Source organism: Micromonospora sp. WMMD737 (genome assembly GCF_049179055.1).
GTDB lineage: Bacteria > Actinomycetota > Actinomycetes > Mycobacteriales > Micromonosporaceae > Micromonospora > Micromonospora reichwaldensis.
In genome coordinates this window covers 1,682,501-1,797,843 of sequence record NZ_JBMHMH010000001.1, presented here as the reverse complement: position 1 = coordinate 1,797,843, position 115,343 = coordinate 1,682,501, and the positions used below count along the sequence as shown (strand labels likewise).

Sequence of the window (115,343 nt, the reverse complement as noted above, 5' to 3'; positions counted from 1 at the left end):
CGCCCGGGCGAGGTCGTCGGCGATCTCCGAGTTGCACAGGCCCAGCCGGCGCAGCTGCGGGAACCGTTCCCCGGCCAGCAGCGGGGCGAGGTCGGCGACCTGCGCGTCGCCGCCGTAGTCGGAGGTACCGAGCCACAGCTCCAGGTCGGTCAGCGCGGGCAGGTCGGAGTCGAGCACCGCGCCGACGAACGCCCGGGACAGCCCGCCGCTCTCCACCGCCAGCTCCCGCAGCCGCGCGTGCCGTACGGGAGAGAACGCGAAGTTCTCGCCGCCGCGCACCCGCAGCACCTCCAGCGCCGGGTACGCCGTCAGCAGCGCGCTGACGTCGCCCACCCTCATCCAGGAGACCTCGCACTCCTCGGAGGTGATGTCACCGAGGAAGAGCGCGCGCAGGGCGGGCAGGCGCGACGCCGCCGCGCAGAGTTGCGCGATCGGGGCGGGATGGAACGCCGCGTAGCCCCAGGAGCCGACGACCAGGGACTCCACGGACGGGCCGGCCTGCGCGACGAACCGGTCGAACGCGTCGCGGAACTCCGCCGAGAGCGAGTTCTCCGTGGTCTCGTCGTCGAAGTGCCAGTGGGCGATCCGCCACGAGACCGGGCCGTCCACCGTGGGCAGCGGCCCGTCGGCGGGGACGTCCACCACCGGACGGCCGGCGAAGTGGCGCGCGTGGGAACCGAAGGCCATCGTCGCTCACTCCCCGACCGCGGTGTAGCGGTAGACGGTGCCGTCGTAGTCCTCGGCGACCTGGGGGTCGGACAGGTCGACCCGTACCCCCGGCAGCGCGGCGACCACCGCGGCGGCCGCCTCCTCGGAGAGGTAGTGGTGGTGCAGGTCGAGGTGCGTCAGGTGGGTCAGCGGCTGCCCGGCCAGCAGCGCCTTCGCGCCCTCGTCGGTCAGGGTGCCCATCGACAGGTCGAGCGCCTCGATCCGGGGCACGACCGGCGCGGTGGCGACCGCCGCCGCGACGGCGTCGGCGATCTCGGCGTTGCACACCGCGAGGTGACGCAGGGCCGGCAGGCCGGCGCCGGCGAAGACCCCCGCCAGGTCCTCGGCGCTCGCGTCGCCGCCGTAGTCCTTCCTGCCGAGCCAGAGGTCCAGCCGGTGCAGGGCCGGCAGCTCGCACGCGCCGACGGCCCGGACCACCTCGGCCGGCAGCCCGCCGGACTCGAAGTGCAGCTCGCGCAGCCCGGTGTGCCGGACCGGCTCCAGCCGCAGGCCCTGCGCCCCGCGCACCCGGAGCACCTCCAGCGACGGGTACGCCGCGAGCAGCGGCGTGATGTCGCCGTGCATGAGCCAGGAGATCTCGCACTGTTCGTAGGTGAGGTCGGCGAGGAAGAGCGCCCGCAGGCCGGTCCACTCCCCGGCGGCCTCGACCAGCGCCTGGACCGGCAGGGGCCGCTCGTACGCCTCGCCCCACTCGCCGATCACCAGTGCGCGCACCGCGTCGGCCGGCACCTGCTCGCGCAGCGCCCGGACGAGACCGAGGAACTCCTCGGGATCCGCGTCGAAGTCCTCGACCTCCAGCCGCCAGGCGACCGCCGCCGGGTCGTCGGGGAGTGTCGTCCCCGGGGTGAAGGGCACTACCGGTAATCCGACGAACGACGACACGTGCGAGCTGATCACGCCTACCTCCGGTCCGACTGGTGCAGCGGCGGCGCGACGGTAACAGGTCCGCCCGACAGGATGATCAGTGCGCCGGCGGCCGGCGGGGGCCAGGGGCCGGGCGGCGGTCGCCGGGGGCCGCCGGGGCTCCGGCGGACCGCCGGTCGGTCACAGCCCGAAGAAGTCGAGGTAGGCGTCGATCTGGTGGGCGAGCATCGGCTCTCCCGGGTGCGCCCGCAGGCCCCGGGCCCGCGCCTGGGCCAGCAGGAGCGTCTCGGCCGGCGTCATGATGATGTCGGCGACCACCGCGTGCGCCGGCAGGTCCGCCACCGCGAACGGCGGCGGATCGTCGGGGCGCAGCCCCAGGGGCGTGGCGTTGACCGCCAGGTCGGCGTCGGCCAGTCGCGGTCGCGCGGTCGCGTCGACCCGGCCGGGGTACGCGGCGGACAGCCGCCGCCGCAGCGTCTCCAGCCGGCCCGGGTCGGTGTCGCTGAGTCGCAGTTCCGCCACGCCGGCGTCGAGCAGCGCCACCGCGATCGCGCTGCCCGCCCCGCCCGCGCCCACCACGCAGGCCCGGCGACCCCGGGGGTGGTGTCCGGCCCCGGCCAGCCCGCGGACGAACCCGTCGCCGTCGAAGGTGTCCGCGGTCCACGTCCCGTCGGGCTCGCGCCGCAGGGCGTTGGCGCTGCGGGCCAGGCGGGCGCGGTCGCTGGCCCGGTCGGCGAGTTCCAGCACGGCCGCCTTGTGCGGCACGGTGACCAGCATCCCGTCCAGGTTCGCCACCCGTTGCAGCCCCCGCACCACCTGGGTGAGGTCGGCCGGCGCCGCGTGGACCGGGACGAGCACCGCGTCGGTGCCGCGCCGGGCCAGCACCGGGTTGAGCAGCCCGGGGGCGCGCACCTGGGCGATCGGGTCGCCGAGCAGCGCGTACACCCTCGTGGCGCCGCCAATCTCGGGCATGGGCGTCTCCGCGGGCAGGGGTCGTCCGGCGCGGCCGGACCGGGGCGGTGCCGACCCTACGCGACGGCGGCACCCGCCCCGGCGCGGGCACGGCGGCGGACGCCCCGCGCGCACCCGCCGGGATCGGTCGGTTGGGCGCGGCAGCGGGTGTACGGGTCGACCGCCTCCGGGTCGATCGGCTAGACGTTGGGTTCGCGCCAGTTGCGGATCTGGCTCTCCAGCGGGATTTTTTTGTGCTCCAACGGGTCGAACACGGCGTCTCCTTCTTCGGCCGCGGAATCGAGTGCCCTGCCCCGACAGTCCGGGCGAAAACGGCGGGCCTGGGTGTTCCTCGGCGGCGGACTGGTGATTTCACCGATGCGGCGCTGGCGGCGCCGTCGAAGACTGATGCATGTCGATATGCCCCGTCCCGTAGGGAGTGCCCGACGTGTCATCACCAACCACCACCGCCCGTCCCCGTCCCGCCGCCCGCCTCGCCGGCCTGGCCGTGGCCGCCGTCCTGGCCGCGGCGGGCGCGCTGGCCGCCCCGCCGGCCGCCCAGGCCGCCGCCAACCCGTACGAGCGCGGTCCCGCCCCGAGCGTCGCGCTGCTGGAGGCCAGCCGAGGCCCCTTCGCCACCGCGTCGCAGAGCGTGTCCTCGCTCAGCGTCACCGGCTTCGGCGGCGGCGTCATCTACTACCCGACCAGCACCGCCGAGGGCACCTTCGGCGCCGTCGCCATCTCGCCCGGCTACACCGCCGCCTGGTCCAGCATCGACTGGCTCGGGCCGCGGATCGCCTCGCACGGCTTCGTGGTGATCGGCATCGAGACCAACACGCGCCTCGACCAGCCGGACAGCCGGGGGCGGCAACTGCTCGCGGCGCTCGACTACCTGACGCAGCGCAGCTCCGTACGCGGCCGGATCGACGCCAGCCGACTCGCCGTCTCCGGCCACTCGATGGGTGGCGGCGGCAGCCTGGAGGCCGCGGTCTCCCGGCCGTCGTTGCAGGCGGCGGTGCCGCTCGCGCCGTGGAACCTGGACAAGTCCTGGTCCGACGTCCGGGTGCCGACGCTGATCATCGGCGGGGAGAGCGACAGCGTCGCGCCGGTCTCGTCGCACTCGGAGCCGTTCTACAACAGCATCCCCGCCTCGTCCGAAAAGGCGTACCTGGAGCTCAACGGGGCCAGCCACTTCTTCCCGCAGACCGTCAACACGCCCACCGCCCGGCAGGCGGTCGCCTGGTTGAAGCGGTTCGTCGACGACGACACCCGCTACGAGCAGTTCCTCTGCCCCGGCCCGAGTGGCTCCGCCATCCAGGAGTACCGCAACACCTGCCCGAGCGCCTGACGCTCCCCGGGGCGGCCGTCACCCCCGGCCGCCCCGCGGCGCATCGCTGCCCGGTCGGTGCAGAAACCGTCGGCCGCCGCCCGGGTCCGGGCGGCGGCCGACGAGCGCGCCCGCGAGCTTCCCAGGTATTGACGGCCCCCGTCAGAAACGTACACTCCCAGTGTAAATACTGGCGGCTGCCGGGGGGACGGGTGATGGAGCAAGGGCTCGCACTGCACCACATCGGGGTCCGCTTCGGCGGCCTCACCGCCCTCGACGACGTCTCGCTGCGGGTGCCGCCCGGCCGGGTGGTCGGCGTGATCGGTCCCAACGGGGCCGGCAAGACCACGCTGTTCAACGTCGTCTGCGGCTTCGTCCCGCCGGACGAGGGCGCGCTGACCCTCGACGGCCGGCCGCTGCGCCCGCGCCCGCACCGGCTCACCCGGCTCGGCATCGCCCGCACGTTGCAGGGCACCGGGCTCTTCGCCGGGCTCAGCGTGGTGGAGAACGTGATGGCCGGGGCCACCCACACGGCCCGCGCCGGCTTCCTCGCCGCCCTGCTCGGCCTGCCCCGCAGCGACCGCGACGAGCGCCGGCTGCGCCGGCACGCCCTCGACGTCCTCGACACCCTGGGCATCGCCGGGCACGCCGACGCCGCGCCGGGCACGCTGCCCTTCGCCGTACGCCAGCGGGTCGCCCTGGCCCGCGCGCTGGCCGCGCGTCCCCGGCTGCTCCTGCTCGACGAACCCGCCGGGGGCCTGGGCGCCGACGACATCGCCGAGCTGGCGGAGCTGATCCGGGGGCTGCCCCGACGCGACACCGACCCCTGCGCGGTGCTGCTGGTGGAGCACCACATGGACCTGGTGATGTCCGTCTGCGACGAGATCGTGGTGCTCGACTTCGGGCGGGTGATCGCCGCCGGCACCCCCGACGAGGTGCGCGACGACCAGGCCGTCGCCGACGCCTACCTCGGCGCGGCGGTCGACGAGGCCGCCGCATGACGGGCGAGGCCCTGCTCGAGGTGCGCGGCCTGGTGGCCGGCTACGGCGGCGCGCCGGTGCTGCACGGGATCGACCTGACCGTGGCGCGGGGCGCCATCGCGGCGGTGGTCGGCGCCAACGGGGCCGGCAAGACCACCCTGCTGCGCGCCCTCTCCGGGATGCTCCGCCCAGCGGCTGGCCGGGTCGTGCTGGCCGGGGAGGACCTGCGCGGCGTCGCGGTCGAGCAGCTCGTGCGTCGCGGCATGGCCCACGTGCCGGAGGGGCGCGGGGTGGTCGGCGAGCTGACGGTCGACGAGAACCTGCGCCTCGGCGGGCTGTGGCGGCGCGACCGGGCCGACGCCGCCCGCGCCCTCGACGAGGTCTACCAGCTCTTCGCGCCGCTGGCCCGGCGGCGGCGACACCCCGGGCACCAGCTCTCCGGCGGCGAGCGGCAGATGCTCGCCCTCGGCCGGGCCCTCGTCGGCCGGCCCCGCCTGCTGCTGCTCGACGAGCCGTCGCTCGGCCTGGCGCCGCGGGTGGTCGCCCAGACCATGGCCCTGCTGCGCCGGCTGCGCGACGACACCGGGCTGACCGTGCTGCTGGTCGAGCAGAACGTGCGCAGCGCCCTCTGGATCGCCGACCAGGGCGTGGTGATGTCCCTGGGCCGGATCGTCACCACCGCCCCGGCCGCCCGGCTGCGCGACGACGCCGACCTGCGGCACGCCTACCTCGGCTTCTGACCCCCTCGTCCCCGCAAGGGAGGACCGTTGGACCGCTTCGTCTTTCTCACCCTCGACGGACTGTCCAGGGGCGCGGTCCTCGCCGCGTTCGCCCTGGCCCTGGTGCTCATCTGGCGGGCGGCCCGGATCGTCAACTTCGCCCAGGGCGCGATGGCCGTCGCCACCGCGTACGTCGCCTACAGCGTCTCCGCCGCGACCGGCTCGTACTGGCTGGGCTTCCTGGCCGCGCTCGGCGCCGGGCTGCTCCTCGGCGCGGCGGTCGACCTGGTCGTCATGCGCTTCGTCGACCACACCTCGCCGCTCAACCCGGTGATCGTCGCGCTCGGGCTGGTGCTGCTGATCCAGGCCGTCCTCGGCATGGCGTACGGCAGCGAGTTCCTGCCCGCCGGGACGCCCTTCTCCCGCAACCCGCTGACCGTGGGCGGCGTCGCCGTCCTGTCGCCGTACGACCTGTTCGTCTTCGCGGCGGTGGCCGTGGTGGTCGTGGGGCTCGCCTGGACCTTCACCCGCACGGCGGTGGGCCTGCGGATGCGCGCGGCGGCCTTCGCCCCCGAGGTGTCCCGGCTGCTCGGGGTGAACGTGGGCGGCATGCTCACCCTCGGCTGGGCGCTGGCCTCCGGGGTCGGCGCGCTGGCCGGCATGCTGGTCATCCCCACCGAGCTGGGCCTGCACCCGCACGCGATGGACCTGGTCTTCGTCTCGGCGTTCACCGCCGCCGTGGTGGGCGGCCTGGACAGTCCACCGGGGGCGGTGGTCGGCGGCCTCGCGGTCGGGCTGCTGCTCTCCTACGTCAGCGGCTACGCCGGCAGCGACGTCACCCCCCTCGCGGTGCTGGTGCTGCTGCTGACCGTGCTGCTGGTCCGTCCCGCCGGGCTGTTCGCCCCGGTCGCGGCGAGGCGGGTGTGAGCGCCACCCGGGCGGTGACCCCGCCGGACACGCAGGCGGGGGTCGGCCGCACCGGCCCCGCCGATCCCCGCCGCGGCTCGACCCTGCTGCGCCACCTCGGCCTCGCGGCCGTCGCCGCGCTGCTGCTGGTGGCCGCCAGCTACGGACTGGAGCCGTTCCGCAACTTCCAGCTCGCCACCGTGGCCGCCTACCTGTGCGCCACCGCCGGGCTGACCGTCCTCACCGGGCTCAACGGTCAGCTCTCGCTGGGGCACGGCGCGCTGATGGCGACCGGCGCGTACACCGTGGCGCTGTGCCAGAACGCGTTCGCCGACGCCGGGATGACCGGTGGCTGGCTGCTCCCGGTCTCGCTGGGCGCGGCCGTCCTGGCCGCCCTCGCGGTGGGCGCCGTGGTCGGGGTGGCCGCCGCCCGGCTGCGCGGGCCCTACCTGGCCGGCGTCACCCTGGCCGTGGCGGTCGTGGTGCCGGCGCTGACCGTCACCTTCGACGGCGTGTTCAACGGCGAGCAGGGGCTGGCGGTGCCGGTCGAGCCCCCGCCGGCGGCCCTCGGCGTCCACTTCCCCTACGAGCGCTGGCAGCTCTGGTTGACCGCGGCGGCCACCCTGCTGGCCCTGCTGCTGCTGGCCAACCTGGTCCGCAGCCGGTACGGCCGCACCTTCCGGGCGGTCCGCGACGACGAGGTCGCCGCCCGCCTCGCCGGCATCCACGTCGCCCGCACCCAGGTCCTCGCCTTCGTGGTCAGCGCGGCCGGCGCCGGGCTCGGCGGCGCCCTGCTCGCGGTCCTCGCGCAGAGCGTCTCGCCCGGGGCCTTCTCGCTGACGCTGTCGCTGTTCCTGCTGATGGCGGTCGTCATCGGCGGGCTGGGCAGCCTCGCCGGCGCGGCCTGGGGCGCCGTCCTGCTGGTGGCCCTGCCCGACCTGACGCACGCCGTCACCGAGCAACTCACCCTGTCGCCGGCGGTCGCGCAGCGGGTCGAGGGCAACCTCCCGCTGGCGATCTTCGGGCTCACCCTGGTCGTCGTCATGATCGCCGCTCCCGGCGGCGTCCAGGGCCTGCTGTCCCGGCTGGCCCGCGCCACCTCCGCGCGCCGGCCGGGTCGACGACGGCCCTGAGCCGTCCCGGCCGGCCGGCACCCGCATCCGTGCCACACCGCCCGCACCTCACCACCACACCGGATCACCATCGCACCCCACCACCACCGCACCCCACCACCACCGCACCCCACCACCAAACCGGACCGAGGAAAGGTCGGTGTCTGACATGACACGAACGGCACGGCGCGGCCTCGCGCTCGCCACCGCCATCGCCCTGCTCGTCACCTCCGTCGCCTGTAGCGAGGACGACGGCGGCGGCCGGGGGGCGGTCCCCGGCGTCACCGACACCGAGATCGTGGTCGGCACGCACATGCCGCTCACCGGTCCGGCCTCCGCCGGCTACTCCAAGATCGCGCCCGCCACGAAGGCGTACTTCGACCACGTCAACGCCAACGGTGGCGTGCACGGCCGGAAGATCACCTACAAGATCATGGACGACGGCTACAACCCGGCGAACACCCAGCAGGTGGTCCGCCAGCTCGTCCTGCAGGACAAGGTCTTCGCCATCCTCAACGGGCTCGGCACGCCGACCCACACCGGCGTGCTCGACTTCCTCAAGAGCAACCGGGTGCCCGACCTCTTCGTCGCCTCCGGCAGCCGCAGCTGGGACCAGCCCGACCGGTATCCGGGCACGTTCGGCTTCAACCCCGACTACACCGTGGAGGGCAAGATCCTGGCCCACCACGTGAAGACCAGCCTGCCGGGGCGCAAGGTCTGCTTCCTCGGCCAGGACGACGACTTCGGCCGGGACAGCCTGGTCGGCGTGGAGAAGGTGCTCGGCGCCGGCGCGGTGGCGGCGAAGCAGACGTACGTCACCAGCAACACCAACGTGGCACCCCAGATCGGCGCGTTCAAGGCCGCCGGCTGCCAGGTGGTCGTCCTCGCCACCGTGCCCGGCTTCACCGCCCTGGCCGTCGGCACCGCCGCCCGGCTGAACTTCACGCCGCAGTGGCTGGTCTCCAACGTCGGCGGCGACCACCCGACGCTGGCCAAGCAGCTCGGCGCCAACGCCGGGCTGCTGGAGGGCATGGTCGGCGCCAACTACCTGCCGATGCAGAACGACGCCGCCAACCCGTGGATCCAGCTCTTCACCAGGGTCAACAAGGAGTACAACGGGGACGCGCCGTTCGACGGCAACACCGTCTACGGCATGGCGGTCGGCTACCTCTTCGTGCAGGTGCTCCTCGCCGCCGGCAAGGACCTCACCCGCGAGGCGGTGACCGAGGCCGTCGCCAAGGGTGGCTACCAGGGGCCGGGCCTGGCCCCGCTGCGCTACTCCGACACCGACCACTCCGGCTACGGCGGGCAGCGGCTGACCCGGGTCAGCGGGGGGACGCAGTCCTACTTCGGGCCGACGTACGAGACGGACGAGGGCGACGGGCCGGTACGCGAGCACACCGCCCCGCCGGTGGCGCCGCCGGCCAACGGGGTGCCGACGGCCTCCTGACCGGTCGCACCGGCACCGGCCGGGCGTGGCGCGTCGGTCTCCCGGCCCGCCTCGCCCGGTCGGCGGTCAGCTCAGCCGCTCGACGACCATCGCCATGCCCTGACCGCCGCCGACGCACATGGTCGCCAGCCCGATCTCCTGGTCGTGCCAGCGCAGCGAGTTGATCAGCGTGGTGGTGATCCGGGCGCCGGTCATGCCGAACGGGTGGCCCACCGCGATCGCGCCCCCGTTGACGTTGAGCCGGTCCCAGTCGACCCCCAGCTCCCGGGCGCTGGGCAGCACCTGGGCGGCGAACGCCTCGTTGATCTCGACGAGGTCGACGTCGTCGACTGCCATGCCGGCGCGCCGCAACGCCTGCCGCGACGCCGCCACCGGCCCGAGCCCCATGATCTCGGGGGAGAGGGCGCTCAGGCCGGTGGAGACGATCCGGGCCAGCGGGGTGATGCCCAGCTCGCGCGCCCGTACGTCCGACATCACGACGAGCGCGGCGGCGCCGTCGTTGAGCGGGCAGCAGTTGCCGGCGGTCACCGTGCCGTCGGGCCGGAACACCGGTGGCAGCGCCGCCACCGCCTCCAGGGTCACCCCGGCGCGCGGCCCGTCGTCGGCGGCCACCACCGCCCCGCCGGGGACGGTGACCGGGGTGATCTCGCGGGCCCAGAAGCCGTCGGCGATCGCCTTCTCGGCCAGCAGTTGCGACCGTACGGCGAACTCGTCCTGGCTCAGCCGGGACACCCCGCGCAGGTGCGCCACGTTCTCGGCGGTCTGTCCCATCGCGACGTAGACGTCCGGCAGCTCGCCGTCCTCGCGCGGGTCGTGCCAGCCCGACAGGTCTCCGGCCGCCCTGGTCGCGGTGCGCTCCAGGGCGCCGGCGTAGGCGGGATTGGTAGTGCCGGGGTGCCCGTCGGCGCGGCCCCGGTCGTAGCGGGAGACGCACTCCACCCCGACCGAGAGGAAGGCGTGGCCCTCGCCCGCGCGGATGGCGTGCAGGGCCATCCGGGTGGTCTGCAACGACGACGAGCAGTACCGGTTGACGGTCGTGCCGGGCAGGTGGTCCAGCCCGAGCAGGGTGCCGACCACCCGGGCGAGGTTGTGGCCCTGCTCGCCCGCCGGCTGCCCGCAGCCGAGCATCAGGTCGTCGATCTCGCGCGGGTCGAGCGCCGGCACCTGATCGAGGGCGGCGCGCACGATGGTGGCGGCCAGGTCGTCGGCGCGCAGGTCGCGCAGGGAGCCCTTGTGCGCGCGCCCGATCGGTGACCTGGCGGCGGCGACGATGACGGCTTCGGGCATGGGAGAGTCCTCTCCGGAGGGCGAACTTTCTGCATCGACAGTGCTGTTATGCCGGGATGCTGTCAATGGAATGTGACCTGTCCATCGACGTTCCTTCGTTGACTGGTGTCGATCGCCCTCCTACTATCTGCATCGTGAATGCAGATTCGGGGCGACTCGCGGGCCGGGTCGCCCTCGTCACGGGCGCCAGTCGCGGCATCGGCCTGGCCGTCGCCCGCCGGCTGGTGTCCGAGGGCGCCCGCGTCGGACTGACCGCGCGGCACCCGGAGGCCCTGGCCGAGGCGGTCGCGGCCCTGGGCGGGCCCGCCCACGCGGTGGCCGTCGCCGGCCGGGCCGACGACGCGGGGCACCGGCGGGCGGCGGTCGACGCCGTGACCGGGGCGTTCGGGCCGGTCGACGTGCTGGTCAACAACGTCGGCATCAACCCGGCGTACGGACCGCTGGTCGATCTGGACCTGGCGGCGGCCCGCAAGATCCTCGACGTCAACCTGGTCGGCACGCTCGGTTGGGTGCAGCAGGTCGCCGCGGGGATGGGCGAGCGCGGCGGCTGCGTCATCAACGTCTCCTCCATCGCCGGGCGTACCCCGTCGCCCGGCATCGCCTTCTACGGGGTGAGCAAGGCCGCCGTCGACCACCTCACCGCGTGCCTGGCCGTCGAACTCGCCCCGAAGGTCCGGGTCAACGCTGTCGCGCCCGCCGTGGTGAAGACCCGCTTCGCGGCGGCGCTGCACGAGGGCCGGGAGGGGGAGGTCGTCCGGGCGTACCCGCTAGGGCGCCTCGGGCTGCCGCGGGACGTGGCCGGCGCGGTCGCCTTCCTCGCCTCCGACGACGCGGCCTGGATCACCGGGCAGACCCTCGTCCTCGACGGCGGGGTCAGCCTCGCCGGCCGGCCCGCCGGATGACCGCGCCGGGCCCGGGCCGGGGCCGGGCGGTCGCCGTGCCGCCCGCGGCTAGACTCGGCGCGGCGGTACGGGGGACGTGACGGCGATGAGGAGGCGGGCGCGGATGGGCGGTGCCGAGGCGCCGGTCCGGGTCGACGGCCGGACCGCCCGGGCCGAACGCACCCGGGCGGCGATCGTCGAGGCGCACCTGGCGCTCATCTCCGAGGGCGACCTGCGGCCGACCGGCGAGCGCATCGCCGAGCGGGCCGGAATCTCGCTGCGGACGCTCTGGACCAACTTCAAGGACATGGAGACGCTGTTCGAGGCCAGCGGCGCGGAGCTGCTCCGGCAGCAGGACGCCGCCCATCGGCCGATCTCGCCGGCGCTGCCGCTGGCCCGGCGGGTCGACGCGTACTGCCGGCAGCGGGCCCGGCTGCTCCAGCTCATCGCCCCGTCGGCGCGCGCCGCCCAGATGCGCGAGCCGGTCTCCGGTCAGCTGCGCCGCAACCGCCTCAAGCACATCGCCCGCGTCCGCGACGAGGTCGAGCACCTCTTCGCCGCCGAGCTCGAACAGGCCGGACCTGACCGCGACCAGCTGGTGCACGCCCTGGTGGCCGCGAGCATGTGGCCGGCCTGGTCGATGCTGCGCGACGGGCTGGGGCTTGGCGTGGACCAGGCCCGCGCGGTGATGACCCGGACGGTCGCCGCCCTGCTGGCCGACGTCGGCCCGCGCTGACGCGCGACGCGGGAAGGCGGTGCCGACGGTCTTTCCATCGGGCTACCGATAGGTGACACTCGATTGCATGGTTACTGCATCGTCAGTGCAATTAACCGTGTTGCGTGGCCGGGCCGACGAGTGCGCCGCGATCCGGCGCCTGCTGGGTGACCTGCCCGCCGTCGGGGGAGCGCTGCTGGTCCAGGGCGAGCCCGGTTCCGGCCGCAGCGCGCTCGTCGACTACGCCCACCGGCACGCCGAGGGCTGCACCGTGCTGGCCGGCACCGGGCTGCCCGAGGAGGCTGGCCTGCCGTACGCGGGACTGCAACGGCTGCTGGACCCGGTGCTCGACCGGGCCGGAGCGCTCCCCGGACCACAGCGGCGGATGCTGCTGCGGGCGCTGACCGGCGCGGGCTGCCCCGCCCACGGGCGCCTGGCGCTGTCCCTGGCCGTGCTCGGCCTGCTCGCCGCCGCCGCGCGGGACCGCCCGCTGCTGTGCACGATGGACGACGTGGACCGGGGCGATCAGCCCACCGCCGACGCGCTGGCGTTCGTCGCCCGCCGCCTGCGCCGGTCGTCGGTGGCCGTCCTGCTCACCACGGCCGCGGACGTCCCCCTCGGCGGGATAGCCCGGCACCGGCTCCGCCCGCTCGACGACCGGGACAGCGCCGCGCTGCTCGCCGACCGGCTGGCCGGCCGGCCACCCGCGCCGCCCGTGGCCGCCGCGCTCGCCGCCGCGGCCGGGGGCAACCCGCAGGCCCTCGTCGACCTGGCCGAGGTGCTCACCCCGAGCCAGTGCCGCGGGGATGAGCCGGTGCCCGAGACGCCCCCGCCCGACGGCGGGTTGGGCCGCGCCTACCGGGCCCGGCTGGACCGGTTGCCGGCCCTCACCCGCCGGGTCCTGCTGCTCGCCGCGCTCGACGAGGACGGGGAGCCGGCCACCCTGGTCCGGGCCGCCCGGGTCGCCGGCGCGGCGGTCGAGGCGCTCGCGCCGGCCGAACTCGCCGGCCTGGTCCGCGTCGAGCCGCGACGGGTCACGTTCCCCCAGCCCCTCGTCCGGACCGTGGTCCGGGCCGCCGCGCCGCTGGCGGAACGGCGCGCGGCGCACCTGCTGCTCGCCGGCGTGCTCGACGGGGCCGGGCACCGGCTGCGCAGGGCGGGGCACCTCGCCGCCGCCGCCCAGGGCCCCGACCCGGCCCTGGCCGCCGAGCTGGAGCAGGCCGTGACCGAGTGCGAGGGCGCGGCAACGGCGGCCTCGGCCGCGCTGCAACGGGCCGCCGAACTCACCGACGACCCGGCGCGCGCCGCCGCCCGGCTGGTGGCCGCCGCCCGGTACGCCTGGTCCGCCGGCCGGGCGCACCGGGCCCGACTGCTGCTGGGCGAGCTGCCCCCGGGGGCGGAAGCCGCGGTGGCGGGCCGGGCCGACCTGCTGCGCGGGGAGCTGGAATTGCGTACCGGCCGGCCCCGGTCCGCGTTCACCACGCTGCTGTCCGCCGCCGGCACCCTGTCCGCCGCCGATCGCGCGGCCACCGGCATGGGTGCCGCCGCCGATCGCGCGGCCACCAGCAGGGGTGGCGCCGACGATCGCGCGCTGGCCCTCGGCGCGCTGGTGCGGGCGGGCGAGGCCGCCTGCTTCACCGGCGACCAGTACCGCTACGCCGACGTGGCCCGGCGGGCGGAGCTGTTGCGCCGCCCCGACGACCCGCCCGCCACCGAGCTGCTGAGCGCCTACGTCGCCGGGACTGCGGCGACCCTGCGCGGCCACCACGAGCAGGCCGGGCCCGCCCTGCGCCGGGCCGTCGTCCTCGGCGGGCAGCTGACCGGGCCGGCGTCGACCCCCGCGGCGCTGACCTGCGCGGCGGCGGCCGGGCTGCTGGTGGCCGTGGACGGCGCGGCGCACCGGCTCGCCGAGCGCGCCGTCGAGCTGGCCCGCGAGCGCGGCGAACTGTCCGCCCTGCCGCGCGCCCTGGAGCTGCGGGCCGCCGCCGAGTACTGGCTGGGCCGGCACGACGCCGCGACGGACACCTCCCGGGAGGGGCTGCGGATCGCCCGGGACGTCGGCCAGGAGAACTGGGCCGGCGTACACCTGGGCATGCTGGCGGTGCTGGCCGCCGTCCGGGCCGACCGCGACACCGCCCTGCGCCGGATCCGGGAGATCGGCGAGGACCCGGGCGCGCACAGCCGGCCCCGCGCCCTCGCGCAGTGGGCCCTGGCGGTGCTCGACCTGGTCGACAACCGGCCGGCCGCCGCCGCCGCGCGACTGGCCGCGCTGGCCTGCCCGGGCACGGGCCGGGGGCAGGTGCTGGTCCTGGTGATGGCCACCCCGTACCTGGTGGAGGCGGCCGCCGCCGTCGCGGACCGGCCGGCGGCCAACGCCGCCCTCGCCGTCTTCGACCGGTGGGCCAGCAGTACGGCGAGCCCGTCGCGCCGGGCCCTCTCCGCGCGCTGCCACGGGCTGCTCGCGCCCCGGGGCAGCGCCGAGGCGGAGCGGGAGCTTCGCACCGCCCTGCGGCTGCACCCGACGGACGCTGGCGCGTTCGAGCGGGCCCGCACCGAGCTTCTCCTGGGCCGGGAACTGCGCCGCAGCCGCCGACCGCGCGCGGCGCGCGAACACCTGCATGCCGCCCGGGAGGCGTTCACCCTGCTCGGGGCGGCCACCTGGGCGGAACAGGCCACCACGGAGCTGCGGGCGGCCGGGGAGTCGGTCGGCCCGCCGGAGGAGTCGGCGGCGCGACTGCTGACCGGCCAGCAGCTCCGGATCGCGCGGCTGGTCGCCGAGGGGGCCACCAATCGGGAGATCGCGGCCCGGATGTTCCTCTCCACCCGTACGGTCGACCATCACCTCCGCAACATCTTCCACCGCCTGAACATCCGCTCCCGCACCCAACTGGCCCGCGCCCTCTCCTAGCCCCGCCCGCCCCCTCCCTCCCCCCGGCCTTCACCGGCGTCGATCATGCAGTTGTGGTGCCCCGCGAAAGCCGCCAATCGGCATCTACCGCCCACCACAAGTCCATGATCGACGCGACGCGACGCGACGCGGCGCGGCGGGGCGGGGCGGGGCGGGGCGGGGTGGGGTGGGGTGGGTCAGGGGGTGGGGAGGACTACGGTGCGGGCGCCCTCGCCGCGGGACATGCGGGCGAATGCCTCGGGGGCGCCGTCGAGGGTGGTCCGGTCGGTGATCAGATAGCCGAGGTCGAGGCTGCCGTCGAGCACGGCCCGGGCGAGCTCGGGCACGTCCCGGTCCGGGTCGGAGGAGCCGTAGACCGAGGAGCGCAGCGTCCGGGCCGAGTGGAAGATGTCCAGCGCGCCCAGCCCGACGATGTCGTCCTTGGCGCCCATGCCGACGACTGTCACCTGACCGCCCCGGCGGGTGGCGCGCCAGGCGGTGCGGATCGTGGCCGACCGCCCGACGCACTCCAGCGCGTGGTCGACGCCCCGACCTGCCGTCCGCTCCCGGACCGCCCGGCTGAGCGTCTCGTCGGCGAGCAGGAAGTCGGTGGCGCCGGCCGCGACGGCCAGCTCCGCCTTGGCGGGGGACACGTCGACGGCGAGCACCTGGTCGGCACCGGCGGCCCGCGCGGCGGCGACCACCGACAGCCCCACCCCGCCGAGGCCGATCACGGCCACCGACTCGCCGGGGGCCACCTTCGCCGTGCGGCGGACTGCGCCGACGCCGGTGAGTACGGCGCAGCCCAGCAGCGCCGCCGCCTCGAAGGGCAGCTCCGCGGGCACTCCGATGACCGCCTCCTGCGGCACCACCACCTCCTCGGCGAGGGCGCCGAGGCCGAGCGTGACGTGCAGCGCTTCGCCGGCCGGCGTGCGTCCCCGGGGGGCCGAGGGCGACCCGGTGCGCTCGCACAGCCACGGCTCGTCCCGCCCGCAGTACCAGCAGCTGCGGCACGGCGGGGCCCAGTTCAGCACCACGTGCGCCCCGGGCGCGACCCGCGTGACGGCGTCGCCGACCGCGAGCACCACCCCGGCCGCCTCGTGCCCCAGCACCAGCGGGTACGGCGGCGCCAGCGTCCCGTCGACCATGGACAGGTCGGAGTGGCAGACCCCGGCGGCCCGGACGCTCACGCGTACCTCGTCCGGGCCGGGGGCGGGCAGTTCGATCTCCTCCACCCGCAGTGGGGCGTCGACGGCCCGTACGACCAGCGCCCTCATCGCTGGATGGCCTTGACCTGGAGGAATTCCTCGAGCCCGAGCCGGCCCAGCTCCCGGCCGAGGCCGGACTGCTTGTAGCCGCCGAACGGGGCGAGCGGGTTGAACGGGGCGCCGTTGACGTCGACGGCGCCCGTACGCAGCCGCCGGGCCACCCGCAGCGCCCGCTCCTCGTCGCCCGACCAGACCGCGCCGGCCAGCCCGTAGCGGGAGTTGTTGGCGATGCGCACGGCCTCGTCCTCGTCGTCGAACGGCATGACCGCGAGCACCGGGCCGAAGACCTCCTCCTGGGCCAGGGCGCTGTCGGGGTCGACGTCGGCGATCACCGTCGGGGCGACGAAGTAGCCCCGCTCGGGCAGCGGGGCGTCCGGCCCGCCGGCGACGAGCCGGCCCCCGTCGGCCAGCCCTCGGGCGACGTGCTCGCGGACCCGTTCCCGCTGCGCGGCGGAGACCAGCGGGCCGAGCCGGGTGGCCGGGTCGAACGGGTCGCCGAGCCGGTAGCCCGCCGCGGCCTTGGCGGCCAGGTCGAGGGCCTCGTCGTAGCGGTCGCGGTGCACGAGCAGGCGGGTCCAGGCGGCGCAGGTCTGGCCGGAGTTGAGGAAGGCGTTGCCGACCCCCACCTTGACGGCCGTGGCCAGGTCGGCGTCGTCGAGGACGACGTTGGCCGACTTGCCGCCGAGTTCCAGGGCGACCCGGGCGATCCGGTCGGCGGCGAGGTGGGAGATCCGCCGGCCGGTGGCCGTCGAGCCGGTGAAGGAGACCATGTCGACGTCCGGGTGCGCGGCGATGGCCTCGCCGACGACCGGGCCGGTGCCGGTGACCAGGTTGACCACGCCCGGCGGGAGGCCGGCCTCGTGGATGGCGTCGAAGAGCAGGTACGCCGTCAGCGGGGTCAGCTCGCTCGGCTTGAGCACCACGGTGCAGCCGGCGGCCAGGGCGGGGGCCAGCTTCGCGACGACCTGGTGCAGCGGGTAGTTCCACGGGGTGATCGCCCCGACCACGCCGACCGGTTCCCGGACCACCAGCGAGTTGCCGATCGTCTCGTCGGCCGGGGGGCGGGCGGCCAGCTCGACGTAGCTGTGCAGGACCGTCAGCGGCAGGCCGGTCTGGACCCGGGTGGCCACCTTCAGCGGGGTGCCGAGTTCCAGGGCGACGGTGCGGGCGATCTCGTCGGCCCGGGCGGAGAGCGCGGCGTGCAGCCGGTCCAGGTGGGCGGCCCGCTCGGCGGGCGCGGCGTCGGCCCAGCCGGGGAAGGCGGCCCAGGCCGCCGCGACGGCGCGGTCGACGTCGGCGGGCGTGCCGGCCGGGACGGCGGCGACGACCTCCTCGGTCGCCGGGTTGCGCACCGCGACGGTCTCCCCGGCGCCGGCGGCGACCCACTCTCCGTCCAGGTAGAAGTCGGTCCGTGCGAGATCCATCGTGCCCCTCACGTACGTCGGCCGAAACTAGCAGCGCAAGTTTTGACTCTAGTACGCGTCGTCGGCCGGCGGGAGGGGCGGCAGCGGCCCGATGTGCTCCTCGTAGGTGCGCGACAGCCCGTGGATCAGCGCGTCGAGGCCCAGCGCGAAGGCGCCCTCGTCCACCCGCTGCTGGTGCTCGGCCAGCCGGTGGGCCTGGGTCAGGTGCGGGTACTGCTCCGCGTACAGCCCGGGGTCCTCGACGAAGCCCCGCGCGAACGAGCCCAGCGCCGAGCCGGCCACGAAGTAGCGCATGAGCGCGCCGACGTGGGTCGCCCGGGCCGGCGGCCACCCGGCGGCGACCAGTCCGCCGTAGACGGCGTCGGCCATGGCCAGCGCCGCCGGCCGGCGCCCCGGCCCCCGGGCCAGGTACGGCACGATGTTCGGGTGCGCGGCCAGCGCCGCCCGGTAGGAGTGCCCCCAGCGGCGCAGCGCCTCGCGCCAGTCGACGCTGCCGAAGAAGGACACGTCCACCTGGCCGGTGACGCTGTCGGCCACCGCGTCGAGGATCTCGTCCTTGGTGGCGAAGTGGTTGTAGAGCGACGGTCCGCGTACCCCGAGTTCGGCGGCGAGCCGGCGGGTGGAGAAGCCCTCCAGCCCTTCGGCGTCGATCAGCGCGGCGGCGGTCTCGACGATCCGCTGCCGGCTGAGCAGCGCCTGCCGCGGCCGGGGCATCCGGTCCTCCTTCGCTCGGGTCCTGCGCCGCAAACTCTGCCACAACCGGGTCTGGACGGAATTAAACTTGCACCGCTAGTTTAAGCCTCATGGATCTGGAACTCTCCGCCGAGCAGGCGGCGGTCCGCCGGCTCGCCGCGGACTTCGTCGACCGTGAGGTGGTGCCGCACGCGGCCACCTGGGACCGCCGCGAGTCCGTGGATCCGGACATCGTCGGCAAGCTCGGCCAGCTCGGTTTCCTCGGGCTGACCATCGGCGAGGACGACGGCGGTTCGGGCGGCGACCACCTCTCCTACTGCCTCGTGCTGGAGGAACTCGGCCGGGGCGACTCCGCCGTGCGCGGCATCGTCTCGGTCTCCCTCGGCCTGGTCGCCAAGTCGATCGCCGCGCACGGCTCGGCCGGGCAGCGGGAGCAGTGGTTGCCCCGGCTCTGCTCCGGCGCGGCGCTCGGCTGCTTCGCGCTGACCGAGCCGGACAGCGGCTCCGACGCCGCCGCGCTGACCACCCGAGCGGTCCGCGACGGCGCCGACTGGCTGATCACCGGCGCGAAGATGTTCATCACCAACGGCACCACGGCCGACGTCGCGCTGGTCTTCGCCCGCACCGGCGGCCCCGGACACCGGGGCATCAGCGCGTTCCTGGTGCCCACCGACGCGCCGGGCCTGACCCGCCGCGAGATCCACGGCAAGCTGGGGCTGCGCGGGCAGGCCACCGGGGAGCTGCGCTTCGACGGCGTACGGGTGCCGGCATCCGCACTCCTCGGCGAGGAGGGCGCCGGCTTCCGGCTCGCCCTCGCCACCCTGGCCAAGGGCCGGATGTCCGTGGCCGCCGGCTGCGTCGGCATCGCCCAGGGCTGCCTGGACGCGGCCGTCGGCTACGCCGGGCAGCGCACCCAGTTCGGCAAGCCCATCGCCGGCCACCAGCTCGTGCAGCAACTGCTCGCCGCCATCGCCGTCGACACCGACGCCGCGCGGCTGCTGGTGTGGCGGGTGGCCGACCTGATCGACCGGGGCGAGCCGTTCGCCACCGAGGCGTCGATGGCCAAGCTCTTCGCCAGCGAGGCCGCCGTGCGCGCGGCCAACAACGCGGTGCAGGTCTTCGGCGGCTACGGCTACATCGACGAGTACCCCGTCGGCAAGTACCTGCGCGACGCCCGCGTCGCCACCCTCTACGAGGGCACCAGCCAGATCCAGCAGCTGCTCATCGGACGGGCGCTCACGGGCGTCAACGCCTTCTAGAGCCAGGAGGAACCGTGACCAGATTCGCCGACCGGGTCGCCGTCGTCACCGGCGCCGCGCAGGGCATCGGCGCGGCCACCGCGCACCGGCTCGCCGCCGAGGGCGCGGCGGTCGCGGTGGTGGACCTCGACGCCGCGCGCGCCGGGGCCGTCGCCGACGAGATCGCCGCCGCCGGTGGCCGGGCCGTCGGCATCGGCTGCGACGTGACCGACGCCGAGGCGGTCACCGCCATGACCGACCAGGTGGTCCAGGCGTACGGCGGGCTGCACGTGCTCGTCAACAACGCCGGGATCACCCGCGACAACCTGCTGTTCAGGATGGCGCTGCCCGAGTGGGAGGCGGTGCTGACCACCAACCTGACGAGCATGTTCCTCTGCTGCCAGGCGGCGCAGCAGCACATGGTGGCGGCCCGCTACGGCCGGATCGTCAACCTCAGCAGCCGCTCCGCGCTGGGCAACCGGGGCCAGGTCAACTACGCGGCGGCCAAGGCCGGCGTGCAGGGCCTCACCGCCACGCTGGCCGTCGAGCTGGGCCCGTTCAACGTCACCGTGAACGCGGTCGCGCCCGGCTACGTGGCCACCGCGATGACCGCGGCCACCGCCGAGCGGGTGGGCAGCAGCCCCGAGGAGCACCAGCGGGCGGTCGCCGAGCACACCCCGCTGCGCCGCGTCGCCCAGCCCGCCGAGATCGCCTCGGTGATCGCCTTCCTGGCCAGCGACGACGCCTCGTACGTCAGCGGCCAGACCCTGTACGTCAACGGCGGCGCGCGCTGAGCCGCGCGTAGCTCCGCACCGACCCCGGAGGGGACATGGACTTCGCGCTCTCGGACACCGAACGGGCCATCCGCGACACGGCCCGCGACTTCATCGCCAGGGAGGTCATGCCGCTGGAGCCGGAGCTGCTGCGGCGCGAACGCGCCCACCGGCCCGGGCTGGAGCCGGACGAGCTGCGCGAGTTGCAGCTCAAGGCGCGGGCGTTCGGCTTCTGGGGGCTGGCCACCCCCGAGGAGTACGGCGGCATGGACCTGCCAGCCGTCACCCAGTCGCTGATCTGGACCGAGCTCGGCCGCTCGTACGTGCCGTTCCGCTTCGGCGGCGAGGCCGACAACATCCTGTTCCGGGCCAACGACGAGCAGAAGCGGGAGTTCCTGCTCCCGACGATCGAGGGGGAGCGGCGCAGCTGCTTCGCGATCACCGAGCCGGGCGCCGGGTCCGACGCCGCCAACATCCGGCTCAGCGCCCGCCGCGACGGCGGCGACTGGGTGCTCAACGGCGAGAAGACCTTCATCACCGGCGGCAACGAGGCCGACTTCGCCATCGTCATCGCGGTGACCGACCGGGAGAAGGGCGCCCGCAACGGCGGCGCCACGGCCTTCCTGGTGGACCGGGCGATGGGCTGGCGCTCGGAGTTCATCCAGACCATGGGCGAGGGCGGCCCGGCCGCGCTGGTCTTCGACGACGTACGGGTGCCGGAGCGCAACATCCTCGGCGAGCCCGGCCAGGGCTTCGCGCTCGCGATGGAGTGGATCGGCAAGGGCCGCTACACCATCCCCTCGCACGCCGTGGGCATCGCCGAGCGGGCGCTGCGGATGGCGATCGACCACGCCACCACCCGGCAGACGTTCGGCCGGCCCATCGGCGACAACCAGGCGATCCAGTGGATGATCGCCGACTCCGAGACCGAGCTGGAGGCGGCCCGCTGGCTCATCCTGCGGGCTGCCTGGACGGTGGACCAGGGTATGGATCCCCGGCACGCCTCGTCGATGGCGAAGCTCTACGGCGCCGGCATGGTCAACCGGGTGGTCGACCGGGTGCTGCAGATCCACGGCGGCATGGGCTACACCCGGGAGCTGCCCGTCGAGCGGTGGTACCGGCAGGTCCGGCTCTACCGGATCTTCGAGGGCACCGACGAGATGCAGCGGCTCATCATCGCCCGGGACCTGCTGCGCGGCTACACCCGACTGGGAGGGCACCTGGCATGAGGACCTTCGACTCCGTCGACGAGCTGGCCGCCGCGGTCGGGGAGACCCTCGGCCCGGGGCCGTGGCAGCGCATCGAGCAGGGGCGCGTCGACCTGTTCGCCGACGCCACCGACGACCACCAGTGGATCCACCTCGACCCGGAGCGGGCCGCCGCCGGCCCGTACGGGGGCACGATCGCGCACGGCTTCCTCACCCTGTCGCTGCTGCCGGCGCTGGTGGGGCGGCTCTACCGGGTGCGGGGCGTGCGGATGGGCGTCAACTACGGGCTGAACCGGGTGCGGTTCCCCGCCCCGCTGCGGGTCGGCACGGCGGTCCGGGCCGTCGCCACCATCGCCGAGGTGTCGCCGGTGGCCGACGGCGTGCAGCTGGTCACCGCCGCGACCGTGGAGTGCGACGCCGGCGGCAAGCCGGTCTGCGTCGCCGAGACGGTGAGCCGGCTCCACGTGGGGCCGGCGGCCTCCTGAGCCACGGCGGCATCAGCTGCGCGTGGCGGGGACCACATGGTTAGCGCCTCGTTCGGGGGTTTGTGTCACTTTTATCCATCGGCCGTTCGGTTGATATGGCGACGGCCGTTGGTCTAGGGTGGTGGCACTGCGGTCGCCGGTACCCGGCGTCGCCGCATCGTAGGACAGGAAGGGCAGCATGATCACCACGACGACCGCGCCGACCACCACCACCGACGCCGCCACCACGGCCCCCGGTGACGAGACCCGCGCGAGTGAGCTGACCGCCGCCCTCGCCGCCCTGCCGGAGGGGCACCCCGACCGGCCGGCGCTGCGGGCGCGGGTGATCGAGGCGTGGCTGCCGCTGGCCCACCACCTCGCCTTCCGCTACAGCGGGCGCGGCGAGCCCAACGGGGACCTGGCCCAGACCGCCGCCCTCGGGCTGATCAAGGCCGTGGACCGGTTCGACGCCTCCCGGGGCGTGGACTTCGCCGGCTTCGCCATCCCGACGATCCTCGGTGAGATCAAGCGTCACTTCCGCGACCGCACCTGGAACATCCGCGTGCCGCGCCGCCTGCAGGAGCTGCGGCTGCGCATCTCCGAGGCCAACGGCACCCTCACCCAGACGCTCAACCGCGCGCCGACGGTCGCCGACATCGCCACCCACCTCGGCGTCACCGAGGAAGAGGTCCTGGAAGGCCTCGAAGGCGCCCGCGCCTACAACGCGGTCTCCCTGTCCACCCCCATCGGCGACGGCGACAGCGCCACCGAGCTGGGCGACACCCTCGGCGCCGAGGACAACGAGTTCGAGCTGGCCGAGCTGCGGGTCGCCCTCGGCCCGGCGCTCGCCACCCTCGACGAGCGGGAGCAGAAGATCCTCACCCTCCGCTTCTACGGCAACCTCACCCAGAGCGAGATCGCCACGCAGGTCGGCGTCTCCCAGATGCACGTCTCCCGCCTGCTCGCCCGCGCGCTCGGCAAGCTGCGCGGCCAGCTCGAGGGCAGCCGCTGACGACACCCCCGCGGCGGGCGGCCACGTAGCCGTCCGGCGCCCGCCTCGACGTACCGTCCTCGTCCGCCCCGCCGTGCCCGGCGGGGCGGACGAGTGCGTTTCCGGCACGGGCGGCCGGCCCGCCTCGTGGCCCTGTCTTCCAGGATGCCGTGTGGGCGCCGCACCCACCGCATCCGTGCGGTGTCGGCGTCACGCCCTGTGGCCGCCACGGGTGGCGATGCCACCATCAGACCATGGTGGATGTCGATGCATTTCGGCGTGGGGCGCAGGCCCGGGCAGCGGTGATGACGGCGCGGTTGAGCCGGTTGGTGACCTGCGAGTCGCCGCCGGGGCGGGGCCGGGAACTGGCCGCCTGCGCCGACCTGCTCGAGGCGTGGGGCGACGCCGCGCTGGGCCGGCGGGGGCGTCGTGTCGTCCTCGACGGACTGCCGCACCTGCTCTGGGCGGCTCCCGACCAACGCGTGCTGCTGCTGGGGCACTACGACACGGTCTGGCCCGCGGGCACCATCCGGGACTGGCCGTTCACGATCACCGGAAGCACCGCCACGGGGCCCGGCGTCTGCGACATGAAGGCCGGGATCGTGCAGATGCTCACCGCGCTGGAACTGCTGCCGGACACCTCGCGGGTGGGGCTGCTGCTCACCTGCGACGAGGAGAGCGGGTCGGCCACCTCCCGGCCGCTGATCGAGGAGCAGGCCCGCCGCTCCGGCGCGGTGCTGGTCGGCGAGCCGAGCACCGAGGGCGGCGACCTCAAGGTCGCGCGCAAGGGCGGCTCCGTCTACCGGATCACGGTGCGGGGTCGGGCGGCGCACGCCGGCGTCGAACCGCACCGGGGCGTCAACGCCGGGGTCGAACTCGCGCACCACGTCCTCGCCGTGCAGGCCTTCGCCGCCGGGGAGACGAGCGTGACCCCGACGGCCCTGACCGCCGGCACGATGACGAACGTGGTGCCGGAGTCCGCGGTCCTCTGCGTCGACGTACGCGCCTGGACCCGCGAGGAGCTGCACCGGGTGGACCGGCTGGTCCGCGAGCTGACCCCCCGACTGCCCGACGCGCGGCTGGCCGTCAGCGGCGGGATCAACCGGTACCCGCTGCCGGCCTCCGTGTCGACGCCGCTGCTGCGGGTCGCGCAGTCGGTGGCGGTGGACCTCGGGCTGCCGGCCGTCCGCGGCGTCGCCGCCCCGGGCGCCTCCGACGCCAACTTCACCGGTGCCCTCGGCGTACCGACCCTGGACGGTCTGGGTGGGGTCGGGGGCCTGCCGCACGCGCGTGGCGAGTACGTCGACGTCGCGCGGATGCCGGAGCGCACCGCGCTGCTGGCCGCCCTGACGGCCCGACTCCTCGCCACGCCCGGCCCGGCCGAAGCCGCCGAGGAGCACCGGCCGCTCGGCGCGGTGCCCGCCGGGCAGGCCTCGTCGACGGACGGGTGAGCCGCCCACCCGCCCGCGCGGCGTCGCGCCCACCCGCCCGCGCGGCGGACGGCGGTCGAAGTTCCGCACGGTTGCGAAAACGCGCCCGGCGCCGTTGGGCGATGCTGGATCCGTCGATCACGCGGGAGGCTTTCATGGCTGGAATGACCGGTGACCCCGGACCCGACTCGCTGCTGGCGGCGGCCGGGGACATGGTGCACAACGCGCGTACCTTCGCCGACCGGATGGCCGCCAGGCGCTCCATCCGGCACTTCTCGCCGCAGCCGGTGCCGATGGAGGTGATCGAGGAGGCGATCCGCGCGGCGGCGACCGCGCCGAGCGGCGCGAACCTGCAACCGTGGCGGTTCGTCGTGGTCACCGACGCGGCCCGCAAGCGGCGGCTGCGGGAGGCGGCCGAGGCCGAGGAGCGCGAGTTCTACGCCCGGCGCGCGTCGGCGCAGTGGCTGGAGGCGATCGCCCCGATCGGTACGGACTGGCACAAGCCCTTCCTGGAGGTGGCGCCGGTCGTGATCGTGGTGTTCGAGGTGCACCAGGGCCCCCGGTCCCCGAAGCCCTACTACGTCAAGGAATCCGTCGGCATCGCGGTCGGCGTGCTGATCACGGCGCTGCACCACGCCGGCCTGGCCACCCTGACGCACACGCCGAGCCCGATGCGCTTCCTCAACGAGGTGTGCGAACGGCCGCCGGAGGAGCGCCCGTACCTGGTCATGCCGGTCGGCTATCCGGCGCCGGACGCGACGGTGCCGGACCTGGTCCGCAAGCCGCTGCCGGAGGTCCTGATCCGGCGGTGACGGCACTTCTCCGCGCCGACGCGGGCCGGCCGAATATCACCGTCTTCGTAAACAATCAATGATCTGCATGTCATGAAGTGCCGCACGTTGGAAGATGCCGTGCAGCGCCGTGGCAACCAAGATTCTTTTCGCAACTCCTGTGACGGACCGATCGGTGATTCGCCGGCCGGCGGTGCGTCCGGGTCTTGGCGGGCTTCGGGGGCCCCGCCCCCGCCCCACCCTGGCCCGGGCTGACGCTCCCGCCGCCGGTCGTGCCCGGCTCGACCAGAAAGGGTGTACATGTCCGTGGATTCGATGGAGGTCGCTGGCCTCCGGGACGCGTGGGTCAGGCTCGGCGACACGGAGCTGACCTCGCGCCTGCTCGTCGGTATCGAGCAGTACACGTCGCCGTCGGTGATCCGCCAGGTGCTCGAGGCGACCGGTTCGCAGGTCTTCATCACCACCGTGGACCCCGACAACAACCGTTCGAGTCTCCTGCTGTCCGACCTGGCCGACGAGATCCCCATCGAGCAGTACCTGTGGATCGGCACGACCTCGTTCGCCCGGTCGGCCGACAGCGCGTGGAAGACCGTCAACATCCTGCACGACGCCTACGGCATCACCGTGTTCAAGCTGGACGTCCGCGGCCGGACCAACGAGCCGGACAACCGGGCCACCGTCGAGGTCGCCGCCCAGCTGCGCGAGCAGGGCTGGGAGGTCATGCCGTTCATCCTGCCCGACCTCGCGACCGCCAAGGAGCTGGCGGCGCTCGGCTGCTCGGCGCTGCGCGTGATGAGCGCCCCCGTGGCCTCCGGCCACGGCATCCCCAACCCCGGCCCGATCCGCCAGATCATCGACACGGTCGACATTCCGGTGGTCGTCGAGGGCGGCCTGGGCAGCGCCCGGCACGCCACCCTGGCGATGGAGCTCGGGGCGGCGGCGGTACTGGTCAACACCGCCCTGGTGAAGGCCCGGGAGCCGATGCTGATGGCGCAGGCGATGAAGCACGCCGTGGACGCCGGTCGGCTGTCGTACCTGGCCGGCGCCATGCCCGGCGACGAGATCCCCTACTGACCGAGGAGCCGACCATGGCCGTCGAGGTGTGCATCCCGACCGTGTTCCGCAACTACACAAGTGGCAGCAAGTACGTGACCGCGGACGGCTCGACCGTCGCCGAGGTGCTGGCCGACCTCGAGGCCCGGCATCCGGGGCTGGGCAGCCGCGTGATGGGGGAGGACGGGCAGCTGCGCCGCTTCGTCAACCTCTACATCAACGACGTCGACGTGCGCACCAGCGGGATGCTCGACTCCCGCCTGCGCGACGGCGACTCGCTGACCATCCTGCCCGCCGTGGCGGGGGGCTGATGGCGTCCGGACCGGTCCCCGTCTTCGCCGGTGTGCTGTTCGACCTGGACGGCGTCCTGATCGACTCGACCGAGGCCATCCTGTCGCTCTGGCGGGGCCTGGCCGCCGAGCACGATCGGGCGCTGTCCGCGTCGGCGATCCGCGACGACGTGCTCGGCTGTTCCCCGGAACACTCGGTCTCTGCGCTCTTCGGCGACCTCGGCCCCGACACGCGGGAGGAGATCCTGCGCCGGGTGCGGGTCGCCGAGACCGACCTCGCGTTCGTCGAGGTGCCGGGCGCCCGGGAGATCCTGGCGACGCTCGGCGGCGCCGGTGTCCGGCTGGCGCTGGTCACCGGCGCCTCCGCGCGCCGGGCCCGGCGGGTGGTGGCGCACCTGGGCGTCGCCGCGGCCTTCGACGCCATGGTCACCTGGGGTGAGACGGCGCGCGGCAAGCCGGCGCCGGACTGCTACCTGCTCGCGGCGCGCCGGCTCGGGCTGGCCCCGGCGGGCTGCCTGGTCGTCGAGGACGCCCCCAGCGGCGTCCGCGCCGCCTCGTCCGCCGGGGCGGTGACCGTCGGCGTCGGCGACGCGCCGGCCCTGCGGGCCGCCGGGGCGACCTGGACCGCGCCGGACCTCGCCGCGCTGAGCGTCGCCCGGACCGCCGGCGCGGTCGAGCTGCGCCTGGCCGGTGCCCCGATCGCGGGCCTGTCCACGGTCGCGGGGCCGGCCACGCTGTCGGGGACGCGGGCGTGAGCGCCGGCCGCCCGCTGCGGGTCTTCTTCGCCACCTCCGAGGTGGCTCCCCTGGTCAAGGTGGGCGGCCTCGGGGACGTCGCCCGGGCCCTGCCCCGGGCGCTGGCCGGCCGGGGGCACGACGTACGGCTGTTCCTGCCCGGCTACGCGGGGCTGCCGGACGGCCGCCGGGTCGGCACGGTGGCCGTCGCGGCGGGCTCGGCGCGCGCCGAGTTCACCGTCGACGACCTGGGCGACCACGACGGCGTCCGGTACCTCACCCTGCGGACGCCGCAGCATCCCGACTGGCAGCGGCCCGAGGGGTACGTGGAGAAGCACCTGTCGTCCTTCGTGCTGTTCTCCCGGGCGGTCGCCGAGCTGGCGGCCCGGTCGGCGAGCCCGCCCGACGCGGTGCACTGCAACGACTGGCACGTCGGGCACGTCCCGGCACACCTGCGTGCCCTCGACGCGTCGCCGCGGACCGTGATGACCATCCACAACCTCGCCTACCAGGGGCTGTTCCCGCACGACAAGGCCGACGAGCTGGACCTGACCCGCTACGGCACCGGCAACCTGCTGGCCCAGGGCATCCGGTACGCCGACGCGGTCACCACCGTCAGCGCCCGCTACCGGGACGAGACCCTCGCCCCCGCGCACGGCGTCGGGCTGCAAGGGCTGCTGCGGGCCCGGGGCGCGGACTACCACGGGATCCGCAACGGGGTCGACTACGACGACTTCGACCCCGCCACGGACCCGCACCTGCCGGCCCGCTTCGACGTGCACGACCTCGCGGGCAAGGCGGCGGCGAAGCGCGCGCTCCAGCAGCGCAGCGGCCTGGCGACGGATCCGGCGGTGCCGCTGTTCGCCTTCGTCGGCCGGTTGGTCGACCAGAAGGGCGTCGACCTGCTGCTGGAGGGCATCGACGAGATCGCCGCCCTCGGCCTGCAACTCGTCGTCGTCGGCGTCGGGGCCGAGTACGAGCGGTCGTTCCGCCGCGCCGCCCGCTACTACCCACACGTCGCCTACCACCCGGACAGCGGTGAGGCGATCGCCCGGCTGGCGTACGCCGGCTCGGACGCCTTCCTGGCGCCCTCCCGGTTCGAGCCGTGCGGGCTGGCGCCGCTGATCGCGCTGCGTTACGGGTCGGTGCCCGTGGTGCGGCGCGTCGGCGGCATGGCGGAGACGGTCGCCGCGACGGGGCTCGGCTTCTCGTTCGACGGCTACCGCGCGCCGGACCTGGTCGACCTGATCGCGCAGGTGGTCGCGCGCTGGGTAGACCGGCAGGCGTGGGCGCGGTTGCGGGAGCGCGGCATGCGGGCCCGGTTCTCGTGGGACGAGGCCGCCGAGCGGTACGAGCAGTTGTACGTGCGCGCGCCGGCGCACGGGACAGGACGGGAGGACGACTCGGGTGCCGGTCAACCGACGTAGCGGGATCCTGCTGCATCCCAGCTCACTACCGGGCCGGTTCGGGGTGGGTGAGTTCGGGCCGGCCGCGATCGAGTGGCTGGACTTCCTCGCGGCCGCCGAGCAGAGCGTGTGGCAGATGCTGCCGCTCAACCCCGTCGGCGCGGACGGCTGCCCGTACCAGGCCAGCTCCACGCTGGCCGGCAGCCCGCTCTACGTGAGCGTCGAGCGGCTGCGCGACGAGGGCCTGCTCACCGCCGCCGACCTGGCGGACGTGCCGGCGCTGCCGCCGGACACCGTGGACTACCCGGCGGCGGGCGCCGTCAAGGCCGACCTGCTGGCCCGGGCGTACGCCGCCTTCACGCCGACCGCCGACAGCGAGGCGTTCGCCCGGGAACAGGCGTGGTGGCTGGACGACTACGCCCGCTACATGACCCTGCGGGAGCGGCACGGCGGGTCGTGGACGAGCTGGCCGGCGCCGCTGGCCCGGCGGGACCCGGACGCGCTGGCCCGGCTCGACGACACCGAGCGGGACCGCCTCGACTACTACCGTTTCGAGCAGTACCTGTTCGCCGCGCACTTCACCGCCGTCCGCGACCACGCCCGCCGGCTCGGCATCGAGCTGATCGGCGACGTGGCCATGTTCGCCGGCACGGACAGCTGCGAGACGTGGGCGGCGCCGGAGCTGTTCCAGCTGGACGCGGCGGGCCACCCGACCGCCGTGGCCGGGTTCCCGCCCGACGAGTTCAGCGCCGACGGCCAGGTCTGGGGCAACGCGCTCTACCGCTGGGAGCTGATGGCGCAGGACCAGTACGCCTGGTGGGTCGACCGGATCCGCCGGATGACCCAGCTGTACGACATGATCCGGCTCGACCACTTCCGGGGCTTCCTGCGCTACTGGGCGGTGCCGGTGGGCCGCCCGGCGAGTGCGGGGCGCTGGCGCGACGGGCCGGGCCCGTCGCTGTTCCAGGCCGTCCGCAAGGAACTCGGCGAGGTGGTGATGCTGGCCGAGGACCTGGGGCCCGCCTCGGCCGAGGTGCAGCAGCTGCGCATCGACGCCGGCATCCCCGGCATGCGGCTGCTCCAGTTCGCCTTCGCCGGCGACGAGAACCAGCATCTGCCGCACCACTACCCGACCGACTGCGTGGCCTACACGGGCACGCACGACAACGACACCACACTGGGCTGGTGGGAGGAGTCGAGCGCCGACCAGCGGCTGCGGGTGGAGCGCTATCTCGGGGGCGTGCCGGACGGCATCTGCTGGTCGATGGCGCGGGCGGTCTTCGCGTCGGTGGCCGAGCTCGCGGTCCTGCCGTTGCAGGACGTGCTGGAGCTGGGCCCGGCGGCCCGGATGAACGTCCCGGGGCAGGCCGAGGGGAGTTGGCGGTGGCGGTTCCGGGCGGAGGCGTTGACCCCGGGCCTGGAGTTCCGGCTGCGCCGCCTGACCGAGACGTACGGCCGGGACCGGCGGGCGTCCACCCGACGGGCCAGGGGGTTCACCGGCTGATGGCGGCACCGACCTCCACGTACCGGCTCCAGTTCGGCCCCCACCTCGGTCTCTCCGACGCCGTCGCGCTGACCGACTACCTGGTCGACCTCGGTGTCGGCGCGCTCTACGCCTCCCCGCTGCTCGCCGCGGCGCCGGGCTCGACGCACGGCTACGACCTGGTCGACCCCACGCGCGCCGACCCGGGCCGGGGCGGCGAGCGGGCGCGGCTCGCGCTCGCCCGCCGGCTCGCCGAGGCCGGGCTCGGCTTCGTGGTCGACGTGGTCTGCAACCACATGGGCGTCGCCGACGCGGCGGCCAACCCGTGGTGGTCCGACGTGCTGCGGCACGGGCCGGAGTCCCGCTACGCCCGGTTCTTCGACGTCGACTGGTCGGCGGGGCCGCTGTTGCTGCCGGTGCTGGGCGACGACGGCGACGGCGGCGCGGCGGCCGAGGGGGAGCTGAAGCTCGCCGACGACTCGCTGGTCTACCACGAGCACCGCTTTCCGCTGGCGCCCGGCACCGGGCACGGCACGGTGGCGCAGGTGCACGGCCGGCAGCACTACCGGCTGGTGTCCTGGCGCCGGGGGGCGGCCGACCTGACGTACCGCCGGTTCTTCAACATCGACACGCTGGCCTGCCTGCGCACGGAGGACCCGGAGGTGTTCGGGGCGCTGCACGCCGAGACGCTGCGCTGGGTGCGGGAGGGGCAGGTCACCGGGCTGCGCGTCGACCATCCGGACGGCCTGGCGGATCCCTCGGGATACCTGCGGCGGCTGCGGGCCGCGGCGCCCGGAGCGTGGATCGTGGTGGAGAAGGTGCTGGGCGCCGGCGAGGAGCTGCCGGCGGGCTGGCCGGTGGACGGCACCACGGGCTACGACGCGCTGGCCGAGATCTCGGGCGTCTTCGTGGCCCCGGCGGGCCGGCAGCGGCTGACCGAGGCGGCCGGCCTGACCGGCACCGCGCTGGCCGACGTCGTGCGCGAGGCGCGCGAGCAGGTCGTCGCGACGATGCTGGTCGCCGAGGCGCGACGGGTGGAGGCGCTCGTCGCGGCGCTGCTGCCCCGCTGCCCGGCGGCCGAGCGCGCGGAGGCCGTCCGGGCCCTGCTGGTGGAGTTTCCCGTCTACCGGTCCTATCTCCCGCAGCATCGCTGGGCGCTGGACGAGGCGGTCGAGCGGGCCGCGCGGCGTCGGCCGGCGCTGCGGGGGATCCTCACCGCCGTCCGGGACGAGATGGTCGCCCGGCCGACCGGGCCGCTCGCGGTACGGGTGCAGCAGGCGACCGGCCCGGTGATGGCCAAGGGCGTCGAGGACACCGCGATCTACCGGCACAACAGCCTGGTCGCGGTCAACGAGGTGGGCGTCGACCCGGGCCGGTTCGGGGTGTCGCCGGGTGAGCTGCACGCGGCGAACGCGGCCCGGGAGGCCGGCTGGCCCGCCACCATGACCACGTTGTCCACCCACGACACCAAGCGCTCGGAGGACGTACGGGCCCGCCTGGCGGTGCTCAGCGAGCTGCCGGAGGCGTACGCCGAGCGCTTCCGCCGCTGGTCGGCCCGGCAGCCGCTGGGCGACCCCCTGCTCGAACCGCTGGCCTGGCAGACCCTGCTCGGCGCCTGGCCGATCGGCCCCGAGCGGCTCTCCGCCTACCTGCTCAAGGTCGCCCGCGAGACGCGGGTGCGCACGAACTGGCACGATCCCGACCTCGACTACGAGGACGGCGTCACGAGCTGGCCCACCCGGGTGCTCGCCGACGCGGCCCTCACGGCGGAGGTCCATGCCTTCGTCGACCGGATCGCCCCGCCCGGCTGGTCGAACTCGCTGGGCCAGAAGCTGCTGCAGCTCGCCGGTCCCGGGGTGCCCGACGTCTACCAGGGCACGGAGCTGTGGGACTACTCGCTTGTCGATCCGGACAACCGCCGTCCGGTCGACTTCGCGGCCCGCCGGCGGCTGCTGGCGGAGATCGACGCGGGGCGGAGGCCGCAGGTCGACGACACGGGGGCGGCCAAGCTGCTGGTCACCTCCCGGGTGCTGCGGCTGCGCCGGGACAGTCCGGGGCTGTTCCGCGGTTACCGCCCGGTCCGTGCGGAGGGTGGCGCGGCGGAGCACCTCATCGGCTTCTCGCGCGGCGGTGACGACGGCGTCGTGGCGCTGGCCACCCGGCTGCCGGTGGGGCTCACCGAAAGGGGCGGCTGGGCCGACACCGTGGTGCCCCTGCCCGGTGACGCCGATGGCTGGATGGACGCGCTCACCGGCGCGCCGGTCCGTTCGTCGGCGCCCCGCGTCGAGGACCTGTTCGGCCGCCTGCCGGTGGCACTGCTCGTCAAGAAAAGAGGATCATGAGCGTCGACGTGGAAACCGCCGGCCGGCGTCGGTCGATGGCGGCCCTGCTCGGTGGGGTGGCCGCCACCAACACCTCCATGGTGGGGGCCAGCACGGCGTCCACGCTGATCGGCGCGGAGGAACTGACCGAGCTCTGGAGCGGCGTGCCGAACGCGGCCGGTGTGCTGGGCACCGCCGCCGGCACGCTCTGGCTGGCCGCGCTGATGGCGCGTCGGGGCACCCGTTCCGCGCTGTCGCTGGGCTACCTGGTCGCGATCGTGGGCGCGGCGGTGGCCGGCGCCGCCGTGGCCTCCGGGCAGGTGCTGCTGCTGATCTTCGGCATGGTGCTGCTCGGGGTGGGCAACGGCGGGGCGCAGCTGTCGCGGTACTGCGCGGCGGACCTGTACCCGCCCCGCCGGCAGGGACTGGCCGTCGGGGTCATCGTCTGGGCGGGCACCGTCGGGGCGGTCTTCGGGCCCAACCTGATGGATCCGAGCGCCGACGTCGCCGACCGGCTGGGTCTGCCGGACCTGGCCGGGCCGTTCCTCGTGGCCCTGCTGGCGGCCGGCATCTGCGTGCTCGCCTCCGCCGCCATGCCCCGGTCGCGGACGGCGGCCCGGCAGGGCGCCAACGATCCGACCCCGGCGCAGGTGTGGCGGCACCCGGTGGTGTCCGTCGCGTTGGTGTCCATGATCGCCGGGCAGCTGGCCATGGTCGCCCTGATGACCATGACGCCGCTGCACATGAGCAGCAACCACCACGGCCTCACGGCGGTGGGCGTGGTGCTCAGCGGCCACATGATCGGCATGTTCGCGCTGGCGCCGCTCTCCGGCTACCTCTCGGACCGTTTCGGCGGTCGGGCCGCGATCCTGATGGGCATCGGCCTGCTGGTCACCTCCGTCGTGGTGGCGTCGTGGCCGGCCGCCCACGGCAGCGGCCTCACCCGCCTGGTGGTCTCGCTCTTCCTGCTCGGCTGGGGCTGGAACCTCACCTTCGTCGGCGGTAGCGCCCTGCTCACCCAGGCGCTGACCCCGGCCGCGCGGCGAGCGGTGCAGGGTCGGGTGGACGCCCTCGTGTGGGCCGCCTCGGCCGTGGCCAGCGTGGTGGCCGGGGTGGTGTTGGCGACCACCAACTACGTGGTGCTGTCGGTCGCCGCCGGGGTCGTCTCGCTGATCCCGGTGCCGATGCTGCGCCGCCGGCCGCCGGCCGAAGCGTCGGCCACCGCCCCCGAGCACGCCGACGCGGTGCGCTGACCTGGCGCGAGGCGGCACGTGCGAAGGTGCGGCCGTCGGGCCCGGCGGACGATGCTGGGTGCGGCGCGGGCCGGCGTACCGCCCGGTACCGGCCGCGCCCCTGGGGCCGCCGGTGCCCGCTGGGTCACGCCGGCGCCGGCCGACCCGCCACCTCCCGCTGGACGCTAGGAGAACCTGATGACAGTCGCGTTGGAACGTGCCGGCGTCACGACGTTCCGGGGTCGCCCGGTCACGCTGCTCGGGCCGGAGGTGCGCGTGGGCGATCCCGCGCCGGCCTTCACCGCGCTGGCCAACGACTTCTCGCCGGTCGACCTGGCCTCGTCGGCCGGTACGGTGCGGATCCTGTCCGTGGTGCCGTCGCTCGACACCGGCGTCTGCGACCAGCAGACGCGGCGGTTCAACGAGGAGGCCGCCGCCCTGCCGGGGGTGAGCGTGCTGACCATCTCCGTGGACCTGCCCTTCGCGCAGGCCAGGTGGTGCGGCAACGCCGGCATCGAGGGGGTCCGGACGGCCTCGGACCACCGCGACCTGTCCTTCGGGCTCGCCTACGGCGTGGTGATCGCGGAGTTCCGGCTGCTCGCCCGGGCGGTCTTCGTGGTCGACGCCGAGGACCGCGTCGTGCACGTCGAGTACGTGCGCGAGGTCGGCGAGCACCCGCGCTACGAGGAGGCGGTCGCCGCGGCGAGGACGGCGTCGTCCCGCTGACCCGCCCCGGGTCGCCACCCGCCAGTACGCGAACGCGGTGACCACGACGTCGATGCGTCGTGGTCACCGCGTGACGCTGTCCGCTACCAGGCCTGCGTGTCGGGTGCCGCCGGTGGCGTGCGGTCCGTGGAGTACAGGCCTGTCGAGTGCCGCCGGTGGCGTCCGGTTCGTGGAGTACGGCCTGTCGAGTGCCGCCGGTGGGGCGCGACCCGTGGAGCTACGGCCCGTCGTGCGCGGCACGACGGGCCGTCAGCTCGTGTGGGGGAGCGACCCCCGCGGGTGCGGACCCGCCTCAGCCGCGGTCGCGCGCCGGGGGACGGGCCACCGGGCCGGACGGCGTGGCGACGGAGCCGGCCGGTTGCCCGCCCGCCCGCAGCACGCGCAGCATCACCGAGGGACGCATGATCGCCTGCGGCGGGTCGATCAGCCCGGCCACCCGCAGGAAGGCGTCCGTGACCCGGCTGTCCCGGGTGGCGGCGGCGTGCACCCGGGCGATGTAGGCGTTGGCCATCCGCACCTTGAACGGGCGCGGACCCTCCACCCGCGGGTGGGCCAGGTCGCCGCCGGCGGCGACCTCCCACGGCGCGTCGAGCTGCCGGGAGATGTCGGCGAAGAAGGCCCGCGGCCGGGGCGTTCCACCACGGGCGAGGTGCCGGCGCAGGATCAGCGCCTCCAGGGCGGCGACGGTCATGCCCTGGCCGTACACCGGGTTGAACGTGCAGACCGCGTCGCCGACCACGAGCAGCCCCTCCGGCAGCCGGGACACCCGCTCGTAGCGGCGCCGGACGCTGGCCGGGAACCGGAACGAGGCCGGCTCGTCGAGGAACTCGGCGTCCCGGACGGCGTCGATGATGTCGGGCACGGGCAGCGAGGCCGCGTACGCCAGGAAGCCCTCGCGGTCGGTCGGCGGCTCGTCGCCGAGGATGCCGGTGAGCGAGAGCAGCCCGGTGTCGCCGCCCAGCGTGGCGAGGAACGCGCCGCGCGGGTGGGCGGGGGTGGCCACCGGGTTGATCGAGACGTCGCCGTGGAACGGGTCGTGGGAGAAGCGGAACCGCGCGCTGGTGTAGGTGAGCCCGATCTTGATCCGCTCCTCCGGCACCGGGCCGTGGCCGAGCTCGGTCAGCCAGGCGGGGGTCCGGGAGCCGCGGCCGGTGGCGTCCACGACCAGGTCGGCGTCGATCACCTCGGCGACGTCGGCGCCGCGGTGGTGGATCCGCACGCCGGTGATCCGGTTGCCGTCGGCGGTGGCGACCGGGGCGACGACGTCGGCGTCCTCGACGAGCCGCACCCCCGACAGGGCCAGCACCCGGCGCCGCACCAGCGCCTCGATGCCCGGCCGGTAGCCCCCGACCACCAGCAGGCCGGTCTCCGCCGGCTTCAGCCGGTGGCCGTTGAAGTACCAGCGGATCCGGGTGCCGAGGTCGCCCGAGCGCAGGCCGGCCGCGGTCGCCTCGTCGGTGAAGCCGGGCAGCAGCTCCTCGATGGCCTGCTGACCCCGGGCGAGCAGGCCGTGCAGGTGCCGCCCCTGCGGTGCACCGCGGCGCACCTCGGTCGCGTCGGCGAGCCGGTCCCGGTCCACCAGGACCACCTCCCGGTACGCCTCGGCGAGCACCTTGGCGGCGAACAGCCCGGCCATGCTCGCGCCGAGGACGACGGCCCGGCCTCTCGCGGTGTCGCTCATCGTGTGGTTCCTCTCGGTTCGCCGCCGGACGGACCTCCCGCCCGGTACAGGGGTTGCCGGTCTGCGGTCGCTCTCACTCGGCCGCTACTGCGGGGGCGGCCGGCTCGGTGCTGTGCGGCTCCCACTGCGCCGCCTCGCGGCCGGCCGGGAGCTGCTCGCGTACCGTGCTCGGCGCCTGGGCCCCCGGGTCCACGGGCGCCCGGCCCAACCACGGCCGCAGCCCCATCACCGGGCGCTCCAACAGGTAGAAGCTCAGCGTCGCCGTCACCACGCTGGCACCGGCCACCGCCGCGGTGACGAGCCAGAAGTTCCCGGTGCCCAGCGGCGTGCCGGTCGTTCCGAAGTAGATCCACAGGTAGAAGACGTGCCAGAGGAAGACCCCGTAGGAGATCCGGCCGAGGAAGCGCAGCACGGGGTTGGACAGGGCCGCCCGCATGTAGCCGGGACGGCCCGCCGGCAGGGTCAGCGGCGCCACCAGCAGCAGGGAGATGGCCAGGTAGAGGATGTGGTCGACCATCGCCGATCCCAGCGGCGGGTAGTTCATCTCGTTCGGGCCGCCCAGGGGGGAGCAGGCCGCCGCGTACGCCAGCGCCGCGCCGATCCACGCGGCGCCCGGGTGCCGGATGAGGAACCGGTACGCGGCCGGCGTCCGCTCGGGCGCCACCTCGGCGACGGCGGAGAGGATCGCCAGGATCATGCCGACCGCCAGGTAGCCCATGTACTCGGTCGGCCAGAGGTGCTGAATCGGGAAGGCGCCCATCGAGGGCAGGTGGTGGTACGCGGCGAAGCCGGCGCCGGTCAGCACCAGGGCGCCCAGCGGCAGCAGCAGCCGCCTCGCGCGGGCCCCCGGGTCGGCGGCGCGTGCCGCCCAGCGGCGCAACGCCCAGGCCAGCAGCGGCAGGGTGACGTAGAACGCGACCTCGGTCGCGAGGCTCCACGTCTGCTCCATGCCCGTGGGCATCGCGTCCGGCTGGTAGACGTGCAGCACGAGCAGCGAGCGCAGCACGTGCCACAGCCCGGTGACGGCGTCGGCGTTGAGCACGAGCAGCGCCGTCACGGTCAGCACCCAGTACGCCGGCAGGATCCGCAGGGCCCGCCGCCAGAAGTACGGCTTCAGCGCCATCGGCGGCCGGTCGGTGAGGGTGGCCAGCGCGAAGGGCCGGTACAGCACCAGTCCGGAGAGGACGAAGAAGATCGGCACGCTGACGTCCATGGTGTTGAAGATCGGTCCGGCGATCGGGTTGCCGGCCGCGCCGTACATGTCGGAGGCGATCATGCCCGTGGTCAGCGCGATGTGGGTCAGCATGACCATCACGGCCGCCACCCCGCGCATGCCCTCCAGTTCCGGAAAGAAGATCCTCGGTCGGACACTCCCGCCGGTGGCGGTTGTGGCCCCCGGCGCATCCCCTCGCACTGATGTCATCGTCCGCTCCTCACGCACCCGAACTGTCCGAAAAGGATCTGTTGAGCCTTGCCTCGGCAGAACCGGGCGCCCCGGCGCGTCCGTCCGCTCCACTGTCGGATCGTCCTGCTCGGCCGGACCCGGTGCACCTTCCACCGTGCGCAACCCCGCGCCCGGCGACGGGATGAGCGCACGACGGGAGATGCGGGGCCCGGAGGGGCCGGACGACGATCCCTGATGACCAGACACCGATGACCGCCGCACGTGCGGCGGACCGAAGCGGCGGAGGGGACACAGGGTGGGCGAGAAACGTGCGGCAACCGGTAGCGGAGGGCGCGGCCGAAGGGCCGTCGCGGTCGGGGGCGTGGCGGCCCTGGCGGCAGTACTGGTGATCACCGGGCAGCAGACCCCTGCGGTCGCGGGCGGAGACGCGGACCCCGCGCCGGCGCCCGCCAGCCAGTCCGACCATCGGGTCACCCTGATCACCGGTGACCGGGTCACCGTCTCCCCGGACGGCGCACGGGTCACCGTGACCGCCGCCCCGGGCCGTGCCGGCACCCGTTTCACCAGCCACCGTGCCGGCGGGCACCGCACGGTCCTCCCGGAGGACGCCCGCCCGCTGGTCGCCGCCGGGCTGCTGGACCGGCGCCTGTTCGACGTCACGGCGCTGGTCCGGGCCGGCTACGACGACGCCCGCAGCCCCGGGCTGCCGCTGATCGTGTCGCGACGCGGCGCCGATCCCGCGGCCGGTCTGACCGGGCCGGGGCTGCGCACGACCGGCCGGTTCGCCGTAGCCGGGATGAGCGCGGTGACCGTGGCCAAGACGGACGCCGCCTCAGCCTGGTCGGCGATTCACGAGCAGCGGGCAGGCATCGAGAGGATCTGGCTGGACAGGCCGTTGACCCCGGCGCCCGTGCCGGCGTCGCCCACCGACCTGCCCCCGGCTCTGCCGGCGGGTGGCGCCGCGCCGACCGTGGCCGTGCTGAGCACCGGCGTCGACGTCGGGCGGGCCAGGCCGGCCGCCAGGGTGGCGCACCGGCAGGTCTTCGCCGGCGCGAGCACCGGTGACCGGCACGGACACGGCACCCGCACCGCCGCCGCCGTGCCCGGCGCGACGCTGCTCGACGGCAAGGTCTGCGACGACGACGGCCGGTGCCCGGAGTCGGCGATCCTGGCCGGCCTGGAGTGGGCCGCCGGCCGGGCCGACGTCGTCGACCTCGGCGTCGGTGGCGCGGAGCAGCTCGGCACCGGCCCGCTCGGCCGGGCGATCGAACGGATCGGCGACCGCACCGGGGCCCTCGTGCTGGCCCCCGCTGCGGTCGGGACTGCCGGAGCGACCGCCACCCGCGACAGGGCCGACGGGCGTGCGACCGGGCTGCCGGCCGGCACGGTGACGGGCGCGGCACTGCTCGCCCAGCGTCACCCGGACTGGTCCGTGGACCGGCTCCGCGCCGCCCTCGCCGCCTCCGCGGTGGACGGTGCGCTCGACGCGGCGGCGCTGGCCCGGCGGAACGTGCTCCCGGCCACGGCCTCGCTCGCCTTCGGGGTGCAGCAGTGGCCGCACGCCGACGACCGCCCGCAACAGCGGACGCTCACCTGGCACAACCACGGCGACCGGCCCGTCGAGCTGCGGCTCGACGTCGCGCTGACCGGCCCCGACGGCACGCCCGCCCCCGCCGGGGCGCTGCGGCTCGACGCGACCACGGTGACCGTGCCGGCGGGCGGGTCGGCCGGCGTCACCGTCACCGCCGACACCCGCCACGACGGGCCCGACGGCCGCTACACGGGCACCGTCACCGCCACCCCGGCGGGCGCGCCCGACCTGGCCGTGCGCTCGCGCGTCGAGGTGGAGAAGGAGGTCGAGAGCCACACGCTCACCGTCCGGCACCTCGGGCCGGACGGGCGGTCCACCGGCCGGGCCGAGACGATGGTGCTGGACCTCACCGGCGAGCTGAGGGCGTTGCTGTACGGCGAGGACGGCACCGCCACCGCCCGGCTGCCGAAGGGCAGCTACGTCCTCGTCGGCGACGTGGTCGACTTCGGCGACACCGACTCGACCTGGCACCGCCTGGTCCAGCCGGAGCTGGCCCTCGACGCCGACGCCACGGTGACCATGGACGCCCGACGGACCGCCCCGGTACGCACCACCGTGCCCCGCCCGGACGCGCGGACCGCCATCGTCGACCTCGGCTTCAACCGGCGCGCCGAGGACAGCACCGGGTTCGGCATCGCCCTGGCCCTCGACGGCTTCGAGGGTCTGCGCTCCGGGCAGCTCGGCCCCGACCTGCCCGCCGAGAAGATGACCGGTTATCTCCACTCCACCTGGGCGGTGCCCGGCCCGGCTGGCGACTTCCGCGACACCCCCTACACCTACGGGCTGCTCGACACCCGCCCGGGCGGCTTCTTCACCGGCTTCGACCGGAAGGTGGCCGATCGGGACCTGGCGACGGTGGACAGCCGGCTGGTCGCCCAGGTGACCGGGCGCGCGGCGACCAAGGCCATGTTCCCCAACGCGCCCGGCGTCCTCGGCACGCTGACTCCGCTGCTGCCGTTCAGACTGCCGGCGCGCACGACGCACCTGCTGGAGGGCGGTGCCACCCTGTGGAGCGCCGCCTTCGGCGAGAACGTCCCGGGCGGGGACGGGCTACCGGTCGAGATCACGGCTTTCGGCCAGGCGAACCAGTCGTACCAGGCCGGGCAGCGGTACACCGACCGGTGGAACGCGTCGGTGCTCGGGCCGATGTTCGACTTCGCCGGTCACGCCGGCCGGCGCGGCGACACCGTCTGGTTCGGCGTCCCCATGTACTCCGACCAGGACGGGCACCGAGCCGGCTCCCTCACCGACGCGGCGACGACCCGGATGTACCGCGACGGCCGGCTGGTGGCCGCCTCCGGCGCCGGGAACCTGGAGGGCGAGGTGCCGCCGGGGCCCGCGACGTTCCGCGTGGAGAAGCGGACCAGCCGACCGTCGTACTCCCCCCTGTCGACGCGGGTGGACGCGACGTGGACGTTCCGGTCGGACACCGCCAGCGCGGCCGACCAGATCTTCCCGATCTGGGTCGTCCGGTACGCGCCGACGGTCGACGACCACAACGTCGCCCGCTGGGCGCCGGTGACCCTGCTGCCGGTGTCGGTGATGTCCCAGCCGGAGGCCCGCGTGGGTCGAATCCGGCAGCTGGCCGTGCGGGTCTCCGTCGACGGGGGCCGCACCTGGCGCAAGGCCCCGGTGGTGCCGGCGGGCGACGGCGGCTACCGCGCGGTGGTGCACGCGCCGAAGGGAACCCGGACGGTGTCGCTGCGCGCCACCCTGGTCGACTCGCACGGCAACCGGCTGGACCAGACCATCGTCAACGCGTACCGGTTCGCGAAGTGATCCGGTACGACACGGGCAGGCCGGCCGCCGCTCTCGCGCCCCGGTGCGGGAGCCGGCCGGCCGGCCGGACAGGAGGAAACATGGCAACGGTATCGAGATGGCTGTCGCTGACGCTGACGCTGGCCGTCGTCCTCGCCGTCGGCGCGGTCGGCTCGGGCCCGGCCGCCGCCGCGACGACGGCCGGGGAGCCGCCGCGGAGCTGCATAAGCGCGCCGAGCACCCCGGAGAAGAGCCCCACCGGCGTGATGGTCCGTAGCGTCGCGACCAACAGCTGCCTCGTCCTCGCGGTCATCTGGCTGATGCGCTACGAAACCACCGACACCGGCTGGCGGACGGTGCTGGATCGCTACATGGACCCCGGGTCGACGACCCGGCTCGACTTCCCGTGCCGGGCCAGCGGCACCCGGATCTACCGGTCCGTCGTCTGGGACCCGAACATGATGGCCTACCTGACCTCTCCCGAGGTCCGCATCACCTGCTGACCCGCCCACGCGGCCCGCACGTCCGGACGCCCGCGGCGTACCGGTGACACGAGGAGGAGGAACGACATGTCCGCAGGCAATGCCGCTGTCGTGAGCGACGAGACGGCCGTACGGGACGTCGCGCGGCGCATCGTGACGGCCTGGGCGGCCAACGACGCCGACGCGTTCGCGGCGATCTTCGTCGAGGACGGCACGCTCATCGGTGACGCCTACATGAAGGGCCGGGAGGAGATCCGCTCCTACATGGCCGCCGGGTTCGCCGGGCCGTACGGGGGGACCCACGTCCTCGTGGAGCCGCTCGACGTCCGCTTCCTGACCGACGACATCGCGCTGCTGGTGACCCAGGGCAGCGTGCTCCTGGAGGGGGAGACCGAGTTCGTCGCCGAGCGCGCCTTCCTCGCCACCTCCACGGTGGTCCGGGTGGACGGGGGGTGGAGCATCGCCGCCTACCAGAACTCCAAGGGCACGGCCAACCGCTGACGACGCGTACGCGGCGGCGGGTCGCCCGGCGTCCGACCGCACCCCGCACCGCCCCGGGCGGTGCGGGGTGCGTCGGTGCGTCCAGGCGACCCGCCGCCCGGGCCGAGCCCTGCCCGCTCAGGCGGGGCGGGGGAGGCCGGCCACCAGCGAGCGGTAGGCCTCGGCGGGGGTCAGCGCGGTGCCCCGGTCGAACTCCTCCGTGAACGCGGTCGGGCCGAGCGCGTCGCGCGCGGCCTGAGTGATCCGGTCGACGTCGCCCCGTTCCCCGGCCGGCAGCGGCGCGCCCACCGAGGCCCGCGCCATGGCCGCCGCGCCGAGCAGCCGGGCGGCGTCGCCGTGCCGGCCGTCGAGCGTCGCCGTGCCGGCGAGCCCTTCCAGCGCGAGCGCCTGCGCCCGGGGATCGCCGATGGCGGTGGCGACCTCGAACGCCTCGGCGTGCAAATCGTGCGCGTCGCGGGCGGCGCCGCGCTGCTCCGCGACGAAGCCCAGCTCGGCCAGGAGCAGCGCCCGCACCACGTCGGCGTCCAGGCCCGGCTGGCGGGTCCATGCCAGGACGCCGCGCAGCAGCTCCTCGGCGGCGTCCAGCCGGCCCTCGCGGCGGGCCCCGAGCCCGAGGCCGATCTGCGCGTACAGCTCCCCGGGCTTGAAGTTCTGTTCGGCGGCCAGCCGCAGCGCCCGCTCGTGGAACTCCCGGGCCCGGTCGTAGTCGCCGCTGAGCAGCGCGATGCGGCCCAGGCCCGAGAGCCGGTCGGAGGCCTCCAGCCACAGCCCGAGTTCCTCGGCCATCCGCAGGCCCTCCCGGTGCAGCCTGGCCGCCTCCGGGTAGTCGCCGGTCGCCTCCGCCCGCGTGGTCAGCGCGAAGGACGCCTGGAGCTGGCCCCACCGGTCGCCCAGCTCGCGGAAGAGCGCCACGCTGCGCGCGCTGTCCCGGCTGGCCGCCTCCAGGTCGCCCCGGGACTGCGCGTGCCCGGCCCGCAGGCTCAGCGCCGTCGCCACCCCCCACCGGTCGCCGAGCGTCTCGAACTGCGCCAGCGCGTCGTCGACCAGCTCCTGGCTGATCGTGACGTCCCCCGTGTTGAGCAGCGCGAGGCCGAGGAAGCAGGTGGCCCGGGCCCGCCCCGCGGGGTCCTCGTCCGGCGGCCAGCTGGCCAACGCCGGGGCCACCAGCGGGGCGTGGTCGCCACCGGCCTCCAGCAGGGCGAGCCCGGCCCGCCAGCAGGTGGCCGCCGCCCGTACGGAGGCCGGCACCGAACCGGGCACGGCGAGCGCCGCCTCGATCGACCGGCGCGCCTCGCGCAGCCGGCCGCGCAGGTACCGGTACCAGGCCAGCGCGGTCGCCAGCTCCAGCGCGCCGGCCGCGTCCTCGTCGGCCAGCGCGCCGTCCAGCGCGCGGCGCAGGTTGGCCGTCTCCTGGTCCAGCCGCGCCAGCCAGCGCCGCTGCGCCGACCCACGCAGCTCCTCGTCGGCCCGCCGCGCCAGCTCGACGTAGTGGCGCCGGTGGCGTCGGCGCACCACCGCCACCTCGTCTGCCTCGCGCAGCCGCGCCAGGCAGTACTCGGCGACCGACTCGAGCAGCCGGTAGCGCGGCTCACCGGCGCCCTCGGTCATCACCACCAGCGAGCGGTCCACCAACCGGACGAGCAGCCCGAGCACCTCGTCGGCGGGCAGGTCCGGGTCGGCGCAGACCGCCTCCGCGGCCTCCAGGGTGCAGCCGTCGGCGTGCGCGGCGAGGCGCCGCAGCACCACCCGCTCCGGGTCGGAGAGCAGCTCCCAGCTCCAGTCGATCATCGCGCGCAGGGTCTGCTGGCGCGGCGGGGCGCCCCGGTGGCCGCCGGAGAGCAGCCGGAACCGGTCGTCCAGCCGGGTGACCAGCCCGTGCACGCCCAGCGCGCGCACCCGGGTGGCGGCCAGCTCCAGCGCGAGCGGCACCGCGTCGAGGCGGCGGCACAGCTCGGCGACGTCGCGGGCGTTGGTCGCGTCCAGGGCGAATCCGGGGGCGGCGGCGGTGGCCCGGGCGACGAAGAGCTGCACCGCGCTGGAACGGGCGAGCACCTCGGGCTCGGTGACCTCCGGGTCGGGCAGCTCCAACGGGGGGACCGGCCAGACCCGCTCACCCGCCACGCCGAGCGGATCCTGGCTGGTGGCCAGCAGGCGTACGCCCGGGGCGTGCGGCAGCATCCGCTGGGCCAGCTCGGCGACCGGCTCCACGACGTGCTCGCAGTTGTCCAGGACCAGCAGCAGGGACCGGCCGCGCAGCACGTCGACGAGGCGGTCGGCGGGAGTGGCCGGGGCACCCGTCGGCCCACGGTCGGCCCCGGTGGCCTCGCGGATGCCGAGCACCGCCAGCAGCGACCCGGCCAGCGCGGCGGGGTCGTCCGGGCGCAGCGAGGCCAGCTCGACCAGCCACACCCCGTCCGGGTACGCCTCGACGAGCTGGTGGGCCGCCTCGACCGCCAGCCGGGTCTTGCCCACTCCGCCCGGCCCGACGAGGGTGAGCAGCCGTTCGACGCGCAGCAGTTCGTGGACGTGCCGCACGGCCTCCGCGCGCCCGACCAGCGGGGTCAGCGGGGCGGGCATGTTGGTCCTCGGCATCACCCGTCCCGCACCCGCCGGGCGCGGCGCGGCCAGCGGATCGTCCGCGCCGCTCGGCTCGGCGCCGTGCGGATCCCTCGCGCCGTTCCCGCCGCTCGGGCCGCTCGGGCCGCTCGGGCCGCTCCGGTCGCTCGGGTCGCTCCGGTTGCTTGCGCCGCTCGGGCTGCTCCGGTCGCTCGGGCCGCTCCGGTTGCTTGCGCCGCTCGGGTCGCTCCGGTCGCCCGAGCCGAGCTGGTCGGCGAGCAGCGCCGGGTCGTGCGCCAGGATCGCCCGGTGCAGCGCCACCAGCTCCGGGCCCGGGTCCAGGCCCAGCTCCTCGGCGAGCTGCCGGCGGAAGCGGGCGTAGCTCTCCAGCGCCTCGCCCTGTCGCCCGGCCCGGTAGAGGGCCCGCAGTTGGAGGGCGCGGGCCCGTTCCCGGAACGGGTGCCGCGCCACCAGGTCGGCGAGCTCCCCGACCAGCAGCTGGTGCTCGCCCAGGACCAGCCGGGCCTCGGCCCGCTCCTCGACGGCCACCAGGCGCTGCTCCTCCAGCCGGGCGGCCAGCGGGCGGGTGAACGGCTCGTCGGCGAAGTCGGCCAGCACCGGGCCACGCCACAGGGCCAGGGCCTCGTCCAGCAGCGCGACCCGGGCGGGTGGGGCGGCCGTGCCGGTGGCCCGCTCGACCAGCGCGCCGAACCGGTCGGCGTCGGTCTGCCCGGGTGCGGTGCGCAGCAGATATCCGGGCGGGCGGGACACCACCGCGTCCCTGCCGCCGGCTTCCGCCTCGTTCAACGCCCGCCGCAGCTGCCAGACCTTGGTCTGCAGCGCACCGCTGGGATTGGCCGGCCGGCGCTCGCCCCACAGGTCCTCGACCAGCCGGTCGACGGGCACGGGGCGGCCCTGGTGCGCCAGCAGGTCGGCGAGCAGGACACGAACCTTGAGATCGGGCACGGTGACCGGTGCGCCGTCCGTCGTCCAGACCGCCAACGGACCGAGGAGCCCGAAACGCATGGCGTCACCGTAGCGCAGCGCACCGACGACGGGCGGTCACGGCGCGGCGCGGCGGCGCGGCGACCGGGAGTGCACCGGGAGAAGACCGGGAGAAGACCGGGAGCCGTGGGCGGCAGAGTGGGACCGGCGACGGATCCGGCCCGGCGAGGCGAGGGAGACACACCGGGTGTCGCGGCGCGACGGCGTACGCGCCCCGGCCGGCCGGTCCCGGTCGACGCCGTGAGGCGGCCGGAAGGGCTGGCGACGCGGGCGCGGGAGCGTGCCCAGGGCGCCGGTCGGCGTCCGTGCCGTACGACGGCCCGCGCCACCTCGGTACGCCGGAGAGCCCGCGCCGTCGCCGCCGCTCCCGGACAGGGGGCGTCCGTGACCACGAATGGAGAGACAGCATGAACCTGCCGACGATCGTGTCGCAGTCGGAATGGGAGACCGCCCGCGAGCGGCTGCTCGCCAAGGAGAAGGAGGCGACCCGGGCCCGGGACGCGCTGGCCGCGGAGCGCCGCAGGCAGCCCATGACACGGATCCACAAGGAATACGTCTTCGAGGGCCCGGGCGGCAAGGCCAACCTGGCCGACATCTTCGACGGCCGGCGTCAGCTGATCGTCTACCACTTCATGCTCAGGCCGGGCGAGTCGCACTACTGCGAGGGGTGCTCGATGTTCGTCGACAACCTCGGCCACCCCGCCCACCTGAACGCCCGGGACACCACCCTGGCGCTCATTTCCCGGGCGCCGCTGGCGGAGATCACCCCGCTCAAGGAGCGGATGGGCTGGACGCTGCCCTGGTACTCGTCCCACGGCACCGACTTCAACACCGACCTCGGCCTCACCACGAAGGCGGGGGAGGCGTTCGGGCTGAGCGTCTTCCTGCGCGACGGCGACGAGGTGTACCGCACCTACTTCACCTCGGAGCGGGGCGTCGAGGCGCTCGGCAGCAACTGGTCGCTGCTCGACCTCACCCCGCTCGGCCGCCAGGAGACCTGGGAGGACACCCCGGACGGACGCCCGCAGGAGGAGCCGTACGGCTGGTGGCGGCTGCACGACGAGTACGACAACTAGGCGCCGCACCGACACGGAGGAAGGACCACGATGGATGTGAACGCGAGCGAGGCGGAACCGAGAGCGGGCCGGCGCGAGTGGATCGGCCTGGCCGTGCTCACGCTGCCCACCCTGCTGCTGTCGCTGGATCTCAACGTGCTCTACCTGGCGCTACCGCAGCTCAGCGCCGACCTGGCGCCGGACGCCGCCCAGCTGCTCTGGATCATGGACATCTACGGCTTCATGATCGCCGGATTCCTGGTGACCATGGGGACCCTCGGTGACCGGATCGGCCGCCGCCGGCTGCTCATGATCGGCGCGGCGGCCTTCGGCGTGGCGTCGGTGATCGCCGCCTACTCGAGCAGCGCCGAGATGTTGATCGCCACCCGGGCGCTGCTGGGCGTGGCCGGGGCGACCCTGATGCCCTCCACGCTGTCGCTGATCAGCAACATGTTCCGCAACCCGCAGCAGCGCACCATGGCCATCGGCCTCTGGATGAGCTGCTTCATGATCGGCGCGATCATCGGACCGCTGGTCGGCGGCGTGCTGCTCGAGTCGTTCTGGTGGGGCGGGGTCTTCCTGCTGGGCGTACCGGTGATGGTCGTCCTGCTGGTGGCCGCGCCGCTGCTGCTGCCCGAGTACCGCAACCCGGAGGCCGGGCGGCTCGACCTGTTCAGCGTGGTGCTGTCGCTGGCCACCATCCTGCCCTTCGTCTACGGCCTCAAGGAGCTGGCGAAGGACGGCTTCGGCGTCCGGCCGGTCCTGGCGATGGTCGCCGGTGTGGTGATCGGCGTGATCTTCGTGGCGCGGCAGCGCCGCCTCACCAGCCCGCTGCTCGAGGTGCGGCTGTTCGCCAACCGGACCTTCAGCGCGGCCCTGGGCATCATGCTGCTCGGTGGGTCGACCATCGGTGGCATCGCGCTGCTCTTCGCCCAGTACGCCCAGCTGGTCGAGGGTCTCTCCCCGCTGCGGGCCGGGCTCTGGATGCTGCCGTACGCGGTGTCCATGCTGGTCGGTTCGATGCTCGCGCCGATGATCGCGCAGAAGTTCGCACCGGGCTACGTGGTCGCCGGCGGCATGGCGATCGCCGCGGTCGGCTTCGCGCTGCTGAGCCAGGTGGGCACCGCCGGTGGGCTCGGCCTCGCGGTGACCGGTCTGGTGATCGTCTATCTCGGCTTCGGTCCCGGTGCCGTGCTGGGCACGGACCTGATCATCGGGGCGGCGCCGCCCGAACGGGCCGGCTCGGCGTCGTCGATGTCGGAGACGAGCACCGAGCTGGGGGTGGCGCTCGGCGTCGCCGTCCTGGGCAGCGTCGGCACCGCCGTCTACCGCAGCGAGATCGCCCCGGCCCTCCCCGCCGACCTGCCCGCGCAGGTCAGGGAGGCGGCCGGCGATTCGCTGGCCGGCGCGAGCGCGGTGACCGGGCAGCTCTCGGAGCAGACCGGCAGCGCCCTGCTGGAGGCCGCCAGGGCGGCGTTCACCAGCGGGTTCAACATGGCCGGGTTGGTCAGCGCGGTGATCGCGGTGATCCTGGCCGTGGCCTCGGCGCTGCTGCTGCGCCGAGTGCGCCCGGCGGCCGAGGAACCGGTCGTCGATGCCCCGGCGGTCCCGGCCGGTGGCACCGACGAGACGCCCGCGTCGGCCCGGCGCTGACGGGTCGGTCGCGGCGCGACCGTGCGGCCGGGGTGGAGCGCTCCACCCCGGCCGCACGCCGTTCGCGTACGTCCGGGCGGCACCCGGAGCTGTCGCGGGTCGCCCGGCGGGACCCGCGTCCCCCGTCGGCGGCGCCGGCGGACCGGGTGCACGCACGACGGCGCCGCCCGACCCCGGTGGGTCGGGCGGCGCCTCGGTGTCGGTACGTCAGTTCGCGCCGGTGTCGGGCAGGGCCAACCACCACGGGTTCTCCCGGGCCCAGTGCACCGTCCGCTCCAGGCCGGTACGCAACGGCACCTCGCACTTCCAGCCCAGCACCGTGCGCGCCTTCGTGGTGTCCGGGATCCGCCGGGCCAGGTCCTCGTAGGCGCTGCCCAGCGCCCGGCTGGTGTCCACGTCGGTCACCGCGGCGGTGCCGGTGAGCGTGCCGATCAGCTCCGCCACCTCGCCGATGGTGTTTTCCACCATGCTGCCGATGTTGAACGACTCACCGAGCGCCGCCGGGCTGGTGGCGGCGGCGAGCGTACCGGCGACGGCGTCGTCGACGAAGGTGAAGCAGCGGGTCTGCCGCCCCTGGTCGTAGACCACCACCGGGCGCCCGTTCAACGCCCGGTGCACCGAGCGGCTGACCAGGTACGCCGGGCGCTGCCGGGGGCCGTAGACGTTGAAGTAGCGGACGATGGTGGCCGCCAGCCCGTGCTGCCGGGCGAAGGCGTACGTCAGGTGCTCGGTGAGGGCCTTGCTCGACGAGTACGTCCAGCGGTCGGCGGACGTCGCGCCGAGCACCCGGTCGTCCTCCTCCGCCCACGGCACCGCCGGGTTCTTGCCGAAGACCTCGCTGGTGCTGGCCAGCACGACGCGGGCGCCGGCCCGGCAGGCCAGGTCCAGCACGTTGCGGGTACCGGTGAAGTTGATGTCGACGACGTCCAGCGGGCGGGACAGGTACTGGTCGACGCCCACCACGGCGGCCAGGTGGTAGACGACGTCGACGCCGGAGGTGATGGCCTCGGCCAACCCCTCCGGGTCGCGCACGTCGCCCTCCACCAGCCGGGCGTGCGCCGCGGCCGGCGAACGTCCCACCGGCGGCGCCGGGCCGTCGAAGACGGTGACGTCGTCACCGCGCTCCAGCAGCCGGTCCACCAGGTGACCGCCGATGAAGCCGTGCCCGCCGGTCACCACCACCCGCGCGCTCACCGGCCGATCCCCCGGTAGTGGTACCCGGCGGCCCGCAGCCCGGCGATCCTGTCCTTCGGGAAGTACGCGCGCCCGTCGAGCACCAGGCACGGCCGGGCCACCGGCAGCGCGGCGTAGTCGATCTGGGTGAACCGCCGGTGGTGGGCCAGGACGGCCAGGCAGTCCGCGCCCCGCACCGCCTCGTCGAGGTCGGCGACCGGCCGCAGGCCGAAGAGCTTCTCCGCCTCGTCCGGGTCGACCAGCGGATCGTGCAGGCGGACCTCGCAGCCGGCCTCGCGCAGGGCCGCGACGGCCGGCAGCGTCGGGGTGGCCCGCAGGTCGCCGGTGTCGTTCTTGAACGCCAGCCCCAGCACGGTCACCGTCGCCGTCTCCGCCGGCCTGCCGAGAGCGGCCAGCTCGTCCAGGACCAGGCGCGCCGTGTAGCCCGGCATCCCCGCGTTCACCTGCCGGCCGGCCGGCGCGGTGAGGATCTCCAGTCCCCGCTCCCGCGCCGAGTGCCAGACCATCCAGGGGTCCTTGGTCAGGCAGGAGCCGCCCACCCCGACGCTGGGCAGCAGGATGTTGATGTTGCTCTTGCCCTTCGGGATGCTGTTGGCGGCGGCGATCACGTCCAGCACGTCGACGTCGAACAGCGCGCTGAACTTGGCCAGCTCGTTGGCGAGCGCGATGTTGAGGTCGATCCACCAGTTGTCGGCGAGCTTGACGATCTCCGCCGCCTCCAGCGAGTCCACCGGGATCACGTCCACCCCCAGCGCCCGCTGCCAGAAGTCGCCGGCCGCCCGGGTGCTGTCGGCGTCCAGGCCGCCGGCGACGATGGGGAAGGTCCGCAGCTCCCGTAGCGCGGTGCCCTCGGCGAGCCGCTCCGGGGTGAAGGCGATCCCGAAGTCCTTCCCGCCGCTGAGCCCGCCGCGCTCCAGCAGCGGCAGGACGAAGTCCCGGGTGGTGCCCGGCGGCACCGTGCTCTTGATCACGACCAGTTGACCGGGTCGCAGGTGGCGGGCCAGCTCGACGCAGGCGCCGCGGAGCTGCTCGTCGGCGAGCGAGCCGTCGCGGCGCACCGGCGTGCCGACGGTGACGAGGACGACGTCGGTCTCCGCCAGCGCCGCGTAGTCGGTGGTCACCCGCAACCGGCCGCCCTCGATGCCGGCGCGGACCAGCTCCGGCAGGCCTGGCTCCTCGAACCGGCAGTGCCCGGCGCGCAGCTCGTCGACCAGGTGCGGGTCGACGTCCACGCCCACCACGTCCAGGCCCCGTTCGGCCAGGACCGCGGCGATGCAGGACCCGACGTAGCCGAGCCCGACGACCGCCACCCGAGGATCTCGTCGGTCGGACAGAACGCCCATCTGTGCTCCAATCAGGGAAGCTGACGGGTCCCAGGCCGGGATCCCGCCGGTCAGCCGTAGGTCTTGACGAACTCCCGGATGGACGAGACGACGTAGTCGATCATCTCGTCGGTGAGCCCGGGGAAGACCCCGACGTGGAAGGTCTGGCTGGTCACGATGTCGCTGTTGGTCAGCTCGCCGACCACCCGGTACTCCTGGTCGGCGTACGCGGGGTGGCGGGTCAGGTTGCCCGCGAACAGCCGCCGCGTGCCGATCTTGCGGTCCTCCAGGAAGCCCACCAGCTCGGGCACGTCGAACGGCGCCCCCGGCTCCACGGTGATCACGAAGCCGTACCAGCTCGGGTCGCTGCGCGGCGTGGCGTGCGGCAGCAGCAGGTGCGGCACCCCGTCCAGGCCCTCGCGCAGCTGCCGCCAGTTGTGCCGCCGGGCGGCGCAGAACTCGTCGACCCGGGCCAGCTGGGCCAGCCCCAGGGCGGCCTGCAGGTCGGTGGTCTTCAGGTTGTACCCGACGTGCGAGTAGATGTACTTGTGGTCGTAGCCCTCCGGGAGGGTGCCCAGCTGGTGCTCGAACCGCTTCATGCAGGTGTTGCTCTTGCCCGGGTCGCACCAGCAGTCCCGGCCCCAGTCGCGCAGCGACTCCACGATCCGGGCCAGGGCCAGGTTGTTGGTGACCACGCAGCCCCCCTCGCCCATCGTCATGTGGTGGGCCGGGTAGAAGCTCGCCGAGGCCAGGTCGCCGAAGCTGCCGGTGGGCCGGCCGTCGTAGAAGGAACCGACCGCGTCGCAGTTGTCCTCGATGAGGAACAGGTCGTGCTCCTTGGCGAGCTGCGCCATCTCGGCCACCGCGAACGGGTTGCCCACCGCGTGGGCCAGGATGATGGCCCGGGTCTTCGGGCCGATCGCGGCGGCCACCCGCTCGACGGTGGCGTTGTAGGTGCCCAGCTCGATGTCGACGAAGACCGGCACCAGCCCGTTCTGCAGGATCGGGTTGACCGTGGTGGGGAACCCGGCCGCCACCGTGATCACCTCGTCACCCCGGCGCAGCCGCCGGTCGCCGAGCTGGGCGGAGGTGAGCGCCGAGACCGCCAGCAGGTTGGCCGAGGAGCCGGAGTTGCACAGGTGCGCCTTGCGCACCCGCAGCTTGCGGGCGAAGGCCGACTCGAACCGGCGGGCGTTCTGCCCGGACGCGATGCGCAGGTCCAGCGCGGCCTCGACCAGCGCCACCCGCTCCTCGGCGCCCAGCACCGCGCCCGAGGGCCAGATCTCGGTCTCGCCCGGGACGAACGGCCGCTCCTGTTGGACCTCCTGGTGGTACTTGCGGACGCTGTCCAGCAGCAGTGCCTTGGGGTCGCTCATCCCATCTTCCTCTCGGATCGTGCCCGGCAGTGGGCGTATGTCGGCGGCCGTACGGGCGTCATGCGGCGAACTCGATCCGGCTGTGGTCGCCGATGACCAGCCGGGTCCCGGCCGCCGGGCTGAGGCTGACCGTGGCGGAGCGGCCGATCAGGCAGCCGCGCAGCCCACGGACAGCGGTGATCGAGGCGTCCGCCAGCACGATCGAGTCGGCCACCTCGGCGTCGACGAGCCGGCAGCCGGGCCCGATCGCGGTGTGCGGGCCGATCCGGCAGCCCTCGACCACGGCGCCCGCGCCGATGACCACCGGCCCCTCGACGCGGCTGGCGACGATGCGGGCGCCCGGCTCCACGACCACGGCGCCGGTCAGCTCGCTGGCCGGATCGACGCTGCCGGCGACCGCACGCGGCTGGCCGTCGAGCAGGTGCCGGTTGCAGGCCAGCAGGTCCGCCACCTGGCCGGTGTCGCGCCAGTACCCGTCGTACTCGCTGGCGCGCACCTCGGCGCCGCTGGTGACCAGCCACTGCACCGCGTCGGTGATCTCCAGCTCGCCGCGCGCGCTGGGCGTGATGGCGTCGACGCCGGCGTGGATGGCCGGGGTGAAGAAGTAGACGCCGACCAGGGCGAGGTCCCCGCGCGGCTGCCGGGGCTTCTCCACCAGGCGGCGTACCGTGCCGTCGGAGTCGAGCTCGACGATGCCGAAGGCCCGCGGATCGTCCACCTTGTGCACGAGCACCTGGGCCGCCGGTCGGTGGCGGCGGAACTGGTCGGCGTACCGGGCCACGCCGTCGGGCAGCATGACGTCGCCGAGGTACATGACGAAGTCGTCGTCGCCGAGGAACGGCCGGGCCAGCCGGACGCAGTCGGCCAGCCCGCGGGGCCGGTCCTGACGCAGGTAGGTCAGCCGCACCCCGAGGCGGGAGCCGTCGGAGAGGACCTCGCGGATCTGGTCGGCCCAGGCGCCCACGATCACGCCGATCTCGGTCACGCCGGCGTCGCGGACGTTCTCCAGCACGTGCTCCAGGACCGGCTTGTTGGCCACCGGTACGAGCTGCTTGGGCATCGAGTGGCTCAGCGGGCGCAGCCGGGTGCCGGCGCCCCCGGAGAGCACCAGGGCCTTCACGGCGTCCTCCGCATGCCGGGACGGCGCCGGGAGCTGACCGGCCGGGACGTGTGGTCGGTCACCGGTCGGCCCCCCGCCGCTGCTCGACGGACTTGCGCAGGGTGTCGGCGACCGTCCGGACGTCGGCGTCGTCGAGTCCCTGGTGCAGGGGGAGCAGAAGGGTGGTCCCGGCCGCCTCGTCGGCGCCGGGCAGGTGCCGGCCGCTGCCGTACGCCGGCACCTTGTGCAGCGGCGCGTAGCGGAACGTCGTGTAGATCCCGGCGTCGAGCAGGTCGGCGGCCACCTGGTCGCGGATCTCCGGGTCCAGCTGCACCCAGTAGAAGTAGTGCGAGCTGCGCTGCCCGGCGGGCAACGGCGGGGGGAGCCGGACGCCCTCGACGTCGGCGAGCAGGCGGTCGTACTCCGCGGCTATCTCGCGCCGGCGCGCGACGAAGCCGGGCAGGCGGCGGAGCTGGACCAGGCCGATCGCCGCGGTGAGGTCGTTGCCGACCACCCGGCGGCCGAACTCGCGCACGTCCAGCTCCCACCAGCGGTGCGGCACCCCCTTGCCGGCGGCGGAGAAGCCGCTGGCGTGCTCCAGGCCGTGGTACGCCAGGCGGTGGGCCCGCCGGGCCAGTTCCGCGTCGCGTACGTGCAGCATCCCGCCGTCGCCGGTGACCAGGATCTTCATCGCGTCGAAGCTCCACATGGCGATGTCGCCGAAGCTGCCGCAGGGGCGCCCGTCGACGGTCGACGCGACGGCGCACGCCGCGTCCTCCACCAGGGCGACGCCGCGCCGGCGGCACAGCTCGGCGATCTCGGCGACCTCGCCGGGAACGCCGCCGTAGTGCAGCAGGATGACCGCCTTCGTGGTGGGGGTCAGGGCCCGTTCCACGTCGGCGACGGAGGGGTTGAGCGTGCGCGGGTCGACGTCGCAGAAGACCGGCCGGGCGCCGGCCGAGGCGATGGCGTTGGCGGCGCCGACGAAGCTGATCGAGGGCAGCACCACCTCGTCACCGGGCCCGAGCGCCAGCAGCTCCACGGCGAGGAAGAGCCCGGCCGTGGCCGAGTTGATGAAGATGGTCCGCTCGGGCACCAGCCCGGCGTGCGCCGCGAACTCCTGCTCGAACTCCCTGGTACGCGGCCCGTGCCCCAGCCAGCTGCTGTCGAAGACGGCGCGCACGGCGTCGAGCTCCTCGGCGCCGAGGGTCGGCTGGAAGACGTTGATCATCGCTTCTCCTGTCGTCGAGGACGCCCGTGCACCGGCGGCGACGCGGGGGCGGCGGCGGGCAGCCGGCAGCGGGGCGGCGCGGGGCGCCACCCGGTGGGCCGCGGGCGGTGCGGGAGCGGACGGTGCCGGCGGGCGCGCGCGGGGGCCCGCCCGCCGGCGGTGACGGCGGTGCCGGGTCAGGCCCGGTACCGCCGGGTGAGCTTCTCCAGCACCGGGACGGTCTCGGTCGGGCTGGGCGTGGCGAGCAGGTCGTCGTAGAGGGAGTCGGCCCCCTGCCGGAACGCCGGCTCGTCCAGCACGCGGACGAGCTGCTTGCGCATCGCGTCCACGGAGAGGTTCTTGATGTCCAGGACCAGTCCCGCGCCGCGCCCGGCGACGCAGCGGGCGGTCACCGACGACTCGATGTGCTTCGTGGCCATCGACCACTCCAGGCCGTCTGCCTCGATCGTGATCATGCCGTTGTCGTCGTCGGAATCGGTGATCAGCTGCGGCACCCGCAGCGCCACCGCGCTGGCGAAGGTGCCCATGCCGCCGTGGTGCACCATCGCCGAACAGGACGGCAGCAGCTGGGTCAGGGGCAGGTAGTCCACCGCGCGGACGTTCTTCGGCAGGGTCGGCATGCCGGCCAGCTGGTCGGCGTTGAGCGTCGCCACCACCTCGACGTCCAGGTCGGAGACCATCTCCAGCAGGCCGGGCACGTGGTCCCAGCCGCCCTTGAAGTACATCCGCTGGGACAGCCCGAGGGAGAGCGCGACGCGGGGCCGCTCCGGCCGGTGGTGCAGCCACCGGGGGAGCACCGTCTGCCCCGAGTAGGGCACCCAGCGCGTCGGCACGGTCCGGACGCTGGTGGGCAGGCGTACGCCCGGGGGAGTGGGGTCGACGGTCCACTGGCCCAGCAGCAGCTCGTCGTCGATCTCCAGCCCGTACCGCGCGGCGGCCGGCCGCATGGTCTCGACCAGCGGGTTCTCCTCCGGGCCCGGGCCCGGTCGGGCGGCGGCCTCGGCGAAGCGGTCCATGGTCGAGGCGAAGTAGTCCAGCCCCCAGAGCAGCCGCGCCTGCGCCGCACCGGCGACGCGCGCCGCCACCGCGCCGGCCGGGAAGCACGGGTCCCAGAGCACCAGGTCGGGCTGCCATTCGCGGGCGAAGGCGACCAGGTCGTCGAGGACCGGGTGCGGGTCGCGGGCGGTGGATCCGACCGGGTGGAAGTCCCACATGGACGGCAGCATGAACTGGTAGAAGACGTCCCAGACCTCCTTGTCCGCCGGGGTCAGCTCCAGCGCCTCGGTGATCCGGTCGAGCCGCTGCTTGACGCTGCGCGGCTGCGGCCGACCGGGACCCATCGGCATGATCTCCGGGTCGCCGACCGCGACCGGGGTCAGCCCGACCGCCAGCGTGCTCTCCGCCAGGACGGGATGGGACGCGACGCGGACCTCGTGGCCGGCGCTCTGCAACGCCCACGCGAGCGGAACCAGCGGGTACAGGTGGGCCGGGTTGGGCCACAGGGCGAACACGACGCGCATGTCTCTCCTCGGTTGTGCGGTCCTGGTGGGTGCGGTGCGGCGGTCGGCGGAACGGGTCAGAGCTTGCGGGCCACCCCGGCGTACATCCGGTCGGTGGAGGTGGCGTCGGGGTCGTCCTGCCGCCAGCGGCCGGTCGGCACGAGCCCGGGCGCGACGAGCTCGAAGCCCGCGAAGAGGTCGGCGATCTGCGCGGCGGTCCGGTAGACCATCGGCGCGGTGGCGTTGCGGTAGCTGTCCTCCATCATCCGGCGCTCCTCGTCCGGCCCGCCCTCCACGCAGAGGTGGGACAGGGCCAGGTACGAGCCGGGCGCCATCCGGTCGCGGAAGGCCCGGATGATGCCCTTCGGGTCCTCGCTGTCCCGGATGAAGTGGAAGACCGCGATGAACAGCACCCCGACGGGCTGGGAGAAGTCGATGAGGGACTTGGTGTCCGGGTGGTCGAGGATCGAGCCGGGGTCGCGCAGGTCGGCGGTGAAGATCCCGGTGTTGGCCCGCTCGTCCTCGGTGAGCAGGCGCTTGCCGTGCTCGGCGACCGCCGGGTCGTTGTCCACGTAGATCACCCGGGGCTGGGCGACGGCCCGCCGCGCCACGTGGTGGGTGTTCTCCTGGCTCGGCAGGCCCGCCCCGACGTCGATGAACTGCCGGATCCCGCACTCCTCGGCGAGGTGCCGGACGGCGCGGCCCAGGAACCGGCGGTTCTCCCACACCACGTCGCGGGTGAGCGTCTGTCCGACCCGCCCGATCACGGCCTCCGCCGCGGCCCGGTCCACCGGGTAGTTGTTCGTGCCGTGGAGGAAGTAGTCGTACATCCGCGCCGGCGACGGCCGCTCCACGGACTGGGCAGGTTCTGTCGACATCGGTCTCTCTCCTCGTACGTCGTTGGTGGGGAGTGCGGGTGGGGGCCGGCCCCGTCGGGGCCGGCCCCCGGGGTCAGCCGGTGACGGGGCTGCTCTGGTGCGAGAGCAGCAGCGGGCGGCCGTCGTCCTGGCGGACGATGATCCAGGTGGCCCGGATGTGCCGCTCGGGGGCGACCTCGCTCTCGCCGGCGAGGATGATGCCGCCGCCGGTGACCACCATGGCGACGTCGGGGTGCAGGAAGTTCACCGACACCGGGTAGCCCTTGACGTAGGCGCCCCGGTACGGGCCCGCGAACCCCTTGGTCATGAAGGACCGGATCTCGTCGCGGCTGGTCAGCTGCTCGTCGCCCATGAGCAGGCTGCCGTTCTCCGCGAAGAGGTCGGCGAAGAAGTCCGGGTCGTTGGCCTTCCACGCGGCCTGGATCAGCTGCGGTACGGCCAGGACGGCCTTCTCGTCGTCGCTGACGAATTCCCGGTAGTAGGAGTGGTCCTCCGCGACGCGGGCGGCCTCGAGGATCTCCGTCGCGTCGCCCCACCGCGACGCTGCCTTGGTGGTCATGGGTGCTCCTTGCCGATCGTCACGGGGGGATGGACGGTCACCAGCGCAGCGTCGCGCCGGCGCCGCGCGGGCTGTTCTGGTAGCCGGCGAGCTTCCACTCGCCGTCGCGCTTGACGACGACCCACGTGGAGCGGACGGCGAGCTCCGGGGCGATCTCGGTCTCGCCCGGGGCGAGGATGCCGCCGTGGGTGCGCAGCAGGGCGACCTCGTCGTTGACGAACCGCACGTCGACGGGGTTGCCGGTGACGCCGGTGCCCTTGAACGGGCCGGCGTACGCGGCGGCCATGAACGAGTAGATCTCGTCGCGGCCCTTCTTGTAGACGTCGCCGGGGAGGATGAGGATGCCGTCCTCGGTGAAGCTGTCGGCGACGCCGGCGGCGTCGTTGCGGCTCCAGGCGGCGACCAGCCGCAGCGGAACGCCGAGGGCCTCCTTCTCCTTCTCACTGGTGAAGGGGCCGTAGTAGGCGTCGAGGTCGGGTCGGTTGGCCTGGGTGGTCGTGGTCATGGGGGTGCTCCTTCGTCGGTTCGGGCGGCGGGATGCGCCGACGCCGGGTACCGGTCGTGATCGCTACCCCGAATCGTTGCCGGGGCCCGTCACCGACTGCATCTCTCTGATTGCGCTGCCGGGCAGGCCGGGGCGGGCCGTCGCGCCGGCCGGGGTACGCCGCCGCGCCGGGCGGTCGGGCGGGAGCGGGAGCGGGCGGCGGCGAATCCCGCGACACCGCACTTGCGGAGATGCGTCGACCTCCGGCGGAAGCAGACGATGCCAGGGCCACCCCAGGCGGGGCGCGCCCCGAGCGACCGCGCCGCCCGCCGCCGGTGACGGCTGGCCGGACCGGACGCGACCGGGGCGGATGCCCCCGCCGGCCCGGTCCCGCGCCGTGCGCCCGGCGGTCACGCGGCGGTGGTGTAACCGCCGAACCGACGATTATCGAGGAGGTCAGGGTGGACGTCACCCAGACGGTGCCCGGCACGGAACTGGTGCGTCGCGCGACGGAGCTGGTGCCCCTGTTGCAGAAGCACGCGAGCTGGTCCGAGGAGAACCGCCGCATGCACGACGAGGTGGTCGAGGCGATGGCCGACGCCGGCCTGTTCCGGATGCGGATCCCCAAGCGGTACGGGGGGTACGAGTCGGACACCCGGACGCTGACCGACGTGACGGCCCAGCTGGCCCGGGGTGACGGCTCCGTCGCCTGGACCGCCTCGGTGTGGTGCATCCCGGGCTGGATGGTCGGGATGTTCCCCGACGAGGTGCAGGACGAGGTCTTCGGCACACCCGACGTGCGGGTCTGCGGCACGCTGAGCCCGACCGGCAACGCGCAGCCCCGGCCGGGGGGTGTGCTGCTCAACGGCCAGTGGGGCTTCATCAGCGGTGCCCTGCACAGCCAGTGGCAGGAGATCATCGCGATGGGGGCGGCGCCGGACGGCACCCCGATGCCCCTCATGATGCTGGTGCCCATGTCGGACCTGGAGGTCGTCGACGACTGGCACACCGCGGGGATGCGGGGCTCGGGCAGCGTCACCACCGTCGCCCGGGACGTATTCGTGCCGCAGGAGCGGGTGCTGCCGCTGCCGGCCGTGCTCCAGGGCCAGTACGCCTCGAAGCTCAACGCCGAGTCGCCGATGTACCGGGCGCCCCTGCTCGGCGTCGCCGCCGCGTCCTCGGTCGGCACCGTGATCGGGCTGGCCCGGGCCGCCCGGGAGGTGTTCTTCGAGCGGCTGCCCGGCCGGAAGATCACCTACACCGACTACGGCAGCCAGGCCGAGGCGCCGGTGACCCACCTCCAGGTGGCCGAGGCGACGCTGAAGGCCGACCAGGCCGAGTTCCACGGCTACCGGGTCGCGGACCTGACCGACAGCAAGGGCCGCTCGGGCGAGCCGTGGACGCTCGAGGAGCGGGTCCGCTCCCGCGCCGACGTGGGCGCGGTCTGCCAGCTCGGCCGCGAGGCGGTGGAGGTGCTGGCCCTGGCCAGCGGCGGTTCCTCGGTCTACAGCTCGGTGCCGATCCAGCGGATCGCCCGGGACGTGCACACGGTCAACCTGCACGCCCTGATGACCCCGCAGACCAACTTCGAGCTCTACGGCCGGGTGCTCTGCGGCCTGGAGCCGAACAGCTTCTACATCTGACACCGGCCCGGGCGGCGGCACCCGGCGACCGCCGGGTGCCGCCCCGGATCCGTACCAGCTGCGCTGATGTCACGCCTGCGGGCGGGCACGCGACGAGGAGGGGTGGATGTACGACTATGTAATCGTCGGGGCGGGATCGGCGGGCTGCGTGCTGGCCGCGCGACTGAGCGAGGATCCCGACGTCCGGGTCTGCCTCGTCGAGGCCGGCCCGGCGGACACGGCGCAGAACGTGCACGTTCCGGTGGCGTTCGGCCAGCTGTTCCGCACCCAGCTCGACTGGGACTACGACACGCACGACGAGCCGCACCTGGACCGCCGCCGGATCTACCTGCCCCGCGGCCGGGTGCTGGGCGGCACCAGCTCGATCAACACGATGATCTACGTCCGGGGCCACCGGTCGGACTTCGACGGGTGGAACCAGCCCGGCTGGAGCTTCGACGAGCTGCTGCCGTACTTCCGGCGCTCGGAGGACAACGAGCGGGGCGAGTCGGCCTACCACGGCGTCGGCGGCCCGCTGCGGGTCTCCGACGGGCGGGCCCGCAACCCGATGGCCGCCGCGTTCGTCGAGGCGGGACGGCAGGCCGGCTACGGCGCCAACGACGACTTCAACGGCGCCGAGCAGGACGGCTTCGGGCTGTTCCAGCTCACCCAGCGCGACGGCCGGCGGGCCAGCACCGCCACCGCCTTCCTGCACCCCGTGGCCGACCGGCCCAACCTGACCGTCGAGGTGAACCTCCAGGTGCACCGGGTGCTCATCGAGAACGGCCGGGCGGTGGGCGTCGTGGGCCAGCGGCTCGGCGAGGACATCGAGATCCGGGCCGAGCGGGAGGTGGTGCTCTCCGGCGGGGCGTACAACAGCCCGCAGCTGCTCATGCTCTCCGGCATCGGGCCGGCGCCGCTGCTCGGCGCGCTCGGGGTGCCGGTCGTGCTGGACCAGCCGCAGGTCGGGCAGAACCTCCAGGACCACCTCCTGGTGCCGCTGATCTATGCCCACTCGCACCCGATCAGCCTGCTCGCCGCCGGCACGCCGGAGAACCTGGAGCTGTTCATGTCCGAGGGGCGCGGGCCGATGACCGCGAACGGCCCCGAGGCCGGCGGGTTCGTCCGGACCAGCGACGCCCTGGCCGCGCCCGACGTGGAGTTCCTGGCCGCGCCGGTGATGTTCGCCGACAACGGCCTCGGGACGCCCACCGACCACGCGCTGTCCTACGGGCCGTCCATGTTGGCGCCCCGCAGCCGGGGTTCGGTGCAGCTCGCCCTGGCCGACCCCACGGCCAAGCCGAAGATCGTGCACAACTACCTCGCCGAGGAGTCCGACCTGGACGACGCGGTGGCGGCCCTGCGGATCGGGCTGGACATCGCCCGGCAGCCGGCCCTCACGCCGTACGTGGAGCGGCCGTACCGGCCGCCGGCGTCGGAGTCCGACGCCGACCTGCGCGACTACGTCCGCCAGTACGCGCACTCCATCTACCACCCGGCCGGCACCTGCGCGATGGGCGCCGTGGTCGACGCGGAGCTGCGCGTCCTCGGCGTCGACGGGCTGCGGGTCGCGGACGCGTCCGTGATGCCCCGCCTGGTCAGCGGCAACCCGAACGCCGCGACCATCGCCATCGGCGAGAAGGCCGCGGACCTGATCAAGGGGGTGGCCGCGGCCACCGAGCCCGCGCTGGCCGCCGGCGCGGCGGGCCCGGCGCGGTAGCGCGTCGGGCGGGGCCGCGGCCGGCGACGCGACCGGCCGTGGCCCGAGGCGGCGACCACCAGCGGTACGCGCCGACGCGACCGGAGCGCCGGCGACCACTCACATCCGACACCCGGCAGAGGAGCACACCATGACCAACAAGGCAGCGTCGCTCGTCGAGCAGTCCAAGCAGTGGGCGAAGCACTACGGGGCGTACAGCAACGGGGAGGAGGGCCACGCCTTCACCGCGCCGCTGCGCGTACGGGCCAACTGGGACGCCAACGACGCCGACGCCATCGCCGAGATGTTCACCGACAACGGCAGCATGCTGATGGGCGACGACCAGCTGCAGAGCCGGGACGAGATCCGCGCCTGGCTGACCGACGCGTTCGCCGGCCCGTACAAGGGGGCCCGGATGACCTTCGAGCCCGTCGAGATCAGCATGCTGCACCGGGACTCCGCCCTGATCGTCGCCGAGGGCGGCATCCTGCTGGCCGGCGAGACCGAGGTCGCCCCCGAGCGCAGCAGCCGCATCGTCTTCGTCACCGTCCGCGTCGACGACGACTGGCGGGTCCTGTCCTACCAGTCGAGCCCGGTCAAGGGCTGACCCGCCCCACCCCGTCGACCCGGGCCCGGGCGCGGAAGGCGACGACCGGCTCCGGCCGGCCGCGTCCCGCTACCGGGCCCGGGTCGCGTCGTACCCCCGCGTCCGCCGCCGGCCCGCCGGCGGCGGTTCGTCGTACGTCCGGCGGCCCGGCCGCCCTCCGTCGCCTGCCGGGACGAGGCCCGCCGGGCCCGGTGGTCGGCGTGCTCGCGGCGTTCCGGCCTCGGCGCTGGCCCCGGCCCTGGTCCGCCGTCGCGCCGGGCCCTGGTGCGGACCCCGGTCGGCCGCAGGCGGTACGCGAAGGGTGGGGGCCGGGCACACGGAAGCGACCACGGCGCTCGGCCGTGGTCGCGGGGTGTCCCGTGCGCCCCGGCGGCCCGGCCGGGGCGCACGGGACGTCAGGAGGTGGCGAACTGTCCCGGCCGCCGCCCCGGGCCGGCCGGGCCCCGGTACGCCTGGGCGATGTCCAGCCAGTGGTGGGCCTCGGCGCCGATGGCCTTGAGCGACAGGTCGTCGCGGTGCCGGCGCCGGGTCACCAGGAGGCAGAAGTCCTCGGCGGTGCCGTGGACGATCTGCTCGGCGTCCGGCGGCCCGAAGTGCCAGACCGCGCCCGACGGGGCGGTGATGACGAAACGGAACGTGCTGCTCGGCACCTCCAGCCCCCGTGCCAGGTAGCCGAAGTCCCAGGTGCGGACCGCGAACTCGACGAGCGGCCGGAGCCGGTCGGTGCGGCGGCGGCGTACGCCGAGGGCGTCGGCGATGTCCTGGCCGTGCCCGAACAGCTCCATCATCCCCGCCGCGGCGAGCACCGGCGCCGGGAGCGGCCGGACGAGCCAGGGCACCGGCTGTCCCACCGGGACGGCGGCGAGGGCCTTCTCGGCGAGGGTCCGCTCCTCGCGCCACCGGGCCAGCAGCGCCGGCGGCGCCTCGGCCAGGTACGGAGCCATCGCCGCGTTCACGTTCGCGTCGAAGTCGCCGCTCATGCGCGACATGAGGGCCTGGAAGCCGTCCGGGTCGGCGGCGGCCAGGCCGGCCATCCGGAAGGTGGCGGTCAGGTGGGCGATCTGGTGCGCGATCGTCCAGCCCTCGGCGGGGGTGGCGGTCCGCCACCCGGCGTCGTCCAGCTCGGCGACCATGCGGTCGACGTCGTCGCCCTCGGCCTCCAGGGCGGCGAACACGTCCTGTTCTGCCACGCGCTCTTCCTCTCGCTGCGGTGCCGCCCCACCCGGACGGACGATGCGGACCCCGGGCGTCGTCGCGGGGGGTGACCTCGACCGGTGCGGTGGCGCACGTCGCCGGCGCCGTACGGCCGGCGGTTGACAGGGGAGCCGGCCGATCGGGTCGGTGCCGGCGCATCAATCATCGGCGGGTGGCGTGGCGGGAGTCTTCTCCCACTGTGCGGAGCGCGACCGGCGGCCACGTCCCGGTCCGACCGTCTCCGTGGCCCCGTGGCCCGGGCCGCCGTCGGGCGGCGGGGTGCCGTCGACCGGCGGACCCGTCTCGTCGCCGGCCGGGCGCCCGCGCAGCCGGAGCGCGAACAGAGCGCCGAGCAGCAGGACGCCCACCACCACCCCCAGGGCCGGCCGGACGGCGGGCAGGAACGCGTCGGCGAACGCGCCGGCGGCCACGTCGCGGTACCGGTCGGCGAGCTCCGGTGGGGTACCGGGCGGCACGACGAAACCGCCGGCCTGGCCGGCACCCAGCTTGACGCCCTCCCCGGCGGCCGCGCCGAAGCCGTGCAGGAAGTCCGCCCGGGCCTCGGGCGGCAGCTGCGCGGCCCCCGCGCGGGCGGCCTCGGGCAGGGTGTCGGCGAGCCGGTGTTGCAGGACGGCGCCGACGACGGCCGCGCCGAGCGCGCCGCCGACCTGCCGTGCGGTGTTGAGCACACCCGCGGCGGCGCCGGCCAGTTGGGCGGGGACGTGGCGCATCGCCTCGGTGGTGGTCGGCGCGATGGACGCCCCCATGCCGATACCGACGGCGACCAGCGGCAGGACGAAGGTGCCGGCCGTGGAGTGCGGCGTGACCAGTAGCGCCATGCCCAGCACGCCGAGCGCGTACACGGTGAGCCCGCCCGCGAGCAGGCGCCGGCCGCCGAGCCGGTCGGTGAGCCGCCCGGCGACCGGCGCGACGGCGCTGAGCACCACCGTCCAGGGCAGCGCGGCGAGGCCCGACTCCAGCGGGCTCATGCCGAGCAGCGCCTGCGTCTCGATCACGAAGACCAGCAGGAAGCCGTACAGCCCGAAGGAGCTGACGAGCGTGATCAGGGTCGCCGGGCCGAAGTTGCCGAGGCGGAACAGCCCGGGCGGGACTAGCGGCTCCCGCTGCCGGTGCTGGCGCAGCGTGAAGCCCAACCCGCACAGCGCCGCGGCGGCCAGGATCGCCGGGATGCTGACGGGCCCGCGTACCGTGCCCCAGTCGTGCCGTTCGCCCTCGATGAGGGCGTACATGAGGCCCACCAGCGCGGCGGTGGCCAGGAGCACGCCGACCACGTCGAGGTGGCGCGGCCGGCGGGTGCGCAGGTCGGGGACGAGCCACCAGGCGAGGGCGACGCCGGCCACGCTGAGCGGCACGTTCAGGTAGAAGATCCACTCCCAGCCGAGCCGGGTGATCACGAGACCGCCGAGGGTGGGGCCGCTGACGGCGGCCACGCCCGCGACGGCGGTGAAGATCCCGAAGGCGGCGCCCCGCCGCGCGGCCGGGAAGATGCCGGAGATGAGGACCAGCGCCTGCGGCAGCAGCGCCGCGGCGCCCACGCCCTGCACCACCCGCGCGGCGATGAGCTGTCCCGGGGACTGCGCCGCCCCGCAGAGCACCGAGGCCACCGCGAACACCGCCATGCCGGCCATGAAGACGGTACGCGGGCCGAACAGGTCGCCGAGGCGCCCGGCGACGATCAGCAGCGACGCCAGCGCCAGCAGGTAACCGTTCAGCACCCAGAGCATGCTGTCGATCCCGGTGTCCAGGGACCGCATCATGTCCGGCACGGCGGTGTTGACGATGCTCGTGTCGAGCAGGATGAGGAAGTTGCCGAGGCACAGCACCAGCAGGGCCGCCCACGGGTTGACCGGTCGCGGCGGGGTCGTCACCGCCTCGGCGCCCCGCTGCGGGTCACGGTTGCTCCGCACGCGACGCCCCCTGCTCGGCGTCGGCGTCGGTCACGCCGAGCGGGGCGGACCGCAGACCGTCCTCGTACAGGGTCGCGCCGATCCGACGGGCCGTGGCGAGGCTCGCCCAGGCCGTGACCGTGACCAGCGCGGCGTCGTCGGTGCCGCCGTCGCGGCAGGCGGCGACGTCGGCGTCGGTCACCCGGTACGGCGCGAGCGCGGTCAGCAGCGCCAGCCGGGCGACGGGTCGCTCGGCCGGCGCCAGTTCGGCGACGGCGGCGTCGAACCACCGGCCGCCGCCCGGCTCCGGGGGCGGCGGGCCGGCCAGGCAGGTCAGGATCCGCTGCCGGACGTGCTCCGGCAGGGCGGCCTGCCCGGCGTGCTGGACCGCCTGGCCGGCCCGGGCGAAGGCGGCGACCACGTGCGGCTGGCCGACGGCCCAGGCCAGGTCGGCCCCCGGCGGCGCGGGCGGCAGCAGCTCCAGGGAACGGCCGGGCGGCCGTCCGGCGCGCGCCAGCGCCCCCATGATGCGGGCGGCGGTCCGCCGGACCCCTGCGCGGATCCCGGCCGGCGCCGGCGGCAACGGGGAGTCCTGGAGGAAGACGCTCACCATCCGGTTCAGGTAGTGGAAGGCCACCGCCACGCCGATCAGTTCCGGCCCGTGCGCGGCGGGGAACGGCGGGGGACGGCGGCGCGCCGCGCTGGCGTCCCCGCTGTGCCGGGCCCACTCGGCCAGGGCCCGCAGCCGGGGGTCGCCGATCCCGCCGACCCCGGCGCCCGGCCACCCGCCCGGGTCGCCCAGCAGCCCGGCGGCCGTGGCGCCGTGCACCTCCACGCAGTACGGGCACCGGTTGCTCTCGGAGACGGCGGCGGCGACGACCTCCTTCGCCTCGCGGCCCACCAGCCCTTCGGCGAGCAGCGTCTCGCGCAGCATCAGCCAGCAGGCCCGCAGCACGTCGGGGGCGGGGGAGTGCAGCAGCACCGGGGGCGCGAGGACGCCGAAGTCGTCGGCCATCTGCCGGTAGACCCGCGCGACGGGCCCGTTGGCGGCCTCCGGGGCGACCGGCGTCACGTGCCGGACGTGGGTCAGCATGGTGCGGCTCGTCACCCGAGCCAGTCGCCTGCCCATCGGTTTCCTTCCTGGTCGGGCGGGCCGGGGCCGGGGGCGGGGCGCGCCCCCGGCCCGTCGTGGTCCTAGCTGGGCACGACCTGGGGCACCGCGGTGACCGTGCCGTCGGGCAGCGAGCCGTGGTAGGTGACGTCGATGCCCCGCTGCTGTGCCGCGCGGACGATGCCGGGCACGGCGCGTTCGGCCAGTGCGGCGATGGTGAGGGCCGGGTTGACGGTGAGCGCGCCCGGCACCGCCGAGCCGTCGGTGACGAAGATGCCGGGGTGCTGCCGCAGCTCGTGCCGGTCGTCGAGGGCCGACGTCGCCGGGTCGTCGCCGATCCGGCAGGACGACAGCGGGTGCACCGTGTACGCGCCGACCACGTCGTTGGTCCACGGCATCACCCGGGCCAGCCCGTCGCGCTCCAGGATGTCCCGGGCGTCCGCGTCGGCGGCGGCCCAGCCCCGCAGCGTGTTGGCGGTGGGCCGGTAGCGCAACGGGCCCCGGCCGAGCATCTGCTGGGAGATGCGGTCGGCGTTGCCGGTCGCCGGCGGCGGCCCGAAGACGCCCTCGTTGTCGTCCTCCGACATCGTGAAGAGCGTCAGCCACGACTGCCAGCGGCGCAGCATCTCCTTCTTCTCCAGGCCGAACCAGCTCGGGCCCTGCGCGTCGGGCACCTGGGCGAGGATCGTGCCCAGGCCCAGCGGGAAGAAGAGCTGCTCCAGCGAGTACCGCTCGTACTCGGGCAGGTCGGGGTCGAGCCGGTCCCAGGTCGCCACCGTCGGCCCGCGGCCGATCTGGTTGGCGTCGTAGCCCTTGCCGTTGGGGCGGCTGAGGCCGAGCACCTCCCGGACCCGGTCGTCGTCGAAGACGGCCGTGTTGAGCCGCTCGCCGTTGCCGGAGAAGTACCGGCCGACGGCGGGGGGCATGGTGCCCAGGGTGGGCTCCGAGCGTTGCAGGATCACCGGGGTGGCCCCGGCCCCGGCCGCCACGATGACGATCTTGGCATCGATCGTCCCGCTGTCGTGCAGGATCCGGTAGTCCTCCGCGTCGACGATGCGGTAGTGCACCCGGTACCCGCCGTCCTCGGTGCGGGAGAGGTGCTGCACCTCGTGCAACGGCCGGATCTCGGCGCCGTGCGCCAGGGCGGCCGGCAGGTAGTTGAGCAGCAGGGAGCGCTTCGCGTCGAAGCGGCACCCGGCCATCATCCAGTTGCAGTTGGTGCACTTGTCGACGTCCACGGCCGACGGCACGGGGTTGGCGGTGCGCCCGGCGTGCGCGCAGGCCGCCGCGAAGAGGCCGCCTGCGTACGGCACCTTGTCCCAGCTCTGCATCGTCACCGGCAGCGACTCGCAGACCCGGTCGTACCAGGGGTCGAGCGTGGCGCGGGTGATGGCCGCCGGCCACATCCGGCGGCCGATGCTGCCCTGCCGCTCGAAGACGAACTGCGGCGCGCGCGGCATGGTGGCGAAGTAGACGACGCTGCCGCCGCCGACGCAGTTGCCGCCGAGCACGCTCATCCCGTCGCCGACGGTGAAGTCGAAGATCCGGGTGTACGACGAGCCGAGCTTGAAGTCGTGGTCGAACTCCTCGCTGGACAGCCACGGTCCGCGCTCCAGGACCACCACCCGCGCCCCGCCCGCGGCCAGGTGGTACGCCGGGATCGCGCCGCCGAAGCCGCTGCCGATCACCACGACGTCGGTGCTTGCGCTACTGGTCATGCCGGGCTCCCTGTGGGGGTGGTGTGTGGGTGCAGTCGCGACAGCGGGCGTCCGTACGAGTACTCGGGGAACCGCCACAGCCCGTCGTCGTCGGGCTTGGTGATGCCGATCGCCAGCAGCCCCGGGTGCCCGGCGGCGAGCGCGTCGAGCGTGTTCATGTGTGCGGCGCTGTCGTAGGCCATGTTGCTGAACAGGGCCAGCCCCACCCACATCTCCTTCTCCGGGTTGTCCGGGGCGAGCAGGTGGCTCAGCAGCGCGGTGCGGTGGTCGAATGCGAGCGCGACGAAGGGCGGCACCGCCGGGTCGAGGGTCAGGCCGTTCGCCTCGGCGTACCCGGTCGCGTGCGCGTTGAGGGCCTCACTGAGCGTCCCCAGCATCAGCGACAACCCGCCGGCCGGGTCCTCCATCAGGGCCAGCGCCCCGCACTCGACGGCGCCGCCGTCGGTCGAGACGCCGGCGATCGCCCGGTCGTCGGCGGACCGCTTCGCCCCGGGGACGATGGTGTCGGCGAACGCTTCCAGCGTCAGCACGCGTGCCTGCTGCTCCTCGGGTGTTTCCGGTTGCACGGCGGCTACCTCCTTCTGGGGCGGGCGCGTCGGTTACCGGTCCCGCCGGGACTTTTTCGGGCAGGCTTGACCACCGCCCGCTAGGGCGGCGGAAGCAAGTGATGAATTGGTGGTCGCCCGGAATGCTTTCCGTGCGACGTGGACGGTGCGTGAAGTTCTGCATCATCGTGGCTACCCACGCAGGTGGGACGCATCTTCTGTTTTGCTGAGGCCGACGTCCCGACGGCCGGGACGATTGGCGCGGAAACTGCGGACGGCGGCGGGCGCGCAATTTCCACGCCACGTTCCACAAGGGCGGAGGTGGGCGCTCCGCGCGGCGGGCACGGCAGGCCGTCCCGCGCGGCGGCCCGCGCGGGGCGCAGTCCGGCCGGGCCAGGGCGGGGGTCAGGCCGGTTCGGTGGCGCGGCGCGGCGCGGCGGTCGCCGGGAGCGCGGCGCGCCCGGCCTGCCGGCGGCTCAGCCGCCCGGTCCGGTGCAGCCAGCGCACGGTGTCGGCCAGGGTCTCGTCCAGCGACCGGCTCGCCGGCCCGAGCAGCTCCTCGGTGGGGGTGCCGTCCATCGGGCGGGCCGTGGCACACAGGTAGATGGCGCCGTGCTCGGCGGGCAGGTGCACGGGCGAGAGCCGCTGCGCCGCGCTGACCAGGTGGCCCATCGGCAGCAGGGCCGGGGCCGGCAGCCGGAGGGTGGGCAGGGCCCGCCCGGTGACCCGGCGCAGCGCGTCGACGAACTCCCGGGTCGTGACGTACCGGCCGAGGGCCGGGAAGCGTCGGGGGCCGCGCCCCGGTTCGAGGACCGCCGCGTGCAGCCGCGCCACGTCCCGCACGTCGCCGACGGGGAAGCCGCCGGTCGGCCACATGGGCATCAGCCCGCGCAGCACGTTGCGTACCCGGGTCGTCTGGTCGCCCAGGTGCGGGTCGTCGGGCCCGAGCGAGGCCAGCGGATAGGTGATGACCACCGGCGCCCCGTCGTCCTGGTGCCGGCGCGCCACGTGCTCGGCGGCGGCCTTGCTGCTCAGGTACGCCTCCCGGGGCGCGCCCACCGGGGAGTCGACGGTCAGCGGCGACCCCGTGGCCGGCAGCAGCGCGCCGAAGGTGGAGACGTGCACGATCGGGTCGAGGCCCGCCGCCCGCGCCGCCCCGAGCACCACCTCGGTGCCGCGGAGGTTGACCGCCCGCATCCGCGCCCGGTCCCGCGAGTCGAAGCTGTACACGCCGGCGGCGTGCAGCGCGGCGGCGCAGCCGTCGGCGGCCCGGGCCACGTCGGCGGGGTCGGTGACGTCGCCGGTGACCAGCTCCACGCGTCCGGCGTCGGCGCCCAGCGCCGCCAGCACGCGCCGGGCGCGGGCCGGGTCGCGTACGAGCAGCCGGACCCGGTGCCCGGCGTCGAGGACGGCCGCCGTCGAGTGGGAGCCGATGAATCCGGTGCCACCGGTTACCAGGACCAGCATCGCGACTCCCGCGGGTGGGGGACTGGGTCGTCGCCCATCATGGGCGGGCGCCGCCGGGCCCTCCTTCTCCCAGGGTGCTCAACCGGCGTCGATGGCGTTGCCTGCGCCCCCGGACTCCCAATACTGGCATTGCCGCAGTCGTGGGAGCCGTCGTCGTGACCGTCCGGCGGGGCGGCGCAGAGCAGGAGGCAGATCATGATCGCTCGTCGGGTGGCATCGTCGGTGGTCCAGCGCCAGGTCAACTACGTCACGCCGGTGCCGCAGGGGTCCGCAGAGGGCCTGGTGGACGCCGTCTACCGGCAGGTCGCGCAGGAGATGCAACTGGTGGTGCCGCCGGCGCAGCTGCACTCCCCGTCGCCGGAGGTGCTGGCGGCGTACTGGATGGTGATGCGGGAGCCGCTGCTGCCGACGGAGAACGTGGACCGGGCGACCAAGGAGGCGGTGGCCGCCGCGGTGTCCGTGGCGAACATCTGCCCGTACTGCGTGGACATGCACAGCGTCGGGCTCTACGAGCTCTCCACGGAGCACGACGCGGAGGCGATCGTGGCCGACCGGCTCACCGAGATCGCCGACCGGCGCATCCGCGTGGCGGCGGAGTGGGGCCGTACGGCACACCAGCCGCAGACGTCGCGGCCGGTCCTGCCGTTTCCGGAGCGGGACCGCCCGGAGCTGGTCGGCGTGGTGGTGGGCTTCCACTACATCGCCCGCGTGGTCAACGTGTTCCTCTCCAACTTCCTGCTTCCGCCGGGGCTGTCGCCGCGGGCGCGCCGGCGCCTGAAGCGGGGCATCGGCTGGGTGTTGCAGGGGACGCTGCGCGACGCCCGCGAGCCGGGCCGCTCGGTGGAGCTGTTGCCGCCGGCGCCGCTGCCGGCGGAGGCCGCCTGGGCGGCGGGCAGCCCGCACGTGGCCGGGGCGATGGCCCGCGCCTACGCGGCGTTCGAGGCGGCCGGCGAGCGGGCGGTCCCGGCGGCGGTCCGGGAGCTGGTCGCGGAACGCCTCGACGCCTGGCGGGGGGAGGAGACCGGCCTGAGTCGACAGTGGTGCGAGCGGCTGATCGCGCCGCTGCCCGAGGCGGAGCGGGCCGCCGGCCGCCTGGCCCTGCTGACCGTGTTCGCCTCCTACCAGGTCGACGAGGAGGTGGTCACGGAGTTCCGCCGCCACCAGCCGGGCGACGCGGCCCTGGTCGACGCGGTGGCCTGGGCCAGCTTCGCGGCGGCCCGCCGGGTCGGCACCTGGTACGCCCCCGCCGGCTCGCCCGAGCCGGTCTGACGGGTTCCCGACTTGAACTGCGCAACATTGGAGACGTGTCGGCGTGTCGTAGCCGACACGCTGGGTGATGGGCGTGGTGTCTCTCGCGCCCGTGACCCTTCCAAGGAGGAAACGTGACCAGCTACCAGGCGACCCTGCCCGGAGCGTCCGGGCGTTGGGCGACACTCAACGGCGCGCACCACCGGGCGGCCCTGAACGCCTTTCTCGTGATCGTGCTGGCGCACTGGGCCGAGCACCTGGTGCAGGCGTACCAGATCTGGGGCCTGGGCTGGTCGCGGCCCGAGGCCCGCGGGGTGCTCGGCATGCCGTTCCCGTGGCTGGTCAGCTCGGAGTGGCTGCACTACGGCTACGCCATCGTGATGCTCGTCGGGCTGTGGATGCTGCGTCCCGGCTTCGTCGGGCGCAGCCGGAGCTGGTGGACCGCCGCCCTGGCGATCCAGTTCTGGCACCACATCGAGCACCTGCTGCTGCTGTTGCAGGCGCAGACCGGCCGGCACCTGTTCGACAGCCCCGTGCCCACCAGCCTGCTCCAGGTCGTGATCCCCCGCGTCGAGCTGCACCTGTTCTACAACACGGTCGTCTTCGTGCCGATGGTGATCGCGATGTACCTGCACCTGCGGCCCTCGCCGGCGGAGGCGGAGCTGATGTCGTGCAGCTGCCGGCAGCCCGAGGTCGCGGCCCAGCCGTCATGACCACCGTGGACGGCACCCGTCCGCCGGCACCGCCCACGTCCGTCGGGGCGGTGCAGCGGGCGGCCATCGCCGTCGCGGTCGGCATCGTGCTGTCGATCGTGGCGCTGCTGGCCTTCGGCACTCCGGCCGAGAGCCGGAGGTTCATGCTGAACCCGGGCGACGGGTCGGTCGTCGGCGTCGCGCCCGCCGAGATGACGCTCACGCTCGGCGGCGCCGAGTCGGCCGAGAACGTGCACCTCGCCGTCACCGGACCGACCGGGGCGGTCGTCTCGATCGGGAAGGCGGCCGTCCGCGACGGCCGCCTGGCCGTGCGGGTACGCGACGCCGGGCCGGGCGCCTACCGCGTGGCCTACCGGGCCCTGTTGCCCGACGGTCGGCAGGTCGCCGGCCTGGCCGGCTTCACGGTGACCCCCGGCGCCGTCCCGGCCGGGCCCGTCGCCGCACCGATCGGGGACGAGGCCGCGAACGCCGGCCACGACCACGCCCGGATCGACGGCATCAACGGCGTGCTCCTCCTGCTCGACCTGGGCCTCGTCGCGGTGGCCCTGCTGCTGATGTTCCTGCGTCCGCAGCGGGGAAGGGGGCCCGTCACCGGCCCGTGACCCGTCCGCCGGGCGGCCCCGCCCGTGGCGGCGGATGGAGCGCACAGCAGAAGACGCGGCCCCGGCCGACGCGAGGTGACGATGAAGTCACCCGCCGGCCGGGGCCGGCGTCGTCGTAACGACAGGGGGATCTGCCATGCCGACGGTACTGGGCTCCATGCGTCGACTGCTGATGGCGCCGACGCTCGCGGAGGTGACCTTCGCGCGTCGGGGTTTCCCCGGCCCCGCCACGGAGGTCACCCGCCGGCTGGAGGCGGTTCCGCAGTCGGTCGTGTGCGGATTCGAGTGGGGCATCGACACCCGCGACCCGTGGGAGCTGGAGCGCCGGCTCGCGCTGGTCGACCGGGAACTGCTCGGCTTCGCCTACGAGGGCGCCACGATGGCCTGCACCATCCTCGACGTGATGGGGCCCCGGCGCGGCACCCGCACCCGGGACCTGCTGCGGGGCCCCGGCGCGCCGCACCTCTTCCTCGCCTACATCGGCATCGGGTTCGCGATGGCACGCCTGCCGCGACCCCTCTGGCGCCACGTCGTGCCGGACCTCACCGGTTCCCCGTACCACCCGACGATGACCTGGCTGGCCGTGGACGGCTACGGGTTCGACCGCGCCTACTTCGACCTCGACCGGTGGGTGACCCGGCAGGGGCGGCTGGCGGCGTACCCGTGGCAGGGCCACGGGGACTACTTCCTCCGGGCCACGGACCAGGGCCTCGGCCGGGCGCTGTGGTTCATCCACGGCGCCCGCACCGCCGACGTGGCCGGGGCCGTGCGGGCCTTCGCCGCCGACCGGCACGGCGACCTGTGGAGCGGGGTGGGGCTCGCCGCCACCTTCGCCGGCGGCGCCGACGCCGAGGCGCTCACCGCGCTGCGCGCCGACGCCGGCCCGTGCGCGCCGGACCTGGCCCAGGGCGCGGTCTTCGCCGCCAAGGCCCGCAGCCACGCCGGGCACGTGCCGGCGCACAGCGAGGCGGCGATGCACGCGCTCGGCGGCCGGTCCGTGGCCGCCGCCGCGGCGCTCGCCGACGACGTGGCGGTCCGCGCGGAGCCGGCCGGGCCGGTGCCCGCGTACGAGGTGTGGCGGCGCAACGTCCGCGCGCACTTCGAGCCGGCCGGCGTCAACCACGGTCGCTGAGAACCGCCCGCGTCGTCCCCCGGACGGTCGCCGTGCCGTCGCGTGTCGGCGGTGCACGTGAACGTTCCGGATAGTTGCGACGAGTGCGCAAGGTTGAAGAAATCAATCCTTCCCGCGCTTGCCATCATCGAATTGGATGTCCATCCCCGGTAAACGGAAACACCGACCCTTTGGGGGAACGTGCGATGCAGAGCCTGCGTGATCTGCGGCGCAGAATCCTGACGCCAAATATCTCCGAGACGAAAATGGACGTGCGCGGATTCCACGTGAAGAACGAGGAATCGAAGGCGCTGCTCGAAACCGTCGGCGCCTCATTCCTCGCCGGTTACGGATACGCCGCAGAGGCGCCGACGACCGAGGCGGCCGAACGCCGCCTGGAAACGGTGCCGACGCGTTTTCGTGGGTTCGCGTACGAGGGCGCCGCGATGGGCTTCGCCGTCCGGGACGCGCTGCGGCCGGGCCGTCCCCGGCACGTGGCGGGTCTGCTCGCCGGCCGGGGCGACGCGCACGTCTACATGGCGTACGTCGGCGTGGGCTGGGCGATGGCCCGGGTGCCCCGGATCCGCTGGGGCCAGCTGTACGCCCCGGACCCGCTGCTGCGGTGGCTGGTGCTCGACGGCTACGGCTTCCACCAGGCGTACTTCCACACCGACCGGTACGTGTACGGGCAGTACCGCCACCCGCGGTTCCCGTGGCCGGCCGAGGGCCCGCGCGAGTACGCCGACCGGGTCATCGACCAGGGCATCGGGCGGGCCACCTGGTTCGTCGGCGGCACCGACGTGGACCGGGTGACGGAGATCTTCGCCGCGTTCCCCGCGCACCGGCGGGCCGACCTGTACGCCGGGGCGGGCCTCGCCGCGACCTACGCCGGGGGAGCCACCGAGGCGGACCTGCACCGGTTCCGCGACCGCGCCGGCGACTACCGGGTGGACCTCGCCCAGGGCAGCGCCTTCGCGGCCGGGGCCCGGGTACGCGCCGGCCTGGTCGTTCCGCACAACGAGGTGGCCACGCAGGTGTTCTGCGGCATGTCCACCGCCGAGGCGTCGAAGGTGACCGACGTGACCCTGCCCCGCGGGCAGGACGGCGGCACGCCCGCCTACGAGCGGTGGCGCCAGGCCATCGCCGCCGAGTTCGAGGGGCGGTGCTGACCGTGGCGCCCCACCCCGCGCCCCGTCCCGCGCCCCGGCGGTCCACCACCGCACGCAACGAAGGAGAGACCTCGTGACAAGGATCGCTGTCGTGGGGATGGCGTGCCGCTACCCGGACGCCACGTCGCCCCGTGAACTGTGGGAGAACGCCCTCGCCGGGCGGCGGGCCTTCCGCCGGCTGCCCGACGTGCGGATGAGTCTGGACGACTACTGGGATCCGGACCCGGCCACGCCCGACCGCTTCTACGCCCGCAACGCGGCGGTCATCGAGGGCTACGAGTTCGACCGCATCGCCTACAAGATCGCCGGGAGCACCTACCGCTCGACCGACCTCACCCACTGGCTCGCCCTCGACATGGCGGCCATGGCGTTGGCCGACGCCGGGTTCCCGATGGCGGAGGGACTGCCCCGCGAGCGCACCGGCGTGGTGGTCGGCAACACGCTGACCGGCGAGTTCTCCCGGGCCAACCAGCTGCGGCTGCGCTGGCCCTACGTGCGCCGCATGGTCGCCGCCGCGCTCAAGGAGCAGGACTGGGACGACGACCAGCTCACCACGTTCCTCGACGACTTCGAGGCGACCTTCAAGGGCCCGTTCCCGGAGGTCGACGAGGACACCCTCGCCGGTGGGCTGTCGAACACCATCGCCGGGCGCATCTGCAACCACTTCGACTTCAAGGGCGGCGGCTACACCGTCGACGGCGCCTGCTCCTCGTCGCTGCTCTCCGTCGCCACCGCGTGCAAGACCCTCTCCGACGGCGAGGTCGACGTGGCGGTCGCCGGCGGGGTCGACCTCTCCATCGACCCCTTCGAGATCATCGGCTTCGCCAAGACCGGCGCGTTGGCGCGCGGCGAGATGCGGGTCTACGACCGCGGCTCGAACGGCTTCTGGCCCGGCGAGGGCTGCGGCATGGTGGTCCTGATGCGCGAGGCCGAGGCCCGCCAGGCGGGGCACCGCATCTACGCCACCATCGCCGGCTGGGGCATCTCCTCCGACGGCAAGGGCGGCATCACCCGGCCCGAGGTCGCCGGCTACCAGCTCGCCCTGCGCCGGGCGTACGACCGGGCCGGGTTCGGCATCGAGACCGTCGGGCTCTTCGAGGGGCACGGCACCGGCACGCAGGTGGGTGACGCCACCGAGCTCCAGGCCCTGTCCCTGGCCCGGCGCACCGCCGACGAGAACGCCGCCCAGGCCGCGATCAGCTCGATCAAGGGAATGATCGGGCACACCAAGGCGGCGGCCGGCATCGCCGGTCTGATCAAGGCCGCGATGGCCGTCCACCACGAGGTGCTGCCGCCCACCATCGGCTGCGTCGACCCGCACGAGATCCTCACCGCCGAGCAGTCCGCGCTGCGGGCCCTGCGCAAGGCCGAGGCGTGGCCGCGCGACGTGCCGGTGCGCGCCGGCATCACGGCGATGGGCTTCGGCGGCATCAACACCCACATCGTGCTGGAGAACGGGCAGCCGCGTCGGTCGTCCCGGCTGGACAGCCGCTTCCGCAACCTCGCCGCCTCGATGCAGGACGTGGAGCTCCTGCTCGTCGACGGGGGCAGCCCCCAGGAGCTGCGCGAGCGGTTGCAGCGTCTCGTCGAGTTCGTGCCCACGGTGTCGTACGCCCAGCTGGGCGACCTCGCCGCCACCCTGCACCGGGAGTTGCGTGACCTGCCGTACCGGGCGGGCGTGGTGGTCTCCTCGCCGGAGGACGGCGAGCGGCAGCTGCGCCGGATCTGCGACGCCCTCGACGCCGGCGAGGTACGCCTCTTCTCCTCCGACGGCCGCTGCTTCCTGGGCCACGTGAGCGGCCCGGGCCGCATCGGCTTCCTCTTCCCCGGGCAGGGGTCCGGCAAGGGCACCTCGGGTGGCGCGCTGCGCCGCCGCTTCGCCGACGTGGAGGAGGTGTACCAGCGGGCGGCGCTGCCGAGCAGCGGCGACATGGTCGCCACCGCGGTGGCCCAGCCGCGGATCGTCACCGGCTCGCTCGCCGGCCTGCGGGCGCTGTCGCTGCTCAACCTCGACGCGACGGTCGCCGTCGGGCACAGCCTCGGCGAGATCGCCGCCCTGCACTGGGCCGGCGTGCTCGACGAGGAGGCCCTGCTGCGGGTCGCCGGCGTGCGTGGCCGGACGATGGGGGAGCACAGCGCCTCCGGCACGATGGCCAACATCGGCGCCCCGCCCGAGCGGGTGGCCGGGCTGATCGCCGGCCTGTCCGTGGTGATCGCCGCGTACAACGGGCCGGAGCAGACCGTGATCGCCGGCTCGGAGGCCGCGGTGGAGGACGCCTGCGAGCGGGCCCGTTCCGCCGGCCTGCGGACCACGCGGCTGTCCGTGTCGCACGCGTTCCACTCCCCGCTGGTCGAGCCGGCCGCCGACGCCTTCCTCGACGCGCTGGCGGGGGAGCGGTTCGGATCCGTCACCCGGCGGGTCGTCTCCACCGTCACCGGCGAACCGCTCGCCCACGACACCGACGTCTCCGCCCTCCTGCACCGCCAGATCACCGACCCGGTGCTGTTCAGCCAGGCCGTGGCCCTCGCCGCCAAGGAGGTCGACCTCTTCGTCGAGGTGGGTCCGGGGCAGGTGCTCTCCGGCCTCGCGGCGGCCAGCACCGACCTGCCGGCGGTGGCGCTCAACACCGACGACGAGTCGCTGGCGGGCCTGCTGCGGGTCGCGGCGGCCGCGTACGTCGTCGGCGCCGGCGGCGTGGAGGGCACCCTCTTCCACGACCGGCTGGTCCGGCCGCTCGAGGTGGGCCAGAACTTCCGCTTCTTCGCCAGCCCCTGCGAGTCCGCCCCGGTGGTGAGCCTGCCCCAGGGCGCCGGCGTCCGGACGGCCGGTCCGTCCCGGGTGGACGAGGCCCCGCCGGCACCGGAGCAGCCTGCCGGCGAGTCGAGCCTGCAACTGCTGCGCCGGCTGGCCGCCGAGCGGGCCGAGCTGCCGCTGGAGATGGTGCACGACGGCAGCCAGCTCCTCGACGACCTCCACCTCAGCTCGATCACCGTCGGCCAGCTGGTCAACCAGGCCGCCCAGCAGCTCGGCGTGCCGGCCGCGCAGACCCCCACCAACTTCGCGACGGCCACCGTCGGGCAGCTCGCCGAGGCCCTGGAGCAGCTCGCCCGGACCGGCCGGGACACCGACGCGGCCGGCCCGAGCATCGTGCACGGCGTCGCCGACTGGTGCCGGGCCTGGTCGGTGGACCTCGACGAGGCGCCGGCCCCGGTCGCCGCACGGGCCGAGGCCGACGGAGCCTGGCAGCTGTTCGCCCCCGCCGGCCACCCGCTCGCCGAGCCGCTGCGCGCGGCCCTGCAGACCGCCGGCCTCGGCGCGGGCGTGCTGGTGTGCCTGCCGGAGCCGTGCGCGGAGGCCGATCTCGAACTGGCCCTGCGCGGCGCGCAGGCGGCGACCGCCGCCGCCCCCGGCACCCGCTTCGTCCTCGTCCAGCAGGGACCGGGCGCGGCCGGGCTGGCCAAGACGCTACGGCTGGAGGCGCCGCAGCTGCGCACCACCATCGTGCACACCCCGCCGGTGCCGGAGGCCGTGGCCCGGGTGACGGCGGAGGTCGCCGCCACCGACGGGTTCGCCGAGGTCCGCTACGACGCCGCCGGGCGGCGCCGGGTGCCGACCCTGCGCGGGCTGCCGGTGCGGCCCGCCGAGACGCGGCAGCCGCTGGGCGCCGAGGACCTGCTGCTGGTCACCGGCGGCGGCAAGGGCATCACCGCGGAGTGCGCCCTGGCGATGGCCGTCGACAGCGGCGCCGGCCTCGCCGTGCTGGGCCGCTCCGATCCCGCCCAGGACGACGAGCTGGCCGCGAACCTCAAGCGCATGGCGGACGCCGGCGTACGGGTGCGCTACGCCCGGGCCGACGTCTCCGACCCGGAGCAGGTGCGCCAGGCCGTCGACGGGCTCGTCGCCGAGCTGGGACCGGTCACGGCAGTGCTGCACGGCGCGGGCCGCAACGAGCCGGCGGCGTTGACCGGACTCACCATGGACGCGTTCCGCCGCACGTTCGCGCCGAAGGTCGACGGCCTGCGCGCCGTGCTCGACGCGGTCGACGCCGACCGGCTGCGCCTGCTGGTGACGTTCGGCAGCATCATCGGCCGGGCGGGCCTGCGCGGCGAGGCCCACTACGCCACGGCCAACGACTGGCTGGCCGAGCTGACCGTCGACTTCGGCCGGCGCCACCCGAACTGCCGCAGCCTCTGCCTGGAGTGGTCGGTCTGGTCCGGCGTCGGCATGGGTGAGCGGCTGTCCGTGGTCGAGGCGCTGACCCGCGACGGCATCACCCCGGTCACCCCCGACCAGGGCGTGCAGATGCTCCGGCGCCTGCTCGCCGACCCGCAGGCACCGTCGGTGGTGGTGGTCAGCGGGCGTACGGAGGGCATCGACACGGTCCGGATGGACCGTCCGGAGCTGCCGCTGCTGCGGTTCGTGGACCGCCCGCTCGTGCGCTACCACGGCGTCGAGCTGGTCGCCGAGGCCGAGCTCAAGCCGGTCACCGACCTCTACCTGGACCACCATCGGCTGGACGGCAACCTGCTGTTCCCGGCGGTGTTCGGCATGGAGGCGATGGCCCAGGTCGCCGCCGCGGTGACCGGACGGACCGACACGCCGGTGGTCGAGCGGGCCGAGTTCCTGCGGCCCATCGTGGTGCCGCCGGAGGGCAGCACCACCATCCGGATCGCCACCCTCGTGGTCGACGACGACGTCGTGGACGCGGTCATCTACAGCGCGGAGACGGAGTTCAGCGCGGCGCACTTCCGGGCGCGGCTGCACTTCACCGGCACGCGACCGCCGGCGGGCCCGCCCGAGCAGGTGCCCGCCGGGCTGCCGGCGGTGCCGCTGGAGCCCGCCACCGACCTGTACGGCGACATCCTGTTCCAGGGTGGACGGTTCCAGCGGCTGCGCCGCTACCACCGGTCGGCCGCCCGGCACGTCGACGCCGACGTCGTCACGGCTCCGCAGACGCGCTGGTTCGCCGACTACCTGCCGGACGCCCTGCTCCTCGGCGACCCCGGCGTGCGGGACGCCCTCATGCACGGCAACCAGGTCTGCGTTCCCGACGCGACGCTGCTGCCGGCCGGGATCGAGCGGCTGCACCCGGCGGGGGCCCGCCTGACCGGGGCGGAGGAGCTGCGCTACTGCGCCGAGGAGCGCAGCCGCGACGGCGACACCTACGTCTACGACATCGCGCTGCGCTCCGCCGACGGTGCGGTCGTGGAGCGGTGGGAGGGCCTGCGGCTGCGGGCGGTACGCAAGAAGGACGGCCGTGGCCCGTGGGTGGCGCCGCTGCTCGGCTCGTACCTGGAGCGGGCGGTCGGCGACCTGGTCGGCGGCGACGTCGCCGTCGCGGTGGAGCCGACCCCGACGGAGCAGGGCGGGCGCGGCGAGCCGTCCGGGCAGGGCACGCCGGACGAGACCCGTCGGCGGCGGGCCCGGACCGCGGTGGCCGCCGGCCGGGCCGCGGGCGGGCCGGTCGAGGTCGCGTACCGGCCGGACGGCCGCCCCGAGCTGGCCGACGGGCGGTCCCTCTCCGCCGCGCACGCCGAGGACCTGACGCTCTGCGTGGTGGGAACCGGGCCGCTGGCCTGCGACGTCGAGGCGGTACGCGCCCGGGAGGAGTCGGTCTGGCAGGGCCTGCTCGGCGCGCACGTCGACCTCGCCCGGCTCTGCGCCACCGACGGCGGGGAGTCCCTGGACGCGGCGGCCACGCGGGTGTGGGCGGCGATCGAGTGCCTGCGCAAGGCGGGGCTCTCGCACCGGGCGCCGCTGGCCGCGGTGCCCTCGGAGCGGGCCGGCTGGCTGGTCTTCGCCTCCGGCGACCTGCGGATCGCCACGCTCGTCACGACCGTGCGGGACCTGCCCCACCCGATGGCGTTCGCGATCCTCACGGAAGGACGGGCCTAGGCGATGGACAAGTACTTCGAGTACCTGCACACGGTGGGCTTCGAGGAGACCAACCTCGTCGGCAACGTGTACTACGTCAACTATCTGCGCTGGCAGGGGCGCTGCCGGGAGATGTTCCTGAAGGAACGGGCGCCGGACGTGCTGGCGGACGTACGCGACGACCTGAAGCTGTTCACCCTCCGGGTCGACTGCGAGTTCTTCGCCGAGATCACCGCGTTCGACGAGCTGTCCATCCGGATGCGCCTGGTGGAGCTGGCGCAGACCCAGCTGGAGTTCAGCTTCGACTACGTCAAGCTCGACCGGGACGGCGGCGAGACGCTGGTGGCCCGGGGCCGGCAGCGCATCGCCTGCATGCGCGGCCCGAACACCCGCACCGCGCCGGCGAGGGTGCCGGAGGCACTGGTGACGGCGCTCGCGCCGTACACCTCGGCGCGGCGCACCTGACGGCGCGAGGAGGAGACGTCGTGGACGTACAGCGAACACTCACCGTCGGGACGCCCGACGTGACGGCACTGCGGCGGGCGTACGGCGCGTTCGCGACCGGCGTCACGGTGGTGACCGTCGGCGGTGCCACCCCGCACGGGATGACCGCCAACTCGTTCACCTCGGTGTCGCTCGACCCGCCGTTGGTGCTGGTGTGCGTCGACCGGAACGCGGTGATGCACGCCTGTCTCTCCGAGACCCGGGAGTTCGGGGTCTCGGTGCTGACCGACGACCAGGAGAAGGTGGCCCGGTACTTCGCCGACGGGCGGCGACCGCTCGGCGGCGAGCAGTTCGACCAGGTGGACTGGCGGCCCGGCGCGACGACGGGGGCGCCGCTGATCAGCGGCGCCCTCGCCCACTTCGAGTGCGAGGTGTGGCGTTCCTACGACGGCGGTGACCACACCATCTTCCTCGGCCGGCTGCTCTCCCTGGAGCGCCGGTCGGACGGGGAGGCCCTGCTCTTCCTCTCCGGACGGTTCCGTCAGGTCGAGCGCGAGCGGAGTGAGGCGGCATGACGACGATCGAGGGAGCGGCCCGGCGCACGCCGCCGGGCCCGCCCCGCTCCGCCGGCCTGCAGATGCTGGTCCTGATGGGCCGGGACCGGCTGCGGATGATGACCCTGGCCGCGGAGCGGTACGGCGACGCCGCCCGGCTGCCGGTCGGCCCCAAGCAGCTCTACTTCTTCAACCACCCCGACCACGCCAAGCACGTCCTGTCCGACAACAGCGCCAACTTCCAGAAGGGCATCGGCCTGGTGCACGCCCGCCGGGCGCTCGGCGACGGCCTGCTCACCAGCGAGGGTGAGCTGTGGCGCAAGCAGCGCAAGGTGATCCAGCCGGCGTTCCAGAAGGGACGGCTCGCCCAGTACGCGGGGGTGATCGGCGAGGAGGCCGCGCTGCTGGTCGAGCGGCTGGTGGCGCGGGCCGGCGGCCCTCCGGTGGACGTGCTGGAGGAGATGACCACGCTGACCCTCGGGGTGCTCGGGCGGACCCTGCTCGACGCCGAGCTGAGCGGCTTCCACGGCGTCGGCGGATCGTTCGCGGCCGTGCAGGACCAGGCGATGTTCGAGCTGGAGACGCTCAGCGCGGTGCCACCGTGGATCCCGCTGCCCCGGCAGTTGCGTTTCCGGCGCGCCCGCCGCCACCTCCAGCAGGTCGTCGACGAACTCGTCGCCGGCCGGGGCCGGGACGTGGACGGTCGCGACGACGTGCTCTCCCGCCTGATCATCTCGACCCGGCTGGAGAAGGACCCGCGGGTGGCCCGGCAGCGGCTGCGCGACGAGCTGGTCACGCTGCTGCTGGCCGGGCACGAGACGACCGCCAGCACGCTGGGCTGGAGCCTGCACCTGCTCGACCGGCATCCGGAGATCCGGCAGCGGGTCCGCGAGGAGGCCGTGACGGTGCTGGGCGACCGGCTGCCCGGGTACGAGGACCTGCACCAACTGCGGTTCACGGCGATGGTGGTGGAGGAGGCCATCCGGCTCTATCCGCCGGTCTGGCTCCTGCCCCGCAAGGCCCAGCAGGACGACGAGATCGGCGGGTACCACGTGCCGGCGGGGGCGGACATCCTCATCTCTCCGTACACCCTGCACCGGCATCCCCGGTTCTGGGACGAGCCGGACCGGTTCGACCCGGACCGCTTCGACCCGTCGCGCAGCACGGAGCGCCCCCGGTACGCGTACATCCCGTTCGGCGCCGGCCCACGGTTCTGCGTGGGCAACAACCTGGGCATGATGGAGGCCACCCTCGTCCTGGCCATGCTGCTGCGCGACGTGCGCCTGGCGGGGGTGCCGGGCCGTCCGGTGGTGCCCGAGCCGATGCTGTCGCTGCGGGTGCGCGGCGGGCTGCCGATGACGGTGCACAAGGTCGACTGATCCCCGCGCAGCGGTCCCGCGGGCGCCACGGCGTCCGCGGGACCGTCGCGTGTCCGGCCCGAGCGTCCGCACCGCCCCGGGCGCCGGCTCCGCGCCGGCGTGACGCGGGGGCGTGGAGCTGGGCGTGACGCGGGGACGGCGCGAACGGGGGCGTGATGCGGTGGACGGCAGGAACGGGGGCGTGACGCGGGGGTGCGTCGCGAGCGAGGGCGTGACGCGGGGGTGCGTCGCGAACGGGGCGTGGCGCGGCGGCGTGCACGGGGGTGGCCCGGCGGTGGACATGGTGGTACCCCGGCCGCCGACGCCGTTGCGGGCGCCGGCGGCCGGGGTACCTCGTGGCCGACCGCGGGTGACGCGGCGGTGGGGAGCACCGCCCGAGGGGTACGCGGTGCTCCGCCGGGGCGGGTCAGGCCGCGTACACCTCGGCCCGGTTCTCCCCCTGGGCCTGGCGTTCGCTCGCCGCCTTCCGGCTGTCGAGCAGGGCCAGGAGCACCGGTGGGTCTATCTTGGACACCTGCTTGAGGTGGGCGTCCGCGGTCAGGGTCTGCCGGCCGCGGACGACCAGTGGACCCACCGCGGACACCATCACGCTGTCCTGCTGGAGCCGGAGCACGTCGCCCGAGACGGAGTGGCACAGCAGGTACCAGGTGCCGTCGGGCACGTTCACGAAGCGGTAGACGCCCGGCGACTCCATGATGGCGCAGCGTGCCGGCGGGCCCTCGGGGATACGGTGCTGGAACAGCCCCATGAAGATGGGCCCGGGCACCGGCCCGCGGGCGGGGGCGGTGACCCGCCCGGTGATGGTGCCCTGCGTCTGGCCCGACGGGCGTTGGATGGGGATGCGCGGGGCGAAACCGCCCATCCGCCGGTACGTGGTGGGTGGCAGGCCGACGCTCTTGGTGAACCTGGTGCTGAACGTGCCGACGCTGTTGTAGCCCACCCGGAGGCTGATGTCCGTGACGTTGAGCCTGGTCGTGGTGAGCAGCCGCTTGGCCTCCTGCAGGCGGATCGCGGACAGGAACCGACCGGGCGAGATGCCGGTGACCCGCTGGAAGATCCGCGTGAAGTGGAACTTGCTGAACATGGCTGCGCGTGCCATGTCGTCCACCGTCAACTGCTCCGATAAATTGCTGCGCATCGTGTCGATCGCTCGTTCCACTGCCTGCTCTGCGCTGTCGTGCATTTGTCTCCCCCGGATTGCGGACAATCCCAATGTGTGGATGTGGCGAATTGGGCCGAGTCATTTGGGAGCATCGACCGCCACTATTCCCCGCTAACCGCAGTCGATGCTAGCCCAGGCCGGACGGCCGGTCAACACGTTCTGCGTTCGGAGCGTAGCGCGGAGTGACGAGGGGGGGCTTATCAATTCTTGCCCAGAATTGGCACGTGCCACTGTACGTTCCGGACGAAGATCGCTAAGATTGCGCTTCGTATTGTGGAACTCGCCAGTATCCGCGCCGCCTTCTATCAATCCTTAGCGTAATTTTTCGGACATCGGCGGCGCGTTCCGATGCGTGGCGATCAAGCGGCCCGGCGCCCTCGTCGCCGGCGTGTCCGATCCGCCGTGGATGAGCATCGATCAATGGCTAGCGATCGATCTCTATGGCAAGATTGCCCAAACGTTCGCCAGGGCGGAGGACGCGTGCGTATCTCGGAGCTCAGTCGACAGAGTGGCGTGTCGGTCCCGACGATCAAGTTCTATCTGCGTGAGGGATTGCTTCCGGCGGGCCTGCCCACCGGTCGCAACCAGGCGGACTACAGCGAGCGGCACCTGCGCCGCATCCGGCTGATCCGGACCCTGAGCGGGATCGCCGGTCTCGACCTCTCCTCGGTCCGGGAGATCCTGGCGGCCATCGACGACGACGCGGTCAGTCTGCGCGACGCGTACCAGGTGCTGGACCGCGCCCTCTACCTCGACGGATCGGAGACGCTGGGCAGGGCCGCCGTGGACTGCGCACGCACGGAGGTGGCCGAGTTCGCCGACGCGCTCGGCTGGTCCCGCGAGACCAGTGCCTCCGGCGGCGAGGTGCTGGCGCAGGTGCTGGCCGGGCTGCGCAGCCTCGGCTGCGAGGCCGACGCCCCCTTCTTCCTCTCCTACGCCCGCGCCGCCGAGCAGCTCGTCGTCGCGGAACTCGACCTGCTCGCCGGCGACGGGGGGGCCGAGAAGGGTCCCGCGATCGTGCGCAGCGTCCTGTTCGGGGTCGCCCTGTCCGCCCTGCGCCGCATGGCGCACGAGCACCACGCCGCCCTGCGATTCCCGCTGAATGCGGTTGAGTGCGGGCCTGTAACGGGTGAGATGCCGGATCCAACCGGCCGGTAAGGTGTGCGCCCTCGTCGGTCACTGAGCAACTTTTGAGAAGAACTCAAGCCGTGCTCCCGCGACCATAAGTGGGCCGGCGGCGACTTTCGCGGCCGGTTCACCAGGCATCGTGAAGGGACCGCACGCCATGCCTCGATCGGCTGAGAATGGGCAGCGCCGGCCACGTACGCCGTAGCGCCCCACGTGAGTGAATGCCCCGTTCCTGCGGCAATGAACTGCCGATGGATGACAGCGAAAAAATTGTCGCCGGGACAATTCGCTCCATTTCTCGGTCGGTGACACTGCCCGTCGCCAGACCCGGCCGCACGGCGAGATCAGCCGCTGCACGGCACGGGTGGTGGCCCAATCTGGAGGGGAACCCCTTGCCATCCCAACCCGTCGGCGCCATCCGCCGAATCATTCCCGCTGTCTTCGTGCTGGTCCTCGTGGCCGCGTTCTTCGCCGTCGCCCGGCTGCCCAGCGCGTCGGCCGAGGAGCGTCAGACGCTGGCGTCGCGGTTCGGCTTCACCGAGCTGCCGATCGCGCTGCCGCCCGGCCTGCCCGAGCGGTCCGTGCGACCGGTCAACCCCGAGTACGAGCACATCCGCGCCTGGGTGTCGTCGGTCGGCGCCGCCGTCGCGGCCAACGACCTCGACGGCGACATGATCGCCAACGACCTCTGCCTGGTCGACACCCGCAGCGACAGCGTCATCGTCACGCCGTCGCCCGACGGGCCCGCCCGGTACGCGCCCTTCGTGCTGGACCCCGCGCCCCTGCCCACCCACAAGTCGATGGCGCCGATGGGCTGCGTGCCCGGCGACTTCAACGGCGACGGGCGCACCGATCTGCTGGCCTACTACTGGGGCCGCACGCCGGTGCTGTTCCTGCACCGCGCCTCCGCCGCGGGACCGCTGGCCCTGGGGACCTACCACCCGACCGAACTGATCGGTCAGCCGTCCTCCTCCAGCGGCGAGTACCAGGGCAAGTTCTGGAACACCAACGCGGTCGCCGTCGCGGACTTCGACGGCGACGGCCGGCCGGACATCGGCGTCTTCAACTACTTCCCCGACAGCCAGGTGCTCGACCCGGTCGGCCAGCCGAACGTCGAGATGAACCACTCGCTGTCCCGCGCGCAGAACGCCGGCGGGGCGCACGTGCTGCGCTGGACCGCCGCCACCAGCGGCGACAAGCCGACCGCCACGTACGTCGAGCAGTCCGCCATCCCGCCGCAGTACGCCACCGGCTGGACCCTCGGCGCCGGTTCCGCCGACATCGACGGCGACCTGCTGCCCGAGCTGTACCTCGCCAACGACTTCGGCCGGGACCGCTTCTTCCACAACGTCTCCACGCCGGGACAGATCCGCTTCGCGGTGGCGGAGGGCCGCCGCGGCGCGCTCACCCCGAAGTCCATGGTGGTCGGCCACGACTCGTTCAAGGGCATGTCCATCGAGTTCGGCGACCTCGGCGGCACCGGCAAGTTCGACATGTTCGTCAGCAACATCACCACCTCCTGGGGCCTGGAGGAGAGCAACTTCGTCTGGCGCAACAACTCGTCGAGCCTGGCCGACGCCCGCAAGCGGTTGAGCGAGGGCAAGGCCGTCTTCGACAACAAGGCCGCCGAGCTCAACATGGCCTGGGTCGGCTGGGGCTGGGACGCCAAGATCGCGGACTTCGACAACAGCGGCGAGATGTCGGTGGTCCAGACCGCCGGGTTCGTCAAGGGCAAGATCAATCGTTGGTCCTGGTTGCAGGAACTGGCCATGAGCAACGACCTCATGCTCCGCAACCCGGCCATGTGGCCGAAGGCCGAGCCGGGCGACGACATCGCCGGCTCCGAGCCGTTCGCGTTCTGGGTGCGGGAGAAGAACGGGCGCTACGCGAACATCAGCGCCGAGCTCGGCATGACCGACAGCACCCCGAGCCGCGGCGTGGCCGTCGCCGACACCAACGGCGACGGGGGCCAGGACTTCGCGGTGGCCCGCCAGTGGGGCGCCCCGTCCTACTACCGCAACGACAAGCCCGGCAGCGGCAACTTCCTCGGCCTGCGCCTGTGCCGCCCCGGTGAGGACGGCCGCGGCACGCCCGCGTACGGGGCCCAGGTCCGGGTGAAGACCGCGGACGGTCGTACCCGCGTCGCCCAGCTCGACGGCGGCAGCGGTCACTCGGGCAAGCGCAGCTTCGACGTCTTCTTCGGTCTCGGCGACGCCGGCGCCAAGCCGGTCTCGGCGGAGATCGCCTGGCGCGACCTCAACGGTGCCGTGCACAAGCAGACCCTCGACCTCGCCGCGGGCTGGCACACGATCATGCTCACGGACAAAGCCCAGGAGATGCCGAAATGACCGACGTCCGAGACAGCGCCCGTACCGGCAGTGACGTGCGGGGGGTGGGGGGCACCGCGGTCGCCGACGCCCCGGTCGGCCCGGCGCCGACCGTCACCTTCGACCGCAACGCCTCGGTGGCGGCCACGACCGGGGCGCCCCCGCGCATCGACCGGCGCGACCCCCGCTACCTGGCCCTGCGCAACTTCGCCCTCTCCATGAGCATCTTCAACATCCTCGGCTACACGGTGCTCGGCTTCGAACAGCCCTGGACCTGGCCCTTCTTCGCCCTGGCCATCGGCTACGCCACCGAGATCGTGGTCGAGCTGGTCACCGCACGGGCGAACAAGCGCCGCCCCGCCTTCCTCGGCAACGGCGCCTGGGGGATGTACACGTTCCTGCTGCCCACCCACATCACCGCGCTCGCCGCGAACATGCTGCTCTACGCCAACGACAACTTCTGGCCCATCGCCTTCGCGGTGGTCGTCTCCATCGGTCAGAAGGCGATCTTCCTGGCGCCGATCAGGGGCCGCATGCGGCACTTCATGAACCCGTCGAACTTCGGCATCACGGTGACCCTGGTGGCGTTCTCGTGGGTCAACATCGCCCCGCCGTACCACTTCACCGAGGACGTGCCGGACATGATCCGGATCCTCGTGCCGCTGGTCATCCTGACGGCCGGCACCGTGCTCAACGGGGTGCTCACCAAGAAGATCCCGCTGATCGTGGGCTGGGTCGGCGGCTTCGTCATCCAGGCGCTCGTGCGGCACTTCATCTGGGACGTCGCGCTCTGGGCGGCCCTGCTGCCGATCACCGGCGTCGCGTTCGTGCTGTTCACCAACTACATGATCACCGACCCGGGCACGACGCCCACCTCGGGCCGGGCCCAGTTCATGTTCGGCGCGAGCGTCGCCGGCGTGTACGGCGTACTGATCGCCTTCAACGTCGTCTACACGCTCTTCTTCGCCGTGACGATCGTCTGTCTCGCCCGGGGCCTGCTCTGGTGGGGCATCTGGCTGCGTGACCGCTCCCGGCGTGCGAGCACGCCGGAGGTGCGGCCCGCCGTCACCTGACGCACGGGCGGTCCGTCGCCGGCGCGGCCCCGGGTGGGCGCGCCGGCGACGGACCACGTTCCGACCGACCCGCATGGCAGAGAGGAGAGCGTGGCGATGAGCGTGCACCACAGCCCGCAGGCCCCACCGCGAGGTGCGTCGCCGGAATCCGTGCCCCGGCCGGTGGCCCGCCCCGGACGGACGGCGGTGATCAGCGCCGCGGCGGGCGTGCTGCTCGCCGTGCTCTGGTCGTTCGAGCTGGTGGACTCGGTGATCGGCGACACCGTCGCCGACACCCTGCTGGGCCACGACGCGAAGGGCACCGCCATCACCGGCACCGCGGCGGGGCTGCTGTTCGCCTTCGTGTCCGGCTTCGCGGGGACCTTCACCGCCTGCAACATCGCGATGGCGGCCTCGGTCGGCCCGATGAGCCAGGCCGGCGCGGCTGGGCACCGCCACGGCGTACGGTCGCTGCTGCGGCCCGTCGCCTGGTTGACGGTCGGCATGCTGGCGGTGTCGGCGACCTACGGCGCGCTCGGGGTGCTCCTCGGCGAACGGCTGCCGCAGCTGTCCACCGACACCGTGGGCGGGATGCCCGTACGCCTGATCCAGTCGTCGGTGGTCTTCGGCCTGATCGGTCTCGCGCTGACCTACCTCGGGCTCGCGGCCCTCGGCCTGCTGCCCGACGTCTTCGCGCGGCGGCCGGTGGCGCGGGTCGTGGTCATGGGCGCCCTGGTCGGGGGGTTCCTGGTCGGCCGGCCGTACCCGCTGTTCAACAAGCTGTTCCACTGGGCGGTCGACACCGGCAACCCGGCGTACGGCGCACTCGCCTTCGCCCTCCAGTCGCTGGGCAACGTGCTGATCGTCGCGGCGCTCTTCGCGGTCCTCATCCTGGCCAGCCGGGGCCGGTTCCTCGCCTGGATGGCGTCGCCGCGGCGCGCCGCGACCGTGACCGGCGCGCTGCTGGTCGCGCTGGGCGTCTTCACCGTCGTGTACTGGGACCTGCGCGTGCCCGCGATCTTCGGGGTGGGCTGGTTCCCGACGATGCCGTACAACTGACCGTGGTGGTGGCGGGCCCGGCCGGTCGGCCGGGCCCGCCACCGGGTCAGCCCTTCGTGATCACCTCGTTCGTGGCGAGGGACGAGGTGCGCTCCCGGATCAGCGTACGCAGCCGCTCCGCATCGGTGGCGAGGCTCTGCGCGTCGTGCCCGTCGATGGTGGCGACCACCCCGGCGAGGTCGTCCAGCGCCGTGAGCGCTGTCCCGTCGGCGTAGAACTCGCCGTACAGCTCGCAGTACGCCTTCTCGTAGGCGGCCCTGAAGGCGGCGCTGGCGAGGAAGCGTTCCTTGAGCCGGTGGCCGCCGCCGGGCCCGCCGCCGGCCCGTTCTCCGTCACCCTGGCCGGGCGTGCGACCCGTCGTCCGCGCGCCCTGCGGTGCCTGGCCGGCTTCTGGGTCTCGACCGGATTCCGGGGCTTGGCCGCCCTGCGGGACCTGGCCGCCCTGCGGGACCTGGCCGCCCTGCGGGACCTGGCCGCCGGGCGGCCGGAACTGGCCGCCCGGGAAACCGCCGCCCATCCGGCCCGTGTCGTGCGGCCCCTGCTCGGCGCTGCCGCTGAAGGTCAGGTTGTAGTCCCAACCGACGACCGTGAACTTCTTCGTCGTCAGGTCGTACCAGAGGTAGTAGTTGCGGCCCGGCCCCGCCATGTCGTCGAAGTTGAGCAGCAGGTTCTGCGCCGCGACGTAACGCGCGAAGGAGTCCACCTCGACGTGGTCGGCCAGATGCGCGTCGAACTCCGCGTCACTGCTGTCGGCGACCCAACGCACCAGGTCGATGACGGGCTGGAGGTCCTGCTCGCCCTTGCCGGTGACCTGGCTGAAGTCGTCCAGGTAGTCCGTGGGGTCGTCGCCCCGGTAGGTGAAGCTCCCGGTGGCCAGGGACTTGTAGAGCACGCCGTCGCCGTCGAGGTCGCCGGCGAAGGGGCCGCCCGGGTGTTCCACCACGAGGCGGGCCGTGGCCGGCCGGTCGTTGACGACGAACCGCGAGTACGCGTACGCCGGGGAGGCCTCGCCGGCCTCGGCGAGCACGCTCAGGGACACGGCCTCGTTGAGCACCGTCGACCCGCCGCCCATGCCGCCGACGCGTACGGCGATCTCCCGGTGCCCCTGGTAGCGGCGGCCCTCGACGAACTCGTCGAAGCGGATGAGCCAGGGCAGGGTCTCGGGCTCCTCGGTCTTCAGGGAGGTCCGCCCGCCGCCGGGCCCGAAACCGCCGCCGGGTTGGGCAGCGCCGCCGGGTTGGGCAGCGCCGCCGGGTGGGGTGGCGCCCTGCCGCTGCCCACCGGGGCGTGCGCCGTCGGGTCCGCCCCCGGCGGGCTCGCCGTTCCCGGCCGGACCGGCCTGTCCGCCGGGTCGTCCGCCGGCCCTGCCGATGTTCTCCCCGTCACGGGTCAGCCCGGCCAGCGTCGAGTTGCCCTTGAGCCGGATCCCCACGCTCGGGACCGTGGTGCCGTCGATCGTGAGGTCGGCCTCCACGTACTCCTTCTCGCCCTCCTTGGCGAAGGCGTCGACCATCCGCTCGTAGTCCGCCTCGCGGAACGTCAGGGCGATGCGGTGCGCGACGGTCGGGTCGAACAGGTCCCGGGTGCCGGCGAGGTCCTGGGTGACCTCGTCGCCGGCCCGGCCGCCGCCGCTGGTGACGTACGGGTGCACCCGCACCGCGCTGAACCCGACCGTCAGGACGGCGACGAACGCGACGCAGCCGGCCAGCAGCCGCCAGTACTGCCGGACGCGGACGGGGATCCGGCGCCGCAGTCTCCGAAGCGGGCCGGCGGAGGGCGCCGGCATCACAGATCCGTCTGGTCGTAGCCGGTCAGCACCGTGACCCGCTGGCCGGACGTACGCTCGCTGAGCGCCGCGATCAGCTGGCCCGGCTCGTGGCCCTTGCGCAGCCGCACGGTGTACATGATCTCCGTCAGCGCGCCGCCGCGGATCGTCTCCATGCTGACGAGCTCGAACTCGCTGGTGAGCCGGATCAGGACGTCCTGGATGGACCCGGTGTGGTCGCCGTCCGGCGGAACCTGCACCTTGACGACCTGCCGCTGGACCTGCGAGGCGAACCAGTTGAAGCGGTACATCACCAGGATGACCAGGCCGATGGCGACGGCGGCGACGACGGCGAGCGTGTAGAAGCGGGTGCCGCAGGCCATGCCGACGCCCATCACCAGGAAGATGAAGCCGACGTCACGGGTCTCCTTGATGGCGTTGCGGAAACGCACCACGGACAACGCGCCGACCAACGCGAACGCCCGGGCGATGTTCGACCCCACCACCAGCATGATCAGTGAGATGAGCATGCCGAGGACCACCAGCGTCTGCACGTAGGACTGGCTGTAGGAGATGTTGCGGTGGGTGAACCGGTAGACCCAGCCGATGGCCGTGCTGAGCAGGAAGGACAGCGACAACGCGATCGCGACGTCCGCGATGCTGAACGTGCCGGACAGGTCCTGGAAGGTGAAGTCCATGGTGTTCTCAGGCCTCGCTCGTGACGGTGGTGGTCAGGGACAGGTCGGCGGCGGGATCGTCGTCGACGACGTGGAACACCGATCGGGGGGCACGGCCGAAGGCCTCGACGCTCTGGCAGTACTTGGACATCCGGACGACCGACATGCTCGACCGGGCCGCCAGGTCGGTGAGCCAGTACGGCACCCGCTCGTTGGCCTTGATCTCCACCACCGACAGCTTCGCCGGCACGATGAGCCGGTTCTCCGCGTCGGCGCCCAGGTGGAAGTCCCGGTCGCGGCCCCGGACGCGGTGGTCCATGGTGACCCGTAGGCCCGTGTCGGCGTCCCGGCCGACGAAGGCCTCCCGCTGGTAGCCGGTCATCGCGACCGGCCGCAGGTCCAGCCCGCCGACCAGTTCGAGGATCTCCTCGACGAAGGCGCGCTGGGACTCGTCGTGGTCGACCGGCACGCGGCGGTCGCACAGGTCGCGGGCGAGCCGGTACGGCAGGGCGATGCGACGCTTCTGGGTGACCCGGTTCACCCGCTGCTTGATCTCGACGTACACGATGGTGTCGTCGGTGACGGCGAAGCGGTCACCGTAGTGCCGGATCCGCAGCTTGCGACGGAACCGCAGGCCCTCGATCTTCTCCCAGTAGAAGCGCAGCCGGGGCGTGTCGTAGTACACGCTCCACACGCCGTACCCGCTGGCGTCCCCGTGGCTGTCGAGGTCCATCCGGCCCGCGAACTCGTCGCGCAGGGCCCGTGCCGCACCGCTGTCGACGAGATACTTGATCTCGTACCGGTTGAAGGCGTGCTGCCGGCTCGGCGCCCGCAGGCCGTGCCCGGCCCGGTCGGCGTCGCGGTCCGTGGCCGGCGCGGCCCGGCGACCGCCCGGTCCCTGCGGTTCGGTCCCGGCGGTGCCGGGCGGTGCCGGTCGGGTACGGAAGGGATTGCGCATGAGGCGACCGATCTCGTAGGTGGACGAGGCCAGGCGCCAGCCAAGCCCGCCAACCTGTGAGCGGCGTGTGGATGCCTTGTGAATCCCGGGTGAACGGGGGATGCCGGCTCCGGCCACCACCGGCCGATCGCCGCCCCCGTGCCGCAGGGCGTGCTCCGGCCCCGGGCGTCCGGACAGGCGCCCGTCGGGCCGGCGGGGGACCGACGAGCGCCGTGGCGGCGGCTACCGTACGCCGTCGGGCACCGGTCCCGGGCTGGGCGCCGGGTCGCCGGCCGTGGGTCGGCTGCCCGCGGCGGTGGCCGCCAGCCAGCCGGTCGTGATCAGCAGCAGGGCCGCGATGTAGGTGGTCATCACGGCCAGGCCGTGCCCGGGGATCCGGGAGCCGGCGGCGTCCATCCCGATCAGCAGGTCGGAGACCAGGAACAGCCCACCGCCCAGGGCCACCCGCCGGGAGACGCCGGCCGCGGCGGCGGCCATCAGGCTGAGCGCGAGGCTGTAGCCGAGCACCGGCAGCCGCAGCGGGCCGAGGGAGTTCCACAGCACCAGGTTGGCCGCCACCCAGCAGGCGACGTAGGCGGCGACCGCGACGACCGGCGGGCGGCGGTGGCGCAGGAAGGCGGTCAGGAAGGCCACCTGGGTGCCGAGGAAGCAGCCCATGCCGACGAGGAACGTCGTGTCGCCGGAGAGCAGCAGCGCGATGTCGCCGCCGGTCGCGAAGACCAGCCCGACGGCCACGGGGTCGACGCGTCGGCGTGCCCGCAGCAGGTGGAGCAGCAGCACCGGCGCGAGCAGGGGCTTGGCCAGCCACTGCAGGAGGGTCGAGTCGGTCGCCACGCCGATCAGCTCGACGGCGGCCACCACGCCGAACAGCCAGAGGATCGTCATCGGGCCACCGCCGGCTGCGCCTGCGGGGTGGGCTGCCAGCCCGGCCGGCCGAACACGTGGCCGAGGCGGTGCCGCCAGGACGAGGCGGCCCGGGCGTCGGCCCAGATCGCCCGGTACTCGTGCGTCGCCACCCGCAGCGGGTTGTACGTGCCGACGTTCTTGGTCAGGCCGTAGCGGACGGTGGCCCGCTCGGGCTCGAAGGTGCCGAACAGCCGGTCCCAGACGATCAGGATGCCGCCGTAGTTGCGGTCGAGGTACTCGGCGTTGGCGCCGTGGTGGACCCGGTGGTGCGAGGGCGTGTTGAAGAACCACTCGACGGGTCGAGGCAGCCGGCCGACCCGCTCGGTGTGCAGGAAGAACTGGTACAGCAGGCTGACCGACTGCTGGAGGAAGATCATCCAGGGCGGGATGCCGAGCAGGGCCAGGCCCAGCCAGAACGGTACGGACGTCATCGGGGTCCAGCTCTGTCGCAGCGCCGTGGAGAGGTTGAAGAAGACGCTGGAGTGGTGCACCACGTGCCCGGCCCAGAGCAGCCGCACCTCGTGGTGGGAGCGGTGGAACCAGTAGTAGGCGAGGTCGTCGGCGAAGAAGAGCAGCACCCACGTCCAGACGCTGGTGGGGGAGAGCTGGATCGGCGTGAGGGTGTACGCGGCGGCGTAGAGGCCGACCGTCGCCAGCTTCCACGGCACGCCGATGACCTGGCTGCCGGCGCCCATGGTCAGGCTGGTGGCGGTGTCGCGCAGCTCGTATCCGCGTTCGCCGTCGTCGGGGGCGAACCGGTAGGAGAGCGCCTCGACGACGATGAGGAGCAGGAACGCCGGTACGGCGTAGAGCACGGCGGGGATCATGCCCGGGCTTCCCTTCTCGGTGCTGCGGCGGGGGTGGTGAGGGGGGCGGTGAGCAGGGCCCGTGCCTCGCGTGCGGCGTCGGCGGCCCGGCCGGTGACGACGGCGTCGGCGAGCCGGCGGTGGCCCGCGACGTCGAGCAGTTCCGCGGCGCGCCGCTGCGGCGGCACCTCGCCGACGGCGAGCGCGCCGGCCACGAGACTGTTGAAGGCCAACAGGTAGGCGGTGTTGCCGGAGCCGGCGACGATGTGCCGCCACAGCACGATGGTGGCCTCGCCCATCCCGGTGAGGTCCGGCGCCAGGCCCGCGTACTCCTCGACGGCCCGCAGGATCGCGGCCCGCACCGCCGGGTCGCCGCGCTCGGCGCAGAGCCGGGCCGCGTCGACGCCGATGCAGGCCCGCATCTCCAGCATGTCGCGGACCAGGGTGCCCACCGGCAGGGTGTCGTGGAAGCGGGTGAGCGACAGGGCGAGGTCGAGCCCGGCGTGCACCCGCCAGTCCAGCACCCGGGTGGCGCCGCCCTGGCTGACCCGCACCAGGCCGAGCTGCTGGAGGCGGCGCAGGGCCTCCCGCACGGCGTGCCGGTTGACCCCGAAGGTGGCGGCCAGCTCCCGCTCGCCGGGCAGTGCCTCGTCGGGGCGGTAGACGCCGCTGACGATCGCGTCGCGGATCTGGCCGAAGACGTGGTCGGAGACCGAGGAGCGGGGGACGGGAGCGAACGCCATGCCGTGGAGTGTGGGGCAGACCACATCAACCCGTCAACTGGTTGGACCAGCCATTTGCCGCCATCCCGCCACTCCGGTCAGCCCGGCAGGTGCGGTCGGGAGAGGGTCGCCTCGATCGTCACGAAGGCCAGGCAGGTGACGGTCAGCACGACCAGCGCCACGAAGAGCGGCAGCCCGGCGGTGGCCGGCGCCAGCGCCACCAGTGAGATCGTCCAGATCAGCCGGAGGGGCCGGAGTCGCCCTCCGGTCCGCCACCGGAACGCCTTCACGGCGAGGAGGAAGCAGACCACGCCGCCGTACAGGGTCAGGTGCGGCAGATTCCCCATGGAATCGGCCTGGGACCCGCCCACCGTGTTGAGGGTCTCCCGCAGCCCGAACGAGACCAGCACCGCCCCAGCCACCATCGGTAGGTGCAGGTAGGTGTAGCCGTCCCGGGCCATTGCGGTCTGCCGGTCACCCGTCGTCTCGTCGACCTGCTGTTCCGCCATGGTCGCGTCCACCCGGAAGTACGCCCACCAGAGCGTGGCCAGCAGGGCGACCCCGAGCAGCAGTGCGACCAGCAGCAGCACGGAGAGCCGACGGTCGTCCACCGCGAGGCCCATCGAGATGATCGCCTCGCCCAGGGCGATCAGGATGATCAGGGCGTGCCGGTCCGCCCAGTGTCCGACCGACCGGATCCGCCAGCCACGCAGGCCGAGCAGGTAGGAACCGAACAGGTCGACCGCGATGGCGGCCGCCCACAGCCAGAGCCGCACGGGATTCAGCTCCTCCGGGTCCCCGCTCCGCAGCCAGGCGGCCACGGCGACGGCCAGCAGGGCCAGGGCGATCCCCGTCGGCGCCACCAGCCGGTAGACCTGCCGACGCAGATCCGGTGTCCGTCTGGCCAACAACCAGGCGGAGAGGAGGTGCAACCCCCGGATGACCGCATAACACCAGACGAAGATCACCGGGCCGGGTAGGCCGTCCCTGGTGCCGAAGAACGCCTGAGGGATGACGAACGCGATGACCAGGGTGTTGACCGTGACCACCATCAGCACCAGGCGCACCGGACCGGCCTCGGAGCGCACCGAGTTGGACAACCAGGCATAGGAGGACCAGGCCCACCACAGCACGGTCAGCACCAGCATTCCGCGCAGCAGACCCCGCCAGCCCGGATCGCCGACCATCAGCGCGGTGACCTGGAGGAAGGCGTACACGAAGACGAGGTCGAAGAAGAACTCCTTGGGGGTGACCCCGCCCGACTCCCGCTTCGTCGGCCCGACCTGCCGGTGCAGTTCGCGGTGCCGGCTGTGGAAGACAGTGTGGTCGGCGAGCATGAGCAGCATCCCGACTCCGGCCAGCACGGCCATCGCCCCGAGGGGCGGCAGTCCGGCGGCGACCGGGACCAACAGGGCCACCAGGGCCGTGCCGAGCAGCGGCGAGCGCGCCCACCTGCGGTCGTTCCGGCGCTCGAAACCGGTCAGGCCGAGCAGGTAGACCGCCACCCCGCCGTAGAGCACCGCGACAGGCCCGAGCCCGAGCCGATCGGTGCCGTGCCCCAGTTCGGCGAGGGCCACCTTGAAACCGAACGCGATCAGGATCAGGCCGAGGATCATCGGCAGGTGCAGGAAGGTGTACGCCTGTAGGCCCATCAGCGTCCGCTGCGTGCCGGTCGCCCGTTCCATGGCCTGTTCGCCGGAATACCGGGCGATGTCGAAGTAGAGCGCCCAGAGCACCCCGACGGTCGCCACGCCCAGCACGATCCCGCCGATCAGTGCCCAGGTGATGGGAATGACGACGGCCAGTCCCTGACTCACCCCGATCGAGATGATCGTCTCGCCGATCGCCACCAGGACGATCAGCGCGTGCCGTTCCGCCCAGTACGTCGCCGAGACGATCGTCCATGGTCCGGCCCGGACCACGTACACGCCCCTGTAGTCGACCAGGACGGCGAGCAGGACCAGCCCGAACCGGAGCAGGTCGGCCGCCGGCCCAGGCGCAAGGAACCCGGGCAGCAGCGCCGCGGTCAGCAGGCTCAGCACCGCGACGCAGGTGAACGGAATGGTGACGACGAACTGCTGGCGGAGCGGGGGGTTCCGCCATCGGGCCACTACCATGATCAGCATCGGACTCAGGCGCGTGACGGCGTACCCGACGACGAAGACCATCCGCCCGAGCAGCCCGCCCGGACTATCGGCCGGTAGTTCCTGGAGACTCGCCCCGACCAGGAACATGGCCGCAGCCAGCCCGTAGACCAGCAGCGGAAGGAGCCCTCTGTCGAGCCGGAGGAAGTTGCCCAGCCAGGGATAGGGTGCCCAGCACCACCAGAGCAGCGCGATCAGCAGCACGCCCCGGGTGAGTCCTTCGACGCTCAGGTCCGCCGCAGTCAACCCGGTCACGTTGAGGAAGGCGTAGACGAAGACCAGGTCGAGAAAGATCTCCAGCCGGGTGACCCCGGTCCCCGCGCCCACCAGGTGGATACGTTCGGTCAGCCACGACGTCCCGGCCATGTCCCCACTCTGTCAGGCACCCGACCCGCCGGTGATGAACTCCGGAACTGCACCCGACAGCCGGGCCGCCAGGCCGTGCCCGACCCCCTAGGCGAGCGCACCGGAGATCGGCCGCCAGCGCGGCGGCAGGGAGTGACGCCATACCAGGGGGCGCACCCAGCCGATGCGCGGACCACCATCAGTACGGCTTACTCATCGCGGCAGTCGGATCAGCCGGCGGTCACCACCTGGCTCACCGGGGACAGGGCTGGGGTGCCGGCCGGGACCGGAGCGTCGCTGCCCGAACTGACCGCCGTCTCACTTCTGCCGTCCGCCGGTGCCGTGTCGTCGGCAACGGCGGCTACCGGCGCCGCCACCGGTCGGGCGGTGCGCGGCCGGGCCGCGACCTGCGGGTACTCGGCGGTCTCCGCGCCGCCCGTGGCGGCCGCCATCACCGCCGCCGCGGCCAGGTCGGCCACCCGCTTCGCCTCCCGCTTCACCCGGGCGCGGACCTCCTTGGCGTGCTGCTCGGCGGAGTCCGCGGCCCGGCGCGCCTCGTCGAGGCGGCGCAGCTCGTCGGTCAGCTCCTGCCGGGTCTCGGCGAGGCGCTGCTGCACCTCGGCGAACTCGTGCTCGACGCCCGCGCTCTCCTGCCGCGCCTGTGCCAGCTGCTGCTGGGCGGCGTCCAGCTCGGACTGCATCCGCGCCAGCGCCTCCCGCCGGTCCCGGATGCCCTGCTGCGTCGCGGCGAGCTGCTGCTGGTGGGTCGCGGCCTGCTCGTCCACGTGCTGGCGCACCTTGGCCGCGTACTGCTGGGCCTCCGCGATCAACGTCGCGATCTCCTGCTCGGCCGCCGTACGCTGGGCACCGAGCTCCCGCTCGGCGGACGCGAGCTGCTCGGCGATCTCCTGCTCGGCGGCGGCCCGCCGGTCGTTGATCTCCCGCTCCACGCCGGCCTGCCACTGGCCCAGCTCCTGCTGGGTCTTCGCGCGCGCCGCCTGTACCTCCTGCTGGATCTGGGCGCGGGCCGAGGCCAGGAACGCCTCGGACTCGACGCGGGCCTGCTCGACCTGCTGGGCGGTCTGCTCGTCGATCCGCTTCGCCTCCTGCACCGCGTGGTCGTGGGCCGCCTCGCCCGCCGCCCGCAGCCGTTCCGCCGCCTCCCGGATCCTGGCCAGCTCGGCCTGGGCGTTGGCGCGGCGTTCCTCGTGTTCCCGGTCGTGCTCCTCGCGCCGCGCGGCCGCCTCCTCCGTCAGCTCCCGCAGCGTCGTGGCGGCCTGCTCGCGGGCCTCGGCGAGCACCCGCTCCGCCTCGGCCTCGAGTTCGGCGGCCCGCTGCCCGGCGGCGTCGGTGATGGCCCCGGCCTGCTTCTCGGCCAGGGCCAGGATCTGGTCGACCATCGGACCGAGGTCGCGGAAGGACGCCCGGTCCGGCTGCGCCGGCCGGTCCCGCAGCTCGGTCGCCTCCGCGCGCAGCCGGTGCACCTCGACGGTCAGCTCCCGCAGCTGGGCCGAGACCCGGTCCCGCTCCGCGGCCCGCGCCGACCGTTCGCCGTCGACCTGCTCGACGTAGCGGTCCACCTGCCGCTTGTCGTAGCCGCGTAGCGCGAGGTCGAAGCTCGGCCGCGAGGCCGCGTCCTCGCGTGCCGCGAACGGGTCGTCGCCGTGGGACATGCATCCTCCTCCGTACGATCGCGAGCGCCGCGCCGGCGGGAGAGCCGCCCCACGGGCCGTGCTGAGGCGCCACGCTACCGTCGCGGCCGTACGCTCCCGCGAAAAGGGTGACCACATGCGACGGCCCCGCGGGACCGGCTGGTCCGCGGGGCCGCCGCCGCCCTGGTGGGGGCTGTCGCCAGGTGATGTCCGACGACGAGTGGAGGCAGGGCGACGGTCGGCCCGACCCGCCACCCCCGGGTCCGGCTCAGGGGTTGATCCGACCACGCCCGGCGGTCCGCGGCGGGGCGGTCAGTAGAGGAGCCTGCCGGTGCCGGCGCCGGCCGTGACGACGGACTTCACGGTGACCGGATCGGTCAGGGTGTACGGGTAGAACGTGCGCGGCTCCTGGACGGTGCCGCCCGCGTCGCCGGGCTCGCTGGTGCCGGCGAGCACGTTGTCGCGGGCGATCATGCGGCCCCGGTCCCCGGAGTAGCTGATCGACCAGGGCACCTCGACGTCCTCGAAGTAGTTGCCCTCGACGACGCAGCCGGAGTCGAGCTGGCAGGCCACCCCTACGTCGGTGTTGTAGACGAAGTAGTTGTTGAACACGTGCACGGGGTCGCCGTAGCGGACCCGGGGGTTGCGCTGCGGCGTGCGGTCGAACCAGTTGTGGTGGTACGTGACCTTCAGGTTGCCGACGTCCTGGGCGGCGTTGCGGTCGTCGTGGCCGAGCAGCATGTTCTTCGTGTGGTGGTGGGTGTGGTTCCAGGACACGGTGACGTAGCTGGACCCGCGCTTGACGTCGATCAGCCCGTCGTAGCCGTACGCCAGGTCGTTGTGGTCGATCCACACGTGGTGCGAGAACATCTGCACGTTGATCGCGTCGTCGACGGTGTTGCGGAAGTTCAGGTTCCGCACGATCACGTTGTGTACGGCGTTCGCCGGCGGGCTGGTCGCGTCGCTGACCGGCAGGCCGATGTTCAGCCCGCCCCCGGTGATGCCGGAGTTCGCGCCGACGCCGACGATCGTCTTGTCCGAGGTGACGTCGTGCATCGGGCCCGGCAGCGCGATCATCCCGTCCACCCGCACGGTCAGCGGGCCGGCTGTGCCGATCGCGGTGAGCAGTTCGGCGGCCGTGTCCACCGTGACGGTCGGGCCGCCGGCCCCGCCGGTGGTGCCGTTCTGGCCGAGCGCGTGCACCGAGGCGAAGCCGACCGGCGGGGCGCCCGGGTCGATCGGCGGCCCGGTCGGCGGGAGGGTGGGCCCGCCGGTCGGCGTGCCGGTGGGCGGGGCGCCGGTGGCCGTGTCCACCTGGACGTCGTCGAAGGTGGCGCTCGCGTACGAGGTGGCCAGGCCGACCCGCCCCGCGGCGAACGCCCCGTCGGTGGCCTGCACGCGCAGCGTGCCGTCGACGTAGCCGCGCAGCGAGTTGCCGACCGCCTCCAGCCGCAGCGTCGCCCAGCCGCCGACGGTGATCCCGGCGGGGGCGGAGCCCAGCGACACGGGGTCGCCGCCGGCGCGGCGGATCAGCTGCACGCCGCCGCTCGCGGTCACCACCAGCGCGTAGTAGCTGCTGCTGCTCTGCGCCCGGGCGATCACCCCGGCGTGCCGGTTCGCCCCGCCGAAGCCCGTCGGCCGGACCCGGGCCTGCACCCCGTAGTCGGTCCAGGTGCCCGCGCCGGCCAGGGCGCGGGCGTCGCTGCTGGTGCCGGACTGCCGGTAGGCGTACGAGCCGTCGGTCACCACCGACCAGGTCCCGCCGGAGCGGGACCACCCGTCGGCCGCGCCGTCGGAGAACGTGTCGCTGAACAGGGTGTCGGCGTGCGCCGACGAGGTGGTCGCGAGCACCGTGCCGACGGCCAGGGCGCCGGCGGTGAGCGCCGCGCCGAGCAGCCTCGGCGTGCGCGTCCGGGAGCGGGGTGTCCGGTTCATGGTGCACCTCCTGGTGGTGGGGGTGGGTACCGGTGGGCCGCCGCGCTGAGCGCCGGACGCGGCGACCCACCGGCCGTCCGGCCGCCGCGCGGGACGGTGCGGCGGCCGGCGTCCTAGAGGAGCAGCCGGTCCGCGCCGGCCAGCGCCCCGACGACCGCCGGCACCGCGGGTGCCGGCAGCACCGGACCGCGGCGCAGGGTCGGCGTCCAGCCGGCGTCCGGGGCCAGGTCCGGCTCGTGCGCCGCGTTGTACGCGCCCACCAGGTCGACCGGGCGGGGGCGGTCCCCGGCGGCGCGGACCCAGTTGCCCCGGGTGGTGACGGCGGTGCCGCCCCAGTCGTAGAGCAGGGTGTCGGCCGTGACGCCGGCGCCGAGGGTGAAGAAGTTGTTCTCGGCGACCACGGCGGACTGCACCCCGACGCCGATCGCGTACTCGAAGCCGTCGCCGGCCAGCCGGTAGTGGTTGTTCCACACGTCGACCTGGCCGAAGCGCACCCGGGGCAGCCGCTGGAGCACCCCGTCGAAGAGGTTGTGGTGCAGGCTCACCTTCAGCCGCCCGACGTCCGGGCCGACGGTGTTGGACGAGCCGATCAGCATGACCTTGTCCCGCCCGACGAACCGGTTGTACGACACGGTCACCAGGCTCGCGGTGTGCGTGACGTCCACCGACCCGTCGTGCACCTGGTACGGCCGGCCGAGGTGCACCGGCTGGCCGCTGTCCGGGTTGTCGCCGTCGGTGAAGGTGTTGTGGTCGATCCAGACGTGCTCGCTGCGGCGCACCGAGATCTGGTCGTACTGGGAGTTCCAGTTGCCGGCGGCGCCGTCGGTGGGGGACCAGGCGGGGAAGCAGTCCCGGGCGTCGTCGAACGTCAGGTTCCGCACGATCGTGTTGTGCGCGCCGTCGAGCATCAGCGTCAGGCCGGTCAGCCGGGCGCCGCGCAGGCCGACGATCGTGGTGTTCGGGCCGACGTTGATCTGGGTCTGCCGGGTCTGGTTCGTCACCGAGCGCACCCGCGCCGCCTCCAGCGGTCCGCTCGGCGCGACCCGGCCCCAGACCGCGGGATCGTACGCCGCGAGGTACGCGGCCAGCGAGTACTCCGGGTCGGCGAGGTCGGCGCAGTCGAGCAGGGCCCCGTCGGGCCCCTCGAAGCCGTCGACCTCGCCGCTGACGTAGATGATCTTCGGGGTGGCGTTGCCCCGGTTGGTGGCGTTGTCGCCGCCGAGGGCCGCGACCAGCTCGGCCCGGCCGGAGACCACGTGCACCTGCTCCGGGGCCGCCGCCGCGCCGCCGGTCGTGCCGGTGCCCTCAGCCGCCCAGCCGTCGCCTGCCGGCAGCGCCTGCCGGCCGAGGTGCCGGGCGAACCAGGAGAGCCCGCCGTCGGCCGTGTCGACCGCGCCGTTGCGCGCCGGAACGGCCCCGCCGTCCGGGGCCGCCGTCACGCTCCCGGGTGTCGCCGCGAGCGTCACGGCGACCATCGCCGCGCCCACTGCCTTCTTCCACATCTATCGGACCACCTGTTCGTTGCCGGTCGGGTATCAGGCAACGGTAGGTTTCGCGTTTTATACGCGTCAATGACGAACGTGTGCAGAAGTGTTGCAACTGATCAAATCGGCCGGTATCGCCCCGGCCGCCCTCGGTCGGGTTGACGCCCCTATATCCGATATGGACCCACCTCAGGCGGGCGGCTCAGTTGCAGTGGGTTGCGGTTCCTCCTGTCCCGTCAGCTCCCTGCGGTGCGGCGCCACCGCCCACGGCACCCCCAGCTCCGACAGCAGCGCCCCCTCGTCGGCCGCCCGGCGCAGCAGCCGGTTCACCCCGCGCACGGTGAGCACCCGCTGCGGGCCGTCGCCCGTGGCGGTGACGAGGTCGCCGCCGAGCAGCGTCGGCTCGGGCGCGGTCGTGACCGCCTCCAGGACCGCGGTGAACGGGGCGGTCCGCGCCAGGGGCGCGATCAGCGGCACCGCCGGGTCGGCCCGGTGGGCGAGGAGGTTCTCCAGCAGCCCGCGCCGGCCCGGCACCTCGCGTGCGCCGGCGTCGCCGGGCAGCAGCAACCGGTCGGTCGGGTACTCCAGCACGGCCCGGCCGGCGGTGCCCGTCACGATCACCTCCCCGGCGACGAAGTCCTCCCCGGCCAGGGTCACCGCCGCGACGACCGGCGGTCCCGAACGGGACGACACCCGCAGGGTCGCGGTGTCGTCCACCTCGATCGGCCGGACCCGGTAGCGCTCCACCTCGATCCGCGCGGGGACCACCGGCCCGTTCCCGGCGGCGGCCTCGGCGACCGCCAGGCACTGCATGACCGCGTGTGCCAGCGGGTTGGCCAGGGCGCCGTCCAGCACCGGCCGGCCGTGCAGCGTCCGCCGCCCGGCCCACGGCGCCCGCGCGTAGTAGGCGTCGGAGCGCTGCCAGGACGCCACCGTCGCGATGCCGGTGACGGTACCGAGCCGCCCGGCCCGGACCGCGTCGGTCAGCTCCGTCAGCGCCGCCGAGCCGAGCGCCTGGAAACCGACCTGGCAGGCGCGGCCCGAGGCCGCCACGGCGTCGGCCAGCTCCCGGTGCTCGGCGGTGGACAGCACCGGCGGCTTCTCCAGTAGCAGGTCGGCGCCCGCGGCGAGCACGTCCAGGGCGATCGGTAGGTGGGTGTGCGGTGGAGTGCAGACCACCACCACGTCCGGCCGGGCCGCCCGCAGCATCTCCCGGTGGTCGGCGTAGACCAGGGTGCCGTCGGGCACCGGCGCCGCCGGCTCGTCCTCGATCGGACGTACGTCGACCAGGGCGACCAGCCGCAGCCGCCCGGCGGCGTGCAGTGGGGCGACGACCCGCCGGTGCCAGCGTCCGTGTCCGTTGGCCCCGACGATCGCGACCCTCGGCACGGCGCCGGCCCGTCCCGGTGACGCCCCCGCGGCGGCGGCCGTCACCGGGCGCCCGCCAGCGTCGCGGCCACCCCGTGCCGTTGCAGGGCGGTCAGCCACCCGGTCACCTCGGCGCGTACGTCGTCGTCCTCGGCCACCTCGGCGGGGAAGACCTCGCGCAGCGCGAACACCGCGTCGACGGCCCCCGCCGGGGTCTTCGCTCCGGCGGCGAGCGCGGCGCGGATCTCCTCGGCGAGCGGGTCGGCCAGCGGCAGGGGACTGCCGTCGTCGGCGTGGCCCTGCGCGAAGCGCAGCCAGGCGGCCACCACCAGCGTGGCCCAGTGCGCCGACCGGCCCGCGGCCCGCAGATCGGCGACGGTGTGCAGGATCCGCTGCGGCAGCTTCTGCGAGCCGTCCAGGGCCACCTGGAGGGTGCGGTGGTGGATCGCCGGGTTGGCGAACCGGGTCAGCACCTCCTCGCCGTACGCGACGACCGAGACGCCCTCGGGCGGCTCGAAGCTGGCCGCCACGTCCTCGGCGACCAACTGCCGCAGCACGGTCGTCAGGTGCGGCAGGGCCAGCGCGTCCGCGATCGTCTCCCGGCCGGCCAGCGCACCCAGGTAGGCGGCGGCCGAGTGCACGCCGTTGAGAGCGCGCAGCTTCAGCCGCTCCCAGGACCCCGCGTCGGCGGTGAGCACCGCGCCGGCCCGCTCCCAGGCCGGCCGGCCGCCCGGGAAGTCGTCCTCGATCACCCACTGCCGGTACGGCTCGGCGACCACCGCCGCCAGGTCGGCCACCCCCAGGGCCCGCTCGGCGTCGGCGAGGGTCTGCGCCGTGCTGGCCGGCACGATCCGGTCGACCATGGTGCCGGGGAAGCTGACGTGCTCCCGCACCCAGCCGGCCAGCGGCTCCGGCACCCCCGCGTACGCCACCGACTGCTCGACCAGGCCGCGCAGCCGACGGCCGTTGGCGGGCAGGTTGTCGCAGCTGACCAGGGCCAACGGCGGGCCCTGCGCGGCGGCGCGGGCGAGCAGCCCGCGCAGCAGCAGGCCCGGGACGGTGAGCGGCGCCCGGTCGGTGCGCAGGTCGGCGGCGACCTCCGGGTCGGGCCGCAGCCGGCCGGTCACCGGGTCGAGCTGGTACGCCTTCTCCGTGACGGTGAGGGTGACCACCCGGATCGCCGGGTCGGCCAGCAGCGCCACCACGGCGGCGGGGTCGCCGGCGGCGTGCCGGGTGCCCGCCAGCGCGCCGATGACCCGGGTGTGGCACTCCTCGGCGCTGGTGGTGGTGACGCTGAACAGGTTGTCCTGCGCGGCCAGCGTCGTCACCACGTCGGGGTTGCGTGGCGCCACGCCGACGATGCCCCAGTCGCCCCCGGCGTGCGCCATCGCCTCCTCGGTGTAGACCGCCTGGTGGGCGCGGTGGAACGCGCCCAGCCCGAGGTGCACGATCCCCGCCGGCGCGCTGCCCGGGCGGATCAGCGGTCGGCTCCCGGTCGGCAGCCGGCGTAGCGTCCCGAGACCGAGCCGGGCGGCGCCGGTCATCGCCACACCGGTCCGTCGGGGAAGCGGAACTCGGCGATCGACTCCGGCTTCATCGTGGAGCTGTAGCCGGGCGCCTCCGGCAGCAGGTAGCGACCCTCGCGGGTGCGTACCGGGTCGACGAAGTGCTCGTGCAGGTGGTCGACGTACTCGACCATCCGGCCGTCGAGGCTGGTGCCGACCCGCAGGTAGTCGAAGACGGCCAGGTGCTGGACGTACTCGCACAGGCCCACGCCGCCGGAGTGCGGGCAGATCGGCACGCCGAACTTCGCCGCCATCAGGATCTCGGCGAGGACCTCGTTGACGCCGCCGACCCGGCAGGCGTCGATCTGCATCACGCCGATCGCCTCGGCCTGGAGCAGTTGCTTGAAGATGACCCGGTTGGCGGCCACCTCACCGGTGGCGACCCGGCACCGGCCGTCGGTCAAATCGGTGACCGCCCGCGCGATCCGGGCGTGCCCGAGGATGTCGTCGGCGTGCGTCGGCTCCTCGATCCAGTACGGGTCCACCTCCGCCAGGGCGGTCATGTTGGTGATCGCCTCGTCGACGTCCCAGACCTGGTTGGCGTCCATCATCAGCAGCGCGTCCGGCCCGATCTCCTCCCGGATGATCCGCGCCCGCCGCAGGTCGTCGGCCGGCAGCCCGCCGACCTTCATCTTCATCGCCCGCCACCCCTCGGCGTACGCCTGCCGGGTCAGCGCCCGCACCTTGTCGTCGGGGTAGCCCAGCCAGCCCACCGAGGTGGTGTACGACGGGAACCCGTCGCGTTCCAGCCCGGCCCGGCGTTCGTCCAGCCCGACCAGTCCCTTGTCGAGGATGGCCGCCGCCTCGTCCGGGGTGAGGGCGTCGGTGATGTGGTGGAAGTCGATGCTGGCCACCAGCTCCTCGGTGGGCAGCTCGGCGAGCAGTTGCCACATCGGCTTGCCGGCCAGCTTGGCCCGCAGGTCCCAGACCGCGTTGACCAGGGCGCCGGTGGCCATGTGGATGACCCCCTTCTCCGGGCCCAGCCAGCGCAGCTGCACGTCGGCGCTGAGCGAGCGCCAGAACGCCACCGGGTCGGCGAAGATCTCCTCGACGGTGCGGCCCCGCACGTGGTGGGCGAGGGCCTCGATCGCGGCGCAGGTCAGCTCGTTGCCGCGACCGTTGGTGAAGGTGAACCCGGCTCCGGTGACGCCGGCGTCGGTGCGCAGCTCGACGTAGCTGGCCGAGTAGTCGCCCCGGTTGATCGCGTCCGAGCCGTCGCCCGCGGCGGCGGTCGGGAACCGCACGTCGTGCACGTCGACGGCGGTGACGGTGACACTCACAGGACATTCTCTCCGATCTTGAAGACCTTCTTCGGCAGCCGGTACGCCAGGTCGACGATGGTCTCGGCGGCCTCGTCCTCGCCGAGGCGGTGCTCGGTGACCAGCCGGGCCAGGTAGGCGGCGTCGACCCGGCGGGCCACGTCGTGGCGTACCGGGATGGAGCAGAACGCGCGGGTGTCGTCGACGAACCCGGCGGTGTTGTAGAAGCCCGCGGACTCGGTGACCGACTCGCGGAACCGGCGCAGCACCTCAGGCGAGTCCAGGAACCACCACGGCGCACCGAGGTACAGGGCGGCGTACCCGCCCGCCAGGGGGGCGAGTTCCCGGGAGAAGGTGTACTCGTCGAGGGTGTAGAGCACCACCCGCAGCCGCGGGTCGTTGCCGTACGCGTCCAGCAGCGGGGTCAGCGCGTGCAGGTACTCGGTGGCCTGCGGCAGGTCGCCGCCGACGTCGCGGCCGTGCCGCGCGTACAGCCAGCGGTTGTGGTTGCGCACCGAGCCGGGGTGCAGCTGCATGACGAGGCCGTCGTCCAGCGACATCCGGGCGAACTCCAGCAGCATGTGCGCCCGGAACGTCTCCGCGTCGGCCGCGTCGGCGACCCCGCGCAGGCCCTTGTCGTAGAGCCGGGCGGCCTCGTCCGCGCCCAGCGCCAGGGTGCGCGCGGTGGGGTGGCCGTGGTCGGTGCAGGTGGCGCCGGCCGCGATGAAGGCCGCCCGGCGTTGGCGCAGCGCCGCCAGGTAGCCGGCGTACGTGCCGGTGTCCTCGCCGGTGATCTCGCCGAGGCGCGCGACGTTGCCGGCCCAGTTGTCGAACTCCATGTCGGCCACGTTGTCCGGCCGGAACGTGGTGATCACCCGGCCGCCCGGCCCGCCCCAGCCGTCGGCGGCGAGCTTGGCGTGCTGCCCGAGGTCGTCCAGCGGCGACTCGGTGGTGGCGAGCACCTCGATGCCGAACCGCTCGAACAGCGCCCGGGGCCGGAACTCCGGCTCGGCGAGCCGGGCCGCGAGCTCGTCGTAGACGGCGTCGGCGGTGGCCGGGGAGAGCGGGGTGCGCACCCCGAACACGTCGGTGAAGGTCTGCTCCAGCCAGAGCCGGGAGGGGGTGCCCCGGAACAGGTGCCAGTGCGCGGCGAAGCGCCGCCAGATGGTGCGCCCGTCGGGCTCCGTGGGGCTGCCGTCGACGGTGGGCACGCCCAGGTCGGCCGGCGGGACGCCCTGGCTGAGCAGCATCCGGGTGAGGTAGTGGTCGGGCACGATGAGCAGCCGCGCCGGATCCGGGAACGGGCGGTCCTCGGCGAGGATCGCCGGGTCGACGTGCCCGTGCGGGGAGATGATCGGCTGGGGCGCGGCCAGCGCGTAGAGCCGGCGGGCCACCGCGCGCTGCGCGGGGTCGGCGGGGAAGAGCAGGTCGGTCGTGGGCACGGGTGGGGCTCCTCGGAGGGTGTTCGTGGCTCAGGAGAGGTCGAGCAGGTCGGCGACCCGGACCGGGGCGCCGGTGCTGAAGGAGCGGTTCGCGGCCAGCCCGGTGAGCAGGGCGAGGGCGCCGTCGCGGGCGGTCGCCGCCCGCCCCATCGGGTCCGGCTCGCCGGCGATCAGGACCCGGGCCATCCGGGCGTCGGCGCCGCCGTGCCCGGAGCGGGTGTGCCCGGCCACGGGTACGACCTGCGGCGGCGCCCAGAACGGCCGCAGGGTAAGCGTGGCGGAGCCGGCCTCGGCGGCGGCCTCGTCACCGTGCAGCGCCGCGCCCTTCAGCGCACCGGCGGACGCCGGGCTGACGTGGTCGCTCTCCACGACCTCCAGCTCCAGGCGGCCCCGGCTGCCGTTGACCATCACCCGGTAGCCCTCGTAGGGGGCGTACGCGGTGAGGTGGTAGGTCATCGTCGCGCCGGTGGAGTAGCGGGCGAGCACCGCCATGTCGTCCTCGATGTCCACTCCCGGGGCGAAGACGTTGCGGTCGCGCTGGTAGCCGTCCTCGGCCTCGGCGTCGAGGTAGAGCTCGCGCAGTTTCGGGTGCGCGTCGAGCCGCAGCGCGAACGGGTCGTCGTCGGCGGCGGGGGAGCCGTGCGCCCGCTCGTAGTCGCGGGCGTAGCCGTGCCGGCGGCCGGCCTCGCCGTAGAAGAACAGCCGGCCGGTGGCGTACACCTCGACGGGGGTGGCGTCGAGCCACCAGTTGACCAGGTCGAAGTGGTGGCCGGCCTTGTGCACCATCAGGCCGCCGGAGTGCGCCTTGTCGCGGTGCCAGCGGCGGAAGTAGTCGGCGCCGTGCCGCACGTCGAGCAGCCACTCGAAGTGCACCGAGCCCACCTCGCCGATCGCGCCGTCGGCGAGCAGCTCGCGCAGCTTCTCGTGCAGGGGGTTGTAGCGGTAGTTGAATGCCACCCGCACCTGCCGCCCGGTGTCGGCGACCGCGTCGAGGATCTGCCGGCAGCCGGCCGCGTCCACGGTCATCGGCTTCTCGGTGATGACGTCGCAGCCGGCCCGCAAGGCCGTGTCGACGTGCGCGGCGTGGGTGTCGTCCACGCTCGTCACCACCAGCACGTCGACGCGCTCCTTGGCGAGCATGGCGGCCAGGTCCTCGGCCCGGTACGTCGGCACCGGCGGGTGGCCCAGCTCGCCGAGCCACCGGTTGTGGGCGTCCATCCGGGCCTGGTTGACGTCGGCGAACGCGACGAGTTCGGCGGTGTCGGCGTGGTCGCGCACCAGCGCCCGGACGAACATCTCGGCCCGGGACCCGGTGCCCACCAGGGCGTGTCGGACCCGCTGACCGGTGCTGGACGACATGTCGACCGCCTCCCGTGTTGCTGCAAAGGTTTGCAGCGAAATAACCACGCGCCGCGCGGCGGCGTCAACGATCGATGCCAAACCGGCGGCATAGATCCGATTTGATCCACATTTCGGCGCATGGTGGGAGCGTGGCCGAAACGCATCTGTAACCATCGGCCGTTGACACCGGCACAACCGTTTGCATTAATTGGCGGCACCTGACGTGACCCCAGCCACACTGGACGAAGGGCCCCGCCGTGCCAGCCACCATCCGAGACGTCGCCCGGGCCTCCGGCGTGCACATCTCCACGGTCTCCCGCACGTTCTCGGCCCCGCACCTGGTCAACCCGGAGACCCGGGGCCGGGTGCTGGCCTGCGCCGAGGAGCTCGGCTACCGGCCCAACCGCGCCGCCCGCGCCCTGATCACCGGCCGTACGCACAACGTCGGCCTGATCATCGCGGACATCGCCAACCCGTTCTTCCCGCCGCTGATCAAGGCGGCGGAGAGCCAGGCCCGCCAACGCGACTACCACGTGTTCGTGGCCGACACCAACGAGGACCCGATCGCCGAGGAGGAGCTGGTCCACGCCCTCGCGAAGCAGGTGGACGGGGTGCTGCTGTGCAGTCCGCGGATGAGCAACAGCATGATCGAGCAGCTCAGCCGCGAGGTGCCGCTGGTGGTGATAAACCGGCAGGTCGCCGGCCTGCCGTGCGTCACCATGGACGTCGGGCAGGGCGCCCGGTCGGCCATCGAGCACCTGCTCGGCCTCGGCCACCGGCGGATCGCGCTGCTCAGCGGGCCGCGCGGCTCGTGGACCAGCCGGGAGATCCGCCGGGCGGCCGGCGTCGCGGCGCGGGCCGGTGGCGCCGAGTTCACCGTCCTCGGGCCCAACCAGCCCACCGAGACCGGCGGCGCGGCCCTCGCCGAGCAGGTCCGCCGCAGCGAGGCCACGGCGGTCCTCGCCTACAACGACCTGATGGCGATCGGCCTGATCGAAGGGCTCGACGCCGTCGGGATGCGCGTCCCGCAGGACGTGAGCGTCGTCGGCATCGACGACATCGCCCTGAGCCGGCTCACCCGGCCCAAGTTGACGACGGTGGCCACGCCCAACGCGGCCGCCGGCCGGACGGCCGTCGACATGCTCCTGCAACACGACACCGTCGCCGCCCGTGGCTCACGCGGCGGTCGGGGTGTCACGAGCGACGACCGTCGTACCACCGCACAGGTAATGCTCCAGACCGAACTGGTCATCCGCGACTCGACCGCCGCCGCGCCGGCAGACGGTCGGAACCGCCCCGACGCCGAGTTGGTCGTCCCGGGCCCGCATCGCCTTGCGGGCCCGGGTCGCCCGACCGCGGCCACCGGTGGCGTCGTCGCCTCCTAACGCCAAGGAGTGAGCGCACATGCACCCCGCAACGCCCCCCACCACTGGCACGCAGGCCGTGCCCGTTCACCGTACCCCCGTCCGCCGACGGCGGTTGATCCGCGGCCTGCTCGCCACGGTCGTCGCCCTGCCCCTGGTCCTCGGTGCCGCCGCCTGCGGCGGCGACGACGAGGCCAGCACCGACCCGAACGCCCCGGTCAAGCTCTCGGTCTTCTGGTGGGGCGGTGAGGCCCGGGCGAAACTGACCGAGGCGGCCCTCGCCCTCTACACCAAGAAGCACCCGAACGTCACGTTCGAGAAGACCTGGCAGGCCAACCAGGGCTACTTCGACAAGCTGGCCACCCTCACCGCCGGCGGCAACCCGCCGGACCTCTTCCAGATCGACGACAACTACCTGGCCGAGTACGCCTCGCGCAGCACCACCCTCGACCTGACGTCGTATAAGGACTCCGGCGACCTCGACGTGTCGAAGTTCCCCAAGAGCCTCTGGCAGTACGGCGTGGTCGACGGCAAGCTCGCCGGCGTGGCCTCGGGGGAGAACACCCAGGGCCTGGTCTACAACAAGACCCTGCTGACCAAGAACGGCCTGCCCGAGCCGACCACCGGCATGACCTGGGAGGAGCACATCGCCTGGGCCGAGCAGGTGGCGAAGAAGACCAAGGTGCCCGGCACCCAGGACCCGAGCGCCGACTACAAGGCGTTCTGGGTGTGGCTGCGCCAGCAGGGCAAGGACCTCTACAAGGGCAAGGAGCTCGGCTTCACCGCCGAGGACGTGACGAAGTGGTTCGACCTGTGGAAGGGCGCCCGGGACCGGGGCGCCACCCCGACCCCCGACGTCATCCACGAGGGCAACGCCACCGACATCACCAAGCAGCTCGTGGTCACCGGCAAGGCCGGCACCAGCTGGGTCTGGGTCAACCAGATGCCGGAGCTGAAGAAGAACACCAAGGACGAGCTGGGCGTCATCGCCTACCCCGGTGACCCGAGCGCCCAGTGGGCCCGCGCCTCCATGTACTGGTCGGTGTTCAAGGGCAGCAAGCACAAGGACGTCGCGGTCGACGTGATCAACTTCCTGGCGAACGACCCCGAGGCCGTCAAGATCCTCGGCACCGACCGGGGCCTGCCGTCGAACCTGGACCTGCGCCGGGTGGTCAGCGACGACGTCACCGACCCGGCGATGAAGCAGTCGATCCAGGTCGAGTCCGACCTGGCGGAGAAGTTCGGCGAGGCGCCGCAGGTCCCGCTCAAGGGGCACAGCAAGGTCCGCGCCGAGCTGATCAAGGCCGCCGAGAACGCCCAGTACGGCCGGATCAGCTCCGCCCAGGCGGCGGAGCAGTTCATCGCCGCCTGCAAGTCCGCCATCGCCTGACCTGACGCCACACGGAGAGGAATCGGTTCGTGGCTCTGACCACGGCGCCCGACCCGACCCGACGTACCGGACCCGTCCCGACCCCCGCCGGCAGGCGCGGGGTCGGGCGGGCCCGGCACGGGGACGGTCTGGCCGGCTACGTCTTCCTGTCGCCCTGGCTGCTCGGCCTGATGGCCGTCACGGCGATACCCATGCTCCTGTCGCTCTACCTGAGCTTCACGAACTACGACATCCTCACCCCCTTCTCCGAGGTGGAGTGGGTCGGATTCGCCAACTACGAGCGCATGTTCACCGCCGACCCGTCGTACTGGCACTCGGTGCGGGTGACGCTCACCTTCGCCCTGATCGCCGTGCCGCTCAAGCTGGCGGCCGCGCTCGGGGTGGCCCTGCTGCTCAACCGCGCCTGGCGCGGCGTCGGGCTGTTCCGCGGCCTGTTCTACCTGCCGTCACTGCTCGGCGGCAGCGTCGCGCTGGCCATCGTCTGGGTGAACATGTTCAACCGCGAGGGCGCGTTCAACTCGCTGCTGAGCGTCTTCGGCATCGAGGGCAAGCCGTGGGTCAACGACCCCGACTGGGCCCTGGAGACCCTCATGGTGCTCGCCATCTGGCAGTTCGGCGCGCCCATGGTGATCTTCCTGGCCGGCCTCAAGCAGGTGCCCACCGAGCTCTACGAGGCGGCCTCCGTCGACGGCGCCGGCAAGTGGCGGCAGTTCGTCGCCGTCACCCTGCCGATGCTCTCGCCGGTGATCTTCTTCAACCTGGTGCTGGAGACCATCAACGGCTTCCAGGGCTTCACCGCCGCGTTCGTGCTCAGCAACGGCACCGGCGGCCCGGTCGACTCCACCCTGATGTACACGCTGAACCTCTACATCACGGGCTTCACCAACCTCGAGATGGGCTACGCCTCCGCGATGGCCTGGGTCTTCCTGCTCGCCATCGCGATCATCACCGCGATCTTCTTCAGCACCGGGCGGTTCTGGGTGCACTACTCGGACGGGGAGGACCGGTGACGGCGACGGCGACCCCGACGGCAACCCCGGCGACGACCGGCCCGCGCGGCCCGCGCCGCCCGGGTGGCGGCGGCGGGCAGGCCGTGCGCCTGCTCATCCTGATCGCGATCGTCGCGGTCGTGCTCTACCCGCTCTTCTGGATGATCGGTACGTCCCTGAAGAGCCAGGAGGAGATCGTCAACAACATCGGCCTGCTGCCGAACGAGTTCACCCCCGGCAACTACGCCGACGGCTGGACCAACTTCGACTTCAGCTTCGGCCGGTTCTTCCTCAACAGCGCGATGGTCAGCCTGCTGACCGTGGTCGGCAACGGCGTCTCCTGCCTGCTCGCCGCGTACGCCTTCGCGCGGCTGCGGTTCCGGCTGCGGGGCGTCTGGTTCGCCGTGATGATCGGGACGCTCCTGCTGCCCGGGCACGTGCTGATCGTGCCGCAGTACATCCTGTTCCGCAGCCTGGGCCTGGTGGGCGGCGAGTGGCCGTACCTGCCGCTGCTGATCCCGCAGTTCCTGGCCACCGAGGCGTTCTTCGTCTTCCTGATGGTGCAGTTCATGCGGGGCATCCCGCGTGAACTCGACGAGGCCGCCAAGATCGACGGTGCGAACGCCTTCGGCATCTTCCGGCACGTGATCCTGCCGCTGAGCCGCCCGGCGCTGGTCACCACGGCGATCTTCTCGTTCATCTGGACCTGGAACGACTTCTTCCGGCAGCTCGTCTTCCTCTCCGACCTCGAGGACTACACCGTGCCGGTGGCGCTGACCCTGTTCATCGACTCGACGAGCCAGAGCGCCGTCGGCCCGATGTTCGCCATGTCGGTGCTGTCGCTGCTGCCGGTGTTCCTGTTCTTCGTGGCCTTCCAGCGGATGCTGGTGGAGGGCATCAACACGAGCGGACTCAAGGGATGAGGCCGCACCCGGACGACGGGCCGGACCGGGAGGACGGGCCGGCCCGCCGCGACTGGCGGGACGTGCTGACCGACGCCACGGACCTGGCGGTGCTCGGCATCGTCCTGATCCTGGCGGCGCTGCCGGTGCTCACCGCGGCGGCGGCCGTCGCCGCCGCGAGCGCGGCGGTGCACGACCGGTACACCGTCGGTTCCTGGCCCTCCGCGCGGGAGAACCTGACCCGCTACGGCCGCGCCCTGCTGCCCGGCGTCGGGGTGAGCGTGCTGACGGTCGCCACCTTCGGGCTGCTCGCCGTGAACGTCGCCGCGCTGGCCGGCGGCCGGGTCCCCGGCGGGGCACCGCTGCTCCTGGTCACCGTCGTGCTGGCCGCCGCCCTGGCCGGGTACACCGCGCTGGTGGTGGTGGAGATCGGCCGCCGCGGTGGCCGCGGCTGGCGGGAGGCCGCCGGTGCCGCCGCCGGCGCCTGCCGCACCCGCCCGGGCACCTGGGCCGCCGCCGGCGGGGTCAGCGCCGTCGCCGCGCTGCTCGCCGTCCTGGTCATCCCGGTCGCGTTGCCCATCCTCGCCGGGTACGTGGTCGCCGCCCTGCACGCCGTCGCGCGGCGGACCGTGCCCGTCCCGGTGGGACAGTCGTGACGGGCGACGACCGGCGGGCCGCCGTGACCGAGAACGATCGGCAGCTCAGCGTCGACGACGTGCCGGTGGCCCGGTACGTCGTCGACCCGGCGATCGATCCCCGGCACGGCCCCCGCCCGTACCTGCATCCCGTGCGGACCCTCGGCGGGACCGTGGTCACCGACGCGTTCCCGGCCGACCACGTCTGGCACCTCGGCGCGTCCCTGGCCGTGCAGGACGTCGACGGCACCAACCTGTGGGGCGGGCGCACGTACGTCCGCGACACCGGCTACACGTGGCGCGACGACCACGGCCGCATCGCGCACACCCGCTGGGAGA

At 74.0% G+C, this 115,343-nt stretch carries 92 protein-coding genes (2 of these 92 running past the window's edge); 51 read left to right on the top strand and 41 right to left on the bottom strand.

Going from position 1 to position 115,343, the window contains the following annotated elements; genetic code table 11:
* The 3 genes from ACN27A_RS07155 to ACN27A_RS07145 form a co-directional block, all read right to left on the bottom strand.
* Positions 1 to 687 carry the 5' portion of an STM4015 family protein gene (locus tag ACN27A_RS07155; protein WP_421450560.1) on the bottom strand. Its footprint begins 264 nt before the window's first position, so the window shows 687 of its 951 coding nt (coding positions 1–687); its start codon is at positions 685 to 687; its stop codon lies off the left edge, out of view.
* Between the two features lie 6 nt (positions 688 to 693).
* On the bottom strand, positions 694 to 1,626 hold the full coding sequence (locus ACN27A_RS07150) for an STM4015 family protein (protein ID WP_421450558.1): 933 nt from the start codon (positions 1,624 to 1,626) through the stop codon (positions 694 to 696).
* A gap of 147 nt (positions 1,627 to 1,773) precedes the next feature.
* Positions 1,774 to 2,565, bottom strand: coding sequence for a shikimate dehydrogenase family protein (locus ACN27A_RS07145; RefSeq protein ID WP_421450556.1), 792 nt, complete (start codon positions 2,563 to 2,565; stop codon positions 1,774 to 1,776).
* A 427-nt stretch (positions 2,566 to 2,992) separates the two neighbouring features.
* On the opposite strand from ACN27A_RS07145, the gene ACN27A_RS07140 reads away from it, so the two are divergent.
* From ACN27A_RS07140 to ACN27A_RS07115, 6 genes are all read left to right on the top strand, one after another.
* A complete protein-coding gene (locus ACN27A_RS07140; RefSeq protein ID WP_421450554.1) occupies positions 2,993 to 3,892 on the top strand; it encodes an alpha/beta hydrolase family protein in 900 nt (299 codons plus the stop codon).
* 194 nt (positions 3,893 to 4,086) lie between these two features.
* Positions 4,087 to 4,872 (top strand): ABC transporter ATP-binding protein, encoded by a 786-nt coding sequence (locus tag ACN27A_RS07135; RefSeq protein WP_421450552.1) that lies wholly within the window; start codon positions 4,087 to 4,089, stop codon positions 4,870 to 4,872.
* A complete protein-coding gene (locus ACN27A_RS07130) occupies positions 4,869 to 5,591 on the top strand; it encodes an ABC transporter ATP-binding protein (protein WP_421450550.1) in 723 nt (240 codons plus the stop codon). The genes ACN27A_RS07135 and ACN27A_RS07130 overlap by 4 nt, the downstream gene beginning before the upstream one ends.
* 27 nt (positions 5,592 to 5,618) lie before the next feature.
* Positions 5,619 to 6,497: a branched-chain amino acid ABC transporter permease gene (locus tag ACN27A_RS07125; RefSeq protein WP_421450549.1), complete on the top strand. Its 879-nt coding sequence runs from the start codon at positions 5,619 to 5,621 to the stop codon at positions 6,495 to 6,497.
* The gene (locus ACN27A_RS07120) at positions 6,494 to 7,609 is read left to right on the top strand and encodes a branched-chain amino acid ABC transporter permease (RefSeq protein ID WP_421450548.1); all 1,116 of its coding nucleotides are present in this window, start codon (positions 6,494 to 6,496) and stop codon (positions 7,607 to 7,609) included. The genes ACN27A_RS07125 and ACN27A_RS07120 overlap by 4 nt, the downstream gene beginning before the upstream one ends.
* 148 nt (positions 7,610 to 7,757) lie before the next feature.
* The gene (locus ACN27A_RS07115; RefSeq protein WP_421450547.1) at positions 7,758 to 9,038 is read left to right on the top strand and encodes an ABC transporter substrate-binding protein; all 1,281 of its coding nucleotides are present in this window, start codon (positions 7,758 to 7,760) and stop codon (positions 9,036 to 9,038) included.
* 66 nt (positions 9,039 to 9,104) lie between these two features.
* On the opposite strand, the gene ACN27A_RS07110 is transcribed toward ACN27A_RS07115, so the two are convergent.
* On the bottom strand, positions 9,105 to 10,325 hold the full coding sequence (locus ACN27A_RS07110) for an acetyl-CoA C-acetyltransferase (protein WP_421450545.1): 1,221 nt from the start codon (positions 10,323 to 10,325) through the stop codon (positions 9,105 to 9,107).
* 134 nt (positions 10,326 to 10,459) lie between these two features.
* Between ACN27A_RS07110 and ACN27A_RS07105 the strand changes: the two genes are divergently transcribed.
* The 3 genes from ACN27A_RS07105 to ACN27A_RS07095 all read left to right on the top strand — a co-directional run bounded on the left by ACN27A_RS07105 (position 10,460) and on the right by ACN27A_RS07095 (position 14,829).
* A complete protein-coding gene (locus tag ACN27A_RS07105; RefSeq protein ID WP_421450543.1) occupies positions 10,460 to 11,227 on the top strand; it encodes an SDR family oxidoreductase in 768 nt (255 codons plus the stop codon).
* A 103-nt stretch (positions 11,228 to 11,330) separates the two neighbouring features.
* Entirely contained in the window at positions 11,331 to 11,942 is a 612-nt protein-coding gene (locus tag ACN27A_RS07100; RefSeq protein WP_421450541.1) for a TetR/AcrR family transcriptional regulator, read from the top strand.
* Positions 11,943 to 12,027: 85 nt separating this feature from the next.
* Positions 12,028 to 14,829: a LuxR C-terminal-related transcriptional regulator gene (locus ACN27A_RS07095; protein ID WP_421450540.1), complete on the top strand. Its 2,802-nt coding sequence runs from the start codon at positions 12,028 to 12,030 to the stop codon at positions 14,827 to 14,829.
* Between the two features lie 176 nt (positions 14,830 to 15,005).
* Here the strand turns inward: ACN27A_RS07095 and ACN27A_RS07090 are convergent, their stop codons facing one another.
* From ACN27A_RS07090 to ACN27A_RS07080, 3 genes are read right to left on the bottom strand one after another with little or no spacing between them, the layout of a single operon-like run.
* Positions 15,006 to 16,085: an alcohol dehydrogenase catalytic domain-containing protein gene (locus ACN27A_RS07090; RefSeq protein WP_421450538.1), complete on the bottom strand. Its 1,080-nt coding sequence runs from the start codon at positions 16,083 to 16,085 to the stop codon at positions 15,006 to 15,008.
* Positions 16,082 to 17,500 (bottom strand): aldehyde dehydrogenase family protein, encoded by a 1,419-nt coding sequence (locus tag ACN27A_RS07085; protein ID WP_421450537.1) that lies wholly within the window; start codon positions 17,498 to 17,500, stop codon positions 16,082 to 16,084. Before ACN27A_RS07085 ends, ACN27A_RS07090 begins: the two co-directional genes overlap by 4 nt.
* Before the next feature lie 48 nt (positions 17,501 to 17,548).
* Entirely contained in the window at positions 17,549 to 18,214 is a 666-nt protein-coding gene (locus ACN27A_RS07080; RefSeq protein ID WP_327028770.1) for a TetR/AcrR family transcriptional regulator, read from the bottom strand.
* Between the two features lie 89 nt (positions 18,215 to 18,303).
* Between ACN27A_RS07080 and ACN27A_RS07075 the strand changes: the two genes are divergently transcribed.
* The 15 genes from ACN27A_RS07075 (at position 18,304) to tpx (ending at position 34,333) form a co-directional block, all read left to right on the top strand.
* Positions 18,304 to 19,452 (top strand): acyl-CoA dehydrogenase family protein, encoded by a 1,149-nt coding sequence (locus ACN27A_RS07075; RefSeq protein WP_421450535.1) that lies wholly within the window; start codon positions 18,304 to 18,306, stop codon positions 19,450 to 19,452.
* 14 nt (positions 19,453 to 19,466) lie between these two features.
* A complete protein-coding gene (fabG, locus tag ACN27A_RS07070; protein ID WP_421450534.1) occupies positions 19,467 to 20,225 on the top strand; it encodes a 3-oxoacyl-ACP reductase FabG in 759 nt (252 codons plus the stop codon).
* 35 nt (positions 20,226 to 20,260) lie between these two features.
* Positions 20,261 to 21,433, top strand: a complete 1,173-nt coding sequence (locus tag ACN27A_RS07065) for an acyl-CoA dehydrogenase family protein (RefSeq protein ID WP_421450533.1) — start codon at positions 20,261 to 20,263, stop codon at positions 21,431 to 21,433.
* Positions 21,430 to 21,897 carry a MaoC family dehydratase gene (locus ACN27A_RS07060; RefSeq protein WP_421450531.1) on the top strand — a complete coding sequence of 156 codons (468 nt, stop codon included), beginning with the start codon at positions 21,430 to 21,432 and terminating at the stop codon, positions 21,895 to 21,897. Before ACN27A_RS07065 ends, ACN27A_RS07060 begins: the two co-directional genes overlap by 4 nt.
* Before the next feature lie 178 nt (positions 21,898 to 22,075).
* Positions 22,076 to 22,888: a SigB/SigF/SigG family RNA polymerase sigma factor gene (locus ACN27A_RS07055; RefSeq protein WP_421450529.1), complete on the top strand. Its 813-nt coding sequence runs from the start codon at positions 22,076 to 22,078 to the stop codon at positions 22,886 to 22,888.
* A gap of 284 nt (positions 22,889 to 23,172) precedes the next feature.
* Positions 23,173 to 24,318 (top strand): M20/M25/M40 family metallo-hydrolase, encoded by a 1,146-nt coding sequence (locus ACN27A_RS07050; RefSeq protein WP_421450527.1) that lies wholly within the window; start codon positions 23,173 to 23,175, stop codon positions 24,316 to 24,318.
* Positions 24,319 to 24,509: 191 nt separating this feature from the next.
* A complete protein-coding gene (locus ACN27A_RS07045) occupies positions 24,510 to 25,109 on the top strand; it encodes a nitroreductase family protein (RefSeq protein WP_311413408.1) in 600 nt (199 codons plus the stop codon).
* Positions 25,110 to 25,388: 279 nt separating this feature from the next.
* Positions 25,389 to 26,162, top strand: a complete 774-nt coding sequence (locus tag ACN27A_RS07040) for a thiamine biosynthesis protein ThiG (protein ID WP_421450525.1) — start codon at positions 25,389 to 25,391, stop codon at positions 26,160 to 26,162.
* 14 nt (positions 26,163 to 26,176) lie between these two features.
* The gene (locus tag ACN27A_RS07035; protein WP_132238266.1) at positions 26,177 to 26,452 is read left to right on the top strand and encodes a MoaD/ThiS family protein; all 276 of its coding nucleotides are present in this window, start codon (positions 26,177 to 26,179) and stop codon (positions 26,450 to 26,452) included.
* On the top strand, positions 26,452 to 27,186 hold the full coding sequence (locus ACN27A_RS07030) for an HAD family hydrolase (protein WP_421450523.1): 735 nt from the start codon (positions 26,452 to 26,454) through the stop codon (positions 27,184 to 27,186). The genes ACN27A_RS07035 and ACN27A_RS07030 overlap by 1 nt, the downstream gene beginning before the upstream one ends.
* A complete protein-coding gene (locus tag ACN27A_RS07025) occupies positions 27,183 to 28,592 on the top strand; it encodes a glycogen synthase (protein ID WP_421450522.1) in 1,410 nt (469 codons plus the stop codon). The genes ACN27A_RS07030 and ACN27A_RS07025 overlap by 4 nt, the downstream gene beginning before the upstream one ends.
* Positions 28,573 to 30,075: a 4-alpha-glucanotransferase gene (malQ, locus tag ACN27A_RS07020; RefSeq protein WP_421450520.1), complete on the top strand. Its 1,503-nt coding sequence runs from the start codon at positions 28,573 to 28,575 to the stop codon at positions 30,073 to 30,075. Before ACN27A_RS07025 ends, malQ begins: the two co-directional genes overlap by 20 nt.
* Complete coding sequence (gene treY, locus ACN27A_RS07015; protein WP_421450518.1) at positions 30,075 to 32,396, top strand: malto-oligosyltrehalose synthase; 2,322 nt, start codon at positions 30,075 to 30,077, stop codon at positions 32,394 to 32,396. The genes malQ and treY overlap by 1 nt, the downstream gene beginning before the upstream one ends.
* Positions 32,393 to 33,628 (top strand): MFS transporter, encoded by a 1,236-nt coding sequence (locus ACN27A_RS07010; RefSeq protein ID WP_421450516.1) that lies wholly within the window; start codon positions 32,393 to 32,395, stop codon positions 33,626 to 33,628. The genes treY and ACN27A_RS07010 overlap by 4 nt, the downstream gene beginning before the upstream one ends.
* A 177-nt stretch (positions 33,629 to 33,805) precedes the next feature.
* Positions 33,806 to 34,333 carry a thiol peroxidase gene (gene tpx, locus ACN27A_RS07005; RefSeq protein ID WP_421450514.1) on the top strand — a complete coding sequence of 176 codons (528 nt, stop codon included), beginning with the start codon at positions 33,806 to 33,808 and terminating at the stop codon, positions 34,331 to 34,333.
* Positions 34,334 to 34,625: 292 nt separating this feature from the next.
* Here the strand turns inward: tpx and ACN27A_RS07000 are convergent, their stop codons facing one another.
* Together ACN27A_RS07000 and ACN27A_RS06995 are read right to left on the bottom strand one after the other, a co-directional pair.
* Complete coding sequence (locus ACN27A_RS07000; protein WP_421450513.1) at positions 34,626 to 36,014, bottom strand: FAD-dependent oxidoreductase; 1,389 nt, start codon at positions 36,012 to 36,014, stop codon at positions 34,626 to 34,628.
* A gap of 73 nt (positions 36,015 to 36,087) precedes the next feature.
* Positions 36,088 to 37,437: an acyltransferase family protein gene (locus tag ACN27A_RS06995; protein ID WP_421450511.1), complete on the bottom strand. Its 1,350-nt coding sequence runs from the start codon at positions 37,435 to 37,437 to the stop codon at positions 36,088 to 36,090.
* Between the two features lie 343 nt (positions 37,438 to 37,780).
* On the opposite strand from ACN27A_RS06995, the gene ACN27A_RS06990 reads away from it, so the two are divergent.
* The 3 genes from ACN27A_RS06990 (at position 37,781) to ACN27A_RS06980 (ending at position 41,751) form a co-directional block, all read left to right on the top strand.
* A complete protein-coding gene (locus ACN27A_RS06990) occupies positions 37,781 to 40,789 on the top strand; it encodes a hypothetical protein (protein WP_421450509.1) in 3,009 nt (1,002 codons plus the stop codon).
* 80 nt (positions 40,790 to 40,869) lie between these two features.
* Positions 40,870 to 41,271 (top strand): hypothetical protein, encoded by a 402-nt coding sequence (locus tag ACN27A_RS06985; RefSeq protein WP_421450507.1) that lies wholly within the window; start codon positions 40,870 to 40,872, stop codon positions 41,269 to 41,271.
* A gap of 66 nt (positions 41,272 to 41,337) precedes the next feature.
* Complete coding sequence (locus ACN27A_RS06980; protein ID WP_132238240.1) at positions 41,338 to 41,751, top strand: SgcJ/EcaC family oxidoreductase; 414 nt, start codon at positions 41,338 to 41,340, stop codon at positions 41,749 to 41,751.
* Between the two features lie 117 nt (positions 41,752 to 41,868).
* Here ACN27A_RS06980 and ACN27A_RS06975 read toward each other — a convergent pair whose 3' ends face one another.
* A complete protein-coding gene (locus ACN27A_RS06975) occupies positions 41,869 to 45,333 on the bottom strand; it encodes an AfsR/SARP family transcriptional regulator (RefSeq protein WP_421450505.1) in 3,465 nt (1,154 codons plus the stop codon).
* Positions 45,334 to 45,719: 386 nt separating this feature from the next.
* Between ACN27A_RS06975 and ACN27A_RS06970 the strand changes: the two genes are divergently transcribed.
* Positions 45,720 to 46,388, top strand: a complete 669-nt coding sequence (locus ACN27A_RS06970; protein WP_421450503.1) for a DUF899 domain-containing protein — start codon at positions 45,720 to 45,722, stop codon at positions 46,386 to 46,388.
* 30 nt (positions 46,389 to 46,418) lie between these two features.
* Positions 46,419 to 48,020 (top strand): MFS transporter, encoded by a 1,602-nt coding sequence (locus tag ACN27A_RS06965; protein ID WP_421450501.1) that lies wholly within the window; start codon positions 46,419 to 46,421, stop codon positions 48,018 to 48,020.
* A gap of 207 nt (positions 48,021 to 48,227) precedes the next feature.
* On the opposite strand, the gene ACN27A_RS06960 is transcribed toward ACN27A_RS06965, so the two are convergent.
* From ACN27A_RS06960 to ACN27A_RS06920, 9 genes are all read right to left on the bottom strand, one after another.
* Positions 48,228 to 49,214: an NAD-dependent epimerase/dehydratase family protein gene (locus ACN27A_RS06960; RefSeq protein WP_393171171.1), complete on the bottom strand. Its 987-nt coding sequence runs from the start codon at positions 49,212 to 49,214 to the stop codon at positions 48,228 to 48,230.
* On the bottom strand, positions 49,211 to 50,557 hold the full coding sequence (locus ACN27A_RS06955; RefSeq protein WP_421450499.1) for a nucleotide sugar dehydrogenase: 1,347 nt from the start codon (positions 50,555 to 50,557) through the stop codon (positions 49,211 to 49,213). Before ACN27A_RS06955 ends, ACN27A_RS06960 begins: the two co-directional genes overlap by 4 nt.
* A gap of 50 nt (positions 50,558 to 50,607) precedes the next feature.
* Complete coding sequence (gene rfbH / locus ACN27A_RS06950; protein WP_421450498.1) at positions 50,608 to 51,912, bottom strand: lipopolysaccharide biosynthesis protein RfbH; 1,305 nt, start codon at positions 51,910 to 51,912, stop codon at positions 50,608 to 50,610.
* A gap of 58 nt (positions 51,913 to 51,970) precedes the next feature.
* Positions 51,971 to 53,032 (bottom strand): glucose-1-phosphate thymidylyltransferase, encoded by a 1,062-nt coding sequence (locus ACN27A_RS06945; protein WP_421450496.1) that lies wholly within the window; start codon positions 53,030 to 53,032, stop codon positions 51,971 to 51,973.
* A gap of 58 nt (positions 53,033 to 53,090) precedes the next feature.
* Positions 53,091 to 54,242 (bottom strand): DegT/DnrJ/EryC1/StrS family aminotransferase, encoded by a 1,152-nt coding sequence (locus ACN27A_RS06940; RefSeq protein ID WP_421450494.1) that lies wholly within the window; start codon positions 54,240 to 54,242, stop codon positions 53,091 to 53,093.
* A 176-nt stretch (positions 54,243 to 54,418) separates the two neighbouring features.
* Positions 54,419 to 55,762 carry a nucleotide disphospho-sugar-binding domain-containing protein gene (locus tag ACN27A_RS06935; protein ID WP_421450492.1) on the bottom strand — a complete coding sequence of 448 codons (1,344 nt, stop codon included), beginning with the start codon at positions 55,760 to 55,762 and terminating at the stop codon, positions 54,419 to 54,421.
* A gap of 56 nt (positions 55,763 to 55,818) precedes the next feature.
* The gene (locus ACN27A_RS06930) at positions 55,819 to 56,619 is read right to left on the bottom strand and encodes an SAM-dependent methyltransferase (RefSeq protein ID WP_421450490.1); all 801 of its coding nucleotides are present in this window, start codon (positions 56,617 to 56,619) and stop codon (positions 55,819 to 55,821) included.
* Positions 56,620 to 56,692: 73 nt separating this feature from the next.
* Entirely contained in the window at positions 56,693 to 57,178 is a 486-nt protein-coding gene (locus ACN27A_RS06925) for an SgcJ/EcaC family oxidoreductase (protein ID WP_421450488.1), read from the bottom strand.
* 37 nt (positions 57,179 to 57,215) lie between these two features.
* Positions 57,216 to 57,683 carry an SgcJ/EcaC family oxidoreductase gene (locus tag ACN27A_RS06920; RefSeq protein ID WP_311413376.1) on the bottom strand — a complete coding sequence of 156 codons (468 nt, stop codon included), beginning with the start codon at positions 57,681 to 57,683 and terminating at the stop codon, positions 57,216 to 57,218.
* Positions 57,684 to 58,123: 440 nt separating this feature from the next.
* Here ACN27A_RS06920 and ACN27A_RS06915 point away from each other — a divergent pair, with 440 nt between their 5' ends.
* From ACN27A_RS06915 to ACN27A_RS06905, 3 genes are all read left to right on the top strand, one after another.
* Complete coding sequence (locus ACN27A_RS06915; protein ID WP_132238214.1) at positions 58,124 to 59,305, top strand: acyl-CoA dehydrogenase family protein; 1,182 nt, start codon at positions 58,124 to 58,126, stop codon at positions 59,303 to 59,305.
* A 106-nt stretch (positions 59,306 to 59,411) separates the two neighbouring features.
* Positions 59,412 to 61,004 carry a GMC family oxidoreductase gene (locus ACN27A_RS06910; RefSeq protein ID WP_421450485.1) on the top strand — a complete coding sequence of 531 codons (1,593 nt, stop codon included), beginning with the start codon at positions 59,412 to 59,414 and terminating at the stop codon, positions 61,002 to 61,004.
* A gap of 130 nt (positions 61,005 to 61,134) precedes the next feature.
* Positions 61,135 to 61,590 carry an SgcJ/EcaC family oxidoreductase gene (locus tag ACN27A_RS06905; protein ID WP_311413374.1) on the top strand — a complete coding sequence of 152 codons (456 nt, stop codon included), beginning with the start codon at positions 61,135 to 61,137 and terminating at the stop codon, positions 61,588 to 61,590.
* A 395-nt stretch (positions 61,591 to 61,985) separates the two neighbouring features.
* On the opposite strand, the gene ACN27A_RS06900 is transcribed toward ACN27A_RS06905, so the two are convergent.
* The 6 genes from ACN27A_RS06900 to ACN27A_RS06875 form a co-directional block, all read right to left on the bottom strand.
* Complete coding sequence (locus ACN27A_RS06900; RefSeq protein ID WP_421450483.1) at positions 61,986 to 62,780, bottom strand: TIGR03084 family metal-binding protein; 795 nt, start codon at positions 62,778 to 62,780, stop codon at positions 61,986 to 61,988.
* Between the two features lie 162 nt (positions 62,781 to 62,942).
* Positions 62,943 to 64,712 carry an MFS transporter gene (locus ACN27A_RS06895; RefSeq protein ID WP_421450481.1) on the bottom strand — a complete coding sequence of 590 codons (1,770 nt, stop codon included), beginning with the start codon at positions 64,710 to 64,712 and terminating at the stop codon, positions 62,943 to 62,945.
* Positions 64,696 to 65,784, bottom strand: coding sequence for a hypothetical protein (locus ACN27A_RS06890; protein WP_421458393.1), 1,089 nt, complete (start codon positions 65,782 to 65,784; stop codon positions 64,696 to 64,698). Before ACN27A_RS06890 ends, ACN27A_RS06895 begins: the two co-directional genes overlap by 17 nt.
* 101 nt (positions 65,785 to 65,885) lie before the next feature.
* Entirely contained in the window at positions 65,886 to 67,520 is a 1,635-nt protein-coding gene (locus ACN27A_RS06885; RefSeq protein WP_132238204.1) for an FAD-dependent oxidoreductase, read from the bottom strand.
* Complete coding sequence (locus ACN27A_RS06880) at positions 67,517 to 68,086, bottom strand: DUF5987 family protein (RefSeq protein WP_132238202.1); 570 nt, start codon at positions 68,084 to 68,086, stop codon at positions 67,517 to 67,519. Before ACN27A_RS06880 ends, ACN27A_RS06885 begins: the two co-directional genes overlap by 4 nt.
* Positions 68,087 to 68,470: 384 nt before the next feature.
* The gene (locus tag ACN27A_RS06875) at positions 68,471 to 69,532 is read right to left on the bottom strand and encodes an SDR family NAD(P)-dependent oxidoreductase (RefSeq protein WP_421450479.1); all 1,062 of its coding nucleotides are present in this window, start codon (positions 69,530 to 69,532) and stop codon (positions 68,471 to 68,473) included.
* 195 nt (positions 69,533 to 69,727) lie between these two features.
* Here ACN27A_RS06875 and ACN27A_RS06870 point away from each other — a divergent pair, with 195 nt between their 5' ends.
* The 9 genes from ACN27A_RS06870 (at position 69,728) to ACN27A_RS06830 (ending at position 82,627) form a co-directional block, all read left to right on the top strand.
* Positions 69,728 to 70,801: a carboxymuconolactone decarboxylase family protein gene (locus tag ACN27A_RS06870; protein ID WP_421450477.1), complete on the top strand. Its 1,074-nt coding sequence runs from the start codon at positions 69,728 to 69,730 to the stop codon at positions 70,799 to 70,801.
* 113 nt (positions 70,802 to 70,914) lie between these two features.
* Positions 70,915 to 71,493: a hypothetical protein gene (locus tag ACN27A_RS06865; protein ID WP_225852009.1), complete on the top strand. Its 579-nt coding sequence runs from the start codon at positions 70,915 to 70,917 to the stop codon at positions 71,491 to 71,493.
* Entirely contained in the window at positions 71,490 to 72,095 is a 606-nt protein-coding gene (locus ACN27A_RS06860; protein ID WP_421450475.1) for a copper resistance CopC family protein, read from the top strand. The genes ACN27A_RS06865 and ACN27A_RS06860 overlap by 4 nt, the downstream gene beginning before the upstream one ends.
* A 136-nt stretch (positions 72,096 to 72,231) precedes the next feature.
* A complete protein-coding gene (locus ACN27A_RS06855) occupies positions 72,232 to 73,227 on the top strand; it encodes a DUF1702 family protein (protein ID WP_421450473.1) in 996 nt (331 codons plus the stop codon).
* A gap of 185 nt (positions 73,228 to 73,412) precedes the next feature.
* The gene (locus ACN27A_RS06850; protein ID WP_421450471.1) at positions 73,413 to 74,375 is read left to right on the top strand and encodes a DUF1702 family protein; all 963 of its coding nucleotides are present in this window, start codon (positions 73,413 to 73,415) and stop codon (positions 74,373 to 74,375) included.
* A 73-nt stretch (positions 74,376 to 74,448) separates the two neighbouring features.
* Positions 74,449 to 80,271 carry a type I polyketide synthase gene (locus tag ACN27A_RS06845; protein WP_421450469.1) on the top strand — a complete coding sequence of 1,941 codons (5,823 nt, stop codon included), beginning with the start codon at positions 74,449 to 74,451 and terminating at the stop codon, positions 80,269 to 80,271.
* 3 nt (positions 80,272 to 80,274) lie between these two features.
* Positions 80,275 to 80,715 (top strand): acyl-CoA thioesterase, encoded by a 441-nt coding sequence (locus ACN27A_RS06840; protein WP_132238187.1) that lies wholly within the window; start codon positions 80,275 to 80,277, stop codon positions 80,713 to 80,715.
* A 20-nt stretch (positions 80,716 to 80,735) separates the two neighbouring features.
* Positions 80,736 to 81,269, top strand: a complete 534-nt coding sequence (locus ACN27A_RS06835; protein WP_151453270.1) for a flavin reductase family protein — start codon at positions 80,736 to 80,738, stop codon at positions 81,267 to 81,269.
* On the top strand, positions 81,266 to 82,627 hold the full coding sequence (locus tag ACN27A_RS06830; protein ID WP_421450467.1) for a cytochrome P450: 1,362 nt from the start codon (positions 81,266 to 81,268) through the stop codon (positions 82,625 to 82,627). The genes ACN27A_RS06835 and ACN27A_RS06830 overlap by 4 nt, the downstream gene beginning before the upstream one ends.
* Before the next feature lie 406 nt (positions 82,628 to 83,033).
* Here the strand turns inward: ACN27A_RS06830 and ACN27A_RS06825 are convergent, their stop codons facing one another.
* Positions 83,034 to 83,810 (bottom strand): helix-turn-helix domain-containing protein, encoded by a 777-nt coding sequence (locus ACN27A_RS06825; protein ID WP_421450465.1) that lies wholly within the window; start codon positions 83,808 to 83,810, stop codon positions 83,034 to 83,036.
* A gap of 459 nt (positions 83,811 to 84,269) precedes the next feature.
* On the opposite strand from ACN27A_RS06825, the gene ACN27A_RS06820 reads away from it, so the two are divergent.
* The 4 genes from ACN27A_RS06820 (at position 84,270) to ACN27A_RS06805 (ending at position 89,355) form a co-directional block, all read left to right on the top strand.
* Positions 84,270 to 84,947 carry a MerR family transcriptional regulator gene (locus ACN27A_RS06820; protein WP_421450463.1) on the top strand — a complete coding sequence of 226 codons (678 nt, stop codon included), beginning with the start codon at positions 84,270 to 84,272 and terminating at the stop codon, positions 84,945 to 84,947.
* A gap of 413 nt (positions 84,948 to 85,360) precedes the next feature.
* The gene (locus ACN27A_RS06815; RefSeq protein ID WP_421458392.1) at positions 85,361 to 87,265 is read left to right on the top strand and encodes a CRTAC1 family protein; all 1,905 of its coding nucleotides are present in this window, start codon (positions 85,361 to 85,363) and stop codon (positions 87,263 to 87,265) included.
* Positions 87,262 to 88,317 (top strand): enediyne biosynthesis protein, encoded by a 1,056-nt coding sequence (locus ACN27A_RS06810; RefSeq protein ID WP_421450462.1) that lies wholly within the window; start codon positions 87,262 to 87,264, stop codon positions 88,315 to 88,317. The genes ACN27A_RS06815 and ACN27A_RS06810 overlap by 4 nt, the downstream gene beginning before the upstream one ends.
* 96 nt (positions 88,318 to 88,413) lie before the next feature.
* Positions 88,414 to 89,355: a hypothetical protein gene (locus ACN27A_RS06805; protein WP_421450460.1), complete on the top strand. Its 942-nt coding sequence runs from the start codon at positions 88,414 to 88,416 to the stop codon at positions 89,353 to 89,355.
* Between the two features lie 46 nt (positions 89,356 to 89,401).
* Here ACN27A_RS06805 and ACN27A_RS06800 read toward each other — a convergent pair whose 3' ends face one another.
* The 15 genes from ACN27A_RS06800 to ACN27A_RS06730 form a co-directional block, all read right to left on the bottom strand.
* Positions 89,402 to 91,141, bottom strand: a complete 1,740-nt coding sequence (locus ACN27A_RS06800; protein WP_421450458.1) for a CotH kinase family protein — start codon at positions 91,139 to 91,141, stop codon at positions 89,402 to 89,404.
* Positions 91,141 to 91,818, bottom strand: a complete 678-nt coding sequence (locus tag ACN27A_RS06795) for a DUF4956 domain-containing protein (RefSeq protein ID WP_421450456.1) — start codon at positions 91,816 to 91,818, stop codon at positions 91,141 to 91,143. The genes ACN27A_RS06800 and ACN27A_RS06795 overlap by 1 nt, the downstream gene beginning before the upstream one ends.
* A 7-nt stretch (positions 91,819 to 91,825) precedes the next feature.
* Complete coding sequence (locus ACN27A_RS06790; protein WP_421450454.1) at positions 91,826 to 92,755, bottom strand: polyphosphate polymerase domain-containing protein; 930 nt, start codon at positions 92,753 to 92,755, stop codon at positions 91,826 to 91,828.
* A gap of 222 nt (positions 92,756 to 92,977) precedes the next feature.
* Positions 92,978 to 93,640, bottom strand: coding sequence for a lysoplasmalogenase (locus tag ACN27A_RS06785; protein WP_421450452.1), 663 nt, complete (start codon positions 93,638 to 93,640; stop codon positions 92,978 to 92,980).
* Complete coding sequence (locus ACN27A_RS06780) at positions 93,637 to 94,488, bottom strand: sterol desaturase family protein (protein WP_357580920.1); 852 nt, start codon at positions 94,486 to 94,488, stop codon at positions 93,637 to 93,639. The genes ACN27A_RS06785 and ACN27A_RS06780 overlap by 4 nt, the downstream gene beginning before the upstream one ends.
* Complete coding sequence (locus ACN27A_RS06775) at positions 94,485 to 95,210, bottom strand: FadR/GntR family transcriptional regulator (RefSeq protein WP_421450450.1); 726 nt, start codon at positions 95,208 to 95,210, stop codon at positions 94,485 to 94,487. The genes ACN27A_RS06780 and ACN27A_RS06775 overlap by 4 nt, the downstream gene beginning before the upstream one ends.
* A 77-nt stretch (positions 95,211 to 95,287) precedes the next feature.
* Positions 95,288 to 97,699, bottom strand: a complete 2,412-nt coding sequence (locus ACN27A_RS06770; RefSeq protein ID WP_421450449.1) for a low temperature requirement protein A — start codon at positions 97,697 to 97,699, stop codon at positions 95,288 to 95,290.
* Between the two features lie 209 nt (positions 97,700 to 97,908).
* Positions 97,909 to 99,351, bottom strand: a complete 1,443-nt coding sequence (locus ACN27A_RS06765; protein ID WP_421450447.1) for a hypothetical protein — start codon at positions 99,349 to 99,351, stop codon at positions 97,909 to 97,911.
* Between the two features lie 291 nt (positions 99,352 to 99,642).
* Entirely contained in the window at positions 99,643 to 101,265 is a 1,623-nt protein-coding gene (locus ACN27A_RS06760) for a pectate lyase family protein (RefSeq protein WP_421450445.1), read from the bottom strand.
* A gap of 113 nt (positions 101,266 to 101,378) precedes the next feature.
* Complete coding sequence (locus ACN27A_RS06755) at positions 101,379 to 102,767, bottom strand: pectate lyase family protein (protein ID WP_421450443.1); 1,389 nt, start codon at positions 102,765 to 102,767, stop codon at positions 101,379 to 101,381.
* Between the two features lie 171 nt (positions 102,768 to 102,938).
* Positions 102,939 to 104,138, bottom strand: a complete 1,200-nt coding sequence (locus tag ACN27A_RS06750) for a Gfo/Idh/MocA family protein (protein WP_421450441.1) — start codon at positions 104,136 to 104,138, stop codon at positions 102,939 to 102,941.
* 41 nt (positions 104,139 to 104,179) lie between these two features.
* Entirely contained in the window at positions 104,180 to 105,661 is a 1,482-nt protein-coding gene (locus ACN27A_RS06745; RefSeq protein WP_421450440.1) for a mannitol dehydrogenase family protein, read from the bottom strand.
* A complete protein-coding gene (locus ACN27A_RS06740) occupies positions 105,658 to 106,962 on the bottom strand; it encodes an enolase C-terminal domain-like protein (protein WP_421450438.1) in 1,305 nt (434 codons plus the stop codon). Before ACN27A_RS06740 ends, ACN27A_RS06745 begins: the two co-directional genes overlap by 4 nt.
* Positions 106,959 to 108,383 carry a glucuronate isomerase gene (uxaC, locus tag ACN27A_RS06735; protein ID WP_421450437.1) on the bottom strand — a complete coding sequence of 475 codons (1,425 nt, stop codon included), beginning with the start codon at positions 108,381 to 108,383 and terminating at the stop codon, positions 106,959 to 106,961. The genes ACN27A_RS06740 and uxaC overlap by 4 nt, the downstream gene beginning before the upstream one ends.
* Positions 108,384 to 108,413: 30 nt before the next feature.
* Positions 108,414 to 109,742, bottom strand: a complete 1,329-nt coding sequence (locus ACN27A_RS06730; protein WP_421450435.1) for a Gfo/Idh/MocA family protein — start codon at positions 109,740 to 109,742, stop codon at positions 108,414 to 108,416.
* A gap of 239 nt (positions 109,743 to 109,981) precedes the next feature.
* On the opposite strand from ACN27A_RS06730, the gene ACN27A_RS06725 reads away from it, so the two are divergent.
* The 6 genes in view from ACN27A_RS06725 to ACN27A_RS06700 are tightly spaced (at most 29 nt apart) and all read left to right on the top strand, a layout consistent with a single transcriptional unit that may run on beyond the window.
* Entirely contained in the window at positions 109,982 to 111,109 is a 1,128-nt protein-coding gene (locus ACN27A_RS06725; protein ID WP_132238147.1) for a LacI family DNA-binding transcriptional regulator, read from the top strand.
* A gap of 19 nt (positions 111,110 to 111,128) precedes the next feature.
* Complete coding sequence (locus ACN27A_RS06720; protein ID WP_421450433.1) at positions 111,129 to 112,478, top strand: ABC transporter substrate-binding protein; 1,350 nt, start codon at positions 111,129 to 111,131, stop codon at positions 112,476 to 112,478.
* Between the two features lie 29 nt (positions 112,479 to 112,507).
* Positions 112,508 to 113,488, top strand: a complete 981-nt coding sequence (locus ACN27A_RS06715; protein ID WP_421450431.1) for a carbohydrate ABC transporter permease — start codon at positions 112,508 to 112,510, stop codon at positions 113,486 to 113,488.
* Complete coding sequence (locus ACN27A_RS06710) at positions 113,485 to 114,390, top strand: carbohydrate ABC transporter permease (protein WP_421450429.1); 906 nt, start codon at positions 113,485 to 113,487, stop codon at positions 114,388 to 114,390. Before ACN27A_RS06715 ends, ACN27A_RS06710 begins: the two co-directional genes overlap by 4 nt.
* On the top strand, positions 114,387 to 115,025 hold the full coding sequence (locus ACN27A_RS06705; RefSeq protein WP_421450427.1) for a hypothetical protein: 639 nt from the start codon (positions 114,387 to 114,389) through the stop codon (positions 115,023 to 115,025). Before ACN27A_RS06710 ends, ACN27A_RS06705 begins: the two co-directional genes overlap by 4 nt.
* A 23-nt stretch (positions 115,026 to 115,048) precedes the next feature.
* Positions 115,049 to 115,343, top strand: partial view of a PmoA family protein gene (locus ACN27A_RS06700; RefSeq protein WP_421450425.1) — the beginning only. The gene runs 554 nt beyond the window's last position; 295 of the gene's 849 nt are visible here — the first part of the coding sequence; its start codon is at positions 115,049 to 115,051; its stop codon lies beyond the right edge, outside the window.

What these genes read in the sequence shown, in the direction of transcription:
- ACN27A_RS07145 (WP_421450556.1), bottom strand. Translation starts at nt 2,565, where the DNA reads ATGCCCGAGATTGGCGGCGCCACGAGGGTGTACGCGCTGCTCGGCGAC.
- ACN27A_RS07135 (WP_421450552.1), top strand. Translation starts at nt 4,087, where the DNA reads ATGGAGCAAGGGCTCGCACTGCACCACATCGGGGTCCGCTTCGGCGGC.
- ACN27A_RS07130 (WP_421450550.1), top strand. Translation starts at nt 4,869, where the DNA reads ATGACGGGCGAGGCCCTGCTCGAGGTGCGCGGCCTGGTGGCCGGCTAC.
- ACN27A_RS07115 (WP_421450547.1), top strand. Translation starts at nt 7,758, where the DNA reads ATGACACGAACGGCACGGCGCGGCCTCGCGCTCGCCACCGCCATCGCC.
- ACN27A_RS07110 (WP_421450545.1), bottom strand. Translation starts at nt 10,325, where the DNA reads ATGCCCGAAGCCGTCATCGTCGCCGCCGCCAGGTCACCGATCGGGCGC.
- ACN27A_RS07100 (WP_421450541.1), top strand. Translation starts at nt 11,331, where the DNA reads ATGGGCGGTGCCGAGGCGCCGGTCCGGGTCGACGGCCGGACCGCCCGG.
- ACN27A_RS07090 (WP_421450538.1), bottom strand. Translation starts at nt 16,085, where the DNA reads ATGAGGGCGCTGGTCGTACGGGCCGTCGACGCCCCACTGCGGGTGGAG.
- ACN27A_RS07085 (WP_421450537.1), bottom strand. Translation starts at nt 17,500, where the DNA reads ATGGATCTCGCACGGACCGACTTCTACCTGGACGGAGAGTGGGTCGCC.
- ACN27A_RS07080 (WP_327028770.1), bottom strand. Translation starts at nt 18,214, where the DNA reads ATGCCCCGGCCGCGGCAGGCGCTGCTCAGCCGGCAGCGGATCGTCGAG.
- ACN27A_RS07075 (WP_421450535.1), top strand. Translation starts at nt 18,304, where the DNA reads ATGGATCTGGAACTCTCCGCCGAGCAGGCGGCGGTCCGCCGGCTCGCC.
- ACN27A_RS07065 (WP_421450533.1), top strand. Translation starts at nt 20,261, where the DNA reads ATGGACTTCGCGCTCTCGGACACCGAACGGGCCATCCGCGACACGGCC.
- ACN27A_RS07060 (WP_421450531.1), top strand. Translation starts at nt 21,430, where the DNA reads ATGAGGACCTTCGACTCCGTCGACGAGCTGGCCGCCGCGGTCGGGGAG.
- ACN27A_RS07055 (WP_421450529.1), top strand. Translation starts at nt 22,076, where the DNA reads ATGATCACCACGACGACCGCGCCGACCACCACCACCGACGCCGCCACC.
- ACN27A_RS07050 (WP_421450527.1), top strand. Translation starts at nt 23,173, where the DNA reads ATGACGGCGCGGTTGAGCCGGTTGGTGACCTGCGAGTCGCCGCCGGGG.
- ACN27A_RS07045 (WP_311413408.1), top strand. Translation starts at nt 24,510, where the DNA reads ATGGTGCACAACGCGCGTACCTTCGCCGACCGGATGGCCGCCAGGCGC.
- ACN27A_RS07040 (WP_421450525.1), top strand. Translation starts at nt 25,389, where the DNA reads ATGTCCGTGGATTCGATGGAGGTCGCTGGCCTCCGGGACGCGTGGGTC.
- ACN27A_RS07035 (WP_132238266.1), top strand. Translation starts at nt 26,177, where the DNA reads ATGGCCGTCGAGGTGTGCATCCCGACCGTGTTCCGCAACTACACAAGT.
- ACN27A_RS07030 (WP_421450523.1), top strand. Translation starts at nt 26,452, where the DNA reads ATGGCGTCCGGACCGGTCCCCGTCTTCGCCGGTGTGCTGTTCGACCTG.
- treY (WP_421450518.1), top strand. Translation starts at nt 30,075, where the DNA reads ATGGCGGCACCGACCTCCACGTACCGGCTCCAGTTCGGCCCCCACCTC.
- ACN27A_RS07010 (WP_421450516.1), top strand. Translation starts at nt 32,393, where the DNA reads ATGAGCGTCGACGTGGAAACCGCCGGCCGGCGTCGGTCGATGGCGGCC.
- tpx (WP_421450514.1), top strand. Translation starts at nt 33,806, where the DNA reads ATGACAGTCGCGTTGGAACGTGCCGGCGTCACGACGTTCCGGGGTCGC.
- ACN27A_RS07000 (WP_421450513.1), bottom strand. Translation starts at nt 36,014, where the DNA reads ATGAGCGACACCGCGAGAGGCCGGGCCGTCGTCCTCGGCGCGAGCATG.
- ACN27A_RS06995 (WP_421450511.1), bottom strand. Translation starts at nt 37,437, where the DNA reads ATGACATCAGTGCGAGGGGATGCGCCGGGGGCCACAACCGCCACCGGC.
- ACN27A_RS06985 (WP_421450507.1), top strand. Translation starts at nt 40,870, where the DNA reads ATGGCAACGGTATCGAGATGGCTGTCGCTGACGCTGACGCTGGCCGTC.
- ACN27A_RS06980 (WP_132238240.1), top strand. Translation starts at nt 41,338, where the DNA reads ATGTCCGCAGGCAATGCCGCTGTCGTGAGCGACGAGACGGCCGTACGG.
- ACN27A_RS06975 (WP_421450505.1), bottom strand. Translation starts at nt 45,333, where the DNA reads ATGCGTTTCGGGCTCCTCGGTCCGTTGGCGGTCTGGACGACGGACGGC.
- ACN27A_RS06970 (WP_421450503.1), top strand. Translation starts at nt 45,720, where the DNA reads ATGAACCTGCCGACGATCGTGTCGCAGTCGGAATGGGAGACCGCCCGC.
- ACN27A_RS06965 (WP_421450501.1), top strand. Translation starts at nt 46,419, where the DNA reads ATGGATGTGAACGCGAGCGAGGCGGAACCGAGAGCGGGCCGGCGCGAG.
- ACN27A_RS06955 (WP_421450499.1), bottom strand. Translation starts at nt 50,557, where the DNA reads ATGGGCGTTCTGTCCGACCGACGAGATCCTCGGGTGGCGGTCGTCGGG.
- rfbH (WP_421450498.1), bottom strand. Translation starts at nt 51,912, where the DNA reads ATGAGCGACCCCAAGGCACTGCTGCTGGACAGCGTCCGCAAGTACCAC.
- ACN27A_RS06940 (WP_421450494.1), bottom strand. Translation starts at nt 54,242, where the DNA reads ATGATCAACGTCTTCCAGCCGACCCTCGGCGCCGAGGAGCTCGACGCC.
- ACN27A_RS06935 (WP_421450492.1), bottom strand. Translation starts at nt 55,762, where the DNA reads ATGCGCGTCGTGTTCGCCCTGTGGCCCAACCCGGCCCACCTGTACCCG.
- ACN27A_RS06930 (WP_421450490.1), bottom strand. Translation starts at nt 56,619, where the DNA reads ATGTCGACAGAACCTGCCCAGTCCGTGGAGCGGCCGTCGCCGGCGCGG.
- ACN27A_RS06925 (WP_421450488.1), bottom strand. Translation starts at nt 57,178, where the DNA reads ATGACCACCAAGGCAGCGTCGCGGTGGGGCGACGCGACGGAGATCCTC.
- ACN27A_RS06920 (WP_311413376.1), bottom strand. Translation starts at nt 57,683, where the DNA reads ATGACCACGACCACCCAGGCCAACCGACCCGACCTCGACGCCTACTAC.
- ACN27A_RS06910 (WP_421450485.1), top strand. Translation starts at nt 59,412, where the DNA reads ATGTACGACTATGTAATCGTCGGGGCGGGATCGGCGGGCTGCGTGCTG.
- ACN27A_RS06905 (WP_311413374.1), top strand. Translation starts at nt 61,135, where the DNA reads ATGACCAACAAGGCAGCGTCGCTCGTCGAGCAGTCCAAGCAGTGGGCG.
- ACN27A_RS06890 (WP_421458393.1), bottom strand. Translation starts at nt 65,784, where the DNA reads ATGCTGACCCACGTCCGGCACGTGACGCCGGTCGCCCCGGAGGCCGCC.
- ACN27A_RS06885 (WP_132238204.1), bottom strand. Translation starts at nt 67,520, where the DNA reads ATGACCAGTAGCGCAAGCACCGACGTCGTGGTGATCGGCAGCGGCTTC.
- ACN27A_RS06875 (WP_421450479.1), bottom strand. Translation starts at nt 69,532, where the DNA reads ATGCTGGTCCTGGTAACCGGTGGCACCGGATTCATCGGCTCCCACTCG.
- ACN27A_RS06870 (WP_421450477.1), top strand. Translation starts at nt 69,728, where the DNA reads ATGATCGCTCGTCGGGTGGCATCGTCGGTGGTCCAGCGCCAGGTCAAC.
- ACN27A_RS06860 (WP_421450475.1), top strand. Translation starts at nt 71,490, where the DNA reads ATGACCACCGTGGACGGCACCCGTCCGCCGGCACCGCCCACGTCCGTC.
- ACN27A_RS06855 (WP_421450473.1), top strand. Translation starts at nt 72,232, where the DNA reads ATGCCGACGGTACTGGGCTCCATGCGTCGACTGCTGATGGCGCCGACG.
- ACN27A_RS06850 (WP_421450471.1), top strand. Translation starts at nt 73,413, where the DNA reads ATGCAGAGCCTGCGTGATCTGCGGCGCAGAATCCTGACGCCAAATATC.
- ACN27A_RS06840 (WP_132238187.1), top strand. Translation starts at nt 80,275, where the DNA reads ATGGACAAGTACTTCGAGTACCTGCACACGGTGGGCTTCGAGGAGACC.
- ACN27A_RS06830 (WP_421450467.1), top strand. Translation starts at nt 81,266, where the DNA reads ATGACGACGATCGAGGGAGCGGCCCGGCGCACGCCGCCGGGCCCGCCC.
- ACN27A_RS06825 (WP_421450465.1), bottom strand. Translation starts at nt 83,810, where the DNA reads ATGCACGACAGCGCAGAGCAGGCAGTGGAACGAGCGATCGACACGATG.
- ACN27A_RS06810 (WP_421450462.1), top strand. Translation starts at nt 87,262, where the DNA reads ATGACCGACGTCCGAGACAGCGCCCGTACCGGCAGTGACGTGCGGGGG.
- ACN27A_RS06805 (WP_421450460.1), top strand. Translation starts at nt 88,414, where the DNA reads ATGAGCGTGCACCACAGCCCGCAGGCCCCACCGCGAGGTGCGTCGCCG.
- ACN27A_RS06800 (WP_421450458.1), bottom strand. Translation starts at nt 91,141, where the DNA reads ATGCCGGCGCCCTCCGCCGGCCCGCTTCGGAGACTGCGGCGCCGGATC.
- ACN27A_RS06795 (WP_421450456.1), bottom strand. Translation starts at nt 91,818, where the DNA reads ATGGACTTCACCTTCCAGGACCTGTCCGGCACGTTCAGCATCGCGGAC.
- ACN27A_RS06790 (WP_421450454.1), bottom strand. Translation starts at nt 92,755, where the DNA reads ATGCGCAATCCCTTCCGTACCCGACCGGCACCGCCCGGCACCGCCGGG.
- ACN27A_RS06785 (WP_421450452.1), bottom strand. Translation starts at nt 93,640, where the DNA reads ATGACGATCCTCTGGCTGTTCGGCGTGGTGGCCGCCGTCGAGCTGATC.
- ACN27A_RS06780 (WP_357580920.1), bottom strand. Translation starts at nt 94,488, where the DNA reads ATGATCCCCGCCGTGCTCTACGCCGTACCGGCGTTCCTGCTCCTCATC.
- ACN27A_RS06775 (WP_421450450.1), bottom strand. Translation starts at nt 95,210, where the DNA reads ATGGCGTTCGCTCCCGTCCCCCGCTCCTCGGTCTCCGACCACGTCTTC.
- ACN27A_RS06770 (WP_421450449.1), bottom strand. Translation starts at nt 97,699, where the DNA reads ATGGCCGGGACGTCGTGGCTGACCGAACGTATCCACCTGGTGGGCGCG.
- ACN27A_RS06765 (WP_421450447.1), bottom strand. Translation starts at nt 99,351, where the DNA reads ATGTCCCACGGCGACGACCCGTTCGCGGCACGCGAGGACGCGGCCTCG.
- ACN27A_RS06760 (WP_421450445.1), bottom strand. Translation starts at nt 101,265, where the DNA reads ATGAACCGGACACCCCGCTCCCGGACGCGCACGCCGAGGCTGCTCGGC.
- ACN27A_RS06755 (WP_421450443.1), bottom strand. Translation starts at nt 102,767, where the DNA reads ATGTGGAAGAAGGCAGTGGGCGCGGCGATGGTCGCCGTGACGCTCGCG.
- ACN27A_RS06745 (WP_421450440.1), bottom strand. Translation starts at nt 105,661, where the DNA reads ATGACCGGCGCCGCCCGGCTCGGTCTCGGGACGCTACGCCGGCTGCCG.
- ACN27A_RS06730 (WP_421450435.1), bottom strand. Translation starts at nt 109,742, where the DNA reads ATGTCGTCCAGCACCGGTCAGCGGGTCCGACACGCCCTGGTGGGCACC.
- ACN27A_RS06720 (WP_421450433.1), top strand. Translation starts at nt 111,129, where the DNA reads ATGCACCCCGCAACGCCCCCCACCACTGGCACGCAGGCCGTGCCCGTT.
- ACN27A_RS06705 (WP_421450427.1), top strand. Translation starts at nt 114,387, where the DNA reads ATGAGGCCGCACCCGGACGACGGGCCGGACCGGGAGGACGGGCCGGCC.